This is a genomic window from Butyrivibrio sp. AE3009 (genome assembly GCF_000420845.1).
In the GTDB taxonomy this organism is placed as follows: domain Bacteria; phylum Bacillota; class Clostridia; order Lachnospirales; family Lachnospiraceae; genus Butyrivibrio.
Map to the genome: position 1 here is coordinate 1 of NZ_ATVS01000006.1, position 115,343 is coordinate 115,343.

Consider the following 115,343-nt stretch of genomic DNA (forward strand, 5'->3'; position numbering starts at 1 on the left):
CTGATTCCTGTGCAAGAAGGAGCTCATCAAGTCTGTTCTGATAAGCGTTCTCCTCGTTAGGAGTAATAAGCCAATTAACTGTAACGTCACCGATCTTACCGGTTGTTCCATCAACTACCTCGTATCCGGGATAGTGATCTGTCAGACGTGACTTGAACTCTTCGTTCCAAGCTGAAATGTTGAGAACCTTACCCTCATCAGCTGCAGGAGCTGCTGCTTCCTCAGTTGCAGGTGTCTCTGCTGCAGGTGTCTCTGCTGCAGGTGTCTCTGCTGCAGGTGTCTCTGCTGCGGGTGTCTCTGCTGCAGGTGTCTCTGCTGCAGGTGTTGCTGCTGTCTCGCCGCAAGCGGTAAGCATTCCTGCTACCATTGTTGCGGAAAGGATCATACCAAGTAACTTTTTCTTCATAACCAAATTACCTCCATCTCCCTTTTTATATGGTATTAGTAAGTTATTTATTTAAAACAGCTCATGCCGTCTTAAATCAAGTTTAAAAAAGTTTCTTCTATATTAAGTTGTCAATATTCAATTGATCTTCTTGACGGTCTGACCGGGTTCAAGCTTGCCGCTTACAACCACCTGCTCTATAAGAGTTCCCTTGGGGTTGTTGATGAGATCTATAAGCTTGATGGCTGCCATCCTGCCGATCTTCTCGGTATCCTGAACGCAGGTTGTGAGCCTGGGACTGATTCTGCCCACCAGCTCAATTCCGTCGTATCCCACCACCGAAACATCATCCGGTATGCTAAGTCCTCTCTGCCTGATAGCATTGATGCCTCCAAAGGAAGCCACATCATCGGGATAAAAGATGACTGTCGGAGGATCCTTGAGATTGAGAAGCTTGTTGGTGGCTGCAAATGCCGCATCCGTATCTCTGTAGGGTGAAGCTATCACGTATTCATCAGGGATCTCAACGTCCAGATCCTGTAAAGTCTTATAAAAGGAACTCAGTCTGTTCTGGGTTACGGAAGATTCCATACCGTGAACATAACCAATCTTGCGATGTCCCTGTTCATATACATATCTGACAAGCTCATTCATTCCGGAAACGTTGTCCGAAACAATCGCTATTCTGTTATAGAAGAAATGGTCAATTGTAACTACCGGGATATTGCTCCTGACCAGCTCGTCCACCTCGGGATCGGTAAAATCAACACAAGCGATCATCACGCCGTCAAACCCTCTGTAAATAGCATGTGAGAGATATGACATATTGTTGATCCTGGCCTTACCTCCATTAATAAAGGTAATGTCAAAGCCGTTCTCCTCAGCAGTTCTCTTGAAGCTGTCCAACACATGATTGAAATAATCATGTGTAAGTCCGCTGTTGGCTTCATCCACAAACAGGACTCCGATGTTGTTACTCCTGTTGGTCTTGAGCGCCTGTGCGGCTGCGTTGGGTCTGTACCCAAGCTGTTCGGCAACCTCCCTTATTCTCTCCTTGGTGTCCTTACCGATATCGCTATGGTCGTTCAGTGCCTTGGACACCGTTGCCACCGATACGCCGCAAGCCTTGGAGATATCTTTTAATGAAACCATTCTCCTGTTCATAGCAACCTTTAAATTTCGTACTTAATCGTTTTCGTGATTTAAATATACAACACATTGACATCAAAATCAATAGGTTTTTAATTTCTTTTGTGCATGTTTTATATTTTTGTGGCATTTTAACAATTTTGTTATCTGTTTTTCATACATAATTAACTTACCGTATATATTTTGTTCATATTTTTAGTAAACGTTTTCGCACATTTTCGCTGATTTGAGTTTCGTTAAGTAGTATTCGTTTATTCGTTTTTCATTTGAAACCGCTTTCAAATTTTGCCCTATTTTTCCTATGGTTGAGCCAAAAATGAGTAGTCAAAATTTTTGTTGCAATTAGTACAATTCTCATATATAATGTGCCTAGAAAATTATCTTAAACGTTTAAGTGAGAACGGGAGGTTATACAATGAAATACGGCTTTTTTGATGACAATGCCCTTGAGTATGTTATCACCACTCCGAAGACTCCTCTTCCTTGGATCAACTACCTCGGCAACAAGGAGTTCTTTACCCTGATATCCAACACCTGCGGCGGATATACCTTTTATAAGGATGCCAAGCTCTTAAGACTTACACGTTATCGTTACAACAATGTTCCTTACGATAACAACGGTAAGTACTTCTATATTAAGGATAATACAGATGACGTGATCTGGAATCCCGGCTGGCAGCCTGTCAAGACTACTCTTGATTCCTATGAGTGCCGTCACGGACTTGGCTACAGCAGATTCACATCATCCAAGAACAAGGTAGAGGCAAGTGTCCTTACTTTCGTTCCCATGAATGACAACTGTGAGGTTTCACAGATCACTATTACTAATAATAAAGAAACAAAAGCTGACCTTTCTCTTTTCTCATATGTAGAATGGTGTCTCTGGAACGCAGACGACGATATGAAGAACTTCCAGAGAAACCTGAGTACCGGTGAGGTTGAGATCTCAGAGAACGGATCTGTTCTCTTCCACAAGACCGAGTACAGAGAGCGTCGTAATCATTACGCAGTTTATGCCGTTAACTCCAAGGTGGACGGTTTCGATACCAGCAGAGATGCATTCCTGGGCGCATACAACGGACCCGACAGCCCGGATGTTGTTGCTGCAGGCAAGGCTACAGATTCAGTTGCAAGCGGCTGGTCACCAATCGCTTCACACCAGATCAACGTAGAGCTCAATCCCGGCGAGTCCAAGACCTTCATCTTCGTTCTGGGTTACGTTGAGAATCCTGAGGATGACAAGTGGGAAGCTCCCAGCGTTATCAACAAGAAGCCTGCTTTTGCTATGCTTGACAGATACAAAACAGATGCTGATGTAGAGAAAGCCTTCACAGAGCTCAAGGACTATTGGAAAGAGCTTCTTAGCATCTACCACGTTTCATCCTCCAATGAGAAGGTTGATCGTATGGTTAATATCTGGAACCAGTATCAGTGCATGGTTACCTTTAACATGTCACGTTCTGCTTCCTACTATGAGTCCGGAATCGGCCGTGGAATGGGCTTTAGAGATTCCTGCCAGGATCTTCTCGGATTCGTACATCTCATTCCGGACAGAGCAAGAGAGCGTATCATCGATATCGCTTCCACACAGTTCCAGGATGGTAGCGCTTATCACCAGTATCAGCCTCTTACCAAGAAGGGTAACTCAGACATCGGCTCAGGCTTCAACGACGATCCGTTATGGCTCATCGCAGGAACCAGCGCATACGTCAGAGAGACAGGCGATCTTTCCATTCTTAAGGAGATCGTTCCTTTCGATAATGATATGAGTGTTGCCAAGACACTTATGGAACACCTTAAGTGCTCCTTCAACTTCACAGCTACTCACAAGGGACCTCACGGTCTTCCTCTTATCGGACGTGCTGACTGGAATGACTGCCTGAACCTCAACTGCTTCTCAGAGCATCCCGGTGAGTCCTTCCAGACCTTCGGACCTTCTGAGGGACCTGTTGCAGAGTCAGTATTTATCGCAGGCATGTTTGTTAAGTACGGCGAAGAGTATGCTCAGCTGGCTGAGCTCCTCGGAGACGACGCAGAGGCTAAGAGAGCCCGCGAAGAAGTTCAGAAAGTATACGACGCTGCCATCACAGCAGGCTGGGACGGCGAGTGGTTCGTTCGTGCATACGATGCATATTCTCACAAGGTTGGTTCAAAAGAGTGCGAGGAAGGCCAGATCTACATCGAGCCCCAGGGCTTCTGTGTACTTGCCGGAATCGGTGTTAAGGAAGGTCTCGCAGAGAAGGCTCTTAAGAGTGTTGAAGAGAGACTTGATACCAAGTATGGTGTAATGATCCTTCAGCCCGCTTATACCAAGTATCACCTTGAACTTGGTGAAGTAAGCTCATATCCACCGGGATACAAGGAGAACGCAGGTATCTTCTGCCACAACAATCCTTGGGTATCCATCGCTGAGACCGTTCTCGGACACGGCGACAGAGCTTTCGAGATCTACAAGAAGACCTGCCCTGCTTATGTAGAGGAAATCAGTGATATCCACTGCACAGAGCCTTATGTATACTCACAGATGGTTGCCGGCCGTGACGCCAAGTTCCACGGACAGGGCAAGAACAGCTGGCTTACAGGTACAGCTGCCTGGACCTTTGTAAATATCTCCCAGTACATCCTGGGTGTATATCCTACACACAACGGCCTGTCCATCAATCCTTGCGTACCTGAGGGCTTCGGTGACTTCGAGCTCACACGTAAGTATCGTGGTGCAACCTACAAGATTTCCGTTAAGACTAACGGCGCTCAGAAGGGAATTTCCAAGCTCGTTGTTAACGGCAAGGAAGTTAGCGGCAATGTAATTCCTTACGATGCTTCTGTTAAGGAATACACTGTAGAAGCTATCATGGGTTGATCTATAGATTAACAGTTCAATACAAATAATTAAGAGCATGTCTCCTGCTATTCAATTAGGTGACATGCTCTTTTTTGCTCATCCAAAAAGAAGCAGAGCCATATACAAGCTCCGCTTCCTCAGTTCTTTCTTCATGAGAATCATCTTCTCCCGGAAATTCTAATGAGTCAGCGAGGGATGTTTTTTATACCAATGGGGACGGTTCTGTTTGGTAAAGTTTTGTTTGCAAAACTTTACCAAACAGAACCGTCCCCATTGGTATAAAAAACATCCCTCACCAGCTTATTTCCTCATATATGCATTAATAGTTTCCTTCATACGATCAGCAGGCATGGTAAGATTTTGCATTGATTTACTTTTGTTCAATGTGTCAATTATGGCCGCAATGTAGTGATTCATGCTGACACTGCAATAATATTCTTTCTCAAGCAGCTCAGGCTTCTGATATACCAAATTGGTGGTGAAAATGCGGTCAAAAAATCCTTCTTCATAAGCCCTATCAAGCTTGGCAAATCCGCCGGAGAAAAGGCCAAAGGTAGAAAAAACAAAGATGCGTCTTGCTCCTCGCTCCTTTATCTGCTTGCATACATCTATGATGCTTCCACCTGAAGCTATCATGTCGTCTACAATTACAGCATCCAGTCCTTCAAGACTTCCGCCGCAGAAATCATGTGCGATGATGGGATTGGTGCCGTCTACTATATTTGCATAATCTCTTCGTTTATAAAACATACCTAGATTTACGCCAAATATCGAAGCAAAAAATACCACTCTTTCCGTCGCCCCTTCATCGGGAGCAATGAACATAAGATGATCTGAATCTATTTGAATATCCTCATATTCTGTCAGGAATGCCTGAGTAAACTGAAGGGCAGGCGAGATATTCTCGATTCCGTTAAGAGGAAGAACATTCTGCATTCGCGGGTCGTGAGCGTCGAAGGTTACTATATTATCCACACCCAGAAACTCCAGCTCTTTGAGCATTACCGCACAGTCCAGAGACTCTCTCCCCGTCTTCCTGTGTTGCCTGCTCTCATACAAAAACGGCATAACCACAGTAATCCTCTCAGCCTTACCGTTGCATGCCGCTATAACCCTCTTCAGATCCTGGTAATGATCATCCGGGGACATCCTGTTAAGTTCACCATCCATCTTGTACTTCAGCGAATTGTTACATACATCCACCAAAATATAGATATCCTTATCCCTCACCGACTGTCCGATTACACCCTTAGCTTCACCGCTGGCAAACCTAGGACACTGCGCCTCAATAAGGAAATTCTCCTCTTTCCTCCACCCGCACAATATCTGATTGATCCTCTTTGCCCTATCAGCATAGGATTCCAATGCAATAATGCCTAATTGTCTATCGCTCATGGAAACACCTCCATAGCCCTCATTCACGCTATTAAGTCAATTATTACACCTTAATTCTACAAACCCCCTCCCACAATATCAAATTAAAATTTTAGAAACCACGGTTAGGGAGATTTACGCACACGTCAAAAATGCCATCTGACCGAAGTCAGATGGCATCGTTGATTAATCATTGTTACAATCTTGCGAATTCAAAATATATCTATATATTAGAATAAGGCACTTTGTAGTCTGATTAATGCGCTCAATTCCCTTAGAATTAAAGCTTGTTTACGTTTACGGCCTGAGGTCCCTTTTCGCCCTGGATTACATCATACTCTACAGAAGCGCCCTCTTCGAGAGACTTGAAGCCTTCCATGTTGAGTCCTGAATAATGTACGAATACATCATTTCCAGCCTCGTCTGAGATGAAGCCATAACCCTTCTGGTTGTTGAACCACTTAACAGTACCTTTGTTCATCGTAATACCTCCACAAAAATAAAAAAATAATCGTTCTGTTGTCTATGACAACATATTAAGATTATCACAGTTATGTACCAAAGTAAAGCGATTTATGCCAATATGAGAAAAAAATGTGAAAACTTTGTGTCCTGTTTTTTAAATTATCCCTCACCCCTTTACTTTAGAGTTTTAGCGTGATAAAATATTTAAGCATGAAAGTGTTATAAACGGATTATTGACCATATATGCACCACTTATGCGTTTCATAATTATATCGGAGGTTTCATAATGAACAAAAAAATCAGAACAGATTCAGTTGATCACTTATTCGACGCCATTCTTTGTCTGCAGAACAAGGAGGAGTGCTACAGCTTTTTTGAGGATCTGTGTACTGTAAATGAACTTTTATCACTTTCTCAGAGATTTGAGGTCGCTTCAATGCTCAGAGACCACAAGACCTATCTTGAGATTGCTGAGAAGACCGGAGCATCAACAGCAACCATCAGCCGTGTTAACCGCTCACTCAACTATGGTGACGACGGCTATGAGCTTGTATTCGAGAGAATGCAGGAGTAATCCGGATAATGATTCATAACGAAAGGCTTGCGAAGCTTAATACTTCGCAAGCCTTTTTTATTCCCATTTTATCAGTCTCAGCCGCTAATAAGCGATGTTATAAACCTTACCAAACTTCTTTCCAGTCCCAGCTGCGCTGTTACAATATTTGCCAGACAGTACAGAATGAATACGATCATTCCCACATTGATGATAACGTTCTTAAAAATATTGCCCTTCTCCAGCTCTCCGGGAACAGCGGCGAACTTAACCTTCTTTGCATTGACTGCAATAAGCACAACTCCGGCGATAAGGAAAAGAATAATAAAGAATCCGATCAGTCCAACTGCGGCAATTGCAGCGGCATGTTCAGTGCAATAATTCATATATGCTTCCATATCACCGCCGTAGATATATCCTGTCATCTCTTCGATGTCCAATCCCTGCATGACTACCTGAGCCAGAACAGTTGAAATGCCATTGACAAACATATGCATAAGAATTGTATAGATAATCTTGCCGGTACGAAGGTATACGTAAGCAAAGAATGCTCCCAGTACAAAAGCGTATACAAACTGCGAAAAGTTACCGTGGTAAAGACCAAATACAAGGCCGGACATAAGCACGGCTGTTTTCTCGCCAAATCTTACAGTTCTGTCCACAAGGAATTTTCTGAATGTAAGCTCTTCGCAAATAGGCGCAAGAACTACAGCAACCAAAAACATAACAACGGGAGGAACTCCGGTCATAACATCCAGTATAGGGTTAACTGCGCCTTTACCCGTAGCAGCTCCGATACGGATATTGATAATTGTGCCAACTAAATTGGATAAAGCTCCGAGAGTATAAGCGATGGGAAAACATGCAATAAGCATACCGATTCCCATACTCTTTTTGGGAATCTCGGTTTTCTCAAGATTTCTGATGGCAAGGTACATTCCCGGATAAGTAATGAGAACCAGCACCGCATAAGTGATCAGAATGTTAGCTGCCATGGATGAGAAAATCTCCGGATTAACTTTCTTTAATACCAAAGATAAGATCACTACCAGGACCGTGTAGACAAGCTGTCCGATAGAATAAGTAAGACCAAAACGTGAGTAGGTCTTTTTTGCATTTAATTCTTTCATTTTTCCTCCAAAATACTTTTTACATATAAATAAAGACAAAGGAAATTATACAACAAAAGACGCCGCAGTAAACCACGACGTCTCTGAATTCACAGTTATTTCAAATTTGTAAAAAGCGCTGCACGGGGATTATTTGTTCTTACCCTTCTTATCGTGCTTGTCTCCATCCTTCTTGTCTGAAGTGTCGGCACCAGCGTTATCTGCGGCGCTACTCTCTGCAGAAGCTGCCTTGTCTGCAGCTGCCCTCTCCTTGGCAATGTCTGCCGAAGTCTTGTCGAGACCGGTCATATCGCATTTACCTGCAAAAACCGCATTCTCGTCAATGATGATTCCCTTGCAGGTAACGTCCCCATACACCTTGCCTGTGTCGGAAATCTCGATTTTGCCCTGAGGAGCGGAAATATTGCCGTTGACCTCTCCTGCAATGTACACGTTCTGTGCTGATACAGTGCCAACTATCTTGGCCTCCTGGCCCACGATGAGAGCACCGCTGATTGTAACATTTCCCTTAACCGTTCCGTCAATCCTTGTAGAGTCTTTGGTTGTAAGAGGACCGTCCAATACAGCTCCCTGGCCGATAATTGTTCCTACCTGCTCAAGTGATGCATCAAATGTTGTCTCTTTCTTGCCAAACATTTTTCGTAACCTCCGTTTTTAGCCGTCTATTTCAATTAGATCTTCAGGGTTGATAAACTTATCATCCTGCATGATCTGATAGCCCAATTTAAGGTTGTCCTTGGTGACAACAAAAATAATATCGCCTTTGTCGATGGTAGCACCCTCGCTCACAAGAGGATCGCTTCCGTTACGATAAATTGATATATATCCATTGCCATGATCGATGGTAACGGAGTTGCCAAACTTGGTATCTGTGGTAACCGAAGTGATAGTGCCGGTACCCGAAGCTATGATACTGCTGCCATCAGCAGCTGTAAAAACAACAATAGGATTACCCGATACTTCATCCTTATTCTCATCGGTGATTTCAGTGACCTCTGTTGCGGTGAGGTCATCCGCAGCCGGAACCATAGAAGCCGTACCTGTCAGAGGAAACCCGGAAGGAATGGCAAGTCCCTCTGCTTCTTCCGCAGAGAGCTGTTCATCCTCAAGTCTCTTGTTAATGGCTGCGCTAAGCTGCAGAGTCTCTGTCTGAAGCTGTGAATTGGCAGCCTCTAAATTAGTATTCTCCTGCTGAAGCTTCTCAATCTGTACCTTCTGCTCGGCCTGCAGGCGCCTTAAGGAGCTGATCGTCATTGCCGAATATATCATGTAGCAGACAATCGCAACACCTATGATAAAAAGTGTGTAGGCCATCAGCTGTGTCTTGAAATGATTAAGGTGCAGGCTCCTGGTTGAGCCATCCGAATCACCGGATATTATCATAAAAGTATAATGTCTTTTGTGTCTGTGTTTCCTAGGCTTAGAATTTGCGCTCATATTCACCTCCGCCTAACTACCTATTCTAACACAGACACCCGTATTTACGCAAATTTCAGCCGGTTTTGGATTTGTAGCGTTTACGGCAGAAGAATGTATTCACCGCACACCTCATTTGAGTCCTTCTATAGTGAATACAAATGGGGCTCACAAAAGGTTACAAAAATTCTGAAAAAATAAAAAAACTGCCGCGAATTGACGCAGCAGCTAATACTTATTGACATGCCGATATAATATTTTCCATCTTAAGAGGGCCTCCGAAAATATCCAAGGCGCTTCCGACGGTGACGTCTACTTTTCCTTTTCCAATCTTCTTAAGCTTCTCGATGTCAGATAAATCTTTTACTCCTCCGGCATAGGTGATGGGGATCTTGCCCCAGGAGCCAAGAATCTTGGCGACATTCTCTTCGATGCCGTTCTGTTTGCCTTCCACGTCAGCGGCGTGGACAAGGAACTCGTCGCAGTACTGTGACAGTTCATCCAGGGTTTCCTCGCAGAGTCTGACATCCGTCATCTTCTGCCATCTGTCGGTGACGATGTAGTAGCCATCCTCGGCGGCTTTGCAGGAGAGGTCAAGAACGATGTGATCCTTGCCAACGGCGTCCACCAGTTTCTTTAAGTTGGAATAGTTGATCTTGCCGTTCTTAAAAACGTAGGATGTAACAATTACATGTGTGGCACCGGCTTCTAAAAACTCCACCGCATTATCCGCAGTTATTCCACCGCCTATCTGAAGGATTCCGGGAGCTCCTTGCAGCGCCTCTATAGCCTGGCGTCTGCTACCCTCATAGTTGGGGCTGTCCACCGGGTTAAGGAGAATGATGTGGCCGCCGGTCAGGCCGTGTTCTCTATACATTCGGGCATAAAAAACAGCGTCCCTGGAGGAGACGAAATTGTCTTTGGCGGTGTCTCCTTCATCACGGAGGCTGCTGCCAACAATCTGTTTAACTTTTCCATTGTGGATATCGATACAGGGTCTGAAATTCATGTTGTGCTCCTAGATGGTTGTTGAGATGACAAGGGGACGGTTTTATACCAATGGGGACGGTTCTTTATGGTATAGTTTTGAGCATGTAATGACATGTAAAATTTCTTTCTAACGAAAACTATACCATAGAGAACCGTCCCCATTGGTATAAAACCGTCCCCATTGACTCATCCCGTCCCCTTGTCATCGCGTCATTTATGCCAGCGCGTCGCTCATATCATAAAGGCCCGGTCCCTTGCCTGCAAGGAACTTGGCTGCAGTGATGGCGCCTTTACCAAAGATTGCTCTTGAATAAGCTCTGTGAGAAAGAGTTACCACTTCGTCGTGTCCTGCGAAGATTACGTCGTGGTCACCAACGATGGTTCCGCCTCTTACTGCGGAGATTCCGATCTCCTTGACAGGTCTCTTCTCTCTTCTTGTGCTTCTGTCATAAACGTATTCATACTCATTGTTCAAAGACTCGTTGATGCTGTCAGCAAGGGCAATGGCTGTGCCGCTGGGAGCATCGAGCTTCTGATTGTGGTGCTTCTCAACTATCTCGATGTCAAAGCCTGCTGCTGCGAACAAAGGAGATACCTCCTTGAGCACCTTAAGAAGTGCGTTAACGCCAACAGACATGTTAGCTGATTTAAGGATTGCAACCTTGGAGGAAGTCTCTTTTACCTTGGCAAGCTGAGCCTCTGACAGTCCGGTGGAGCAAAGAACCACAGGGATATTCTTGCCAGCGCAGTGATCAAGAAGTCCGTCAACAGCAGATGCATTGGAGAAATCAACGATGACATCCGCATCCACATTGCACTCGGCAAGACTCTTGAAAACAGGGAAGCTGTAGCTGCTCTCGCCATAAGCGTCAACTCCGGCAACCACCTCTATATCATTATCCTCTTTGACCAGGTCGCAGATAACACGACCCATACGGCCGTTGCAGCCGTGCATTATCATCTTCGTCATTATATTCACCTCTGTCTGTGTAAGTTATGTAACAACGGTAAAAAAACTATCAGATAAGTCCGTACTTCTGCATCTCACCCTTAAGAACTTCCTGATGAGCGGGTTCCATCTCTGTAAGAGGAAGACGAAGAGGACCTGCCTCAAAGCCGATCATCTTAAGTGCGCTCTTAACAGGAATAGGATTAACCTCGCAGAAAAGTGCGCTTACAAGGGGAAGAGCCTTGAACTGAAGCTCTCTTGCAGCTGCGAAATCACCCTCAAGGCACTTAGCACAGATATCATGTGTCTGTCTGGGAGCTACGTTGGAAAGAACGGAAATAACTCCGATTCCGCCAACTGACATGATAGGAACGATCTCGTCATCATTGCCTGAATACAGGTCAATACATCCGCCTGCCAGCTGCATCATCTTGGAGGTCTGGGCGATATTGCCTGTGGCGTCCTTGATACCAACGATATTCTTGTTGTCGCGGCAGAGCTTAACTGCTGTCTCGGGAAGGATGTTGCACCCTGTTCTGCTGGGTACATTGTACAGAAGGATAGGAAGATCAACTTCCTTGGCAACAGCCTCGAAATGTGCGATAAGACCGCCCTGTGTAGCCTTGTTATAATATGGAGTTACAAGAAGAAGTCCATCAGCGCCGTACTCCTTGGCCTGCTTGGACAGCTTAACTGCTGTCTCTGTGCAGTTGGATCCTGTACCTGCGATAACAGGTATTCTCTTGTTAACCTTATCGATACAGAACTTAACAACCTCCATGTGCTCTTCCTCTGACATGGTTGCTGCTTCGCCTGTGGTTCCGCAGACGATGATCGCATCTGTTCCATTCTCAATCTGGAACTCGATCAGTCTTGCAAACTCGTCGTAATTAACACTTCCGTCCTCAAAAAATGGTGTGGCGATCGCTACGCCCGCTCCTTTAAAAATAGCCATGTTTTCCTCCTTATTTGGCCTTCGGCACCTCGAATATCCATAAGAAAAGGCTCAGCAGAAATATCTGATGAGCCTATCGTAATCCGATTTACAGCATAAAAATACTGTTTCGATAGCGCCCCATCTTGCGATGACAGTCATACAGCTCTTAACTGTATGCCCAAGCATTCAGAACTTAAGGTTCCTGAACCTTTCGGCATATTCACCTTTCATAATGCGTCTTCTGCTCCTTACAGCATCAGCAAAATTACTCTTTGAAATATGCAACCTCTATCTCTTGTTGTTTGCAGTTTTATAAATAGTACAACGCTTGTCAAGGACCTGTCAAGCCATCCGCACATTTTCCTTTAACCTTCACAGTAATTGCAATCATATTCCCCAGAACAGGTATACAATCAGCGATCCTACGATCGTAGCTGCAAGTGAAGTGCACAGGATATATTTAAGTGCTGCGCCCACCTTGCCCTTGATCTCATCACAGGCATAGACAATGCCCAGGGATGTAAATACCAGTGACGCCGTCATGTATCTGAAGTCGCTGCTGCAGGTGTAAGGATATTTGAACACATACAGGCAGAAACTAAGCAGCATGAAGATGTAGGTAAATGTCAAAAAAGTGGTGCGAAGAACGGGCTTCTTTTCCCTGATCTCACCAAACAGCTTTTTCAGATAACCTGCGATAAATACTATTGTTGCCAGGATTCCCGCTATGATGGAAGCCACATAGGCTATCTGAGCAAAGGCCAGAAGGCTGTTACTGATTCCCATAGGATATCCTTCCGCGAACAGGCCGGTCTGGAAGAGAATAACCCAGGTATTGTGGATCGCTGCAGCGCTGAGCGGATGGAACGGAAACTCTGCGTGGAGTTCAGCGATCGATGGAATTCCGATTATGGACCAGACTGAATATTCACCGGTGTACATGATTGATTCGTTGGGAATCAGGGCCGGTGAAGGGATTCCGGGCTTTTCTCCGAAGAGCACCAGGTTTCTCACGATATAAGAAAGACCTATCGGGATGGAGATAACGCCGAATACCACGTACTGTAAAAAGGCATTTCCAACAGCTTTTTTGTCCCCGGATCTGATCACGGAGATGAAATGCATCAGGAAAATAAGTGCTATCGAGAATGCGCAGATGGCAGTATTGAGCTTACTGATCATTCCAAAGCCCAGGGAAAGAGCGATCAGAATTATGTTACCGAAAGTCTTGTTGCGGATCCATACGAGCGTGCGCCATATTGTCGCAAGGAGCAGAAGCAGCGCCAGGATATCGTTATTGACTGAGCCGCCCAGCACCATCATTCTGGGATGGAAGGCAAAAAGCGCAAGTCCCAGGGGCAGATAATCCTTCTTGATCCCGCTCTCCAGCAAAATGCAGAGCATAACCACCATACACAGTCCTGAATAGATAAGCGTCGGAACCTGAAGGTTTTCAAAAGCAAGAGCCTCATCTACTCCAAGAAGTCTCTGCACCGTCATCCAGATTGCCTCGATGATATGGTGAAGCGGCGGATGATAGTATCCGAAGTGATCATAAGGGTTCATATCCGGCAGATGGAAGAACTTATAGATGTATTCAATGTAGCCGATATGTCCGTTATTTATCATTTCGGTGCCAAAACCGGTATAGGTTCCGTCGTCATTCTGTAGTGTATGAATGTCATGGAAAAGAACATATCCTGCCCTCATCAGCATTCCAAACCATATGCTCCAGAGAATTAGACCCTCGCTGTCTGTTTTCTTCCGGCTTATCTGCCATATTGCAGCGCTGATACTAAGGACTCCCACAAGGATCAGCATAGCCACCTGGGGCTGAATGGGCGCTCCCGCAGCCACTGAGGTTACGGGATTAGCCTGAAGGAATGCCACCAAAACGGCAACTGCCAGGACTATGATATTCGCTCTTAAAATAGTATTCTTTTTAATCTGTGTCATATAAACTCCCACACGTCATATCATTTCTGTTATTTCTATGATCGGTCTTAACTATTAACCCGACGATACAATAATAGCATAGATCAGCCGATATTGTACTTACGCTTCTGGGCAGGGGTAAGGGCTGCGTCTTCGCCGAACTGCTCTTTGGCTTCCTCGATCAATTCTTCATAGGTCCTTCTCCTGACTTTCCGAAGCTTTCCTCCCGACTCATAGATGATCACTTTATTGTACTTGGAAATATAGGTTGCACCACCGGGGAACTTTCCAAGCAAGCTATAGTTGTCAAGATCAAAGATATACATGCCGTTATAGTAACCAAAAGCAAGTTCATTCTTCTGCGTATATTCTTCCATACCGGTTTCGGTCACACGTGACGCGCTCATTTCAACCATGAAATCATGGGTATTACGGTCAAAGATTCTGAAGTACGAATCATCTCCATACAAAAATATCATGGAGTCATCCGATGAAATACCAAAAGAACTCGAAACGCTATCCGGATAAAACTCTATTTCCTCAACTACAGTTTTGTTTTCTATATCATACAGTCTTACCATTCCATCGCTGCAGCAGAGAAGGAGATATTTCTCATCACTGCTTAGTTTTATATTATTATCTACTCCGCCAATATGTAAATTCTTTTCCAGCAATGTTGTTTCAAGAGTGTCCGGATCCAAACTGTACAGCCACCCGTTTATCGTACTGATAAACACTCTCTTATCATCGCAAACCACAGCACCGTTTATACGCCCCGGCAAAACCATTGTTCCTTCAATCAGTTTCTTTTTCTCTGACAGGTCAACAAGCATGACGCCATCAAATGTGGCATAAAAAAACTGGTACTTATGTCCGGGAGAAACTGCATTTTCCCAATAATAATTATCTGTATCCAGGTTCGTTTCATGAAGTTCTCCTGTGCTTATCGTATACCAGCCAAAAGCACCGGAAGCTCCTGTAAACATAATCGTATCTTCATCAGCATAAAAAACATCTTCATGCCGAACACCATGCGCAGTAAAACTGTCAAGTTTTTTATCCGTCTCGGAATCATACAGAGTAATTTCTACGAGATTATTGTCATCATCTAACCCTTCCTTATAGCTCACAGCGCATAAATAGGTGCTCTCATCGGGACTGGCCCCAAGACTGAGAGAACCGATTCTGACACTATCCACATCTTCTATAGCCTTATCCGCTCTGATATTAAGTATTCTGATATCCGGAGAATTAATACTGGTAGAAACATATTGACCACCTGCAATTTCAAGTTGAACAATACGTTTTCCCACGTTCCCGGCATTTTCCTCTGAAGTTGCCTCTGTTTCCGCATTGAACAAATACAGATTTCCGTTGTAAGTACATACAAAAGCATTCTCATTCTCAGGGAAGTACATCATTTTCGTTATATAACTCTCAGGAACAGTGTATCTGTTAATAAGCTCTCCCGTATGAAGGTCCAACGTATATAAGGACTTGCCCGCCGCAATAAGGATCTGATCGTGAGTACCTTCATCATCCGAAAAATTCCTTGATACTATGCGCCAATAATCACAGGCATATGAATTGTCATTGTAGAAGGTATACTCTTTTTCAAAAACAGGTTCGCTGCTGTCCTCGTCAAATCTCTGAACCATCATGGGGGCAGGATCCTGATCGTAATAAGAGGATTTCATGATACTTGCAACAACAAGTCCGCCGTCATCGGTATAACCAATAGCCACAACCATGTTGCCCCAGATTGTAAGGTCTCTTTTTTCGTCGGTCTCTATGTCTATTTCGGCCACCATGTTAGTATCCTGATAAACTATGGCAACCTGACGGCAATCCTCTGAAAACGCCATCTCAAAATCAAAAAAATTACCGGTTCCGCAACCCTTTTCCCCAACGAGTATTCCTGTGCTTGTGTCATAAACACTTATTATGTCATAGGAGCTCACAGCCACCAATTTGTACGCTATGTCAAAACATGCCCTATAGTTTTCTTTTCTAAAAGAAACCTTATATACTTCATTACCATCTGCGTCTATGGCAAGAAGTTCGTTTGCCGCCACAAAATAGGCTGTATTACCCCTTATTCCAACACCAAGGATTTTCTGCCTGTCACTATTATTATCATCCGTTTTTTCAATGATGGCACCCTCTACCAGCTTTTCTCCGGTTCGGGCATCCCAGATATAATAATTGTAATACGCATCATAACTGGCGATATAAGTTCCTTCAGCGTTAATCGCACACTTTACAACCGTCGCTTTATGCTTAAGAAGTCTGTCGGTAGTCAGTTCATGGCCAAGGCTATAGCAGTCCAGAGCATTGGCAAGTGCAACCTCTGCATCCGCCACAAGGGGCCTGTCATCGCCCTCCTTGGGAAGTCCCTCCATTGCTATCAGTGCCGCAGTCTTCCTGTCTCCTTCCGCAAGAACCTCTGCGGAAGTCTTGGCAAGGACCCTGGACTCGTTAATAAGCTTTTGTCTGTAGTTCTCGTTAATCCTGTTGAGATTGTAGGCATTGTAGGCGCCAAAGGCTGTTCCGGCCAGTGCCACGGCTGCGGCGGCCAAAACCATCCTTCTCATCACACGCTCTCTTCTTCGCCGTCTCAGGTCCTCGTAGTCAACTCCCAGAATTGCAGCCACAAGGCGAAGGCTCTCGCTCTTAATCTTGTGCCGTATCTCTCTGTAGTTCTCTCCCCTCACGTCTGCTGCCAGCGGCTCCACCGGATTACCGAAATCATCGGTCATTATCTGATGGGGAAAAGAGTCCTCGGGCTCTCCTTCTGCCAGAACCGCCAGCACATTTTCTCTTCCGTGAAGTGCGATGAAGGTGTCGATCTCCTTCATGACCCAGGCAGACTCTTTAGTCTGCGGCGTGCAGATAACCACCAGAAACTCAGACTCCCTGAGGGCTGCCTCAATATTTTCACCAAGATCGCTCCCAATAGGAAGCTCCTCCTGGTCTCTGAACACTCGCTGAACTCTCTTTTTTCCCGTAAGCTTCCGAATCTTTCTCGGAATTCCGGCGGTCTCCAGAGCTCTGTGTATCCCCTTTGCCACAAACATGTCCTTCTCAAGGTGTCTGTAGCTTATAAATGCATCATATTTCATACTCAATCTCTTCTCCGGGTTCAGGGAAATCAACGAACGCCGTATCTCCTTTTTTCGCGCTCCGTCAAGGTGCAGTCTCCATACTCTTCTTTGGCATCCTGTATCAGTTCATCCACTGACCTGACTTTGAATCTGCGCAGGATTCTTCTGGTATTTGCAATTATGTATTCGCCGTTATGAAGGTAAGCTTTTCCATGTTCACATTGAATGAAATAATTGTATGAATCCATATCCAGTATTATCATGCCATCCGTATTGATAAAGACCAGTCGTCTGTTCTCTGTATCCTCCTTGAACTTCCTGACCTCCTTACATACGGAATACGCTTCATAAACATATTCGTGGGTCTTCAGATCATAGATCTTAATATACAGATCCCTTCCCTGCATATAGAGCTTGGATCCATCTTCGGAAACATCGACAAAGCAGTCGCTCTCCATATCGCAATCAACAACCTCCAGGACCTTACAGGTATCAGCATCGCACACCCTGAGCATCCCATCCTTGCATCCCACCAGCAGATATTTATCATCAGTGCTCAACCAAAAGCATCTCACTTCGAAATCCTGCAGAATTTCCTCCACGGTACCCTTTTCCACATTTGTTTTGCAAAAACGGTTATTGTTGGAAATATAGAATAAGCTTTTAGCATCTCCGGTAAATTCCGCATATAATCCCGGTGCATTATCATACTCGTCCCATTCTGCAATTGTCTGATCGGACACAACCTTTTTGCTGCAGACATCCACAATAGCAAGACGCCCACCATACTTCTCGGCCTCAGCCATATAGAGTCCATTATTGGAAAAATATGATTCCTCCATGACAGGATCAGGAATTGCTTGTATTTGCTCATGTTTGTCACTGCTTATGGAATAATAGCTTATGATTCCATCCTGACCGGGAACGACTATGGTATCGTCATCTGTAAAATATGCCTGACTGCCATAGCAGTCCTTAGCTTTGAAGGATGCCAGTTTATCCCCGCTCTCCGTATCATATACGGTAATCTCAGGATTGGACATCTCCTCCATATCATCGGAAGGATAGTATATACAGAACTTTTTTCCGTCAGGGCTCTCAGAAATATAAGAGCTGTAGTCATCGCGGGGATCCTCATTTTTTTCCAAAACAAGCGAATCCTTGCCGGCTCTCTGCGTCAGCAGGAACAGATTTCTGTTCTTGTAGCTTCTTACTATCAAAAGGCCGTCACTGAAGCGCAGATCCAGTATTCCGGCTTTTATCTCTGTAATATTCTTGTCATAAGCAATTCCGGTTTTGCCATCCAAGACAATGTAAGTTCCAAGCAGGGTTCCGATACCCACATCGCTGCTGTCCTTGTCATACACAACTCCGGTGATCTCACTGTCGGGAGAATATTTGCCGATAAGTTCACCGTTTTGCTGATCAAGAAGGTAAAAGGTCTTGCCGGCTACCAGCATCACTTCTGAGTATTCCTTGCCGTCAGCAGTGTACTTCCTCGAATTGATCTTGCACCCGATGCTGTACTTAGTCGAATTGTCAAACATATACTCTTTTTCAAAAATCTGTTGACAGGTATCCACATCAAACTTCTCAACAGTCATGGGTTTGGATACGTAAGTTTTGTAATCCTCCTCCGGCATACTGCAGGTCCAGAATTGTCCGTCTGTAGTAAAATTCATGGCAAGAATATAGTCATATTTGGGTTCAACAACCATATAGCCCATATCCAGAAGGAATATTGCAACACATCGATGATCATTATCATCTTTACATACCACAGCGACGATATCATTTCCAAATAAAAGTACCTGATTCTGATAATCACCTTCTTCAACAGGTGCGTAAGCAACTATCTGCTCACCGGTAGCGGTATCATAGACTGCCAGCCTCTCACTGGTAGTGACCACTACTCTTTCTCCGGTCTGGGAAAAATCTACCCCTGCAAACATACCTTCTATGGTCCCCATATTAAGCGGAACATCATACAACTTATTGCCTTCTTTGTCATATGCACAGAGACTGTAATCCGTAACCACAACAGCAGTGGAATTGTAGCTGCGTACATCAAGAATTATCTCCGCATAGCCATCTCCAAACTCAGGCTTCACCTGACACAAAAGCTCCCCGCTAGCGGTATCCCACATATAGACCTCGTCAGTCTCCGTATATGAGACCACATAACCGGTGTCGGGATCATAATCAAAATCCTCGACTTGCACGTCGTGCTGAAGAACTCTGTCATAACTGAGCTCTTCCCCAATATCATAGGTTCCTAAGGCCATAGAAAGAGAATATGCCGCAGTTGATACATAGGGCCTGTCACCCCCGAATCCGGGAAGCCCTGCCATGGCTATCTTAGCTGCAGTTTTTCTGTCACCGCTTTCAAGGATATTTGTTGATTTTTCGGCGAGTGTCGCCGATTCCACGATAAGCATCTCCCTGTAATTCTCGTTTATTCTGGCCAGGTTCCAGGCACTGTACAGGCCAAAGGCCACACCAAGAGCAGCTACAGCCACGGCGATTCTCATATTTCTTTTAACAACTCGCTCTTTGTGGCGCTGTCTTAAGTCGTCATAGTCGCAGCCAAGGATTGACGCCGCAAGGCGAAGGCTTTCGGTTTTGATCTTATTTGCAATATCTCCTTTGGAATAACCTCTGACATCTGCGGCAAGAGGTTCTCTGGGATTGCCAAGAGCATCGGACAGAAGCTGCGGCGGAAAAGACTCCTCCGGCTCCCCCTCTGCAAGAACCGCCAGAACATGATTTCTTCCCCTGAGTGCTATAAAGGTATCTATCTCCTTCATGACCCAGGCAGACTCTTTGGTCTGTGGCGTACAGATAACAATAAGATACTCGGACTCACGAAGAGCCGCTTCTATTTTTTCACCAAGGTCGCTTCCGATTGGAAGCTCATCCTGGTCTCTGAATACTCTCTGAATCTTCTTTTTGCCTGTGAGCTGCTGAATCTTTTTGGGAATTCTGGCAGTCTCCAGCGCTTTGTGTACCCCCTTGGCTACATACATATCCCTCGGAAGGTGTCTGTAGCTTATAAATGCATCATATTTCATACCTTTTCTCCCAATGCAAAAGTGCGACTCCATCTTATAAGATTTGCACAAAAATGTAAACTTTTATTACAATACTTTTACTGATTTTTTATTGAACTATAAAAAAGTGCGTGCTATACTACATTAGTTTGAAAACAGATGGATTTTTTTACATATTAATAGGAGAAATAATTTATGAAGCAGACAAGAAATGATGTAAGAAACGTTGCTATTATTGCCCACGTTGACCATGGTAAGACTACCCTCGTTGACGGACTTCTTCGCCAGAGCGGTGTTTTCCGTCAGGGTCAGGACGTTGTTGAGCGTGTAATGGACTCCGGCGATATCGAGCGTGAGCGTGGTATTACTATCATGTCCAAGAATACTGCTATCACATATAAGGATATCAAGATCAATATCATCGATACTCCCGGCCACGCAGATTTCGGTGGAGAGGTTGAGCGAGTTCTGAAGATGGTTAACGGCGTTATCCTTGTTGTTGACGCTTTTGAAGGCCCCATGCCTCAGACCAAGTTCGTTCTTGGTAAGGCTATGGATCTTGGTCTTCCCGTTATCGTATGCGTTAACAAGATCGACAGACCCGAGGCAAGACCTAATGAAGTTATCGACGAAGTTCTCGAGCTTCTTATGGACCTTGGAGCAGATGACAACCAGCTTGATTGTCCTTTCGTATTTGCATCAGCCAAGGCTGGAACTTCTTCACTTAGCGTTGATGAGCAGGGCACAGATATGAAGCCCCTTCTTGATACAATCATCAACTACATTCCTGCTCCTGTAGGCGATCCTGATTCCAGCACACAGGTACTTATCAGCACAATCGACTACAACGAGTACGTTGGACGTATCGGTGTAGGTAAGGTTGACAACGGTGTTGTTAAGGTTAACCAGGAGGTTATTGTAGTTAACCACCATGAGCCTGAGCGCCGCATCAAGACCAAGATCGGTAAGCTCTATGAGTACGACGGCCTTGGAAGAGTTGAGGTTCAGGAGGCCAAGATCGGTTCTATCGTTGCTATTTCAGGTATCGAGGACCTTAAGATCGGTGATACACTTTGCTCAGTTGACAATCAGGTTGCTATTCCTTTCCAGAAGATCTCTGAGCCTACAATTTCTATGAACTTTATTGTTAATGACTCTCCTCTTGCAGGTCAGGAAGGTAAGTACGTAACATCAAGACACCTTCGTGACAGACTCTACAGAGAGCTTAACACCGACGTTTCTCTTCGTGTTGAGGATACAGATACAACAGAGACCTTCAAGGTATCAGGACGTGGTGAGCTTCACCTGTCAGTTCTTATCGAGACCATGCGTCGTGAGGGCTTTGAGTTCGCAGTAAGTAAGGCTGAGGTTATCTACCACACAGACGAGCAGGGCCACAAGCTTGAGCCTATGGAGAAGTGCTACATCGATGTTCCTGATGAGTTCTCAGGAAGCGTTATCCAGAAGCTTGGTGAGAGAAAGGGTGAGCTTGTAAACATGGGCGCAGGTAACGGCGGCTATACACGTATCGAGTTCAACATTCCTTCCCGTGGACTTATCGGTTACAGAGGTGAGTTCATGACAGATACCAAGGGTAACGGTATCATCAATACTATTTTTGACGGATATGCTCCTTACAAGGGAGATATGAACTATAGAAAGACCGGTTCCGTAATCGCATTCGAGAGCGGCGAAGCTACAGCTTACGGCCTCTTCAATGCTCAGGACCGTGGACAGCTCTTCATCAAGACCGGTGACAAGGTTTACTCCGGAATGGTTATCGGAACCAGCGGAAAGAGCGAGGACGTTGAGGTTAATGTCTGCAAGACCAAGCACCTCACCAACACGAGAACTTCTTCCTCAGATGAAGCTCTTCGTCTTGTTCCACCTCGTATCATGTCACTGGAGCAGTGCATCGAGTTCATTGATAACGACGAGCTCCTTGAGGTAACACCTACATCACTTAGAATCCGTAAGAGAATTCTTGATCCTACTCTCAGAAAGAGAGCTAATTTCAAAAATAACGCAAAGTAATATTTATCCCGGACGCCCTAAGGCAGACAAATGCCTTAGGGCTGTTCCCTTTATTACGGTATCAGTGCACTCTCCGATTGATTCTTCAGTCACAGATACTACTCCCTCGAAGTCCTCAATAACTGCCCTATTATCTTTTGAGAAAAATCCCTTTAAAATTTTTACTGTTTTCCATACAATAGTTCCCCTAAAAATACTATGATTATCAAAATATCGGTATAGGAAAAGCACGCATATTGCAAGTAAATACCAGCAGGCGTGTATAAATTATCTTAATAAACAGCTTATGAGCACATGATCTCCCTCACATTCAGATCAGATAATATCCTTTATCACCCTGGGTAATGGTAATCTGACCTTCACATTTCTGGGTGAGGCCATCGGTGATCCTGCTGATGTCTGCTTCACGGACGCAGATGTCGAATTCTACGTCAGCTTCGTAGCGGGAATCTGCGATGGGGATTTCGTTCTGATTAAGATAATATTGGACGTTGTTTATCATGTTGTAGCCTACCTTAAGGGTGAGCTTCTGAGAATAGACCTTCTCTCCCACTTCACTGGCTGCAAGCCCTGCCTGAGCCGCCTGAGTGTAGGCTCTGACAAGTCCGCCGGTTCCAAGGAGAACGCCGCCAAAGTATCTGGTCACAATTACCAGGACGTTGGTGATTCCTGCTCCGGTGATCACTTCCAATATAGGCTTGCCTGCGGTTCCCGAAGGTTCTCCGTTATCACTGCATCTGGTGTTCTCACTGTTTTCCCCGATCACAAATGCATAGCAGTTATGTCTTGCATCCCAGTATTTCTTGGATATCTCCGCAATCTTCTGCTCTGCCTCTTCCTGGGATTCTACTGAGAAGACGTTAGCAATAAAGCGGGACTTCTTCTCTACTATCTCCCCGCTGCCGTTTTTAGTTATTACTTTATAGGATTCCAATTTTCCCATTATTCAATCACCTTTTATCAATTCTTATATGGTCTATCTTAACATGAGGTAATTGTATTGGCTACCGTACGCCACCCTTGAAAAAGAAGAACCACATCCATGTTGTGTCACCATCGAATGTCTTTGCTCTGACCTAATATAAACAGGAAATCGAGAGACAGGGTTCCCCAGCGCAGACCGGAATGGACCGCAGTGATAAAAATTTCGTCCTTATAACGCTGAGGTGAATTCATGAGCGTTTCAGACAGGCAAACGGTCGATTGTTCTGAGCGAAGTCGATATGAGACCGTTTGGCTTGATGAAATGCCATGAAATCCCGATGGGTTATGGCGGAATTTTTTATCACTGCGGTCCATTTCGGTCTGCGCTGGGGCCCCGTCCTCCTTCACCCTCTTATGTTCCGGGCAGCAAAAACCTCCCGGGTGGCACAACCTCGGGGGATGTGGTATAATTGGTAGGTTAAAATGGACTAAAAGCGAGGTTTTATATATGAACTATGGAAAAAGGGGTATCGTGAAGCAGGCAAGAGCCATGAATTCCGGTACCGACAAATGGGGAAAGAAGCTGAGTCTCTTCGGTTTCTACCTTGTCCTGGCATCGATAATCGGACTGGTCATCATAGGTTCCAGTGCAGGAATTGGTGTATTTAAGGGCATCATAGACACAGCTCCTGACATCACTAACATAAACGTAACACCTACAGGTTTCTCCACCTTTGTTTACGACACCGACGGCAATCAGATAGCCAAGCTGGTATCCACAGACTCCAACCGTATTCCTGTTACCAAGGATATGATCCCGGAGAACCTGTCCCACGCCTTCGTTGCCATCGAGGATGAGCGTTTCTATGAGCACAACGGTATCGATATTCAGGGTATCATCCGTGCCGGATTCGTAGGTCTTTCCTCCGGTGAGTTTTCACAGGGTGCCAGTACCATTACACAGCAGCTCCTTAAGAACAACGTCTTTTCCGGATGGACCAACGAGAGTAAGCTCCAGAGTGTTAAGCGTAAGATCCAGGAGCAGTACCTGGCTATCCAGCTTGAGAAGAACATGAGCAAGGAGGACATTCTCCTTAACTATATGAACACCATCAACCTTGGTTCCAACACCCTTGGTGTTCAGGCTGCTTCACTTCGTTATTTCAACAAGTCCTGCAGCGACCTGTCACTTTCGGAATGTGCGGTAATCGCGGCTATCACTCAGAACCCCAGCCGTTTCAACCCGATCACTCATCCGGAAAAGAATATGGAGAGAAGAAACAAGGTTCTCGGCAACATGCTCAAGCATAACTACATCACACAGATTGAGTATGACAAGGCCGTTGCTGATGATGTTTACTCCCGTATCCAGACTATTAACCAGGAGACAGGTGGCGACAACACCATCAACTCCTACTTTGTTGATGCCCTTACCAATGATGTTCTTGACGACCTTATTTCAGCAGGTTACAACGAGACACAGGCCTACACACTTCTTTACAGCGGCGGTCTTAAGATCTACTCAACTCAGAACCCCCGCATTCAGAAGATCTGTGATGATGTATATCAGAACGAAGACAACTATCCTGCAAGTACCAAGTATCTTCTTGATTACAAGCTTTCGGTACAGGCTTCCGACGGAACCGTGACCAATCACAGCTCCGAGATGTTTACAGCTTATTTCAAGCAGAGCCAGAAGAACTTCAACATGATCTTCGACTCCCACGATGCAGCTAATGAAGCTATCGAAGAGTACAAGTCAGTTGTCATGAACGAAGGCGACACTGTTATAGGCGAGACCATCAATCTCCTTCCACAGCCTCAGGTTTCCATCACCGTTGAGGAGCAGTCCACCGGTTATATCGTAGCCATGGTAGGTGGAAGAGGTGCCAAGACAGCTTCAAGAACCCTGAACAGAGCTACAGATTCCTACAGACAGCCCGGTTCAACCTTTAAGATTCTGTCAACCTATGCGCCGGGTATCGACAGCGCAGGTCTGACACTTGCGACAGTATTTAACGATGCTCCTTTTGCTTACTCCGATGGCACACTGGTTAGAAACTGGTGGGGCTCAGAGTACAGAGGACTTAACAATGTAAGAACAGCCATCAAGGATTCCATGAACGTAATTGCCGTTGAGGCACTTACCCTTATCAATCCTCAGCTTGGCTTTGACTACCTCAAGAACTTTGGTTTCTCAACCCTTGTTGAAAATGAAGTTATTAACGGCAAAGTCTTCTCAGATATCCAGCAGTCAACTGCTCTGGGCGGACTGACCAAGGGTGTTAAGAACTATGAGCTTAACGCAGCCTACGCTTCTATCGCCAACGGCGGTGTTTACATCAAGCCCAAGCTCTACACCAAGATCGTTGACCACGACGGCAATGTCATCCTGGACAACACCGAAGCAGAGAGTAAGCGAGTACTCAAGGAAACCACAGCATTCCTGTTAACAAGTGCAATGCAGGACGTTGCAACTTCAGGAACCGGCGCTTCCGTCAACTTCGGAACAACAGCCATTGCTGGTAAAACAGGTACAACCTCCGATTACGTCGATGTATGGTTCGCAGGTTACACCAACTATTACACAGCAACAACCTGGGCCGGCTACGACAACAATGTAAACATGAAGGACACAGCGGAAAAGAATCTTGCCAAGACCCTTTGGAAAAAGGTTATGGAGCAGGTTCACGCCGACCTTCCTTATTCATCCTTTACAATGCCAAGCGGCATCGTAAGTGCAACAGTATGTTCAAGATCAGGCAAACAGCCTATTGCAGGCCTTTGCGACGGAACACTTTATTCGGAATACTTCGAAGAGGGAACCGTTCCCACAGAGAGCTGTAACGTACACTACGGCGGAGTTATGTGCGCGATAGACGGCATCCCCGCAACAGAGAGCTGCCCTTGCAAGACCAGCGGTGTCTTTGAGCTGACACCGGAGGTTCCGGCAGCGCTTCAGTCAGGATTTGTTAACTATACGCCAACCAACTCGGCTTACACCACCGTCACCGATGAGAATGGCAATGTGACCACGGTTCTGAATCAGTGTCATCACACACCGGAATTCATGTCACAGCCCGGTATTGAAGGAATAATCCAGGGCGAACAGGCAGCCAAGGCAGCCGCTGCTGCCGCAAACGGAGAGCAGCCTGCAGCTGCTCCTCAACCTGAACAGCCGGCAGCACCTGCAGAGCAACCGGCAGCTACCGAGCAGCCCGCAGCTCCTGCACCGGCTCAGCCCGAACAGCCGGCACCTGCGCCTGCGCCGGGAGGTTGATTTAGACGAACTTAAAAAGAAGAGATGTCACCTCATAGACATCTCTTCTTTTTTTGGACGGTTGCGAGTCAATGGGGACGGTTCTTGCTGACTCACGAAGCGAGTCAGCGAGAACCGTCCCCATTGACTCACAGCCGTCCCCTTGTCATCTCCCGTCCCCTATCTCTCATCAAATCTTATGCTTCCGGGTATAAATTACATAGTAAATAGCAAACAGCACCGACGTCGTTATCCACGTGATCGGATAACTCGCCTCCACCGTCTCGATCGTGCGATTAAGTGGAAATGCTATCAGTATCCAGCTGACACGAAGAAGGCATATACCACTTAACGTAATAAACATCGGCACCAGAGCTGTCCCCATGCCTCGTAGAGTTCCGGAGAAGATCTCAACTCCGATATAAGTCACATAGAATGGTGCCAGATACTTGATCATCTGAATGCCGATATCTATAACATTCTTATTGTCCACGAATATGTACAGGAAACCTTTTCCATAAAAATACAAAATAACACTGAGCGGTATCGTAATGATCAATGCAATCAGCGCCGCCTGCCTTGTGCTCTTGTGAACTCTGTCATACTTGCCGGCGCCAAAGTTCTGTCCCACAAAGGTGGTAACTGACGTTCCAAGGGAGCTGATGGTCATCCAGAACAGAACATCTATCTTACCGTAGGCAGCCCAGGCCGCTGCGGCATCCTTGCCAAACTCATTTATTGAGGACTGGATCAGGATATTGGACAGAGTGTACATGGTGGTCTGAATGCCCGCAGGAAGACCGATTCTGATTATCCTTGAGACCATTGAAGGGTCAAAGCCAAGCTTTTTAAACTCAAACTTGTAGCAGTCGGTACTTCGCATAAGCATCACAATAATGATGACCGCGCTGATGAGCTGACACAGCACTGTGGCAACAGCAACGCCGATAACGCCGTAAGTAATGCCCATTTTGCCCATGCCTAGAACGATGACAAAAAATACGTCAAGAATGATATTTGCAAAGCAGCTGACGATCAGTACGTACAGAGGCCTTTTGGAGTCTCCCACGGCCCTTAAGATACCCGCACCCATGTTGTAGACAAGGTTGGGGATCATGCCCGCAAAATAGATTTTAAGATAGATTGTGGAGGCTTCCACGGTCTCAACAGGGGTTTTCATCACCCCTATGATCCAGGAGGAAATCAGGAAGCCTACAAGGGTAATAACAGCGCCTCCCGCAAGGGCAATTGCTATGGCAGTGTGTACCGCCTTGCTAACTTCTTTCCGGGACTTAGCCCCGAAGAACTGGGCTATTACCACCGTGGCTCCCGAAGACAGCCCCATAAAAAAGCCCACAAAAAGACTGGTCACCATGGCGGCAGATCCACCAACGGCGGCCAGCGCATCGCTTCCTACAGCCCTTCCCACGATAACGGCATCCACTGTATTATAAAACTGCTGAAAGAACGCCCCCAGAAGGAGCGCTCCAAAATATGAGAGCATGCTCTTCCAGATGACGCCCTCGGTTATGCTATTTTCATTGGTATTACTCTTTGATAAAAACATTGCTTCCTCTATATCTCAAAGGAACGTTTACGGAATAAACTTAAGAAGAACCTGCTGCAGGAAAAGACCTCCCACAATCATAACCGCCAGTCCCGGAATGGTCATGGCCCAGTAAGTTCCAACGTTGTACTTAAAACCCTTCCAGCACTTGCCAATTCTAAGTAGTGCCATGAAGTAGAAGCAGATAAAAGGCAAAGTAACCACCGCCAGAACCTGATAGGTAAACAGCGCAAAGCAGAAAGTCCCGATCATGGCTCCAAGCCACAGCTTCATAAGCGAATCCTTGGGATGCTTGTCGGTAACCTCCAGTGTTCTCTGGGATATCTCATCCACGTCCATGTATATCTTCTTAAAATTCAATGTAAAACGGCCTTCGTATTCCTTGAGTCCCTTGGCCTCGTAATCTACATTTTCACCCCAATTCCCCATTTTCACACACTCCTTGTATAATGTGATGCCCACAATAGACAGGTGAGCAACTAACATTATAAACATACCACAGGTGAATGACAAGGGTATGACAGTGGAAGGTTCTTATGCTTTTTCCTTTACTTCTTTTCCTGGATATTTACGTCAATCTTGTTATATGGAATCTCAATGCCGCCGTCCTTAAGGGCCTTGAACACTGAGGTATTGATCTCATCCTTAATTACTTCGCTTCTGACGTATGACGGGAAGCGAACTGTGGCTCCCATAATAAGGGCGCTGTCCTCAAGGGACAGGAAATAGACACATCTGCTGTTGGGAACCTTCTCATCGTACTTATCCTCATTAATGGTAAGAGGACAATCGCAGATAGTCTTACGGATTATCTCTTTTGCCTTGTCAATGTCGCAGTCATAGCTGACGGGGAATTTGAAGGTTGCGGACCTTGGAACTTCGCCGTAACTGTAGCTTATGACTTTCATTGAATTGGCACTGCTATTGGGGATTATGGCCTTGGTGGTGTCTAAGAGGCTCACCACAACGTGCCTTAGATTCAGGGACTCTATAACTCCTGTGGTCCCGTCAGCGAATTCTACGCGGGAGCCCACATCGAAGGGCTTGTAGATACTTATCTGAAGTCCCGCAAACATGTTTTTTACTGCTTCCTGGGCTGCAAAACCAACAACCGCTGCCACAACTGCAGTACTGCCAAGTAGAGACCTGGCAATCTGTTTACCGCCAAGAGGCAGCACAACAAAGATAACAATAAGTGCAAATGTAAGAGTTTTTTCTATGAACTGAAGAGTCAGGCTTTTGCCTTTCTTCTTCTCCAGCGTTGCAAATACTATTTTCTTAATCTTAAGGAGCAGGAAAAAGAATCCTATGTACAAAATGAGCAGTATAGCCCCAGCAATGATACCGATCAATATCACTTTATTTAAGTCCACGTTTCCCAGTACATCCTTCACCGCATCTAATAATATGATATAGGGGTCACTCATGATTCTCTCCTTCCCGAAAGGTAACGATTACAAATGATAAAAAAAGGGAGCACAGAATAAACTATTTCATTATTGTCTGCGCTCCCATTTCTATGCTGCTAAATTATTATCACTTCTTAACAGCCTGAAGCATCACAGCAAGCCTGGATACAAACTGTGTAAGAGGCTGTGTCTGGAGGATAATATGACCGGGGCCTGTAACTACTGTATTGAAGAGACCTTCGCCGCCGAAGAGGATGTTTCCAACGCCCTTGATCATAACGATGTCGATTGAGCAGGTCTCATCCATCATTACAAGGTATCCGGTATCAATTGTCATCTTCTCGCCTGCAGCAAGATCATACTCAACTGCTCCGCCGTCGATCTCAAGAAGAACAGAGCCGTTTCCGGAAAGTTTGTTCATGATGAAGCCTTCACCACCAAACATACCTGAACCGATCTTCTTCTGGAAGAAGATATCAAGGTTAACTCCCTCATCCATTGCAAGAAATGACCCCTTCTGAACTACGATGGGCTTTCCTGTAATATCGACCTTACGGATCTCACCGGGTGAGCATGCGCCAATTGCAAGTATTCCTGCGCTCTCAGCTACATAGCGGTTCATGAAAAGAGACTCACCTGAAAATGCACGTCCCAACATCTTGCCAAGTCCGCCGCCGGTACTGGTCTCCATCTTAATCCCGCCGTTCATCCAGGACATTGCTCCTGTTTCACACATGAGAGCTTCCCCTGCTGCCATATCACAGATAGCTACCGGGAAATTTCCGCCTTTGATTTCACAATTCATATATTACCCTCCTAATTAAATTGTTTATGGGTTACAAAAAAATCTGTACTTCTTGAATTTTAAATTGCATACAACCTCCTCATTATTATACAATAATTCGTTCATATGTGCGCAAAATAAAAAAGCCTTCCGATTGATTCATGGAAAGCTTTTTAATACTGCGGGTGACAGGACTTGAACCTGCACGGTCGCCCACTGGAACCTAAATCCAGCGCGTCTGCCAATTCCGCCACACCCGCATGAGCATATGCTCAGTACAAGAGTAGATTATACATCAATTTAATCCTCTTGTCACCTATACTCATGGGGTCAGATCAAAATTTTCACAACATCATCCAAACATATAAACATAGGCCCTGCCGGAAGAATCCTTGGTAATATAGAAGTGAACATCCCTTGTCATAGCAATTTGGCCGGAATGAAAAATCTGATACCATGCCGCAACCTTCTCGCCATGGATCCTCTCAGCCAGTTCATGGGTAAAAGCGGCAGGAAGCCAGACTCCGTTTTCTTCGTCATCGTCGTACTCACATTCTCTGATGCCCGCTTCCTTGAACCTCTGCTTCATCACCTTGATATCCTTCTTGTCGATTTCGATACAGATATATGCATACTCTTCCGTATCATCCTGAGGTTTGACATTTCCCTCTGCAGATACTGCTATATCCCTTATCTGAATCTCATTATAGGTCTCAAAGTAATCGATAAGTTCCTCGCCGGCTGCATCCGGATTTCTCTCAGGAACACTCCTGTCTCTGTTCATAACTGTAATTCCTCCAACAATAATCAATAACGCCAATATGGCGGCAGCAATAATATACCCTTTTTTCACTTTGACTTCCTCCGGTAGATACAGGAATTATTATAGCTTATGCCGGCTGTGTATCCCAGTCAACTTCACCACCTGCGCTTGGACCACCGCCTGACATAGTGCACCTGTATTTTTTATCATATTTCTTCAACGTTTCCATCATCTCTTCAACAGTCATGAACTTCTTTTGCTAATGTATTAAGACTCTCAGCAGACTCAATAAAATTATTGACACTGCCCTTGAATGAGTCAGGTTTTATACTAAAATAACTCACAATAACACCCCCGATTTATTAGTCTTTGTTATTCTATCACCTGAAGATACTGGCATAAAGTGTCATTCGTCCGATTTCAAGTGCCATTCGTCAGAAAAAAGCGCAAGTTAGAACGCCTTATCTTGTGCAACAAAAAAATCGCCCAATCATATGATTAAGCGATTCTTCTTAATGAGACACGGGGGAATCGAACCCCCGACAACTTGATTAAAAGTCAAGTGCTCTACCGACTGAGCTAGTATCCCATAACAATATGATAATAACAAATCTGCGGTGCTTCTATCCGTCACACCAAAACTGGGCTAGCCGGATTCGAACCGTCGTATGCAGCAGTCAAAGTGCTGTGCCTTACCGCTTGGCGATAGCCCACTATATAACTACTGTAATAAATAAATTGATAAAAATCAAGGGTGGCTAGAGGGACTCGAACCCTCGGTCTCCAGAACCACAATCTGGCGCGTTAACCAACTACGCTATAGCCACCACATTACGTGAAGAGACTTCACTCATATAAAAAATGGGTCATGCACTGAAATGCCTCTTAAGTGCATCCCCATTTCAAATGTGCCCGAAGGGATTCGAACCCCCGACCCACGGCTTAGAAGGCCGTTGCTCTATCCAGCTGAGCTACGGACACAGGATAGATAAATACGTCAGAGATAATTCTCAGACGAGAGCGGGTGATGGGAATCGAACCCACGTATCTAGCTTGGAAGGCTAGTGTTCTACCATTGAACTACACCCGCATATGCTATTCTCGTTATCGACTCTCGTCGGGGTGACAGGATTCGAACCTGCGACCCCCTGCTCCCAAAGCAGGTGCTCTAGCCAAGCTGAGCCACACCCCGAAGCGTTTGCTAAAGCCTTAAGCCGTAACGCAAGAGATATTATATAACGAAAAATCCATGGTTGTCAACACACTTTTCAAAAATTTTTTCACGTTTTTATAAGTACTTAATTTCGTATTTTATCTCACCGTCGTCTTCGATGAAAAGCACTAAATAACTGGGTCTTCGTCCCTCCTGCCTCGGATAAGACAAACTCCCGGGATTAAAAATATACTGATCTCCGATTTTTTTGGCAACAGGTTTGTGAGTGTGTCCGAAGAAAATTATATCTGCTCCTCTGGCTACACCTTCACATCTGATATTCTCCAGATCCATGGAAACCATATAGTGATGTCCGTGAGTCAGAAAGGCCTTGTGACCGCAGAGTTCAAACTCAATCTCCCTCTTAAGTCTCGAGAAAAAATCATTGTTGCCGGCAACGAAATAAACGGGGCAATCCGCAGCTATTGCGAATTTCCCCTCTGTGCCCTCGAAATCACCGCAGTGGATGATTCCGTCAAGCGGCGCCTCTATGTCCAGTAGATCGTAGAAATTCTCTTCTTTACCGTGATTATCGCTAATAACCAAAAACTTGTGCATTACTTCCCCATCTGTCCTATACATACAAAATTACTTAAGAGCATCCCCAAGAAGCTTCTCCATAGCCCTTAGCGCCTTACCTCTGTGGCTGATGGCATTCTTTTCCTCAGGAGAGATCTCAGCGCTGGTCTTGCCGTACTCAGGAAGGAAAAAGATGGGATCGTAGCCAAATCCGTTGCTGCCTGCGATCTCGTAGCCTATAATTCCTTCCATTGTCTCACGCACGCAATAGTCCCTTCCGTCAGGAAGAACCGCAGAAATGGCGCATACAAACCTGGCAGTTCTCTTCTCATCGGGAACTCCCTCAAGCCTTGAGATAATGTTGTTGTTTTTCTCTGTATAGGAAGTATCCTTCCCCATATATCTTGCCGAATATACTCCGGGCTCTTTATTAAGGAAGTCAACCTCAAGACCGGAATCATCGGCCATAACGATAGCCTCTCCGGCAAGTTCCGGATCTGCCTTCTTAAGGGCATCTGCAACGCCCCTGGCCTTGATCATTGAATTCTCCTCGAAGGTAGTTCCATCCTCAACTATATCATCGGAAACACCGGCCTCAGCCATGGATATGATGTCCATTCCAAGGCTTCCCAGTATCTCCCTTATTTCCTTCATTTTGTTCTTATTTCCCGTGGCAAATACTATTTTCATTCCATCTCCTTAAAAGCTTCCAAAATTCCTATATAAATGCCTTCTGCGGCTTTTTTGGCATAGGCGCTCTGCTGCATGTTGACAGCGTCCCCTGAATTGGTCACATACCCAAGATTAACCTTGGCTGAGGGTATCCTGACTCCGGCCAGGATATTGTCGGAAGTCACATGACATCCCGCCGCATTGCAGTTCATCTGTGCTACACAGTTTTTTTCCAAAATATCCGCAAGTTCCCCGTTATTAAGACCTCTTAAGAAAAAGGTGTCGTTATATTCGGTACATAAGCCGCATATGCCGGGATTCTCAGAAGTACAGGCTCCTATCCTGATATAGATATCGGCATCTGTCTCCTCCAAAAAATCCGTTCTTCTACTATCTTCTATATCGCTGTCATCCATTCGGGTAAAATACATCTTGGTCCGAACTCCCACATCCTTATCGGAAATGGTCTTGAGTTCCTTGGCAACAAGTAATGCGATATCCTTCTCCTTGACATCCGAGGCGGTATATCCGGCTTCAGATCCGCCTCCTACAGGATCAACCACAACAACCCTGTCATAGCGCTCCTTGGGATTAAAAAAGGTAACTTCAATGGTTCCCTGATCCGTCAGAAGGCTCTCGTTACCATAGAGCCCGTCCAGCTTAAAATCAAGGCACACATCGTTAGAATCATCCTCACAGATACAGGTTGCGCCCTCGATAGAATCAAGGGCGGAAACAACGGGCTTATCCATGTAAAAATCGCCCTTACAGCCCTTAATGTATATCCGAAGCTCATGGTCTATATATCTGTCTTCCAGCACTATGTCATCGGAGCCCACATTCTTGGAAAGAGGTATCGTAAGAACCCCTTCCTTGCCCGGCTCCACATTCTTATCCACCAATAGGTCGTAGGACCTCGCAGTATCCACACTGTCCACTCTGTTACCTGCGGCATCGGTGATCATGATGTGCTTGGTCGCGGAACGGTGAAGGCACACAGCAAGGGACAATACAGTAAAAACAGAGGCCCTGATGACCATTTTTTTCATCAAAGCGTTATCCATCAGTCTGTTTTCCCATCATCTCTGTTTCTTCTCGGAGGCTTGGGCCCCATGAACTGATAAAAATAGGTCTTGAGCATTCCGTTGTAAATCTTCCTGTTCTTGTCGGCCTTCCTGCCTATATATTTCTCCGCCTGCTCGTAGCCGGTGATAAGGTACATGGACCAGGAATCAAGCGCCTTGTAGCGCTCTCCTATGGTTCTGTACAGTGCGGGAAGCTCCTTGGATTCTCCGATTCTCTCACCGTAGGGCGGGTTGGATATGATAAAGCCGTATTTCTTCCTATGGCTTAAGTCTGCAATGTCCCTGGCCTGGAAGTGGATCATGTTCTCAACTCCGGCCTTCCTGGCATTAATTCTGGCGATTTCGATCATCTCAGGGTCAATGTCATAGCCCTGGATATCTGTCTCGATATCGGTATTGATCTCGTCTCTTGCCTCATCTCTCACATCCTGCCAGTTCTTGGGCGTAATGATGTGTGTCCAACTCTCGGCTGTAAAATGCCTGTTCATGCCCGGCGCGATATTGGCTGCGATCATGGCTGCCTCTATAGGGAAGGTACCACTGCCGCAGAAGGGGTCCACAAGGATTCTGTCCGCATGCCAGGGTGTCAGCATCAAAAGAGCTGCCGCCAGGTTCTCGGCTATGGGAGCCTTTGACTCCAGCTTACGATATCCTCTTTTGTGAAGGGAGTCTCCTGTGGTATCAAGGGCCACGGTAACCTCATCCTTCATAAGGAACACCCTCACAGGGAAGTCCTGTCCGTCCTCCTTGAACCAGTCCGTGTGGTAGCTCTGTTTCATCCTCTCTACCATGGCTTTTTTCATAATGGACTGAATATCGGAGGGGCTAAAGAGTTTGCTCTTAACGCTGGAGGCTTTTTTCACCCAGAATCTGCCGTTCTCGGGGATGAATTCCTCCCAGGGGAGCGCTTTGGTTCCCTGGAAAAGATCCTCGAAGGTCTCGGCATGAAAACTTCCCACCTTGATAAGAATACGCTCTGCTGTTCTTAAGGCTATGTTGGCACGACAAACAGCGTCCTCATCACCGGCGAAGGTAATGCGGCCGTCTGCAGCCTCTGTAATATCGTAGCCGAGGTCAATTATTTCTTTTTTTAATACTGCTTCCAAACCAAAATGGCAGGGAGCTATAAGTTCCATCTTTCTCATATTTATCGATTATAGCATAACCTACTGTTTAATTACAGACAAAAGAAAAAGACGGCTCGCCATCAATTTGTTGATAGCAAGCCGCCTTTAAAACTACTTATTTATTGACTTGATTATTTGGTTGCTGCCTTGGTGATCTTGAAGGTAACGGTCTTGTATCCTGTGTACTCGCCCATTCCTCTAAGAACGTAGGTAGCTGTTCCCTGCTTAACATTGTTGTAGCAAAGAGCGATCTCATAATCTGTGCCTCTTACAAGATTCTTGGTTGCTACAGTCTTACCTGTTCTGGTCTCAGTGTAGAGCCTGATCTTGTCATCTGGTCTTACAGCGCTTCCTGTGTACTTCTGAGCAGAAATCTTAGCGCTCTTAACCTGTGAGAGCTTGTTAAGTGTTCTGATCTGGTATGTAGCAGAAGTCTCACCTGTGTATGCGCCTTTTCCTGTAACAACAACCTTAACTTCGTTGTTGCCCTCAGTAAGAACAGTCTTGCTTGTGATCTCACTCTCGCCGTAGAAGAACTTAAGTGTATAATCTGTCTTCTCCTTAAGAGCCTTGCCGTTCTCATCATATACTACAGGCTTGGAAACAAGGTATTTGCCCTTGGCATTCTTCTTGATTGCCTTGTCTGTTGTAATAACAGTTGCCTTATCAATGCCCTTAGTTGTGATCTCGAAGGTCTTTACTACAGATCCCTTGAAGTTCTTAAGACCTGTGATTGTTACATTAGGAGCCTTCTTACCTGTAAGTCCGATCTTGTTTGTTCCTGCATAGGTAAGCTTGTAATCAACACCCTCGCGAAGTGTATTCTCACCGAGCTTAACAACAGGTGCAGGCTTAACGCCGCCCTTTACATACTCTACAGGCTCGATAGGAGCTACTGTAGCGGCTGAAATATCAGCAGCTGCGATAGTGAATCTTGCAGTAAGAGTACCTGTTGTCTTCTGAGACTCGATACCAGTTACGGTAACTGTTGCTGTACCCTTATTAATGTTTCCTGAATACTTAACTGTATATCTTGATGCATCGAGCTTCTCGCCCTTCTTAGCACCCTTTCCTGTGTAAACAGTAACTTCAGGAGTCTTAGCTGTTCCGTCATATACATAAGCTGTTGTTGCAAGCTCAAGAGATTCTGACTTGATGTTAAACAGATCAAGTGCTGTCTTAACGATCTTCTGGCCCTTGCCGAATACAAGAACGTCTGCATTCTTGTACTCACCGTCGAAGTTACCAAGACCTGTGATGCTTACAGGATAATGCTTAACTGTAATGTCATTGCCCTTTGCATCCTTCACTGTTGTGGTCTTAGGCTCTTCATCCCAGTTAACAACTACCTGGTAGTCCTTGCCTGCCTTAAGAGTCTTGCCCATGTAAACTACTGTTGCTGTTACCTTAGGATACTTCTTGTTTGCTTCCTTACCTGTCTCGTTAACAGCCTTGACAGCAACTGCTGCCTCAGCGATATCTGCAGGTACGATTCTGAAGGTCTCAACAGTCTTGCCCTTGTAGATTCCCTTGCCGGAAATGGTTACAACTGCTGTTCCTACATTTACATTGTTCTTGTATGCTACTGAGTAATCAACACCCTCTGCAAGGAGCTTGCCGTCATAATATACACTGAAGTCCTGAGTAAGCTTCTTACCTGTGTAGCTAATCTTGGTGCTGAAGTTCTCAAGCTCAAATCCGGGTACGCTCTGAGCTGCATCGTTAGCTGAACCTTCGATCTGTCTCTCATCAGCTACTGCTGTGTAAGCGCCGTCAAGTGCTGCTACAGCTGTGTCAACTCCTGCTGCTTCAAGAGCCTTAATACCTGTCTCTGAAAGCTTGAGGAAGTTGCCAAGATCGATACGTCCGTCTTCAGTTCTCATAGCTGCTGCCACTGCATAAGGATCATTTACATCAGCCTTAGGAGCTGCAAGTGCATCAATCTTATTGTTCTTGTCAAATACGAACCAGTCATCTGTAATTGTAACGCCGTCAGCGTTCTTACTAGCGCCGTCCATCCAGAAGAAGTTGTTCTTGCCGTATACTCTGGACTCATCCTGAGTTCCTCTGAGCTTGAAGTTCTCATTTGTCTCCTTACCGGTTGTACGATAAGAGATAACACCATTTACTAAATAATTTGTGTTAGCTGCGTCATTTGCATAAAGAGCTACGTTGTTAGCGCCGTTATTGAATGACATGCAGTTGTAAACCTGGATATCAGGGCCTGAGTTGGAATCAATACCCTTTGCCTTGTTGCCCCAAGCTACTGAATTGATGAGCTTGTGTGCACCGGGCATGCTCTCGCCGCCCATCTTAAATCCGTTACCGTTACCTTCGTTCTTGCCGTCTACACCGTAGCCGTTTGCGAAAGCAACACAGTTCTGAATTGTTACCTGACCGATTGAACCGTTCTCAACCTTAGCGAAGAGATCCCATCCGTCATCAGCGTTGTTGTACGAGATACATCCGTCAAATACGATACCCTCGCCGCAGGTAAGCTTAGCTGCGAATCCGTCTGCATCCTCATAGCCTGCATCAGCATTGCTAAAGGATGTACAGTTGAGGATCAGGTCATAGGAAGGCCACTCATATTTGAGATATCTGCTTACCTGAATACCGGTGTTGCCGTTCTCATAGGTGCGGATGTCTTCAAGTGTATTATGGCTTCCGGCTAAAAGAATACCCTTATCGCCGTTTCCTGTCTTAGTAACATCAATGCCCTTGATATTCCAGTAGTTACCTGCAATGACAAATCCTGCTCCACCCTTGTCGGTATTGCGGCCGCCAAAATCAAGTACTGCTCTGCCGCCTTCAGCAACCATTGTTATAGGCTCTGCAGCGGTTCCGTCAATTCCTTTTTCAATAACAAGTCCTGACTTAAGGTTGTAGGTACCGGGTGTCAGTACGATGGTCTGACCTGCCTGTACAAATTTTAATGCTGTGTAGATATCTACAGGAGCTTCTGCAGTTCCCTCTGCCTTTGCATCTCCATTGGGATCAACAAAGATCTTGTCTGAATCATTTACTGTCTGATACTTAACATTGTGTTCGAATGTAAATGTATCATAATTAGAAAGCTTCTGATACTTATCGCCGCCGGGATTGAAGTTCTTGTTAGGCGTGAAGGTTACTGTGAACTTATTGTCACCCTTCTCAAGTCTTACATTTACCTTCTTTACAGCGCCGGCTTTAACCTTCTGCCTGTCAACGACAGCATAACCTGTCTCATCTGTGATTGTAAGTACGCCGTCAGCATTTCCTGAGTAGCTAAGCTCATACTTTGCAGTATTTGAATACTCAGGTGAAATAACCTTGTAGCTAGGCTCTACATATGTGGGCTCCTTGGGCTCAGCCTTAGCATCCTTGGAAGGATCGATAACCTTGAGCTCGATATCACTGAAGGTTACCTTGAAGGTTCTTGCAGCAAAGAATCCAACATATACATACTTGGAATCAAGCTTGTTAAGAGCCTTGGTATCGTAGTACTTCACAGTCTTAAGAACATTGCCTTCGTTATCAAGATAGCTTACGAAGTAACCTGTGTTGTTCTTCTGGATACGAAGAGTTACCTCTGTGAGAGGATTCTCAACTGTTCCCTTAACTGATCCTGAAGCTTCCTTAGCAAAGAGGTTGTAGGTTCCGGGGCCCATATCACCGCAGCTTGTCTCAAGAGGAGTCATCTTGCTTGAGAAGAATTCCTTAACTGCTGCAGAGTCATTAGCCTCAAGTCTCTCAAGGTTAGAAGGTGTAACACCGATCTTTTCCTGAGATCCAAGACCAAGCTTCATGGAAATCTTATCTGCTGTATCAACGTTTGTTACAGCATGATTTGCTCTGTCATAGTAGTACTCAACCTTGGTAGCTGTTGCCATGTAAGAGTTGTTCCAGAATGTAGCGGCATTACCGTTGACGCCAACTCTGTCGGCTGCCATAAGACCAAAGCCTTCCTGGCCGTTAGTGAAGGTCCAGGTATCAATGGTTGCCTTCGCTGTGAGAGTGAAGTTCTTGTTGGCAGGAACAGCTGTGTAGTAGAAAGCAAGTCCGTCTGTTGATGCAGGAACAAGCTTACCCTTGTTGCCGGTGTTCCAAACTGTTACGGAACCGTTCTCATTGGCTGTAAAGCCTGCATTTGATCCCTTGGTAACGCCGGTACCGAATGCTGAGAATACCCACTCTGTCTCAGCTTCTTTTGTTACATTAACTTCAAATGTGTTGGCCTTGGTGGTCTCTTCTCCTCTTACTGCCACAAGAGAGATTTCGTAGGTATGTCCTGCTGTAAGGCCCTTGAATACGTGTGTATATTCTGTTGAATCATTTGCGTCAGCATTCGTAAGTGTGAATTTCTTCTCAACAGGCTTCTTCTTGGAGTCTGTCTTGTCAGTAGCTGTAAGAACATATCCTGTTGCTTCAGGTACTGAATAGAAGTTAACCTTAACATTTCCCTTGCCCTGGTTTACTACATTCTTAAACTCGGGAGTTACAAGAGGAAGTACAAATTCAAATGCGTCTGATACTGCGCTTGTCTTAACTGTCTCCTCATCTTCTCTTGAAAGAGTAGCTGAGAATGTGTATTTTCCTGACTTAGCAGGAGAGAATGTAAATGTGAACTCTGTCTTAGCAGCTGTTGAGCCAAGAGTCTTAACTTCCTTGCCCTCGCTGTCAAACATTGTTACATCAAGTCTGTCTCCGCCGTCTACACCAATCTCTGATGTTACGTTAACAACTACGTTGTTTGCATTAGTCTCATCAAGAGTTACGTTTGTGATAGCAGGAGCTGCAACACTCTCCCACTCTGCTCTCTTGATCTCTTCGGGCTCTGAGCCCTCTGTTACTTCAACCTTGAAGATATAGTTATTAACCTCATCACCGCCAATGTAATATGTTCCGGCATTCTCAATCTTAAATGTTGAGAAATAAGGCTTATTTGATGTAGTTGCAACATCTGTAGCAGCAAGCTTCTGTCCTTCTGAATTAAGGAGTGCCATCTGGTACGCATCTTTGTTTGCCACCCACCAGATCTTCACATCAGCTTCGCCGGAAGTTGTGAATCCAATAGCATTCTTAGCCTGTCCGTCAACGATTGTGGGCTTACCGCCAAAGTTGATTCTCTGAGCGGCTTCATAACCATCTTCCCATGTTTTAGCACTTGTAGCATCAATCTTGGATTTTGCACTGTAGTAAAGTGTGAAGTAATCTTCTGTTCCGGCCTTCTCTGACTTTCCGTCGTTTGCTTCATTTGCTGCAAAAGCGGTAAGATTCTTACTTTCCAAATCATATGCAACAGGTGCCGCAACCTTATCCTCTGTTACAACAATCTTGAAGATGTAGTTGTTAACCTCATCACCGCCAAGATAATATGTTCCTGCTTCATCAACTCTAAATGTTGAGAAATAAGGCAGATTTGATGTTGTTGTGACATTTGTAGCTGCGAGCTTCTGTCCTTCTGAATTAAGAAGTGCCATCTGGTATGTATCTTTGTTTGCTACCCACCAGATCTTTACATCAGCGGCATTGGAGGTAGTAAACTTAACTGCATTTTTAGCCTGTCCATCGACAATTGTGGGCTTACCACCAAAGTTAATTCTCTGAGCGGCTTCATAACCATCTTCCCACTTTTTAGCACTGGTAGCATCAATCTTAGATTTAGCGCTGTAGAAAAGTGTGAAGTAATCTTCTGTTCCGGCCTTCTCTGACTTTCCGTCGTTTGCTTCATTTGCTGCAAAAGCTGTAAGAGCTGAAGACTCAAGTACGAACTCTGTTGTCTCTGAAGGCTCTGCAGGTGTAGGCTCTTCGGGCTCTTCAACTACAGGCTCTTCCTGGCTGCTTCCATCAGGGAATACGATCTTCATATCAGCATTGTTTGCTGTGAAAGGATCCCAATCGCCAAGGAATGCAGCAACTGTGATTGCCTTGCCATCTGCAAGAACTGCTTCCTTAGGCTGCTGAACCCATGCAGCACGGGCTGCGCTGTTGTTCTCGCCTGATACTTCGAAAGTACCGTACTCAACGTTTCTTGCTGACTCTCCGCCAAGGGTTGTGTTCCAGCCTACAGGCTGAATAAGTGATGTCTTGGCTGTCTCGTCATAAGCGCCATCCTTCCAGCTTGTTGCCTCGACTACGGTGTCGAAGAATACAACCTCAGAAGTGTTAGCCTGCCAAGGTCTTCCGAACTGACCGGGCTTTGATGTATAAGCAGATGCTGTGTCTACTCCCGGAGTTGTGGACTTAACTGTACAGTTGTACATAAGGTATCCACGAGTAGAATTGCTCTTCTGCTGAGGAGCTGTGATATAAGCTACATCGTTCTTATCTTCGCTTGTGTTAAGTACGAGATCGCACTTAGCAAATACTGCTGTCATAGCACCGAAGATATAGTCTGTTCCGCCGTAAACCGCACAGTTGTAGAAAGCTGCTGTGGTTTTCTCATGGCCATAAAGAGTGTCCTGACGTCCGATTATACGGCACCCCTCAAAATAAGCCTCTGTCGCAGAACCTGTAAGAGCAAGAGCTGCAGCTCTCTCTACATATTTTTTATCCTGAACCTTAGTATCGCCGGCAGCCATTGTATTTCTGGCTACAGCGCCTTCCTTAACACTGCTCTGAGGAACGATAACATCCTCTGTAGCCTTCTGTGACATATACTGGTTAAAAGAGTTCTCGAAGATAATGTTCCTTGCTTCGAATCCGGCAGCATCGATAACTACTGAAGCATTCCAGTAAGTAGCTGTGCCTGAACCGGGATTGATAACTGTTGTATAACCGTTAGCCTTGTTTGTTGCAAGAACTTCCTCATCATACTTGTAAGAGTTGTTCATGCTGTAGTAGGTGTAGCCATGTCCATAGTACCAGGTTACACGAACTGCATTCTCATCAATGTCAACGCCCTTATTCTTAAGTGTGTTTGTAGGTGTAGCGCTGGCATTCTCAAGTGTTACATTGGGAACATCAACAACGAGCATCTCCTCGTAGTTGCCGGGCTCAACCTTGATGGTTACTCTCTCGCCGTCTTTTCTGTTCATAAGGCGAACAGCTGCAAGAGCTTCGTTAATTGTTGCGAACTCTGCCTTCTCAGATGAACCTACAAGGAGCTCTGCCCTGTACTCTGTCTGATAAACAGTTTCGATTTTTGTAATGTATGACTGGCCCATTACTGTAATATCTACAGTTCCTGCACCGCCATTGTAGTCATATGTAAATGTATCATTCTGAGATGTAGAACCGGTCTTCTGATTAACTGAAGGCTCATTCTCATTCTCAAAATAGAATGAATACTGATAGTTAGCTGTTACCTTGATCTGGCAGGCACCCTTAACAGGAACAGAGATTTTGCCGGCTCCGCTATAAAGATAAACGCCATTATGAGATCTTCCGTTTGTCCATGAAAGACCGTTATAGTTACCCTCCACAGCATTGGCAAACTTAGCAGTAAATGCAGCATCACTGAAATCCCATACTGTGATATCAGATGCAAAACCAATTTCCTTAGTTACATCAGCGCCCTTTACTACAAGGTCGCTTGTAAGCTTCTGAACAAAAGCACCTGCGTTTGAAACCTCAACTACATACTGACCATCTCTGAGGGCGATGTCCTTAGTTCCTGTGAACTTATAAACATAGCCGTCTGCAACGAAGTCATTTTCCACATTAAGTCTTGTGAATGTGAAAACAGCCTCGGCAAGATCCTCTGCTGTAGCCCCCTTAGGAAGGATTGTTACATTATATAAAGGCTTATGCTGGAACTCGATCGCGAGATCCTCTGAGTCCTTGGAAACTGAAACCTCTTTTGTAATAAGGTCATAGTCCTCAACTGCAGCATAGCTCTCTGTTACTGTGTCTTCCTTATCAGCAACAAGAACATCGTACTTAACATCCTTCTGAAGCTTAACTTCATAGGTGATGCCATCAGTGCCTGTTGCAAGCTGGATCTGAGGTACATATACTGAAGTTTCGTCCTGAGGAACGAACTTGAATTCTGCAGCTGCCATGAAGTCAGCTGCGTCCTTGTCCTCAATGCCTGTAACCTTACCTGAAGCAGTTACAAGAGTGATGCCTTCAACTACAACATTCATCTCTGCATCTGCGCTGAGGTTAACAGTCTTGTCAGACTTGATAACATACTCATCTGCACCGGCAAGGCTTACTTCATAATCAAAGCCCTCTGCAAGCTTGGCAGTGAACTTGCCATCAGCTACAGTTGCCTTAACTACGTTGCCATTCTTTGTATTGGTAAATACAAGGTCAAAAGAGCCTACGCCCTTGAAGCCTTCTACTGTACCTGTAAGTGTAGCGTACTTAGCATGCTCACGATATACTCTTGCTACGCAAAGCTTCTCGGTAGCTGAGTAGATCTTGTACTTGGCAGTCTGTGAAGGATAGAAAACAGCCTTAGAAGCGCCGCTTCCACCTACATAACCAAATACAGAATCATCGGTAGCATCAGTCATGTTCTTGAAATGGATCTGAGAATCAGTTCCATTACTGGAAACATAAGCTGTGATGATGTCATCAGCCTGACACTCAAGAGCTACATAAACTGCATCTGTTGAGCTCTTGTTTGAATAGATGTAACCACTGTAAACGTTACCCTCTGAATCCGTAAGTGACTTCTCATCATAGTGAGTAAGCTCCAGATTAGTTGTTCTGAGTCTGTGTGTTGTGGAGTATCCGCCGTCCTCAAATACGAAATCTCCGTCATCAACAGAGAATGATGCCAGATTAACGCCCTTGGTTCCGGGGGCGGCAGAATAAAATCCGTTGATGGTATCAACATCAAGTCTGTTGTTGTAAGCCTCTCCCAGGTTCTCTGCCCCGAGATCCCAGACATCTGTCTTGGACTCGTCAAAAGAGCGGGAAGCAGCTTCATTCTTCTCATCAGAAGTATCATCCGGTGTTGTATCCTCAGTTGTTTCTTCCGTAGAAGCATCAGTTACTGCGTCCTCATCCAGGAACTCAAGATCTGTCTCAGAATCATCTTCTGAGGTAAGATCGATGACTTCCTCGTCAAGTTCCAACAGTTCCGGGTCTTCCTCAGCGAAAGCTGTGGAACCTGGCATGCCTGCGGAAATACCGGAAAACGCCATTGCTGCAGATAACACTGTAGCCATAGTCTTGGCACCGACAGTGTTCCTCCAATTCCTCTTCCTTACCATGTGTGTTGTTCCTCCCATTAAAACAAAACAATTTTCACTCCGGATGCAAGTTTATACTTATTTAATAATGTAACCGCTTACATCCATTTGTAAAACGTGCCTCTATCTTAGCATATCGTCATCGACGAAAACAAGAGAAAAATGGAAGTTTCTTTCATATATATCGCTTAAAAGTCAACAAAGTTTCATGTGCTAAATTTATGCACTTTGTACAAAAACTGATAATATTTACATTTGTCAGAATTGACAGATTATATAAAACAAAATCATGTATGCGGTTTCATAAACACCACTAAATGCTGAAAAAATAAATTTAAAAATTTAGAAATTTATTATTGACATTAATGTAACTCGTGCATATAATAGATTTGTTGTCGATACGGCACATGTGCGTGTAGCTCAGCTGGATAGAGCGTCTGGCTACGGACCAGAAGGTCGTGGGTTCGAATCCTGTCACGCACACTAATATGTAAGAGGACTGCGGAATCATTCCACAGTCCTTTTTTTGTTTCACAATGTTAAAATAATCCTACCCAATGCTAAAAATGTCCGATTTATCGTCAAAGCCTCCCTTATTTATAATTTAATTGTCAGTAATAAACTGACAGTACATTTCTGTAACCATTAGATTTCTTAAGAAAAGGGAGGTTTTACAATGAAGAAAAGGTTATTATCGGTAATTCTCACAGCAGTTACAGTTCTGTCAATGACAGCCTGCGGCGTTTCAGCTCCTGAAGTTCCTGAAGCAGCCCCTGCAGCTGAAACACCTGCAGCTGAAACACCTGCAGCTGAAACACCTGCAGCTGAAGCTCCGGCTACTGAGACTCCTGCTACTGAAGCTCCTGCAGCAGAGGAAGCAGCTACACCTGCAGCAGACGCCATCACACTTGTCATGGCAGAAGTTAACCCTCTTGATACAATCGTCGGCATGACCGATCAGAAGTTCAAAGAGGAAGTTGAAGCAAGATCCGGCGGTTCCATCATCATCGACCTTCAGGCCAGCGGTGTACTTGGTTCAGAGAACGACGTTCTTGACACAATGCTGGGCGGCGGCGGAACCATCGACATCTCTCGTATCTCTGCTTTTGCTCTTACCAGCTACGGCGGACAGAAGTCAATGCTCCTGTCTCTTCCATATATCTTCACCAGCCGTGAACACTTCTGGAATTTCGCAACTTCAGATCTTGCACAGGAATTCCTTCAGGAGCCCTCTGAAAACGGCAGCGGCGTAAGAGGTCTCTTCTACGGCGAAGAAGGTTTCCGTCATTTCTTCACATCCTATGAAATCGAAGACATTAACTCCTTCAAGGGCAAAAAGATCCGTGTGTCCAACGACCCTATCATGAACGGTCTTGTTGAAGGTCTTGGCGCATCTCCTACAGTTGTAGCCTTCGGCGAACTCTATTCAGCTCTTCAGACCGGCGTTGTTGACGGCGCAGAGCAGCCCATCGCCAACTACAAGTCCAACGCATTCCCTGAGGTTGCTCCTTACATGATCCTCGACGGACACACCCTCGGCGCTATTCAGGTCATCATCACAGACGAAGCCTGGAATAAGCTCTCACCTGAGCAGCAGGATATCCTCGTTGAGGCAGGAAAGGTTGCTTCCGAATACAATCGTTCAATCTCTGAAGAGAAGGAACAGGAAGTTCTAAAGGAGCTCAAGGACAGCGGCGTTACCATCATCGAAGTTGATGACATCACACCTTGGCAGGAAGCAGTTAAGCCTGTTATCGAAGAGAACATCAAGGGTCTTGAGGACTACTATCAGAAGATCGTAGACATGAAGTGATAACAGATCACTCTGTCACCGCCAAAAAGGAGCGTATTCTATATGAGATCATTCTTTAACGCGGTAGATAAGATAAAGCCCTTATACGATGTGACCTACAAAATAATACTGTTTGTATGCAAGCTCCTGCTGGTGGCGGATATTCTGATCACCAGCATGAGCGTGCTCGGAAGATATGTCTCCTTTGTTCCGGATCCTTCCTGGAGTGAGGAGGTCGTCCTTACTCTCATGTCCTACATGGCCGTATTGTCTGCGGCTCTCGCCATAAGACGCGGCGCTCACATCCGTATGACCGCTTTTGACAGATATCTGCCCAAAGCACTAATAAACATCCTCGATCTTGTCGCTGATGTCTTCATCATGATCCTTGCCTTTGTAATGCTGATCGTGGGCTGGAAATATGCATCGACCATCGGCAGCAAGGGCGTGTACGTATCACTTCCCAAGCTCTCAAGATTCTGGATGTATTTTCCCATTCCGGTTGCCGGGCTTGCCATGATCATCTTTGAACTGGAAGCCATCTACAACCATATCAAAAAATTTTTCATAAAGGAGGAAGCTGAAACATGACTGCAAATACAACTGCCATTGCGATATTGCTCATCAGCTTTCTCGTAATGATCTTTCTAAGATTTCAGATTGCTTATGCGGTTGCCCTGTCCTCTATCTTCTGTCTTCTCTATCAGGGACTGCCGCTTACCACCGTATGTCAGCAGATGGTAAAAGGAATATCCTCCTTCAGCCTTATGGCTGTACCCTTCTTCATAACCATGGGCTGCATAATGGGTTCGGGAGGCATTTCGGAAAAACTGATCGCACTGGCCGATGCCTGTGTAGGATGGATGACCGGCGGAATGGCCATGGTCAACATCGTAGCCTCCTACTTTTTTGGCGGAATCTCAGGTTCTGCCGCAGCTGATACCGCCTCCCTCGGAAGTATCCTTATTCCCATGATGGTGGAACAGGGATATGACGATGATTTTTCCACCGCAGTTACCATAACCTCCTCCTGTGAAGGCCTGCTTGTTCCTCCCAGTCACAACATGGTCATCTACGCTATGAGCGCCGGAGGAGTGTCGGTGGGAAGCCTCTTCCTGGCGGGATACATACCCGGCGCGCTGCTGGCTGTATCCCTGATGGCAGGCTCATATATCATTTCCAAGAAGCGCCACTACCCCAAAGGTGAGAGATTCAGCTTTAAGAAATTCCTGAAGCAGCTGGGTACCTCCTTCTGGGCTCTGGCAGCGGTTATCATAGTGGTTGTAGGTGTAGTCGGAGGTATGTTCACCGCCACGGAATCAGCGGCCATCGCTGTTATCTACAGCCTTATCGTCAGCGTATTTATCTACAAGGGGCTGGACCTTAAGGGCGTATGGAAAACACTGGAACAGTGCGTTGACACTCTTTCCATCGTGCTGATCCTGATCGCCACCTCCAGTATCTTCGGATACTGCCTGACCACCCTGCACGTTCCGGATCTGGCAGCCCGCGCCATCATCGGGCTTACAAGAAATCCGGTACTTATCGCACTGCTACTTAACCTGATCCTGCTGGTTCTTGGCTGCATCATGGATATGGCGCCAATTATTCTAATCGCAACGCCGATCCTTCTGCCCATCGCCACCTCCATCGGGATCAACCCGATCCAGTTTGGAATAATGATAGTACTGAACTGCGGTATCGGACTTCTGACTCCGCCTGTAGGCGCCGTTCTTTTCATCGGCTCTGCAGTGGGCAAGGTGAAAATGGAGAGAGTCGTCAAGGCTACACTGCCCTTCTACCTGTGCATGATAGTAGTACTCCTCCTTCTCACCTTCATCCCGGAGATCAGTATGTTCCTGCCTAATCTACTGATGAAGTAAAAATACGCGAAAGGCTCTAAACTATGGAATACAGATATTCATGCGACGTCAAACCATCAGACCTCTGGAAAATGGCAATGCTCAGAACTTATAAATCCCCTGTGGGTGTAGTCAATATCCTTTTTACCCTGGCTATGATAGCCCTGTCCTTCAGATTCATGGCTTCATCCCCTGCTATCATAAAAGGCCTGCTCCTCTTTGGGCTCACTCTTTTCCCTGTGATCCAGCCCCTTGCCACCTACGGAATGTGTGTAAAGCAGTTGGAGGACATGCCCAGAGATATGGAGCTCACCTTTTCTGACAGAGGGATTCACGTACGGGCCGGCGAAAGTACTGAGGACCTGTCCTGGAAAAAGGTTAAGAACGCCATACGTAGGAAGAACATGATAGTGATCCTCTCCGATGAGACCCACGGCTACATGATCACAAACAGAGAGCTGGGGCAGGACAAAGATGCGTTCTTTGACTATCTTTGCAGCAAGATCAGAGCCTGAGTAACATAGCAATTAACGTTAAACCGCGCTATAATTATCTTGAGGGATAGTTATAGCGCAGTTCTTATGTTGGGGACATGAAAAAAGTCAGAAGAATTTGGGAAAAACTCACCATCAGTAATAAAATAAGGATGTTCACCACCAGCGTTTTCGTGGCCATTGTCGCTGCACTTTTGTTTGATGTATGGATAGTGCGGCTATTTGTCATGGATTTTAATGACATTATGGAGGCCAACTCCAAATGCGGCGAGATCGTAGCTGCCCTTAATCGGGAGACCGATGCCTTTGATGAATATGTCAGAAGTACAGGTTCTGTCAGCGACGAGGACTGGACCCGCTGCACCAGGCAGACCCACGATGCGATCTATGGAATTCCCCTTACCTACAATAGTCTCGGAGATGGCAGATACGCCCAGCTCCAGGCCCTTCGTTTTGCCTATGATAAATACTGCAGCTACCGCAATCAGGTTATCTCTGAATATCATTCGGAACAGGTCTATGTAAAAAAGCTCTATGACGTCTATACAATGCAGAAATACCTTTCGCTCTACGCTCAGCGCCTGGTGGACATGACCATGGAGGAGGGAAATGCCCGTTACAGGCAGCTCCTTCCTGTGGTTTTCCGGGTTCCCTTTATTGCTGCCGGGCTCAGCGTCATTCTTTTTTATGTAATTCTCCAGATATCAAGGCTTCTAAACAGAAGCGTCACTGCACCGGTTCTTAAGCTCGCCAATGCCTCCAGGAAAATCGCCGCCAATGACTATTTCATCGATGATGTGGTAGTCGATAACAAGGACGAACTTGGCGAAATGGTATCTGCCTTCAACAAGATGAAATTCGCCACGGGAGAATATATCAAAGCCATGGAAGAGCGCCGTGAAGCCCTGGACAAGCTCCATGCCCAGGAGCTGGAGAATCTTGAGATTGAGAAACAGCTTGAGACCATGAATTTGGAGCTTCTTAAGAGTCAGATCAATCCACATTTTCTTTTTAACACCCTGAATGTAATTGCAGGAACCGCCAATCTCGAGGGGGCCGCCACCACAGAGCGGATGACAGAGGCCCTTAGCTCCCTCTTTAGATACAACCTCAAGACCCAGACAAAGGAGTCACTATTGTCCCAGGAGCTGAAGATCTCCGGAGATTATATGTATCTTCAGAAGATGCGCTTTGGCTCCAGGGTTGAGTATGAAGTAAAGTGCGAGGTAGATGAAGGAAGCGTTATCGTTCCCACCTTCACCTTCCAGCCTCTGTTGGAAAATGCCATAATTCACGGCATCTCTCCAAAAGTTGAGGGAGGAAAAGTCTCCGTAGCCGTTGGAAGGGACGAATCGGATGATAACAGGCTTTCCATCGAAGTGTCCGACACCGGCGTTGGCATGGATAACGACACTCTTTGCAAGATAAGACAGCAGCTTGGCTGCGGCGAAACGCCCGAGACCGACAAGGACCTGGTGGGCATAGGTCTTGGAAACATCAACAGAAGGTTAAGAGCCATGTACGACAACGCAGCTCTGCAGATTGACAGCAAGAAGGATGTGGGCACCACCATCCGCATCCTCATTCCATTACAGGGAGCGCAGTAAAATGAACAAATACAGAATACTTGTAGCTGATGACGAACCTATCGAAAGACAGGTAATACAGAAAAAGATAATGGGCTTTTTCCCGGAGGACGTGGAAATAGTCACGGCTGAAAACGGCCTTCAGGCTGTGGAGCAGTATTCGCAAAAGGACTGCCGCATTGCTCTTCTTGATATAGAAATGCCCGGAATGAACGGCCTTGAAGCTGCTGCCTCCATAAGGAAAAATTATAGGAACGCCTGCATCATCTTCCTGACGGCCTTCGACGAATTCAGCTATGCCAAGAAGGCAATCGAAGTAAGGGCCCTGGATTATCTGCTAAAGCCCGGGAATGATGAGGATCTGGTGAATGTCTTGGAGGAGGCCTTCAGATTGACGGATATGGCAGAAAAGCTCCCGTACCTGGACAGCACCGTGACGAATGCTATGATCGGTGAAGTGCCAGGCACCTTGAAATACGCGGAGCCGGGCACCGGCAGGACCGATGCAGCATTTGTACAGCAGGTAAAAGAGTATATTGAGGGGCACTACAGAGATGATATCGCATTGCAGGACATTGCAGATATCTTCGGCTACTCCGATGTGTATTTCTGCAAGCTGTTTAAGCAGAGCTTTGGCATGAATTTCATATCTTATTTAAATAACTATCGCATAGAGAAGGCTAAGAATCTGCTGGCCAATCCTATTATCAACATTAAGGATGTCAGCGTAAAAGCAGGCTTTCGCGATGCCAACTATTTTACCAGGATATTTAAGAGAATGGAGGGCGCAACCCCCAGCGAGTACAGGAGCAAAGTCTGCGGAATATGAGTAAGGAAACAAGGATACTTATCATTTGCATATTGACGGCATTAACTGCTACTTTGGCAGTAACCTTCGCAGCCTGCAGATATCTGCAGGTAAGATCTAAAGCTCCTGCCCCGGAGTATATCTTTTTCTATGCGGAAAACCAGGCTGCTGATTATCCCACAACTCTCGGTGCGCAGTATTTTGCCGACCTTGCGTATGAAAGAACCCAGGGCCGCATCAAGATCCTGGTGAAGCACTCTGCGGAGCTTGGCAGCGAAAGCGAGGTTCTGCAGCAGATGTCCTACGGCGGTATCGCTTTTGCCAGAGTATCCATATCACAGTTGGCGGAGTATGTGCCTGAGATGAACGTTCTGCAGATGCCCTATCTCTATGACAGCTCGGAGCATATGTGGCGTGTCCTTGATGGGGAGATCGGAGATGATTTCAGAAATAAGCCTGAGAGCTACGGCCTTGTGGGCCTGTCCTGGTATGATGCCGGCGCAAGAAACTTCTACAGCACCAAACCCATTGAGAAACTTGAAGACCTGGAGGGAATGAATATCCGTGTCCAGGAATCAGAGGTGATGGCAGACATGATCTCCGCTCTGGGAGCCAATCCTGCCAAGATCGTATATTCAGAAGTGTACTCTGCATTAGAGCAGGGTATAGTCGAAGCCGCAGAAAACAACTGGCCCTCCTACGAATCCATGGGCCACTACAAGGTTGCCAAGTACTACACCCTGGACGAGCACACCAGAGTCCCTGAGCTGCAGCTGGCCTCCAAGGTAATCTGGGATACCCTCTCCGAAGCTGACAGGCAGATTCTGATGGACTGCGCCAAAGAATCCTCCCTCTACGAAAGACAGCTCTGGTCAGAGCGTGAAAAAAGCTCCCGCAAGATTGCCCAGGCCGCCGGAGTTACCACCATCAACCTCTCCCTTTCCGAGAAACAGCGCTTCCGGGAGGCCATGAGCAGTGTCTACAGCAAATACTGCGGGGAGGATATGGATATTTTGAATCAGATCATGGAGTACTGAGCGTCACCCCGTTTTTTCAAAAACTCCAAATATCTCAACCAATCCTGAGATATTTGGAGTTTTTATTTGGAGTTACTTGTTTTTTGAGTTAGGCTTTGCGTTTATCCGCCTCTTCCATGGCCTTGGTATCATTCACCAGCTTCTCCATATCGGGCCTTGCAAATTCGAGGCAGGCCAGAATCTTATTAGAGAACACGCCGCACTCGCCGTCTTTTATCATGTCGAAAGCTTTATCTAACGGATATGCGGATTTGTATACTCTGTCGCTGACAAGAGCATCGTATACATCGGCGATGGCTGTGAGCTGAGCTCCGATGGAGTTCTCTTCGCCCTTAAGTCCGTCGGGATATCCGCCGCCGTCATACCTCTCATGGTGGTGCCTGCAGATATCAAGGCACATCTCATAGAATTCCTTGTCCTGAACGTCCCTTAGCATCTCGATGATCTCACAACCTCTTGTGGTGTGGGATTTCATAAGCTCAAATTCCTCGTTGTTAAGGCGCCCGGGCTTAAGAAGTATGGAATCGGGAACTGATATCTTGCCGATATCATGCATCGCCGAAGCCTGGGTGATAACGTCCAGCATATGGGGTGTAAGGCCAAGCTCCGGAAAATTGTTCAGAGCTGTAAGACCAAGGATGCGAACAAAGCCTTTGATCCTCTTTAGGTGGTAGCTGGACTCCAGATTTCTGAACTCAACGATGGAGGCTATGGTATCTATGACCTTCTCGTTACTGTTCCTAAGGCGCTCCTCCTGTTTTTTCAGATACAGGAACTGCTTCTTAAGGACTCTGGTCTGGTCGTCTACCTGAGTCTCCAGATGCTTCTTATGATTGTATAGCTCAACGGTTCTCTCAACACGTTTATCTACAATAACAGGGTCAAAGGGCTTGTGGATAACGTCCGCTGCGCCCTTCTGATAGCTGGTTCGCTCAGCCTCTGTGGAGGTATCTGCAGTTATCATGAGAACGGGAATGGTCTCGTTGAGATTGCCTTTTTTGACCATGGCTTCCAGAACCTGGTATCCATCCATTTCGGGCATGACAATGTCAAGCAGGATAGCGGACAGTTTGTCGCTCTGCTTCTCAATGATCTGCATAGCCTCAATTCCGTTGCCGGCTTCCAGGATCATAAATTTGTCCTTGAAGATCTCTCCAAGAATGCCTCTGTTGATCTCGTTGTCATCAACGATCAGGATAGAACGGTCAGGCATTTATCCCTCCAATAATCTGTTTACCTCTCAACTATAGCTGCGCATCCCATTCCGCCGCCTACGCAGAGGGTTGCAAGTCCCTTGTGAACATCTCTTCTCTGCATCTCATACAGGAGTGATACCAGGATTCTGTTTCCTGAGCATCCTACAGGATGTCCCAGAGCGATGGCGCCGCCGTTAACATTCAGTACATCATTGGAGAAACCAAGGTCGTGCTGAACTGCCACTGACTGGGCTGCGAATGCTTCGTTTGCTTCTATAAGATCAAAATCGCTGATTGAATATCCGGCCTTCTTCATAACCTTCTGAGTTGCTGCTACAGGTCCGATTCCCATGATGCTGGGCTCAACGCCTGCAAGCTCACCGGCAATCCAGGTTCCGAGAGGTTTCACACCCAGTTCCTTAGCCTTCTCCTCGCTCATAACGATGATTGCGGAAGCTGCATCGTTGATTCCTGAAGAATTGGCTGCGGTAACAACGCCGCCATCCTTCTTGAAGGCGGGCTTAAGTCCTGAGATTCCCTCTACGGTAACACCCTTACGAGGACCTTCGTCGGTGTCAAAAATGATGGTCTCTTTCTTTTTCTTTATCTCAACAGGAACGATCTCTTCCTTGAATTTGCCTTCTGCGATGGCCTTCTCAGCCTTGTTCTGGCTCCAGGCTGCAAACTCGTCCAGCTGCTGCCTTGTGAGATGCCACTGCTCTGCGATGTTCTCTGCGGTGATACCCATGTGATATCCGCCAAAAGCGTCTGTGAGAGCATCCTTGATCATGGCATCCTGCAGTTCTCCTGAGCCCATACGATATCCGTATCTGCCCTGCTGCATAAGGTAAGGAGCCATTGACATGTTCTCCATACCGCCGGCTACGATGATGTCAGCATCGCCCATGCCGATGAGCTTGGCTGCCAGGTTAACACAGTGAAGACCTGAGCCGCACAGTACGTTAATGGTGGTTGCGGGAACCTCAACGGGGATTCCTGCGTTGATAGCAGACTGTCTTGCGGGATTCTGCCCAAGGCCTGCCTGGATTACGCAGCCCATGTACACTTCATCAACCTGTTCGGGCTTAACGCCTGCTCTTTTGAGAGCTTCCTTGATAACAATTGCTCCAAGAGCCGGTGCCGGGGTTGTGGACAGTGTTCCGCCCATGGTTCCGATAGCTGTTCTGCAAGCGCCTGCAAGTACTACTTTTCTAGCCATTCTTTTTCCCTCCAACAAAACAATTATTTATAGGTAGTTGTACATATTTATTTTAACACAAAACTGCACCACTCAACGAATTTAAGATAATTTTTACACTTGAAAAAAGTTCGCTTTGATACTGGGATTATCCTTGTACATTATCGATATTTTGTTTATAACGACAGCCTGCGCTCAAGGGAAGTTCCAATCCATGGGCCTCAAGAAGTTCCTTGTCCATGAGTATCTTCTCACTCCTGCCATCGGCTATGATACGACCCTCGTCCAAAAGAACGCAGCGCTCACAGGTATCCAGGATAAAATCCAGATCGTGGGAAGTTATGATCTTAAGGGAATCAATCTCATTGAGAATCCCTATGAGGTTCCTCCTGTTCCTGGGATCCAGGGCAATAGAGGGCTCGTCCATGATTATGATATCGGGCTTCATGGAAAGAATTGTGGCGATGGAGGCCAGCTTCTTTTCTCCGCCGGAGAGCTTGTAGGTCTGCTTGTGACGAAGCTCGGTGATATGGACCTTGGCCAGAGCTTCCTCAACTCTTTTCTCCACCTCTTCTTCAGACAGACCGTAGTTACGGGGACCGAAAGCCACATCGTCCTCAATGGTGGACAAAAAGAGCTGGCTGTCAGAGTCCTGGAACACGTAGCCGATATGCTCTCTGATATGGGCGATGTTCTTCTGATTCATGGGATGCCCCGCCACCTCAAGAACTCCCTCGAAATCGGTGTTTAGTCCCACAAGGAGCTTCATCAGCGTGGTCTTTCCGATTCCGTTGGCACCGATAACGCCGATACTCTCACCGCTATAGGCTGTCAGATTGATGTCCTTAAGGACCTGATCTTTTTTCTCATAGGAAAAAGAAAGATTCTCTATTTTCAGTACTTCTCCGTTAACTCCGGTATGCATAGTCTTTTACCTCATAAAAACCTGATAAGAACGTGTCTGATGACAATGAATGCGATGGTCCAGATAAGGGGATAGATGATGTCTATTGGGCGGGTCTTTTGTTTTTTCATGATAAAATCGCCCTTAAAGCCTCTAAGGAGCATGCTCTCGTAGACGTCCTCCGCCCTGTCCATGCTGCGAAGTAGCCACTGGCCCACAAGAGTCCCCCAGGCCTTGTAATGGATGCCGTTCTGCTTGGGAGCTCGCAGCTTGTAAGCTGTGGTTATTCGATCTGCCTCTGCTGCCATGACGCCAAAGTACCTGTAGATCAGCATTATCACTATGACTATCTGCTTAGGCACGTGAAGGATGCGAAGCGCGTAGCAGATGTCGTCGATGGAGGTGGTGGCGATAAGGATATAGGCACTAAGGACGGAATAGAAGCCCTTGAGCATCAGCGTCACCATGGAGATGATGCCTTCTGTCACAGGGATTCCTGTCTGTCCGCCACTGCCGCCGATATAGAACATTACCTGTCTGTCAAAAAATGGATTAAAGATGCCCACAAATACCACCAGGGGCAGGATAAGCCGCATTCGGTACAGGCCCTCTTTGATGGAGAGCTCACCTATTATGAAGCCAAAGATAGGATATATCGCCATGATGATAAGGGGCGCAAGGGAATATTTTCCGAAGGATACTGTGATAAAGATGTAAATAACGCTAAGAAGCAGCTTTCCCAGAGGATGAAGGTCATTCATCCAGTGGGATCGCTGCTGCAGGTTCTGAAGTTTATTCAGTTCGCGAATGTTTTTTTCTATCTTGGACATATATTACCATTAGCCGGGCGGATATTTAAGCTGCAGTCACTCCGGATTTCTTGCTCTTGAAGAATCTGAAGGCATAGCAGGCGCCAACCAGGATTGCTACTACAACCAGCGCTCCCACGATTCCGGAAAAGCTGGTTCCGATGGCAGATTCGCTGTTCTTGAAGGCGTAGTCCGGAAGAAGTGATGTTGCTTCCTGGATACCCTCGGCAACTGCATAGGCGCCGCCTTCAGCCTCAAGCTCTGCTGTTCCTGCTACCTGCTCCATGGACCACTCAAGTCCGTCAGGGAATGCTGATGCAAATAATGATACAATACCACCTGCAAGAGCTGCAAGTACTGCAATAACTACGATTGTGTTCTTAAGAGAAAGCTTGGCTTCCTTTCTGGCTACTGTCTCAGACTCGCCGATGCCCCAGAGAAGCTCAGGTCTTGCCTCGTATACGAAGACAAGGACAGCTGCTGTGATAAGTCCTTCAACGAAGCCGATCGCAAGATGAATGGGCTGCATTGTTGCTACGAATACAGAGAATGGAAGCTCTGTGATTCCGGAGATAAGTGTCTCAAGAGTAACGGAGAAGGCACCCATCTGAAGTGTCAGCACACATCCGATTATTGATGCGGCGATTATCTTAACTCTGCTGGCGCCCTTCTTCATCATGGGACGCCATATTAGTAGGGCTCCTATAAAGCACCCGTAAAAGGCCATATTCCATATATTACAGCCCAGGGCCAACAGTCCTCCGTCTGCGAAAAGAAGACACTGAACCAGCAACACTCCTATCATTGTAAGGAAGCCGGCATAAGGGCCCAGCATTGCTGAAAGCATCATGCCTCCACACAGATGTCCCGATGAGCCTGTTCCGGGAATGGTGAAGTTGAGCATCTGAGTTGCGAAAACAAAGGCACCCATAACACCCATTACAGGGATCTTCTTGGGATCGTTCTCCTCCCTGACTTTTTTGACGGAAACGGTTGCTGCTCCCGTAGATAAAACGTACATTGTTCCGGCCACTGCCGGTGCCACAAGGGCGTCTGCCATATGCATGTGATTGTCCCCACTTTCTTATGAATTGTTATATAGTACACCTCGCCAGGTGATTACTTAAAAAAAGGGGCGTACAAGACAGTACCTGTCGGACCACAGGGAACTGCGCCTGTACACCTTTGGCAACACCTAAAGTATATGACAGAGAAAATGCTGTGTACAAGCCCCCTGGGGGGTTATAGTTTCCCGGAAGTCCGCAATGGGAGGATCGATTTTCAGGATGTACAACGTCACTCATGGTGCAAAGCGAAATATGTTTCCTTATTCTTTGTTAAAGAGCTCTTTAATTGCAACATCATAGGGAGCTCTTAGGATGCCATATTCTGTTACGATGCCGGTAATCAGCTCGTTATCTGTAACATCGAAGGCGGGGTTGTAGACTCCTATGCCCTCAGGAGCCATGCGCTCTTTGTACCACATTTCGGTGACTTCCTCGGGTTTTCGCTGCTCGATTTTGATGTCGGCGCCGGTGGGGGTGTTGATGTCAATGGTGGAGGTGGGGGCGCAAACGTAGAAAGGAACGTTGTAGCGTTTGGCGGCCAGGGCTACCATGCTGGTTCCGATCTTGTTGGCGGCATCTCCGTTGGCGGCAACACGGTCACAGCCCACGAAGATGGCGTTGATGGCGCCGGTTCTCATAAGGGATGCGGACATGTTGTCACAAAGCAGGGTGGTGTCGATACCTGCAGAGTGGAGCTCATAGGCGGTGAGTCTTGCTCCCTGCAAAAGAGGTCTTGTCTCATCGCAGTACACCTTGATGTTCATGCCCTTTTCATGGGCAAGATACATGGGAGCTGTGGCGGTTCCGTACTTGCAGGCACAGAGCTGTCCGGCGTTACAGTGGGTAAGAAGTCCGTCGCCGTCCTTTACAAGTGTTACGCCGTACTCTCCAATCTTCCTGCAGACTTCAATATCCTCAGCCTTGATACGCTCGCACTCAGCTCTCATCTCGGCGATGAGCTTTTCTCGTACTTCTTCAAAAGAACCTGCTGCCTTTAATTCTGTCTCATAAAAGTCAGCGGCGTGCTTTTCCATGCGCTTCAAAGCCCAGGACAGGTTAACTGCTGTGGGACGTGAAGAATTGAGAAAATCACTTTTTTCCTTGAGTTCTGCGCAGAACTCCTCATAGGATGCTGCCTTGCTGTGCTTCATAAGAAGATACAAGCCAAAGCCTGCGGATACGCCAATAGCCGGCGCTCCTCTCACCTGCAGAAGGTAAATGGCATCCCATATCTCCTGCCCCGTGTGAAGTCTTATGATCTTCGTTGTTCCGGGAAGCAAAGTCTGGTCGATGATCTCAATGGCATCATCTTCATCAATAAGTGCAACTGTCTCATAATCTAAAATACTTTTCATATCGATTCTCCTGTCGTATTTCCCCTTTTTACCCCTCTTGTTTTCAGAACTTAAATTCCTGCTCTCCGCTCTCAAGCTCCCTCTCTTCCCCTGATGGGAGTGTCAGTGTACAGGTGGTACCTTTGGGAACCGCTACCTTCATGGTTCCGCTGTTTTTATCATAAGAAACGCTGATAGTTCCGAATTTTGTCTCAATACTTCCCGAAGCACTGTCCAGCCCTTCCATTATAACGGGTTTTACATAAAAATGCTCATATCCCGGAGCATTTTCGTCAGGCTTTATGCCAAGAACATGGCTGTAAGGGTCTCGATCTCCCTTATGGGCTCGTTGCTTTTCTCCATGAGAGGCATGGAAAGCAGCTCCACCTGATAGAAATTGTCTTCGTTATGAGGAACCTCCACAGGCTCAGTGAGAGCTTCTCCCATTTCACCGCCTATCATTTCCTTTACAGAAAAAGATGCACTGTCGGCTCCGTCATTAAGTTCACATAATAATATCCTTCCGTACTCACCTCTTGCATCCCCATTTTTCACGGCAAATTATTCCATTTCCTTCAGTATTTCTGCTGCTCTTTCGCTGCCGTGCTTTGCGGCATAGGAAGCCCATTTCCTGGCCTTGGCGAAGTTCTTCTCACCGAAGTCACCCTTGAAGTAACCTACAGCGATCTCCTCGGCGGCCTCGATGCTGCCTTTGCCGGCTTTATCTATTAAGTCTAATAATTTCTGTTTCTTGTCCATTTATATATTTACTCCGTTCTTTATTGGCTTGTAATTCATAGTTTCAGCGCAACTATCATAACATGATATGGCGGGAATGAGCTAGATTAATTGTGTTTCTAGAACGAGAGACAAATCCTTGTTTTTCGTCACCCCGCATACGCTGTGGCAAGCGAAGTTCCCCATTGTTAGTCTAGGGATGGCACTAGAGGTGCCATCCCGATAGACAAGGGTGTGTGCCGCTCCAGTTCCGTCAAGGACTTTCGCGGCATAAATCCTCGCGCAGCTTTTCATATACTGGCCTCACGTCAAGTTGTGGCGCTGCGGTTATTCCACGGTTCCTTGACGGAATTGGAGCTTGGGGGAAGATAACAAAAACAGGAAAATCTGTGCACTTGTTACATGGGGAATTTGAGGGGAAACCAGGGAAGTGAGCGGCTCAGGAACCATTTTGAGTCCGGACCGGTTTATCTGTGGATGAAATGTAAAAATACGAAGTGGTGGTAGTCGGCGGTCTTCCGGGAGGCCAACACGCCCTCGGCCTTAACAGGTATTTTTACATTTCGTCACAACATAAAAACGGCCCAGACCAAAATGGTCTGAGCCGCGTATTATCTAGTATGTCTCAAATCAGCCCTTAGCTGCAAGTGCTTCTTCAATCTTCTTTGTAAGTGCAGGAACAATCTTGTTAAGGTCGCCTACTACACCGTAATCCGCTACATCGAAGATAGGAGCATTCTCATCCTTGTTGATAGCGATGATGAGATCTGACTCTTCCATACCTGCAACGTGCTGGATAGCTCCGCTGATACCGATTGCGAAGTAAACCTTAGGACGAACAGTCTTACCTGTCTGACCTACCTGGAGATCCTTAGGCTTCCAGCCTGAATCTACAACTGCACGTGAGCAGGATACTGTTCCGTGAAGAACCTTAGCAAGGTCCTCAAGGATCTTGAAGTTCTCAGGTGATCCAACACCACGTCCGCCTGATACAAGGATCTTAGCTTCCTGGATATCCTCAACCTCTGAAACTGCCTTAACGATCTCAAGGATCTTTGTGTAGCAGCTATTCTCTTCAAATCCCGGATTGAACTCTACTACCTCAGCCTTAGCGCCCTTTACAGGAGTGATCTTCTGCATAACGCCGGGACGTACTGTAGCCATCTGAGGACGGAAGTCAGGGCAAGCGATAGTAGCGATTGTGTTACCACCGAATGCAGGACGTGTCATAAGGAGCTGTTTGTGCTTCTGCTCCTGTCCCTCAACTGCGTTAAGAGGGAAATCACCGATATCAAGCTGTGTACAGTCAGCTGTAAGTCCTGTATGTACTCTGGATGATACACGAGGACCAAGATCACGACCGATGGCTGTTGCACCAACAAGAAGGATCTCAGGCTTGAACTCCTTGATCACAGATGAAAGAGCGTGTGTGTAAGGCTCAGTTCTGTAATCCTTAAGAGCAGGATCGTCAACTACGATTACTCTGTCAGCACCGTACTCAGCAAGTGTATCTACAAGGTTTCCAACCTTCTCACCCAGCAGAACTGCTGTAACTTTTTTCTCATCAAGATCATTTGCAAGATCTTTTGCTTTGCCCAGAAGCTCCAATGCGATGCCTGAAAGCTCATTGTCTACCTGCTGAGCAAATATAAATACACCTTTATATTCTTCTAAAGACATGACTCTTCTCCTTTATACTTTGAATTTAATTTGCTACGTGATATACGGATTGCTTCACTTCGTTCTCGCAATCCTACATACATTCGGAATCCGCACCACAGTGCTACTTCCTCATGTCTGTTCGGTCATTTCATAAACACGTTGCACAGTGCAAGCACTACACCGTGTTTACTCATTCCCTATATCACTCAGATTACGTGCTTTTCAGTAAGCTTTCCTACAAGATACTCAACTGCTTCTTCTGCTGAATCAGGAGTAACCTTCTCGCCCTGGCCCTTCTTAACTTTGTCAGAAGCCTTAGCAATCTGTGTAGGTGAACCCTTAAGTCCAAGGTTAGAATCGTCAACATCCTTAAGATCTGCTCTTCCCCAAACTGTAACTTCCTTCTCGAAAGCATCAAAGATTCCGCCGGGAGTCATGTATCTGGGCTCGCCAAGCTCTGCAAGAGCTGTGATAAGGCAAGGCATATTAGCCTCTACCATGTGGTAACGATCCTCGAACTGACGCTTAACAACAACCTTCTTAGCCTTCTCGTCAACCTTGATCTCTTCTGCGTAAGAGATTACAGGAAGTCCGAGGTGCTCAGAGATCTGAGGACCAACCTGAGCTGTATCTCCATCGATAGCCTGACGGCCTGTGATTACGAGATCATACTCAAGGTTTCTGAGTGCGCCGGCGATTGTTGATGATGTTGCCCATGTATCAGCTCCGCCAAGTACTCTGTCAGTAACAAGAACTGCCTTGTCAGCACCCATAGCCATAGCCTCACGAAGAACTGCCTCAGCCTTGGGAAGACCCATAGTTACTACTGTAACTTCTGCTCCGTACTGATCTTTTAATCTAAGTGCTGCCTCAAGGCCAGCTTTATCATCAGGATTCATGATAGCAAGCATTGCGCCTCTATCAAGTGTTCCGTCTGGTTTGAATTTAACGCCGCCCTTTGTATCAGGGACCTGCTTAACGCAAACTACTACTTTCATCGTATTTTCTCCTTTTATTATTTTCGTGTTAATAAGGAAGTTCTCAGGTGATTACTTAAGAAGCGCACCTGAAATAACCATTCTCTGAACCTCAGATGTACCCTCGTAGATCTCTGTGATCTTAGCATCACGCATCATTCTCTCTACTTCGTACTCTCTGATGTAGCCGTATCCACCGTGAAGCTGTACAGCCTTGGTGGTTACATCCATTGCTACCTCTGCTGCGAAAAGCTTAGCCTTAGCAGCTTCTACTGAGTAAACGTCCTTATTCTTCTTTGCATCAGCAGCCTGATATACAAGGAGTCTTGCAGCTTCGCACTGTGTAGCCATGTTAGCAAGCTGGAACTGTGTGTTCTGGAATGCGCCGATAGCTCTGCCGAACTGCTTTCTCTCCTTAACATACTCAACTGTTCTGTCAAGAGCGCCCTCTGCAATACCAAGAGCCTGAGCAGCGATACCGATACGTCCGCCATCCAGAGTGTGCATTGCGATAGGGAAGCCCTTTCCTCTTGCACCAAGAAGGTTCTCTGCAGGAATATGGCAATCCTGGAAAATAAGCTCGTAAGTAGATGATCCACGGATACCCATCTTGTTCTCCTTTGTTCCAAAGGTGAATCCGGGTGTTCCCTTCTCAACGATAAATGCTGAGAACTTCTTCTGCTTTCTGCCCTTCTTGTCTTCTACGATATCTGTGTAAGCAATGATGATGTATACATCAGCAACTTCACCGTTTGTGATGAAGCACTTGGATCCGTTAAGAACCCACTCCTTGCCATCTTCTGTAAGAACAGCCTTGGTCTGAACACCCTGAGCATCTGTTCCTGCCATGGGCTCAGTAAGACCGAATGCACCGAGCTTCTCGCCCTTTGCAAGAGGTACGAGGTATTTCTGCTTCTGCTCCTCTGTACCGTAAGTCATGATAGGATCGCAGCAAAGTGATGTGTGAGCAGATACGATAACTGCTGTTGTACCACATACCTTAGCAAGCTCCTCTACGCACATGATGTATGTGAGAGGGTCACAGCCCTGTCCGCCATACTCCTTGGGAATCGGAATACCCATGAAACCGTATTTCTGCATCTTCTTAACGGTTTCCATAGGGAAAACCTCTGTCTCATCAACTTCTATTGCATTTGGCTTAACTTCTTTTTCTGCAAATTCTCTGAAAAGAGATCTAGCCATTTCATGTTGCTGATCAAGCTGAAAATCCATTATTATTTCCTCCAATTTAATCTATTTTCTATTTTTTTCATAAGGAAGTTCGGTTCTCGTATAAAGCACTCGCCCGAACTAAGTAGTACACTAGGCGATTACTTATCTGTTGGAACCTTGTTTCCGTCAGCGTAGTTGTAGAAACCGATTCCGGTCTTAACGCCGAGCTTCTTACCGCGAACCATCTTTCTAAGAAGAGGGCAAGCACGATACTTGGAATCGCCTGTCTCTGAATAAAGAACGTCCATGATAGCAAGAACGATATCAAGTCCGATGTAATCGCCCAGCTCAAGGGGTCCCATAGGATGGTTGCATCCAAGCTTCATAGCTGTGTCGATGCCGGCGATATCTGAAACGCCTTCTGAATATACGAAGATACCTTCGTTGATCATAGGAACAAGGATTCTGTTTACTACGAAACCAGCTGCCTCGTTAACCTGTACAGGAGTCTTGCCGAGATCCTCGGAGATCTTCTTGATCTTGTCAACATACTCATCAGGAGTGTTAGCACCCTGGATAACCTCAACCAGCTTCATAACAGGAGCGGGATTGAAGAAGTGCATACCGATGATGGGCTTAGCAAGTCCTGAACCGATCTCTGTGATTGAAAGAGATGATGTATTAGATGCGAAGATGCAATCAGGATTCTTAACGATGTTGTCCTGAAGCTCCTTGAAAAGGTTCTTCTTGATGTCCATAACCTCAAGAGCAGCCTCAACTACAAGATCAGCATCAGCACAGATGTCATTAAGACCTGTCTGAATCTTAGCTGTGATCTTATCAGCCTCTTCCTGAGTCTTCTTTCCCTTAGCAACCTGCTTATCAAGACCCTTCTTGATCTTGGCAAAGCCGCCCTCAGCAAACTCAGTCTTGATATCGCAAAGATATACTTTCTCTACAGTCTCAGCCTGAGCAAATGTCTGAGCAATTCCTGATCCCATTGTACCAGCGCCAATAACAGCAACCTTCATTATAAAAATCCTCCTATGTAAAATATTTTTTATTGTGAACTGATTATTGCAAGCAAGTCATTTCACGACTTTGAATCCCTTGATCACGCATTTTTAAAATCTACAACCTTAACCTTAGCCGGATCGTCTTTCTTTCTAAGGAAGTTAGCCATTCCTTCTCTCTGATCATAGGACTCGAAGCATGAACCAAAGAGCTTCTCCTCGATCACGAGAGCATCGTCGATGTTAACCTGAAGTCCATCGTTAATAGCCTTCTTGCAAGCACGAACTGCGATAGGTGCGTTAGCTGCAATCTGATTAGCCATCTTCTCAGCAGCTGCAAGAAGCTCCTCCTGAGGATATACTGCATTAACAAGACCGATTCTGTAAGCCTCGTCAGCCTTGATGTTCTTAGCTGTGTAAATAAGCTGCTTAGCCATTCCTGCACCGATAAGACGTGCAAGTCTCTGAGTTCCTCCAAAGCCAGGTGTGATTCCAAGGCCTACCTCAGGCTGACCAAACATAGCGTTCTCTGAGCAGATACGAATATCGCAGCTCATTGAGATCTCGCATCCGCCGCCAAGTGCAAATCCGTTGATGGCTGCGATTACGGGAACAGGGAACTGCTCGATCTTACGGAAGATGTCATTTCCCTTCTTGCCGAAAGCCTCGCCCTCAGCCTTGGAAAGTGTGCTCATCTCTCCGATGTCTGCGCCGGCAACAAATGACTTCTCGCCTGCGCCTGTAAGAACAACCGCTCTTACAGCATTGGTGTCGATGCTGTCAAATGCAGCTGCGAGGTCATCAAGAACCTGAGAATTCAGGGCGTTGAGTGCCTCGGGGCGGTTGATTGTAACGACAGCAATCTTGTCTTTTACTTCGCAATTAACAAAACCCATTTTTTTTCCTCCTATGAATTAGAATATTCTGGTCTTCAAGCTAAAGCAGTCTGTATCGTGCAAGCACGACAGACTGCTTCAGTTTGAATCCCTTTATCACTCATACTTTTCCACAATAGTTGCGCAGCCCATTCCGCCGCCGATGCAAAGAGTTGCAAGACCCTTCTTGGCATCGTCTCTCTTAGCCATCTCGTGAAGAAGAGTAACAAGGATACGGCATCCTGAAGCTCCTACGGGATGTCCGAGGGCGATAGCGCCACCGTTAACATTAACCTTGCTCATATCAAAGCCAAGATCCTTGGCAACTGCAACTGACTGAGCTGCGAATGCCTCGTTAGCCTCGATAAGATCGATATCATCAAGTGAAAGCTCTGTCTTCTTAAGAACCTTCTTGGTAGCTGCAACAGGGCCGATACCCATAACCTCAGGCTCAACACCTGCAAGTGCGCCGCCAACCCATGTAGCCATAGGCTTGATTCCAAGCTCTTTAGCCTTCTCTTCGCTCATAACAACTACTGCTGCAGCGCCGTCGTTGATACCTGAAGCGTTGCCGGCTGTTACAAGGCCGCCCTCTTTGCCGGAGCAGCATTTAAGCTTAGACAGAGTTTCAACAGTTGTGCCGGCACGAGGGCCCTCATCAACCTTGAACTCAACGATTTCCTTCTTAACCTTAACGGGAACGGGAACGATCTCGCCGTCAAATCTGCCCTCTGCCATAGCCTTCTCGCACTTCTGCTGAGAATTAGCCGAGAACTCGTCGAGCTCTTCTCTTGTAAGGTTCCATCTATCGCAGATATTCTCTGCTGTGATCATCATGTGATAGTGATTGAATGCATCTGTAAGAGCATCGTTTACCATGGTATCTACAACTGTACCGTTGTTCATACGATAACCGAAACGTGCGTTGGGAAGTGCGTAAGGAGCCATAGACATGTTCTCCATACCGCCTGCTACTACGATATCAGCCTCACCGGCCTTGATAAGATCTGCTGCCATGTTTACGCAGTTAAGACCGGATCCGCAAACTACATTAAGTGTAACTGCAGGAGTCTCGATCGGAAGGCCTGCCTTGATGGATGCCTGTCTTGCTACGTTCTGTCCAAGACCTGCCTGGATAACGCATCCCATGAGTACCTCGTCTACCTGTTCAGGCTTAACACCTGCACGATTAAGTGCCTCCTTGATAACGATTGAACCAAGTTCAGCTGCAGGAGTGTTGCTGAGAGCTCCGCCCATCTTGCCGATAGCCGTTCTAACAGCGCCTGCCAAAACTACCTTCTGTGCCATAAAGCATTTCCTCCGTTTTTTCGGACTCTTGTCCTTGATTTGTATGAAATTGTAACTTGCTGTTCCACATTGATAAATTTTTATCAGAACGAATTTATTATATCATTCACATTGGCCAAATGCAACAAAAATAGCTCTCCGAAGAGAGCTATTTTATAAAAAGTCCATAATTTGATATTTTTTTAACAGAATTTAGAACTCCGGCTCGATAAGTCCGTAGGTATTTCCCTTTCTCTTATAAACAACACAGATCTGATCGGTCTCGGCATTAACGAATACAAAGAAGTTATGTCCGAGAAGCTCCATCTGTACGCAGGCATCCTCAGGATACATGGGTTTGGGATCGAACTTCTTCATACGCTCGATGCGGATATCCTCTTCGTCCATATAATCGGACTCCAGATACTCTTTCTTGAAGTAGCTTGCCTCAGCCTGCTGCTTGTCTACGAGTTTGCTCTTATACTTCTTGAGCTGTCTCTCAATGATCTCCTCCACCAGATCAATGGAAACATACATGTCGTTGCTAACCTGCTCTGCACGAATGATCTTACCTTTAACGGGAATGGTAACCTCAATCTTATGTCTGTCTTTGTCAACGTTAAGTGTTACATTAACAATTGTCTCGGGCGTGAAATACTTTTCAAGCTTTCCGATCTTCTCCTCAACTGCGGAATGCAGTCCCGGTGTGACCTCGATGTTCTTTCCTACGATAGTAAATTTCATGCGATCATCCCCTTTACTATGCCGACAATAGTCTAACAATTAGCCTATCGCAGCGAATATTGTATATACGCTATTATAACATCCTCGAAAGACTCTATGCAATTTTTCGGAGCATTTTGAAAAATAATCTTTTTATAAAATATGGTCTTTTGTAAATTATGCACAAAAAATATCTAGTGCTTTCTATTGTGTAAAATCCACTTGTAAAACATTGTTTTTGTGGACAATGTGGATAACTTCGTGTATAAGTCCAAAAATCGCCCTTTTTATTCTGGGGATTGTGGATAACTTTTAAAATTTTTATAAAAAAAAAGTTATAATTTTATGTTGACAATTCTTTTTCTGTGCATTTTAGAGAAATTGAATATTTTATTTCAACAAATTCGTCTTCTCATCTGTATATAATAAAGAAGGAGGATTACAAAATGAACAATCGCCTGCATACAGTAAACATTAAAATATCCGGGATCATTATAGGAGCAGCAATTATGATTTTTCCTTTTTCACTTCTTTTTGGGTGTAGTCCCAGGGACCAAAAGAACGAATCAATAAGCGTTTCACACTCTCCCATCGCAAATTACGTGGAAGGCGAAGAGCTTCTGTGTATCGCCAAGTCCGAAGAAGAGGCCAGAGAAATAGCAAAGATGTATGGCATAGAGTTTGTCAAGTACGCCTATGGAGTGGCCACCTTCCATACCACCGAAGATCCCCGCAGCGTTATTGAAATGGGTAAGCAAAAAGGCTATCCCGAACTGTCTGTAAACGAATATAACGAACTATATTAAAAAACAATCCCCTGTGATTGTTTTAACGTTTTGTTGCTTTTACATCTTGAAATTTTATTTTAAAAAACGGTAAAATAGTCGAACTTAAATAACATTAATTTAAGGCAGAAAAAGGGGAAATGAAAATGTATGAAAAAAAGTTTAAACAGCTGATCGCTGCTGTTCTGGCGGCTTCGCTGGTAATGGGTCAGGCTCCCGTTGTCCGCGCAGCCTCAGATAATGAAGAGGAATTCATCTTCATAGATGACAGCAGTGAGCTCGACCTGTCGGAAACCGACGATGTTGAGATTGAAGTCTCCGACGAAACATCCAAAGAACTATCTGATGAAGTATCTGAAGAAGTATCCGATGACGCATCTGACGAAACATCTATTGAACCATCCGATACAGAATCCAATGAAGAGGCTGCCGAAATCACAGGCGAATACGAGCTCATCGAAGAGGTAGAGGATACACAGGATCTGACAGTCAACTCAGAATCAGAGAGTCTTAGCGCACTTCCTACCGGAATCGCAGGTATGCCTGAGGGTTACAAGCTTACCTCCGAGGAGAAGAAGTTCAAGCAGGAGCTGTCCGGAAAAGAAGACGTTTATGAAGAGTTCAAGACCCTGGAGGAAGGCGTAGACTACATCTCTGATGAGGTAATATGCGTAACCGACTCCGAGGAACACGCCAAAGAGATTGCAGCCGCCTACTCCGGAGAACTTGAGAGCTACGAATACGGAGTTGCCGTTATCAACCTCTCAGGCAGCACGGTTGATGTATCAACCGCCTACAGCCTTGCCTTTGAAGACGGCCTCAATCTTCCTGCTGTAGAGCCTAATTACATCTATCACCTCATTGGACCTACAGGTTCAGATGCAGATGAAGTTATTAACAGAGACGCAGTTGCCCCTGATAATGAGAGTCCTTGCGAAGAAGAGAATAATGCAGAAGAAAATGCTGAGTTTGAAGCAACCGGTTCCTGGAGTGATATTTACAAGAACACAATAAACGGAATTAGCTTCAACGATCCTTTCCTTGATCCCGCTGATCACTATTATCAGTGGCATCACGATATGATAGGCACCTATGAAGCCTGGAAGATCACCACAGGCGGCAGCTATAACGTAACGGTTGCTGTCATCGACAGCGGTGTCCAGAGTAATCACCCTGAATTAAGCGGCAGAGTCAAGACAAGATCCGGTGACACCACAGACGACAACGGTCACGGCACCCATGTTGCGGGAATCATCGCAGGTGCTGCAGGTAACGGCCTCGGCGGTTCAGGTATTGCCCCCAAGGCAAATATCCTCGCTGTTAAAGTCCTAGATAAGAGCGGCTCAGCCATCTCCAGCAGTGCAGTTCTCGAAGGCATCAGATATGTTGCTGCAATCAAAAATGATGACAGCCTGGGTACTCCTCTTGCAGATATCGCCAACTTAAGTCTTGGCGGTGCATCCTACAACCAGGCGCTGCAGGACTCCATCAATCTTGCAGTCATAAACGGAGTAACAATAATCGCAGCTATGGGTAATGACCGCGCCAATCACAAGGTCTATCCCGCAGGATACGATAACGTCATTGCCGTAGGCGCTGTTAACGAAACCGGAGAAAGAACCAGTTTCTCCGACTATGGTTCCTGGCAGGATATCGCAGCTCCCGGAACAGACATCGTATCTTCTTATCCCACAAGTCTGACCCCCAGCCGCTACGGCACAGGCAGTCAGAAGGGCTATGAAGTAATGGACGGAACTTCACAGGCAACTCCTGTTGTTGCAGGCGCCTGCGCACTGTACATGAGCTACGTTGGCCATGTTTCCCCTGAGGCTATGCAGAAGGCTCTTAAGAGCACCTCCAACAAGGGCATCTTAAATGTAGCCAAGCTCCTTGCCTCAGCCAAGCCCCATGCTCCTTTAAACTACAAGAACATTGTTACCGGTGTACAGCTTAACCCTTCCAGCGAAAATGTAGGCTACAAGATAACAAGGAAAAATAACTCAGTTTCTTCCGCAACAATATATCTTGGCAAAGCACTTACAAACATCGCCTTTAGCGCCAAGCAGTCTACATCAAGTGGTACAGCTCCCGCACCTTACTGGTCCACCAGTAATCCCAAGGTAGCTTCCATCAAAGCAAACGGCTCTTCAGTTACAGTTACCGCAGCTTCCAAGGGTAAAGCTACAATTACTTGTGCAGCCACAGACGGCTCAGGCAAAAAAGCTTCCGTGACCATTACCGTAGCTCAGGGTGTTACCGATGTTCAGCTGTCCGGTCCTGCCAGCAATGTAACAGCAGGCTCCAAGGTTACTTACAAAGCAGCAGTTTATCCCAAGAATGCCAATTTCAAGACAGTAACCTACAAGCTTGACAAGAAATACACCGACATTTCCATCAATGAAAAAAGCGGACAGGTAACCCTTGGCAAAAACGCAAAGGGAAGCTTTACAGTAGTCGCTGCATCAACAGACCCCAGCGGAGCTCACGATGAAATGACCGTTACAATAGGCAGCAAGGAAAAAGCCTCTCTGGTCACCATTGCACCGCCTGTAACTACTACCCTTGCCTCAGCAGCCAAAGGCTCTCTTGTAAATAGCGTCACACTTAAGGCCGAAGCCGTAACACCATCAGGAACCAAGGTCAGCGACCTCATCTGGAAATCCTCCAATGACAGCGTTGCATCCCTTTCCAAGAACAGAGGCGGCTCCGTAACCCTCACAGCTCATAAGAGCGGCAAGGTAACAATAACAGCTACAGCAAACGACGGTTCCAAGAAGAAAGCTTCCGTAACCTTCAAGGTTATCAACCCTGTTGCCAGCATCCACCTGGTCGCCAAGAACGGACAGTCAAATCGCTCCATTGCAACAGGCGCCAGCATAACCCTGAACCCCGTTATCGGCTCCACCTACGGAACACCTTCCAACAAAAAGGTTAACTGGACCTACGAGATATATGGTCTTTCAGGCTCAACCTTAAAGCCCCTGAGCGCAAAAGCAAAGCAGTACTGTGAAGAAAACAATGCACTCTTCAGAGTAGATAAAAAAGGTAAGGTAACCGCAGATGAGCAGGGACTGTTTGATTACCACAAATCAGAGCTTGCCAAATTAGGTACAAACTACGAAGATTATGCAGTCAAGGTAACTGCCACAGCAGCAGACGAATCAGGGACCTATGATACAAGAATCTTGAAGATAGTTAACCGCAACCCATATATCAAATTCGTCAAGTACGAAAGCAGTGGCATTATGTACTATTACAAATCCTATGGCGGTTATGAAGGTGACAGCGTTTTCTTCCTGCTCGATGCTGAGTATTATGAACTTGCAGTAGAGAACAGCAACCCGGCTGTAGCAGATGGCTATGTAACCTCTCTTAAACTAGACGGTAAAACATATTCAGGTCTGTACATCAACTTGAAGTCCAAGGGCTCCTGCAAGATCAAAGTAAAGACCATGGACGGCTCCGGTGTCAGCGGAACACTTCCGATCAAGGTATATAAATATTTCTAAGCGGCAAACAAATAAGCCTCCCACCAAGCACATGGTGGAAGGCTTATTTTTATCCGGTATTTATTTGAATCTGTAAACCTTAACCTTGGAATCAAGTCCAAAGTCATGGACGACTTCCGCTTCGACATATTGCCCGAAATGCTCTGCAAAATAGGTCTTAAGATACTCTATCTGGGCCCCGTCTTCTCTTCCGATGTAATACACATTTTCCTCCAGCAGGCTCAAATATGGCCTTCTGACATTCGCCACACCGGCAGTTTCAAGTTTGACGAAATCCCTTGGAGATGCGGTATCAAAATCCGACATGGTTACAAGATTGGGATACAGCTGATATCTCGACTCGGAAACTATAGGAGAAACGCTCTCCGTCATACAATCCACAACAGAATTATCCATCAAAAAGGTCTGCCCCGCATGGGCTGCAATATACTCTCCGTAAGCCTCCGACCTCTCCGCACCGTTTCTTAGCTCCGCTACCCCTGTAATATTCCAGAAAAGAATCAGTCCAAACGCCGCAGCAGCAACTACATACCTTGCCTTGTTCCCCTTTTGCCCGAAAAGGATCAGCTCTATGATAATAAAAACTATAAAGGGCATAAAAACATGAGGATATATCCTCTGTCTCACAGACAGGCCTACCATAATAATTGCAAAAGGCGCCATGATAAATACCGCTTTTACAATATTAACAAGGTCCTCCTTCTTGTCCTTACGTATCGAAGCGATCACCGCCGCAGCCAATAATAAAAACGCGATCCACACTGCAGGCGTACCTATCATATCCCTGATTATCCGCTTGATACTCATGTTATAATGCTGATTCATCGGTATATTGGACAGCACATAGGACATGTTCTCTGAGGAAAAAACAGCAAGATCGTCGAAGCACCAGTGATTAAGCATATCCACGTCATTGCTGCTGTAACAGACGCTGCCAAATAACGTCTTGTACCTGTCGTAGTCCACATCAGGGAAATCACGAAATCCCACGCTGTAGCCATACCAGGTCATATATTCCGCACCCTCAGCCGAAAAACGGCACAGCACCATATTCATACCATAATTGATTCCAATTACCAGAATAAGAAAAACGGCTGATATAATAAGCGGCTTAAGTGCAGCCCTGTCTGTATAAGGAAAAGCAAATGCCAGGACGTACAGAAGCGCAAATGCGCACAGCGGATACCTTAGCGAACCTGCAAAAACAAGGGACACGACGATCATCGCTATCGCAGCTCTGTCTTTTCCCCCATGCTTCCCAAGAGCATAGGCCAGAAGAAGCCCGCTCCCTGCCAGCATTATGGTCACAAGGCTGTAATTGATATTGATGAGCATGTAGGCATACACAAGCCAGCCTACAACATAGCTGTACCACTCAGCTTCGTAATATCTCAGCGTCCAAAAAAAGTTGTTGGAAGCAAGGAAAAGCAACAGCACAAGCGTGCATACATACACCCTGCCCCCCGGAATCACCACCGAAAGCGCAGTCTCGATAAATCCAAACAGCGGCCCTATAGTGGCATAGATAAGATGCGATATGTCCCGGCCAAAGCCCCCTGCCATGGAATAAGCTATGGCATATTCATCGCCGTTGACGAAATTAACCTTTACTACAAATAACAAAATTAGGGTTATAACAAGCAGCACGACCTCATTAAGGATCATGCTGCCAAATATAGTACTATCGGTTTTTGCTGTAGTTTTTCTCCCCATACCGGTCCTTCTGCGGTTATTTCTGAAGTCTCCCCGCAAGATTCTGTTCATAGAAGAGCGAGCGCTGAAGAAGCTGCGTGCTCATCTCCTGATATCCGTATTTCTCAATAAGCGTGGGCTTGTCGGAAAAAAGGTTGGTTCCAAGTCCCAGTCTGTCTCCCTGAATGGTAGCACCGATGGAAGCAAGGGTTGTGGGATACATATCAAAGGTGGTGTAAACCCTGGGACGCTCTACGCAGTCCTTGGCAGGGTTGATCACTGCAATATATGATTTCCTCTCATATTCATCGGATATTCCCATTTTGCTGATATACTCAGTGTCCATTGTAGGATGATCGCCTGCAATTATCACTGTCGTGTTCTCATAAAAGTCCTGCTGTTTGATCCACTCAAGGAAATCCGAGAGCTGCTTGCTGGCGCAGGCATATACATTGCTGTACTGCTCATCATATTTGTTGCCGCAGAGCTGGCATACATAGCCTCCGGTAAAATGAGTATCCACCGTAAGAAGTGTAAGGTTGAAGGGCTCGTCTGCAGCCGCAAGTTTCGTCACCTCATCTCTTGCATACTCATAGAGCTTGGCGTCCTCAAAGCCCCACCATCTGTAGTAGTCCTCAGGGATGTAGCCTCTTTCGACAGCAGTGTCATAATCAAAGATCTCGTAATTTCCATGATTGGTAAAGAATACGTCTCTACCGGAAAAGCCTGCCTTAGAGCCGATCATAAGCATATTTTTGTAGCCGTTCTCCTCAAGGACCTGGCCCAGGGACCAGACACCGGGCAAATAGTCCGTTACGTACTCATCCTTCTCCCAGACATTGTTTCTGATATGGTTGTCAAAAAAGTCCTCGCTGACTCCAACGCCCGAAGTCATGGCGGCCATTGCTCCCATGGTGTAGGTTGCTCCGTTAAGGGCATAGGCTCCGTTAAGTGCACTGCCCTCTCCAAAGTCCATGTTCTCCTGCGCAATAGCGGTAAGCTCCGGAATGATGTCTTCCTGTGTAGCTCCGCCGTTCTCTATGCCTGCGAAGGTGGGCTCCATTGACTCAAGATAGATGTAGATCAGATTTCTCTTTTCCTTGAAGGTTATATCGACCTTGCCGGCATCAACATAGTTATCCTCGATGAAGGGTGAGTATTTACCGATATTTCTGAGGTACTCTCCCACCATGAGATGCTTGTAATGCATACCGGATACGATACAGAAGCCTGCAAAAAACACGGTGAAACACCACAATACAAATCGGGACTGCTTATTCCTTTTCTTAGCCAGTCTGAACAGACCAAAGTATGCGACAATTATCAGAATAAGCGCAATTACGCCTCGTATGATATCCCCGTAAAACGTGGAAATATTGGTTCCCGTAATGTCAGCGTGCATCAGCCATGCCAGCTCACTCAGATTGATGGTGGAGAACTTGAAATACAGTATAAAAAAGCCTATCAGAAGCCCTGTTGTCAGTATTATCTCCGCAAATCCCAGAATCAGGAACAGCTTGTTAAGCTTTGGTTTCCTGTCAGTTGGTGGCGTCCTGAACCATAAGACGGTATTGGCAACCAAAAGAACTCCTATGCCAATAAGATAGTACCAGTTGAACTGCTCAAACTTATCATTTAGCTTAATAGACAATGCAATCCAGGCAAGTCCCAATAAAACTATAAATAAATGTGTTCCCATAAGAAAACGGGAATCCTGTAACTTCTTTTTTAACATTACTTCTCTCTCCAATATAGAATGTCATATTCTGCGAATATGCACTCCCAATATAATACTATACCGAGGGATATAATTCAAAACTATAAAAAACTCCCATCAGTAGCGGTGTACTGATGAGAGCCTTATTTTTTAAAAACAAGATAAACCGAATATGCTATTCAACAACTTTTATCTTAAGTGCACGCTTGAATCCGGAACCATCTCTCAAAGTCATGATTATATTGGATTCACCTATTTTATAGGGATAAATAACAAGTCCGGTGATGCCTGAGCTGCTGTGTAATCCGCTGTAAGCTGAAGCAACCGAAGTATTGCTGCTTACGGTAGTCATTGCGCTTTTTATCGTAGATGCCACATCCGAATCAAATCTTACATCCACAATAATCGGATTGTATTTTTTGTCAGACAGGCTGACCACTATTGTATCGGTCTTGTTCTCATTGAGAGTATACTCAGTTTTGTTGTTAACAGTCTTAGGTATATATTGATAAAAATCGATATAGGTTCCGTTATCTATTGCTCTTATAACGGAGGATTCCTTATAGAATCCCGAGCCGTCGGCTGTACTTGCACTTATCTTAAGTCCGAAATCCTTGTAGATTGCAGAACCTTTGCTGTCATAGCCATACTTCCTGATGCAGGTTTCAAACTTTTCCTTTTTGTTAACCTTTATTTTACCCTTGTTAAACTCAAAGAAACTCTTGGTCTTTTTAATCTCTTCCAAAAGTTGTGGATCGGTTGTGCTTAGCATATCATAGCCACTGTCAACCCTGTAGGCAACTATATCGTAGTCCCAGATCACCTTGGAATTATCAGGCTTGCCATAAGCCTTGCCAATAGTAGCCAGAGCCTGAGCAGAGCCACCATAGGCCAGGTTGGTTCTGAGGTTATCCTTAAGTGTCAGCGTAAGCCCAGACACAGGGATCACAACGCTGAACTTGAGCTTCGCGCTCTTTTTGCTGCCATCTGTCGCACTGCAGGTTATGGTAACCTTGCCCTTCTTATGAGCCCTGATTATTGCCTCTGACCTACCGGTTGCGCTGTCATAGCTTACATTCTCTATACTTGCAACTTTTTGATTGGAAGAGCTGAAATTTACCTTACCCGAAATCTTACTTCCCGGCACAATGGCATATCCAACCAAGGTAACAGTACTCTTATACTTACCCACATCCGCGGGAGCCAGCACTGAGGAATCTCCGGAGCCGCTGACACTCTTGGTATTGAGATATACGCTCTCGGCTCTCGGGCTTATCATAAAGGTGGTTTCGCCTGTGATGCTGCCATCATCTTCTGAGGTTGCTCTTACACATATTTCTCCTGAAAAAACAGCATTCTTAGCTACACTTACAACTCCGCCTGAGCTTATGGTCACACCGGTTATAGAGCTTAATCTGCCGTTTCCGGGGTCCTCCCCTACTTCCCACTTAACCTTCTTATTATTTGCATCGGAGGGTTTGACTGTAGCCTTGTAAGTAGCCTTGGTCCCCGCCTGAATATATGCCTGTCCCGTCACCTCAATTCCCGTAACGATCTGTTTAACCGTAATATATACAGAGGTGCTCTTTCCTGAGCCGTCCGATGCAGTCGCTGTTATCTTGGCTGTTCCCTTTGCCAGCGCCGTAAGCAGTATGGACTTACCTGAATCATCAGCATAATCCATTCTGACTACTTTGGAATTACTGTTTTTAAAGACAGGAGCCTTGATAAAGTCTTCGAAATCGCCGTCTTTGGTGGACTGCTCAGCGTTAAGGACTATAGCAGAGCTCTTTTCATCCTCGACAATTATCAGTTCCTCGTCATCACCTATAAGAAGTTCTGAGCCCGGCGCATCCTTAAACAAAGTAGCTGCAGTAACTTTGCCGACGGCATCAGTCTTTACATAGGAACTTGCGTTGTAACACTTAAGGCTAATTTCGGTGACAGCCTTGTCACCTACAACCTTGACCTTACAAACAGCTTTTTTGGATGATTTATCCATAACCTGACAGGTTATGGTGGCAGTTCCTGTACTTACAGGTACAATAGTAACGGATGTAAGGCCATAGCCCCCGGTACTTCCGGATATCCTGGCCACCTTTTCATCGGAGCTGCTCCATTTTAGCTCAGTGTAACCTGTTCTTCCCAGCTCTGTAAGATCTTGATTCTCTGTATTAACCAGCTTGCTGACGTTAATATTCGCAATCTCCGAAACGCCTGCTGCCGGAGATGATAATGTCACGTAGGTCTTATCAAGAATTATGGTCTTGATTGGAAGATTGGCAGAAACAGGCGAAGGAGTAGTTGCTTTTACTCCCAGCATAGCGGCCACATTGACAACACCTGCACCTGAATCAGGCTGAAGAGCCTTGGTTGCAGAACGCTTCAGTGCCTTTTCCATAGCATCGGGACTCACATGCCCTTTATAGCTCATATATAGAGCGCAGGCTCCCGCTATGATGGGGGATGCCATAGAAGTTCCATCTTTGGATTCATATCTGTCAGTTCCGGACCAGGATGTGGAATAAATACCTGAGCCCGGAGAAGAAATATCAGCCCAGGAGCCAAAGTCTGAGAATTCGGCCAGAGTATTGTCCTTCTTGGTGGCACAAACTCCTATCACATGATCATATCTGGCGGGATATTTAACCAGATTGGATCCGTCGTTTCCCATAGCTGCAACGATAGTAACTCCCTGAGCATAGGCTGCATTAACTGCCGCCTCCATAGCTGCGCTGTAGGTATTGGAACCTATACTCATGTTAATGATGTCCGCACGTCTGCCTTTGTAATAAGTAACCTTGCCCTCTGTGGTGTTAACATCTACGGCTCCGGCCACATATTGAATAGCCTTTATCATATAATCCACAACGGGGCTCCCCGGTTTTGTAGGCTTGCACACATTTATCGGAAGAATCTTTGCGCCGGGTGCAACGCCTGAGCCTCCCTTGCCGTTTCCGATGGAAGCTGCAATAAGTCCCGCCACATGGGTTCCGTGTCCATAACCATCATCATTGCTGTCATTCATGCCGATAGCAGCTGTATCACTGTTAACCTGCTCATAATTATCAACTATAGCGTCTTTAAGATCGTCATGATCTGTCTTAACACCGGAATCAATTACTGCAACTGTTATGTCGCTGCTGCCAAGGCTCACATTCCAGGCATCAAAACATCCCATAACCTCATGATGCCACTGATAGTTTCCGGCCGCGGGATTAAGCAGGGGATCGTTATGTCCCTCAATATAATACTGATCATTCCAATTGGTAAAATCAGCATAGTCCTCGTCTTCGCCGGTTTCTTCATAATCGTCAAAGGAAAGAAGATAATCAGGCTCTACAGCCGGAACACTTACATCAGGATTAATTCCGTACTGAAAGGCCTCAACTACGGTAAGTTCACAGTCCTTGAGACTTATGGTCGCAACTCCGTAGGAAAAATCAATCAACTCTCCGCCATAGGCTCTGGCTATAAGCTCTGCTTCTTCATTGCCTGAGGCAAGTGCGATGATCTGATCCTCCACGTAATCCTCGCCCTCTTCCATCTCCAGAAGATCTGCGAGGACATCATTTTGGACAAGTGAATTCTTTACTTCAATATCTTCCTCAGTAAGTATGATTTCCTCTGCTGCTTCCAGCTCAGCCTCGCCAAGCTTATCAAGGATTTCTTCTTCGAGGATCATTTCCTGATCATCTAAGATCACAGAGCCGTTTTCTTCCGTGTCCTCCGCTTCCTCAAGAATTATTACTTCCTCTTCCTGTGATACTCCTATTTCATCGTCCCAAGATATATTCGCATCATCAGATGCTTCTTCGTAGATTTCACTCTCTTCCTCCGAAGATACTGCCTCTTCAAGCAATATCTGTTCTTCCTCAATAGACATATCAAAAGCAGCCTGCGAGGATGCGCAGGCTGTTTGAGTACTGTTTATGATAATAGCTGCAGCAATAATACAAGATAAAACCTTAGCTGCCTTTACCCCATTGCTTCTCAAACGTATGACTCCTTTTCATAATTTTTCCTCTACTGCATTTTAATTATAAACGAGTAATACGTCAAAAGGGCGGTTTTATCAACTTTTAACACATACCTCACGAAATCTTCAGCGATTTGACCCCAAAATCTTTTCACCGCTTATCGAAGTATCGGTAAGTTTCAGATTTTGTCCCGAATAATTTCCAAACCATCCTTTGATCCTGCAATGATCAAAGGTGATATCTCTGGCTGTGACATAGGAAGTGTTTTTGGGATCCCTGTGGGTCATGAAGCAGGTATGCTCCGCATCATTCTTGCCCTGATATGCGTTAATGTCAGTATCCTTCACATAGATGGTATCGCAGATAATGAACTCGGATTGTACGTAGCCATCCTGCTTTGGCTTGTTGTTGGGCTCTACATATATGCCGCACTGCGGTGCATGTCCGTGGCTGTCCCTGATGATACAGTTCTCAACCTTGAGTCCTTTTTTGTAATCCGTGTCTGTTCCAAGGTCAACGATGGATATTCCGTTTCTGCAATTAGCAGCGATATCGCAGTTCTGCACGGTAATGTTCCTGCAGCCGATGCTTGCCTTGAAAAGAGCTCTGGTTCCGATGTATATACCATCTCCCCAGTTATCGTGAATGAACATATCGGAAATGGTGACATTGCAGGCTCCTGCCAGATATATGCCGTGGCCTCCTTCTCCGCCGCTGCCGCTATGCCTTCTTCCTTCTCCCGCTATCTCTCCGCCGGATATGACAACATTGTCAGGAACGACTTCACCATTGCCATAGTTCAGTTTTTCACCTCTGACGCAGATGACACCATAGTCACTCATTCCGTTGCTCTTAACTTTGAGAATCGCATCGCTGTCCATGATAAGACTGACTCCGGAGAGCATATGGATTCCTGTTGTAAGTTCGCTGGAGCCCTCGTTGGTATTAAAGGCTTCTATATCATAGGTTCCGCCCGGCACATACACAACGGTATAACCCTTGCCGCTTATGCTGTTCTCATGAGCCTTTTTGATTGCTTCGTTGAAGGCCACATTGTCGGTGTTGCCATCCTCGGGTATGGCCTTGTAATCGGTGATGACGTTTATTCCGTTGACATGAGCATTGATCTTGACGGTGCAACTTGCTTTTTTACCATTGGAGGAAGTAACTGTGATATTCACAGTGCCGGTGGTTACTGCCTTGAGCGCAAGTCCTTCTCCGGGGCCTGTCACTACTTCCGAATTACTTGCAAAGAAGCCTGCGTTATCCATCCCGGCCAGTATTCTCTGAACCGATGTAACATCCTTGACTCCGGCAAAAGTGTCTGTATTAAGTACCGCAGTCTCCATCGCTGCGCTGTTACTGATAGTCCAGGTGAAGCTGCAGTTATCTCCAAAGGCTCCCTCCGGAAGTACAACCGGTGTAAGGAAATTGTAGGAAGCAAGAGCACTCTCTGCTGCCGCCGCCTCACTCTCGGCGTCCTCATTCTTAAGTCCCATATAGAACGAAGCCTTATCAATTGTAAGACTTGTAACCGGCTCAAATACCCTGACGGTGAAGCTTGCGGTAAGACCGCTTCCGTCATTGGAAGTTGCGGTGATCTTGCTACTTCCGGCTCCCACTGCAGTTACTTTGCCGCTACTTCTGTTTACTGTAGCAACGCTTGTATCTTCGCTCTTATAGGTAAACTTCTGAATTCCGGATTTGATCTTTTCCTCACCGATAACCAGATAAGCTGTTGCCTTGGGAGTAAAGCTCTTTCCCTTCTGAAGTGTATAGTTAATCCCTGTAAACTCTATGCAGTTGGCATTTCCGTATATCACGACGCTGCAGGTTGCCTTGAAATGAACGCCCTTCTTATTGGCTGCCACTGTCTCTGCAAGGAGTTTGACGGTTTTATTCTTAACTTCCGTATTCTCTTTGGTCCTGATCCTTACTGTATTGCCTCCTGGAAGGTCAAGACTTGTGGTCAGCTGCAGGAGCTCCAGCTCGGTATCTCCGTCCAGGAAACAGATATCCTGTGCATACTCGGAAGGAATGGTCCATACAACTCCTGATTCCTCCGGAGCTGTGGGAGTAAGCCTTGCGGATATCGTTGCATCAGCTCCTCTTCCCATGGTTATTTTGGTCTTTGAGAGAGCTATCTTGCTGACGGCATTATTTGTAACCTTAACCTTACAGGATATGGTCTTAGCCTTGGTAGCACCATAGGGCAGATACCCGGCCTTAAGGGTGATCGTACCCTTACTCTCTGTAGCCACAGCTACCAGGCGACACCTTCCACCTGTAAGTTCTTCGCAGCTCACATAGTCGTTATCCTTGAGATTCCAGGTGATCCTGTCTGCCATATCCGTAATGGCTATTGCTTCGCCGTTTTCGTCATAGCCGCCGGTGCAAGGATATCCTTCTACGCTGGCGGGTGTAAACTCAAGAGCTATAACATATTCGCCGCCGGGCTTGATGGAGACATCGCTCACACTAAGAGCCGCTTTTTTGACAGGAACATAGATCCTTACAATTGAGCTGTCATCGTAAGCTGAAGTGACACCTTCTGTCTTGCAGGAAGCACTTACTCTTACGCAGCCGGGCTTAATGGCGGTGAGTTTACCTGTCTTCTCATTTATGACAGCCTTGTCGGTTGCAGAGCCGTCAAGATTGGTAACCTGCCACTTAAGGTCCTTATTAAGAGGCTGGAGCTTCTTATTGCCGCCGTTGAACTTGGCAGTGATCTTAAGAGTCTTATCCACAGCAACCATTCCCTTGCCGGCACTTATCTCAATACTCTGCAAGGGATTCCCCACCTGTACACTGCATTTGGCGGTGGCACTGCCCGCTGTGGCTGTAATAACTGCTTTGCCCTTTCCTCTTGCTGCAAATACAGCTACAGGCCTTCCATCTTCGTTAGTTGTAAGCCGGGTGAACTCAACTACTGCTTCATTACTGCTGGAGAACTGAATCTCTCCGCTACCTGTCGAAGGAAGGATCCTTGTGACCTCTATCTCGAAGTTCTTGCCTTCTCCAACCTTAAGGGAACTGTCTGACAAAACAATTCCCGTTATCTCTTCATTTACCGATACCCTGAAGCTTGCCTCAAGGCCGGTTCCCGCAAGCGCAGCCGTTATAACCGTGGTTCCCGCGCTCTTACCCTTGACGACACCGTCGGAAGATACAGTAGCGACAGCTATATTGGCTGATGTATAGTTCACTGACTTCTCAAAAGAATCCTCAGGAAGAGCTACTGCTGTGACAGTTGTTTCTTTTCCCGATACAACCGTAAGAGTCTCTCCGGCGCTTCCTGTGCTGGAAGCCAACATGGTATCCCCATGCATTATCCTAAACTCGTTGTAATCCCCAAACTTCACGTTGCCCTTGGAAGGATCCTTGACAACCACCTTAACACTGCCGTATACTGCGCCATCTGTGGCAGATGTTGCGTAGATATAGGCATTTCTACCCTCCTCCGGCCACTTGTCGGCATATCCGTCAAGGTCGGTATCCTCTGAATAAATAGCTACGGTCACCTTATTTCCTGTGGAGCCATCAGTTCTTATTCTGCTAAGAAGGTTCCCTCCTTCCTTCTCCATAAAGCCTGCAACCATGTAATCTGAGGTGGTCCAGATGATCTCACCCTCTTTGGCAGTGCTTTCATCCCCAAGGACTATTCCTGCGGAGAATTCGAGGCTGTAGCCTTCTCTTCCCTCTTTGCTGCCGATATAGAGCACATTCTCGCCTCCGGAAGCATCGTTAGGACCTTCTATCCGAACCATCTTCTGAGTGCTGTCCCACTTGGCATACAGAGTAATGTCCTCTGTAATCTCCATAGGGAAAAGAGCTCTCGTTACAAGGTCACTGTCCACGAACCATCCGCCAAAGACAAAGCCGCTCTTAACAGGTGTTCTCTCAGGAGCCTCTACCATCTCTCCTGGGGTAACGGTCACTGCAGCGATCTTGCTGCCTCCCATGGTATCAAAGGTAACGGTCCTCTTGGCCTCTTCCCACTGAGCATATAGAGCTACGTCGCTCCCCTGAATGCTGCTGAGATTCTTGACAGCTGCTCCGTCTCCGATAGACTTACCCTTTCCGTCAGGCCTTGTATTCCAGCCGGCGAAATCCAGTCCGTCTGTATTAATATATTCACATTCGGGAAGATTTTCCTCCCTGTCATACTCACAGATAAGCCCTGTCATGACGCCCTCTGCATTATCGCAGTTGCCGTCAAAGCTGATGCTGTAAGTAATAGGTGTATATCTTGCGATCAGCTGATTATCCGCGAAGTCTTCCCACTCTGTGAAGCTGTAGCCCTTTTTCCCCGGAATCGGAAGACTTACCGGTTCCTGCCCGGGAATTCGCACTGCATAGGTCTTGTCGCAGGTACCGCCGTCGGGATCAAGTTCAATTTTCTCATAGGTCTGCACCGACAGGGTCTCGCAGATCCAGAAATCCTTTCTGACACTTCGAACAGCATAGTTTAGCTCCTCACTTTCGAAGTTGCCACGAAGTGACGTATCAACAAAAGAGTATTCATCCTTATTTGCTGAAGCGGTGATCTTTTTTACCACCAGACCATTTCTTACGATTTCGTATTTCTGAGCGCCTCTGGAGGACTCCCATAAGAGTGTGACGTTGTTGAACCTGTCCACCTTGGCCTGCAGCTCCACAGGAGCCTCAGGATATACCCACACGAAGATGGATTCGCTCTCATCACCGCAGAGGGCTGTAATCATGGTGCTTCCCACTTCATGAGCCGTAACGCGGCCTGTGGCGATATCAACCTCCGCCACCTTGGGATCCGAGGAAAGCCAGATAGTATCATCAGGAAGCTCTGCCTCCTTGGGAATGGACTTAAGGTTAAAGTCGTATTCTTTGCCCATCTCAAGGTCTTCGCAGCCATCTATGGTAAAGCCAAGGAGCCTTGGTTCTACAGTTACATTAAAGCTATTCTGTGCATAGTTGCCATCAGCATCTGCAATGGTGGCTCTTGCGGTTATGGTGGCAGTTCCCTGACCCTTACCGTAGAGATATCCCTTAACTATGCTGACAATGCTGTCATCACTGCTGAAATACTCAAGCTTTTTGCTGGTTGCACTGCTTGGAAGGACGGTCGCCTTGATCCTTCTTGACTCACTGATGCCAAGAACCATATCCTCCATATCTGCGTCAAAAACGATCTCGGTGGGAGCAACTGTATCTTCCAAATCTCCGTCGTTATCCCTGGTATAGGCCTTGATCTTGATGTTAGCGCTGCTCTCCTGCCCAAAGTCTGACCATTCGGCCTCTATATCGGTCTTCAAAAAGCTCTGGCCGGGCTCCGCAGATGTTTCAACCGTGTACCAGGAATTGGCTTCACACTCATAACCAAAATAGCCCTTCCTGGAGTCGTCGGTCTGGTTTTCATATTCCGGCTGCTCCATAAGCTCCACAACAACGGAAAAGACCGTATCCGGCGAAAGTATGACAGGAGTGTCAAGTTTGACTGTGGTAAAACCCGCATAGGTCAGCCTTCCTGTCACGCTGCTGACGAGCTTGCCGCTCTCGGGATTGGTAGCCGCATCCGTTAGATCCGTATAAACAGAAACTATATAATCCGTATCTGCATAGCCGCTGTAGAAGCCCACAGCCTCTAAGGTCTCACCGCCCGCTCCGCCGGGAGCCCTGGAGGTGAAAACATTGGCAGCTTTTTTGGCATAGATGCTCTCAACATCCATACCGCCGTCATATTGATAATTGTTGTCATAATTGTCCGCTGACTCAAAATCAAAGGCGTGGACATAATCGTACAGACTTCCCTCATAGTAGGACATCCAGAAATATCCGTCGTATTCCTGGCTATCCTCAAGTTCGCCGTTTGTCCAGCTGTTTCTAACAAGCCATGCTCCGTCCTCGGGGGGCTTAACTGAGAAATTCTCCTTTGGGAAATTGTCATCCCATCCAACTACTGAGACAGCGTGGTTGGCACAGTTAACTTCGGGATTGTAGTAGGAATTATACTTGGCATTGTAGACTGCATAGTCCGTTCCGCCGCTGAAGGGATTGATGGCGTAGAAGCTGATGCTGACTGCGCCGCATTTTTTGATCAGATTCTTGATGGGCTCTAAGTTGTCACTGCTGTACTCCTGGTCATAGTAGCCCTGTAGATGTGCCATGTCGTCATAGGCAAGGCCTTCGTCGATGATTTTCTCATTAAGCTCCGGACATTCAGAATAGGGCAGAACCTCCTCAGAGGCCGCACCAGTCCAGTTGGCAAGCACATTCTCAGCAAGGAAAACGTTGCCACCAAGATTGAGCATGCCGGTGCCTTTTTCATAGCACCCATTATAATCTCCTCTGGTCCCCCCAAGAGGATCTTCCACTGTTCTGTAGGAAAAATAAGCCAGATGCAGCTTGGAATAGTCGGGGATATAGTCCCATGGAAGGACCCCGTTATTCATCATATTGATCTCTGCCGCTGACAGAGCTGAGAAGGCCCAGCAGGTTCCGTAGTCTCCCTGATCCTGCAACGGCGGAAGATTCGGAGTTACATAATAAGGCTCAAGCTCCTCGTCGGCAGACATAAGTGACGTCCCTGAGAGGTCTTCTCCCTCAAGGCTTCCTATGTGTACCTTATGCCCCAGCTCTCTGTAACCGGTGGCGATGCTCTTTTCTTCTGTTCCCTCCGGGAAGTAGGATGAGATATCACCGATATCCTCATCTTCCGGGGAGCTCTCATCTATCAGAATCTCTTCCTCTATGGCATCAGAAAAAGACTCTTCCGGCAGCACTTCTTCAAGTTCTTCCTGAAAGTCCTCATCTGGAGTGACATCGCTGTCTCCTCCAAAGTCTTCGCCTTGATCTTCTGCTATTTCTGCTACTTCGCCCGTATCTTCTTCCGAGATTTCAATCTCTTCCTCGAGGTCGCCGAAAAGAGCTTCCTCCGAAGATACTGCCAGTGCGCTTGTACCGCTCGTCAGCACCATAGAGGTAGCCAAAAGAAATGATATCAGCCTTCTCTTCATAAAAACCAATCCCCCTCACAAGATAAGTATTTACGATGAAGTTTCTTTTAATGATCAGCCTGTTATTTTGTCATAAAGAGCGGAAACAACGTTCCAGTCGAGTACCTGCCAGAACTCCTTTATATAGTCCGCTCTGAGATTCTTGTATTTAAGGTAATATGCGTGCTCCCATACATCCAGTGCAAGGATCGGGATTCTTCCTGTGCCTTCACTGATAGGATTGTCCTGGTTGGGAGATGCGGTAACAAAAAGGTTCCCTTCCTTATCGGCAGAAAGGAATGACCAGCCTGAGCCAAACTGCCCTGCAGCTGCCTTGGAGAGCTGATCTATTACTTCCTCGAGGCTTCCGAAGGTAGCATTTATCTTATCCGCAAGCTTCCCTACAGGAGCCTTCGCAGGACCAGGAGAAAGCGTCATGAAATACAGGTTGTGGTTATAATAGCCGCCGCCCTGATTGCGGAGCCCTTTTCTCAAGGTCTCATCAGCCACCTTATCAAGGCTTGCCAGGATCTCCTCGACCTCTTTATCTGCCATCCCAGCCTTCTCGGCCAGCTCATTGAAGGTCTTGGTATAGGCAGCATGGTGCTTGCCGTAATGAGTCTCTATCGTGAGCCGATCTATATGCGGCTCAAGACCGTTAACATCGTAAGATAATTTCACCTGTTCAAACATAATTAGGCCCCTTTCTTCTATATGTTTTCTGCCAATAAAAAAAGATATGTGCAGCGCTGAATAATACGGCTACACATATCTATTTTATCATATTATTGAATATTAGTTTCGTCCACAGGCTCTGCAAATGCCTTATTTTACCCAATTTAATAAAAATATAATAAACTTAATACTGCACTGCAGTTTCCGTTTAACTTACGAATACACACTCTCCGTGATCCACTTCGCATATTCATCTGCGTCCATGCGCTGAAGTTCCTTAAGATTATTCCTGTAGCGCTCAAGCACCTCGGGATTGTCCCAGTGGAACTTCATGATGGCTGCCAGGTCCTTGGCATCGCCGGGTTCAAAGAGGCGCCCCGTTACGCCGTCCTGGATAAGCTCCGGGATTCCTCCTATGTTGGCACCGATAACGGGAACTCCCAGCTGCTGGCTCTCCATAACAGAGAAAGGATTGTTCTCATACCACTCGGATGGGTACACGGTAAAAAGTGCACCGCTGATAAGCTTTCTGAGGTCTGCTCCTGTTCTGAAGCCCACATCTGTCGCATAGGGAAGGCTATCTATAGCCTCCTTGTATTCACCCTTGCCGGCAAAAACGAAGTCTATCTCCGGCAGCATATCGCAAGCACTAAGAAGTGTTCCCATGCCCTTTTCCCAGGAATATCTGCCAAAATACAGTACATATACCGGTGGAAGCTTGAGCGTAGGATCCGCTGTTCCCTCCGCCTTCATTGGCTCCACGAAGTTGTGCATAGCCACGGTCTTATCCGCGAATACCGGATTGGTATCCATCTTCCGCTTCATGAACTCTGAGCAGCAGATGATCTTGTCGATATATTTATAGGTTCCCTTGGCATTCCAGAAGGCCGCCTCGGTAGCTCCCACCAGAGATTTTGCCGCAGAGCCGTGAATGCATTTGTCCTTGACGCAGTTGCCGAAATGCCCACCCAGGCACTTCTCGCAGTTAAGGCGGCTCTCCGGGTTGTTCATCATATGATTAGGGCAAAGAAGCTGATAATCATGGGCTGTAAATACTATTCTGCAGTCCCTGCCCGCCTGCTTCCTCCACTTTACAACCTCGAGAATAACCGACGGTGTCAGCTGGTAGTTGAAATTATTAAGATGCACCACATCAGGCTGAAAATCCTCCAGCACCAGCCTTATCTTCTGCCTTGCCTCTTTGCTGTAGATGGTCTTGATGGGATAGGTCAGCTTGGACAATTTGGAACCACCATGGAAATCCATGTCTGAAGTATAGGCTCCAACGTTATTGGAAACACACCTTCCCTCATGCTCCATACCGAAGTACTGTACCTCATGGCCCTGTCTTACAAGAGCCTCTCCCAGCTTAAAAATATAGGTCTCCGATCCGCCGTTTGGATGGAGGAATTTATTTACCATTAAAATCTTCATTGCGAAACTCCGTATTTCTCACCGTACTGTGCTATCCATTCAGGTCTTGGCATGGACCTGCAGCTGTTTTTGCCGTAAAAAAGCGCAGTCATATAATTATCGATATTCTTGGGATCCTCCACCACAGGCATGTGCATAAGAGGTCCCTGCTCATTGTTGATTCCGGGAACTATGACGTCCGTGACGCCTTCCTCCTCCATGAGTCTTCTCTGAAGCTCGATCTGGTCCTTGTAATCCGCAGCCTGTCCGCTGAGGTAATACTCAAGGCAGACATAATCCGTATATTCCTTAATCCCGTGACGCCCAAAATAAGCACACACAAGAATCGCTCCGATCATAATCACATATCCTAAGATGTTGCCGGACTTCCCTGAGGGCTCAAGATTCAAAAGTGCAATAACAAAGCCCATAAGATATATAGCACAAGCCGTAATGCACAGGAAGAACACCCAGAAATTAAAGTTAAAATAACCTGAGGATACCACTCCTCCCGCATAGAGCCTTGGCGCATACATGGCAGCGTTGATCAAAAAAGCTGTCGCAATAAACAGTACCGGATGGAAAAATCGCTTTCTAAACATAGCCTTGTCCCTGCTCTTAAGTTCAAACAGCGCAGGAATAGCAGATATAGCAATGATCAGAACTCCCGCGATAACAAGCGTCTTTTGACAAATGAAACTCTCGTATGCATCAGTAACGGAAAAAGTAATGCTGGCCAGAATTGTAGCCACTGCGCCCCCTGTGGGCTCTGCGCCGTTACCGATATCCGTGGCGCTCCTTACTGCGTTGCCGGGCGCCGCAAAGCTAAGATACAGTCCTATTCCCTCAAGAATAAGAGGGATCACAAGAAGTGCATCCCTCCTTGCCGCCTCTCTCCTGATAACAGCCCTCTCCAGCCACAGTACGAATACAACAATGGGAAGAAGCAGCGCTGCCGGGTAAGTGGCGCCGCCCATAAGAGCAGCTATAACCGACAATCCGATCAGATCCCCTGTCTTACCTCTTTCCAGGAATCTGTCTCCCAGCACTACTCCGATAAGAGCCATACACATTGGCATCGCATAGTGAACCGAACCGACCCACCAGAAAATTGCTGATTTCTGTGAAGGAACCAGCTGGAAACTGAAAGTCAGAAAAATAAGGGCAGCCTCAAGATAGTACAGGCCCCCAAGTCTCCATTTTTCCTTGATAAAATGATGAGCAAATATCGTATAGGCAATTATCTGCAATATCACGAAAATAAAGGGCACAAGCACATATCCCCTGTCCGAGAACACCTCCGGGTGAAGGCAGAACACGAAGCAGTCAAACCAGGTTCCCTGCCAGGTCTTGTAGGTATATAAAGTGGTGCCTGCCGCAGCCTTCACAGCCGCAAGGACCGACCCTGTAGCCTTGTAAGCAAGGTGCGCTGCTGCCCCGTAGTTGTAATCATCTCCCGCTGCCGCATCATAAGGTGCCAGCATAAATACCGGGATAAGGCTTGCAACAAGGACCAGTGCCCAAAATATGCATTTAAGTTTAGCTGTGTCTTTTTTCATTGAATAATACCCTTTTACTTCTTCAGGTACAGGCCAATGAGCAGAAGCTTAATACCTCTCATGATCTCCCACTCCTTGGAGAAGCTCCTGATCCTCTTTCTTACTTCTTTTCCGGGAGCACCAAAGAGCTGTTCCCAACCGTATTTACGCAGGAACCCGGATTTAAGCCCGCTCTTTACGTCGATCCTTATCTGGTCATATACCTGGCTTAACATTCTGGAGGTCTGATAGTACTCCCCCTCTCTGCCAAGTCCGTTCTCCGTGGCCTGCTGCCTGATATTCGTTGTGGTGGTCACGAAGTTACCCATCTTCTCATCCCCGATGGAATGAACAACAGAGCCCGGCATCTGATAATAATCATAGAGCTTGTCAGCTACATAGCTGACCCTGCCTGAAAAAGAAATGAACCTGTACCACAGCAGCATATCAACGAAGGCCTTCTGATCCTCTGCGTAGCGAAGCCCCTGCTCCATCATGATGCTGCGTCTTACAAGCTTGTTCCAGGAAAAGCCCTCGATATTGTGCGTCAAAAGAAAGTCTCTCTGAGCGTCGGCGCTTGATACAGCCTTTCTGTCAAGGACAGGCGTAGTCCAGTCCAGCTCCTTTCCCTCTTCATCAACATATCTGAAGGAGCAACAGGCCATGTCCGATCCATCCTCGCAGATAGCCCCGTACATTTTATCAATAAAATCCGGATGCATGTAATCATCGCAGTCCATGAAGGTGATGAACTCACCGGTCGCCTCAAGCAGCCCGCAGTTACGGGAATTGGCATGTCCCGTATTCTCCTTGTGAATCACCCTTACTCTATCATCCTTTTTGGCAAAATCATCCAGGATAGCCGGTGTACCGTCCGTTGAGCCATCGTCCATAAGGAGCACCTCCAGATTACGGTAGCTCTGGGCGAGAATGCTGCTAACGCAGCGGTCTATGTACTTTTCTGCGTTGTAGATAGGTACAACGATGCTTATCTTAGTATTTTCCAATGTTTAATACTCCAAATTAATATCACTAACTTTATCTGCACAAACCTTAATAATTAATACCCAGTTCCGCATTTTTGCTCTTGTCATAAACCACAGTGGTTTTGATCTGCTTTTTAATAATACCATGTCTGAACAGCGTGTCGGAAATGGCATCTCCTACGTACTCAGGATAAGGCCAGGTATTGTTCCAGGCTTCGTTGTCCGTCACATGAAGCTCAAGTTCGGACATGCCTTTTTCGTCGGCTTCCTCAAACTGTGCCAGAATATCCTGTCCTGCAGCGTAGGTCTGCTCCCAGGCAAGACCAAATACGTTGTAATCTGCATAGGATTTACAGTAATTAAGGCTCTGGGCTCCAAGAATAAAAGTGAGCACCAGCAAAACCAAGCTTAATCGGCTCTCCTTCATGATATAGGCCAGCATTAACGCCACTGCGGTAAACGCCCAGAAAAAGGCAGATACAAGCACATCACTTCGCTTGATATAACCCTTCCCCGCAACTGCTGCCATAAGTATCAGGTAGATGGTTGTAAGAATCCCCGATGCTATGATAACCGGCATTGCATTCATCTTAAGCTTCTCTCTGACTGCTCTGATGATGGCTATAGCAATTATAACTATGATGATAAGAGCTGCCATCTTGTTTACGGAGCCCATCTTTTTGACAAATCCAAGGATAGCTTCTGACAGCCCTGCCTTGCTCTCCTGCTGCTTAACCGCGGCATTTCTCTGATCCATCGCCTGCACAATAAGAGCAACAAACCACAGACCAAGTCCCGATACATAGAACCAGGTGTTGGACATAAACTTCTTAAGCTCAGTATTGTTAAATTTCTTAGGTAAAAAAGTGATCAGCTTAACGCCACAGAAGGTGGCAAAAATAATGTTGTGAAACATACTCGAGAACACAGACAGATACATTGCAAGTACCAAAGCCGCTGCCCCTGCCGCTCCAACTCTCTTCTGCAGAATATCCGCAGAAATACTGGTTCCGTCCCACTCTTTTTCCATAAGAAACAGAACAAGACCGGCATTTAACAGCGCCGGCAGAATATAGTTAAATACACAGTTGGGATCCTGGGCATAGAAAAGATGCTCATTCCCTGTCCAGTCGTTTTTGAATATCAGAAAATGCAGAAACAAAAAAATCAGAGTTATGGCCCTGCTACTCCACTCCTCCTTATTAACTCGTCTGATAACTCGCTCCAGAAGCATTACATAAACAAGGATCGCACCTGATACAACAAATGCATAGATAAAGGCCATTGACTTAAGATAATCCTTCAAAAATGGATAAACCACATATGCCCCGATCTCAGAGACAAAGGCAAAAAAGGTCTCGGGAAATACCTTTATTCCATTAAAGCTTCCCGGAATCGGAAGGGGCCTTCTCCAGTAGCTCACATAGGTCCAATCGTCTGCATTAAACAAAATCATGGGATGGGCTATGTAAAAAAATGAAAAGAGCCCTATAAAAATACATAAGTAAAAAGCTATGTTCAAAGCCTTGTTTTTCATACAATACTCTCCAGTCCCTCAATGGATTTCTCAATGGTAAAATCTGCTGCGCGGCGTCTCGAAGCCTTGATAAATTCTGCAGCATCGCTTCCCCCTGTAATTGCGATGGCCTTATTAAGAGCCTCTGCGAGAGCCTTGGGACTTCCCGCCTCAAATAACAGACCATCCTGTCCGTCCGTTATGATCTCCGGAATTCCGCCCACGTCTGAAGCCACGCAGATAAGCCCCTGAGACATCGCCTCTATAATGGATATGCCAAAGGCCTCCTGCCATATCGGAGGATAGACGAAGATCTTCGCCTTATCATAAAAAGGTGCCTTATTAAGCTGAACGCCGTAGAAAGTCACGATGTCCTTAAGACCAAGTGCCTTCGCTTTTTGCTCCAATTCTACCCTTGCGGGGCCATCTCCCAGTATATCAAGATGAATATGGCACAGCTTCTCATCATTAACGAGAATTCCCAGCGCATCTACGAGTACATCCACGCCCTTAACATCGACAAGTCGTCCGATATAGAGAAGATTAGCATTGTCATGCTCCTTTGAGCGCGCTTCATCTTCTATTGCTTTTATTCCGTTATATACAACTTTCACCTTATCCGGCGAAAGCTTAAATTCTTCAACGTAGCTTTTTTTAGTAAACTCAGAAACTGCAATTAGTGCATCGGACGATCGTAAAACTTTGGTCAGAAGCATGTAATGCAACTTGTCCTTGAGCTTATTTCCTGTATAAAAAAATCTGTCCTCAAATGAGCAATGAAGGTATTTAAAATATTTGGGGGCTTTTACAGTTTTATGCAACAGATAATAGAACAAGTAGGTTCCTACTCCCTCATGATGCACTATCACTGCATCATAGCCATTTTTCCTCGCCAGCGCCTTGAGCCGTCCCAGCTTATTTAAAAAAGAGCCTTCCGTTATGTCATAAACCTGAAGTCCTTCACCTCTCATCCTGTCAGCAATTTCGCCCATGCCAAAAAGAAAGCAGAATTCATGCCTCTCTTTACCAAGTAGCCCAATCTGCTCACATAATATCTCTATTCCGCCGGCCCCTCCGCCGGCTAGAAGGTGAAGTACTTTTTTCATAGACGTAAATAATTATTTATCCTTATCTCTGCAAACACATTCCGAAGGCTTGGCATAGACCGTGCTGTTATCCGGAACGTCATAGTTTACAAAAGTATTTGCTCCAATCCATACGTGATCTCCGATGGTTATATTGCCAACTACCACCGCATTAGGGTATATTACAACATCACTTCCGATAGTTGGTCTCCCATCATTGGAGTCAGCCCCAATCGTAACTCCCTGCAATACCGAAACTCTCTCTCCGATACTCTCTGCATTGATTACACAGTATCTATGCGGTAGCCATAAGCCGCCCCCAATTTTTCCACTCCTGGAGTGAATTTCAACAGTCTTCTGAGTGGGATACAGTTTAAAAAGGGCTTTGCTTGCGAGCTTAAATAACGCCCCATTTGACTTCTCACTGCTTATGCGATACTCAAATATATTTCTGTACTGTGGAAAAGCCCTGATTCTGTCCTCAAGAAATTCCAACGAAAACTCTCTTTGGGACTTATGAACAGTATCCATTTCGATGAGTTTCTTAACTTCATCGCTGCTTTTATTGTATAAAAGCTTAATAGCGCAGCGAGCAATCATCTTCTTCATTTAATTTACCCCCAATTATTAGAAGCCCATTTTTTCTTGCGAAATTCCAATCCTCTGACAGTATAGTAGACGCTTCTAAGAGGTCTCTTGATATAACGCTCCAAAACGCCGCTCATTCCTTCTTTCCTCATAAGCTTGGCAAACCTGGCTCCTTTACCGGTCCTCTTAAGCGGAACGTCCTTGTAAGGAGACTTAAGGTAATACTTATACCACTCTTCTCCCGCGTAGATATCATAGCTCTTCCAGGGCTTCTCCCCGGTTATGTAATGGATAACCGCTGCATCCTTAACGGCATCCTTCCAGCTTCTGTAGTTAGTTCCAAAAAACTCATTGAACTCAGCCATTGTGTAATACTGCGGTATCTGCTCAGCAATGTATCTGAAGGGCATACAGTTATATCTGGGCGGAAGGAATTTGATCATTCCCTTGCACACCTCGTTAAAGGTCTGCTGATCCATTGACGCACGGTTCCCGAGAGCTCTTCTATGCTGAATCAGTCTCTCGCTCATATTCTCTTCTCTCATGAGCTTTGCATTGAACAGGATAAAACCGCTGTTTATCCTCTCAGCCTTATCGATAACACATTCAGTGTGAAGAACTGCGGCAAAATAATACTCTGTCACATCTGTTTCAGAATACAATTTCCACAGGTCTTCACGTATCACCATATCGGAATCAATATATAAGACCTTATCATATTCGGAAAGTAAATCGCAGATTTCGAACTTTAGAAGTCCCGCTGAAGAAATATTGGCCAGCTGCATGATATCACTGAATCTGTCCAAAGATCGTTTTAGACAGGTCACACTGCAGTTTCCGTACTTCTCAAAGGGCTTGAAGGCTGCTTCCGCCTCCTTATCAAGATCACCTCCAAGAATATAGATATCAAGATAGGTATCACTATTCCTGTTCTCCAAAAGAGACGTTATTGTCACGGAAGTAGGCATTATGAAATTTTTATCGCACACAAGTACAACAGGTAACTTATTCATCTATTTATTCCCATTTCCCGGTTTTCTTGTTTCTTCTCTCTTTTCGCTCCTTAAGAATAGCAAATACTCCGCTGATTCCCTTTTTTCTTACGATATTAACTAATTTATCCCATCTGTAGCCCCAGATGCCTCTTAGTTTGAAGGGGACATTCTTGTATGGAGACAGCTTGTAATACTCATACCACTCCTTTGCCCAGGGTCTGAAGGTATACTTCCAGGGCTTATCTCCGGTGGCATAGTGAATAATAACGGCCTTGTTGATCACGTCCTGTGGTCCCTTGTAATCAGAACCATATACTTCATTCAGGCGCTCTATCCTGCCTGTTGCCAGCTCTATTACCTTGGGAGGCACGCAGTTATATTTTATATCCTGATACAGATAGTCCTTGCCGGTTACAATGTTATAGGTCTGCTGGTCCATGGATCCTCGGTCTCCAAGGCTCCTTCTTACTTCTCTCATCTTGAGATTGAGCTTCTCATCACGGATTCTCTTGGCATTAAACAGCATGATACCGGCATTGACATTGCCGGTCTCCTCATCCATATTTAAGATTTCCTTCACACCTGCTGCGTAGTGATCTCCCAGCTCCACATTATAGAGATCACTAAGATCGCCTCTTACGATAATATCTCCATCAAGATACAGCAGCTTATCATAGTTCGGCACCAGTTCGCTAACATCAAACTTAAGAAGACAGGCAATTGAAATATGGGCCAGTTGCTTAATATCCCTGTATTCATCAAGGGATGCTCTAACGAGATTGATCGGTGATCCAAAGCTCTTGAGCTCATTGATCTTCTCATAAGAACTCTCCGAGCATTCAGCCATTATGATGTACACATCATATTCCGTCTCCGGAGCCTTGTTTACAAGAAGAGATGTAATTGCCACACAGGTTGGCATTATAAAATTATCGTCACTAATAAATACTACAGGTATCATACTATCCTTCATTTCCTACGCTTTACCCAGGGCATATAGATGTCCAGCCACAGGGACAGCTTCTTTTTGCTACTGACGGTTGGCGTTCTCTTAACTTCCCGGAAGTTTTCCGTCAGCTCTTTTTTTATCTCATCAATATATTTGTCTTTGTCATCAATATCGCAGTTTCTCAGTTTCCCAAGACAGTCTGCCTGGGCCTGGCAAAGAGACAGAAGTGCGTATCCTTGAAGCTCCTTCTCTCCCAGCTCCTCGAAGAACTCATAGCGCTTACGTCTTGCATCCAGTACGTCAAGCCTCTTAAGCGAAAATCCGCTGTGGGTTATACTTCCTTCCCTCTTGGAGCGGTAATAATATACTATCCTATCAGACAGGGCGATCCTCCCGGCCTTCCAGAACAGGCGGTACACCATGTACTCATCCTCGTGAATCCTGCCCTCAGGAAACTCCAGATCATCGAAAAGACTCCTGTGAAACAGCTTGGTCATCACAATGCCCCAGCCCTTACGGTACTCACTCATAAGTATCCGGCACATCTCTGCGGAAGATAACACCTTGCATCCATCGGAATCGGTAAATTCCTTGATGTCTTCCTCTTTGAAAAAATTGTTGGAACGGCCCTGCGCCAATAGAACCTTATTATCAACAGCGCATTTATACAGGGTCTCAACATAATCCTTCGCGATCATATCATCGGAATCAATGAACGCCAGGTATTCACCCTTGGCTTCACGTATTCCTGCATTTCTTGCGCCGGACAAGCCCCTGTTCTTCTGATGAATAACCTTTATTCTGTCATCACTATCAGCCCATTCGTCGCATTTTTCACCTGTTCGGTCTGTAGCTCCATCATCAACAAGGATTATTTCCAGCTTCTCATAGGTCTGGCCGCAGATACTCTCCACGCAGGCATCTATATATTTTTCAACATTATATGACGGAACAATAATCGATATAAGTTCCTGTTGTTTTTCCGACATATTATCACTCACAATCACTTTAATATCTTAACCTTAACAAACTTCTTGATCCATTTAAGCACATAAACCAAATAATGGCGGCAGAAATCCACTGCAGAAGCAGAGCCTGTTCCTATGCCGTTTTCAGCTGCATATTTCTTGAAATACCTGCTGATACACAAAAGTCGCGGTTCTACCAGAAATCCGTTCTTCCTGATTAGTGGCAGATTTCCTGCAGTCGAATAAACATAGTCTGCTGATATATTTTTCATCTCGTTAATCTGAAACTGAAAAACTATCGGCACAATACTCCTGAGGAATACAATCTGCTTGGTCCTTTCCGATGCAAACACCGAATTATGAGAAATTGTGCCCTCCACGGCAGCAAAAACTTCACTGGAATTGACATAATATATCTGTTCAGCCGCTGACAGGGTTTCCGGATAAAAGATCTCAAATCCGTTGTCCTTCATCACTTTTTCTATACTGATCTCACCAATTTCCGCACTGCCTATCCTGGTTCTGGAAAAATAAACCTTGGAAAAGGCTTGTTTACCTGAGCACCTAAACCTTGCTTCCTGCACAGCACGGTCTATCATCGCGTTATATTTGTCCGTATAGTACTTCCCGGGATAAAAAGCCGGCTCCGGCACATATACTTTTTTAAACCGAGTAGGCTTATCGACATAAATTATCCTGTCCTTCGATATGCCAAGGAGTTCAATAAGCTCAAGATAATTGCCGTATAATTCCTTATCTTTCCTGATGAAAACCACAGGAAGCTCGTTTTCAAGTGCATACCACAACCTGGTGATTATATCCACCAGAAAATGTCCCCACTGGGGCCAGAACAGTCCGATGTATATTACTTCCCTATCATTTTCGATCACTTCAGAGGCTTCAATATCATATCTTCCACCGAATCTTTTTCTGCAGAGATTGGAAACGGTGACACATTTGCCGGCATCCATCAGTGAATAGTCGATGAACCGGTCTTCGCTGTCAATTACTCCGCCAAGACCATAGGTAGCCTTGTCAAGTCCGTGATTGACGGTATCTTTCTGCGGTGTAAGAACAGTAGCGTTTTCTACCGCAGCTACTTGAAGCGGCTCACTTCTCTTGTAACTTACATCCGACAGTCTCTTGTATTCACTTTTAAGCCCTTTTGGCATGTAAAATCTACTCAACATATTACCTTTTCAACTTTTTGGCTACTTTCTCTCTGCCCTTGTGAAGCTTATACAACATTGTATCTTCAAGACTGATAAGCTCTTTAGCTGCCTTATTACCACTGTCCCAGCCAAGAGGATCCTTGTCGTAATAATCCTTGTTTTCCAGAATTATTCCCCGAAGGAACCTTGCCATATCCTCTTCCCAATTGAGGTTAAAGCCCTCTGCAATAGGATTCTGCCTGAGCATATCCATATACAGCTCGTCGTTAGAGTCGACCTCTGCGACTTTCTTAACCATCTCATCGATTGTCAAGCCGCTGCAGTTGATGAAGGACTTGGGGTTGTATATCTTGTTAACATCATCCGGGCCCCAATAAATGGGAACTGTCCTTGCCTGAAAAGCATTGTATATCTTCTCGGATACCATTCCAGGAGTGTTAACGTTCTCAAAGGCAATGGTAAACTTATAATCCTTGATAAAATCCAGCTTGCCGTGGAACCATTTGCCGTTTCTTGGCTCAATAGCATCCTTCATGTTGTTGAGTACCTTGCCGGGGCAGTCAACATGCTTGTATTCCATCAGTTTCTGACAGAACTGCTTTCTAAGAACAGCGCCTCTTCCGTTAGTCTCATTGGAAAATACGAAGTTGCAGAACTTCCTGCCAAGATAATCCGCCTTTTCATCAAATACGGAGAAATCCGCTTCCTTCGGTGCCATGTAGGGCTTGCAAAAATACCTGTCACCAACTGTCATGGGATATTCCGCTATGGCATAATCGCACTCGTTAAAATCGGGAATGACACCCTCTGATGCAAAAAAGATCTTCACGCAGTTCTTGTATTTATAATGCTCCATTCCTGAGCCAAACACTCCGTAAAAAAGATAATCCGGCTCATCGCTGTACTCAAGCTCAATATCATCTCCAAGGAGCTTCTCTAAATACTTTTGCTGCTTGCCGTAGGTATCGACAAACTTAACCTTTACTTTCTTCATAGATCTGCCGCCCGTCGCAGTTTCTGCGATTCCTCTTCAAATACTTTCTTCTTGTCCTTCATGGTAATGACACCGCCGCCCACTTCGTAGATGGCATCACAGTTTCTGATGGTTGTGAGCCTGTGAGCAATGATAACCAGGGTTGTCTTACCCTGAAGATAGTTGATGGATTCCATAACAGCTGCCTCTGTCTCAGAATCAAGAGCCGATGTAGCTTCATCCAGGAACAGAACTGAAGGCCTTGTATAGAGGGCTCTTGCAATTCCGATTCTCTGTCTCTGACCACCGGAGAGCTTAACACCTCTGTCACCCACGACAGTGTCAAGCCCCTTATTAAGGCTTCTAACATATTCGTCCAGCTGTGCTTCCTTGAGCGCAGCCCAGATCCTGTCATCATCCACCTCTTTGTGCCCAAAGGCAACGTTGGCTCTGATGGTATCATCGATAAGATAGATCATCTGAGGTATATATCCCACAGACCTGTGCCATGCATCGTCATTGGCAAATACATCCTTGCCGTCAACCATAACCTTGCCGCTCTGGGGCTCAAGGAGTCCTAACATGATATCTGCAAGAGTGGTCTTGCCTGCGCCGGATTCTCCGATAAGCGCCACAGACTCATTCTTTTTGATGGTCATGCAGGCATCTGTAAATACAGGGTTATCTCCCTCAGGATATTTGAATACAACATGTTCAACCTTGAGAGCATCAGTAAGCTCAAGGGCTGTGGTTCCCTGTCTTGCTGCAACTTCCTTCTTGATCTTGTCAGCCTGAACCAGGTCCTCGTATATTGCATCAACGGAAGCCTTGCCATACATAATGCTGCCCATGTGCTCAGTCATTCTGTTGAAGGCGGGAAGCATACGTATCGCTGCAAGAGCAAAGGCTGAAAGAGTTGCAGCAAAGGCCTTCACGTCCACATTCATGCTCATTCTGATGATGATGGTGATAAGAAGGGCTCCCACTGTAAGCATCTCAGTAATGTATTTAGGGAAATGAGTGTAGAGATTGAATTTCTTGTTGGATCTGATGGACTTATCATATGAAATACTGAAGTTATCCAAAAAGAACTGCTCTCTGTTAAGAACCTTAAGTTCCTTAATGCCTCCAAATGACTGAATAAGCCACTTGTTCAGATCTCCGGAAGCAGCTCTGGCATCCTCACCGGCCTTAACCTGGTTCTTCCTGTATACCTTGAAGATAACAATAAAAGCCACCAGGAATATACCTGCCAAAAGCATCGTTGTTACTGCATCTGTCACAATAAGAAATACCAGCATGCACGCAAAGGTGAACATCTCTACCAGGATACTTACAATTGCCGATATTACATTCAAAAAGCTCACAACATCGCTGTTAACGTTTCTCTGAAGCTCAGGAGCCGCATGCTCAACGTGGAACAGATAGTCCTGGCTGAGGTAACAGTCCATCAGCCTCATGGCAAGGCTCTTCCTGTTCTTGTACACGAAATCCAGCTGAAATTTAAATCTGAACATCAGATACGCATTTTTCACAATGTACAGAATAATAAGTCCTACAGAGAAGTATATTACAAAGGTCTTGATTGTATGCGCATTGAATATATCCGCGAACAATTTGTAATTCTTGTTGGTATCTATCTGTCCCGGATCCAAGATCACATTTACAAGAGGAAGCAGTGCCGATACTCCAAGCAGTTCAAATATTCCGGCAAACAATGCCAGGAACACGTTCAGAACCAGCTCCGCCTTTTGACTTTTATTAAAAATATAATTTACTTTTTTTAATGTATCCATTTATCATTCTCACTATTGTTTAATTAACCAAAACCAATGATACCATACCATCAACCACATTTACACTGTAGAGATGATTGTTGTCCATATCACCGGGATTGGCGAAGAGTTCATCATAGTATCCCTTATAGTCAGGACCCAGATTCTCTATATATACATAATTAAATTTGCCGTTAATCAGCTTATCGGACACTTCCTCAGGAGTTAATCTGTCGCTCATGTATCCGTCAATATACCAGGAGCCTGCGCTTGAGGAAGCCGGAGCCACCTGGAAATAGAAATCGGGATTCAGATTCTCGTTTTCAATATTTGTATCCATAAGATATATCTTATCGCCGTAGTTAAAGGACTGTCCCTCCAGTGCATAGAAATAATGCTCTGTGGGCTTCTCCACCAGGTTAAGCACAATGGAACCGCAGTTGAAGAACAACATAATGGCGAACAACATTACCAGAGTCTTATTGACTCCAAGGTCTCCTCTCGTCCTGTCATGGTCAAGCCACAGCTCTCCCAGAACCACCAGCATCGCCAGAAGATAGGGTCCGAGATAGTTGTCGGAAGCCGCCAGTGTGGGCTGATTCTTGTAAGCCATGAAGGCGATAGCCCCCATAAGCCTGAAGATCTGCATCAGCACATAGCCAACTACCAGGAAGATTACCATATAATCATCAAATTTATTCTTATCTGACATTTCTTCCTTCTTAAGGATAGCAACTCTCCAGAGTATGATGCACAGAAGAAGGAATGCTCCCATGGATATCGGAATTCCGTGGCCTATCTGGGGTACATCGATTTTGATAAGGCCATCGTACCCTGTAAGGTCATGCCCGAGAAAGGTCCTTGCAACATAGGCAAATGCCTCATTCTTAAAAGACTCTTCCACATCCTTGGCCTTGATCAGATAAATACATACCAGTGTATATGCACCCATCAGGGCAGCGATAACTGCTATAGGCTTTTTGGTCTGAAGTTTCCACAAAACAATGCATACTACGATAGCTACTACTATCGCTCCTATAACAACTACCGGACCGGCAGCAAAAAGTTTCCCTGCCATTTTGGCAACAGTGCCTGAGAGACCTCCCGTAACAGTTCCGGTAAAAGTCAGATACAGCTCCCAGGTCAGGTATGCTGCGCCGATAGCTGCAAGATTGGCTCCAATTACAGTCCAGGTCTTCTTAAGGTCAAATTCCTTATGAAGCAGCATCACAGCATAAATTATGATGAGATAGACAATCGCATCTATGATTCCCGTTCTCTTGGACAACACAAGAATAAATACGGAAAATAAGCTTGAACCCAGATAAAAGCCGTCCTTTTTAAGATAATACTGTCTGAAGTATATTAAAGCGACAGCCATAAGAAGATACTGTATATAATCAGGCTGAAACGTTGTATAGCCCACAAACTTATAATTAACATCCCTCAGACAATAAGGAAGAACGGTAATAAACAAAGTTGTGATCAGAATCTTATTTTTTTCTTTAAAAGAAGTAATATGAGCAAATAGCGGAAGAAGCAGGCTCACAGCCATTATCTGCTGCCCCCACATCATGATTCCGGTTGAACAGGAGAGCCATAGCTTTGTACTGAAATAGTCCCACAAGGATACCGCCGGGCAATGGTAAGGAGCCAGGTCCGTCGTCATAGGTACATTTGAGTAGTCATTCAGCATATAGAAGTACTTGATGACTATCGCCCAATGATGTCCCTCATCGGTTCCCTGATTGAATATTCTTCCATAAGCCACAAAAAGAAAGTACACAGATAAAGCGAGAAACACTATAAGTCCCGGCGTAAACAGATTCTCTTTTATTCGCTCTCTGCTCTTAACACACGTAATAACCGTATATACAGCACATGCTACTGCAAGAACAAGTGACAGTATAATTCCGGGGGTAAATGTAGTTATGATTCCGGAGAAATACAGAAGTGTTATAACCGAAAAAATTGCCGGAGCCACCGTTTCTTCTATTCTCTTGTTAAAAAACAATGCAATTGCAGCTGCTATAGGAAGTGCAACAACTATAGACATTCTCTAATCCTCTCCCATGTAGTTAATTATCCGTCTCTGCCTCCCGCAGATCAGGGCTCAAATCCATCCTTAATATAGATCGATGCTATCTTGAATCCATTGACATAAATTGAATCTATCTCAGTGAAGCCTTCAACGGTATATTCGTTACCAACAACTCCTCTGTAAAAGGCAGCATAATACTCATAGCCATCAGCTCTTACAGCAACCTTCTCTTCTTCCTCATCCTTAAGGACATATTCAAAATATCCGGCTCCCTGGGATCCCATCCAGAAGTAATCCCTGCCGGTAAGCTCAGGATTAACATCTCTTATCTTCTCATAAGCCTGATATTCACTAAGAGTCCAGTAATCTCTGTCGAACTGATCTCCGAAAAGGCTTCCTATCTCATTCAGATAGACATATTCGTAAGGATGATATTTACAGATCCATACAACCTGAGTCAAAAGACCTGCTGCAATAAGTGCCATAGCAGATACCCTAAACAGCTTGCCGCTACCAAGGAGCCTCTTTACCGCCCACAAAAGAACTGTAACAATCGAGGGCATAACAAAATATAAGTGCCTCCACCCATTATATATTGTTGCATGAGTGATTGCCACTGAAAGCCATGGCAGAAATCCCGCAGCAAATGCAAGAATAATATATTTATTGTCGAGTACTATATCATTAAATTTCGTCTTCTTCCTGACGGCTCCTGCCACCGCGATCACAAAAAGCACTACGGCAGCCAGTCCCAATATGATATACCATATCGGAAGTGAAATCAGAAGCCAGACAGGTACGTAGTACCAGGGAAGCTGATCCTTGGTAAGAACCTCTCCCATAAATACGATGGTGCCGTTCCATCTTCCATAGTCAAGGAATGTCTTAAACATCCTTACCAGCTGCTTAATGGGGCTATGCCAGGTAACCGGAGTAAGAACCACCAGAAGCACAAGGATTCCAAATATCAGAGCAAGGGTCTGGGCTAATGCCTTTTTAACAAACAGTTTCTCTTCACCCTCTCTTTTTTCCCTGATTCCAAATACCCACATATATCCAAGGACCAGAGCAGGAAAAACAGCTCCCATGATCCTTACGTTAACGGACACGGCGCTTACGAGTATGAATAACAGGCAGTGGCGCCATTTAAACCCGTTTTCCACAAGAAGATATACAACAAACAGATTGATCATAAACAGGGACATAAACACCATGTCCTTGATGTTATAGAACTGCTCGGCAAAAAACCTGGGATAGAGAGCCACCATTGCAGTCCCCAGAGCGCCCATAGCCCCGGACTTAAATACCTTGGAAGTAAACAGATAAAAGCAGATATAGCCCAAGCAGCAAAACAAAAACGTATATAAATGTCTTGCAAGAAAAATGCTGCGGATATTGTCTTTGAACAGATACTCAAATACCGCCATGGGAAACTGCGCCGACATTCCGTAATACTTGTCCTTATATTCAAACAATGGTGTGATATTCTCATCTGACTGCCCCGTAACAAGCTCAGTAACATAGTTCATGTTGACCTGAAGGGACTGTCTCTCAGCCCTTTCGTCTCTGGACACACCATAATCAAGCAGAAGAAATCTTCCCATGATTATGTAAATTATGATAACGAGGGGTATCAAGACCCTAAATGCTTTTTCTTTAGTCATGCAAGATCTCCGATTACTTATTTTTTCCTGTAAATCACCTTATCTTCAAAGGTAAGCAAAAGTTTGGCAACTACCAATGCGCATACGATGGCAATCATATTCATAATTAAAAGATTGTTATCCATGTGCTTCATCTTAAGAGCATCTATGATTCTCTCATGCACCAGATATATCTCCAGTGTCAAAGGTGAAAGCCAGCGAAAAAAAGGCCCCAGCTGCTTCACTTCCCCTATAATGCTAAAGAACATGGAAAAGATCACCGCCATCACCAGATATAAATATCTCTTGGAAACATAGTCCGCAATGAAGCTGTCCCATACAAACACACTTATGATAGATATGATTACCAGCAGCGCCACATGGACATACGACAGTCTCGATTCCTTTTTGTCATAAACCGCCTTGCCCATATAGGAGCCCACCAGGAATATGGGGATTCGTCTCCACATGATCTCCGTTGACTTCCAGAATACAGGAAATGCATAGCTCATGACAGCATTAAACCCGATTGAAACAGCAAGTGCCGCCACAAGAGCCCATATACTCCAGTTTGTCCTAAGGTATAACCGGTAGACAAAATAATACAGAATATAGCAGACAGTAATACATGTAATAAACCATATCACCAGAGAATCCTTGATAAACATATCAATTCCGGTAACATATGTTATGTATGATAGGATCCTTCTGTCCCGCACAAAATACAGATAGCATACAGACAACACGATTATCGTAGGTATCCATACTCTCTTAAGCCTGTTTATGTAGAACCTCTTCCAGGAGCTGTTCTTTGTTATGGCAAAATACAAAGAGATTCCGGAAACAAACAGGAAAATATCAACTCCAAGATTCCCCATCAGTTTGAAGGAATGGAGAATCTGCAGGCCCCCTTCAATATCCTTCGGAGACTTGCAGTGAAATATCATTATACAGATGATGGCCAGTGCATACACCGCATCTCTGTTCTTACTTATCATGTACCAATTAAACTTTTTCATTCCTGTGACAACCCCCAAACGCTGCCAAATAACTAATTTATTATATCACAGCATCTTCCGGGCTCTTTCGATCCAGGTGTACTGCTTTACTTTTTCTTTGGCAGCCTCTGCTCTTTGAGCGGCCTGCCTTGGACCCTCCTTGATAGAATCAAGCGCCTTCTTCCAATCTGTTTCATCGGCGCTGTCCGCCAGATAGGCGATATTATCATCAACTACTTCCCTTATAACCGGAAGGTCAGAGGCAATTATCACCCTGCCGCTGGCCATGTACTCAAAGAGTTTGAGCGGCGATGTAAATTTGCCTATATCCTCCCCCATGACCATAACCTTGTCCTGGTTGGGAAGAAGCAGCACGTCCATGCTGCACATGATCGCCGGTATCTCTGCGTTCCTTACATGCCCATGGAAGTGAACGTTGTCACTAAACGGCTTGCCTGTCTCCTTCTCTGCGGCCTCTTTGGTGTCGCCATATATCTCATAGTCATTATCAGGGTCCAAAGCAGCCAATCTTCTGATGAGATCTATGCCTTTGCCAATAAGTGTCTTACCAAAATATCCTATTTGAAGCCTCTCCCCGAAATTCCCGGAGGGCTTGTCGGATATTCCTTCATAATCGCTGAGGGTGCAGGCATCGGGCAAAACTGTGATTCTGTCAGGGCTTACACCATACTTTTTCACATAATAATCCTTAAGTCCCTCTGAGATCATCACCAGTTTAAGCTTTTTGTTATTCACAAAGGGCCCCCATTTGATCATCCTATAGAACCTGCCGCAGAGGTGATTAAGATCTCCGTGAAGATCAAGAGTAGCCTCTGTTCCCTTCATAACTGCAAAAAAGGCTGTAAAAGGATCTCTGGTGACTATGCGGTCTGCGCCGCTCTTTATCGCCATTTTAACTGCGGCATTGGCCCACTTTATCTGTGACAGCCTGTCCATTCCCTTATCTTTAAGCTCAATAATCTCAAAATCATGGTTAAGTCCATAATATTCAGCAGCACTTATGCTCTTATCACTTCCTGTGACAATCAGGCTAAAGCTGTCCGTAAGCTCCGTAAAGCCTTCTGATATCTTGGCAATATGCACACTATTCGTTGATTTTGAAGGCACTGTCGCCCTTGCTATATATACTACTCTTTTCATATCCGCTAACCTCTTTGTGTGGTTGCATTATAAAACAAGATAACAGGCAGCACCGAGGCGGCACTGTCTGTCCTTTAAACGATTCATCATCCAATTAAACAAGTATACGGATTTAATTCATATCCGCAATCTTAAGCCTGACATTTTCCCCATCAACTATAACGGAATAGAAATGTCCCAAAGCAATTTCGTCTTCAAAGATGCTGCCGTATTCTTCGGCGAAATTGTCATCAACCGCTGCGAGGAACACATATCTGCATTCTTTGAGCTTGTCAGTCCACTCCTCAAGCGTAATCTTGTGAGGCTCGTCAGCAAGAGTGCTAAGATGCATATCGATATAATCTTTGGAAACAATTCTACCCGGTGATAACTCAAAATTAAATCGGTCTACGTTCTCATCGCCAATCTCATCAACGAAATAGACCACATCGGGATATTCAATATCGACCTTCTCAATAGCGTCATATCTTGCCACTTCGGAACGAACAAAAGTCTGACGGTAGAATATACCAAGGTCAGATATAAACACAGCTGTGAATACCAGTAGTCCGATGACTACAGGGTACAGCGAGGTTTTCTCCATATCCCTTAATATGATTGAGATGTACAGCAGAACAAACACAATGATATATCCAAAAAGATATCTTTCACACTGTTTGGCTTTGACAGTCTGATTAAGTCCCCTTCCGTAGAAGTTTGTAAGATATACCACCGCTGCATATACCAAAAAGCCCGCATTTACAAGGATCATAAATATCCTGTTCTGCCTTCTGACACTGTCCTCTTTTTCCCTGGATAACATATACAGGAGGCAGGGAAGAATCACAATTACCATGATAAAAGGTGCCTGAAGATTGGATCCAAAGCCGTATGCCCTGTCAACGCAGTAGTTGGAAAAAATTATCTGAGCAAAGCTTCCCATGGTCTGAAGCCTTATATCAGCAGGCATTATCACAGTTGTGCCTGCGAAGATGGCAATTGCCATCAAAATCACCAATGAAATATATACTTTTAGATTCTTTTTAAGAAGAATCCTGATTCCGATATACAAAGTCGCGGCAAATACGATGACAGCCGCCACTACTGCGTAGGGCTTCATCTTATGTATAGCCTGACCGATACTGAACTTCTCCTCAGCATCATTTAATTTGCAGAAGAAAGTCCAGCTAAGCTTGGACAGTACTACAGCTACGGTGCAGACAGTCAGGAAATAATATCTCCTGATGCCCTCCTGCTTCTCATATACCATTTCCATGCCTGCAATGATCATAAGACATATAAGCGCAAGGATAATACCGGTGCTCTTAATATGGATCAGAAAAACAAGCGAACTGATAACTAAAACCTTATAATATCTGTCTCCCGTCTGTTTTAATGCCATATATGCAGCCAGCACAAAAGCAGTAAGAATTCCTGCAATGTAATCATACTGCATCGCCACAACGCCGCCTTTATAGGTCAGCGGCAGGAACAGCATAAAGAACAATCCCAGACAGAACTTAAGAATCTTGTCCCTTTTCTTATCACTCTCTGTCTGCCTGAAGAAAAATACCAGCATAGCAACCTGCATTGCAACTCCGGCAAAAAGCTGCATGCCCTCCGAATAGTTGGGCCACATTTTAAGACTAAGATATTTCCAGACCATAACGCCTACCGGCTCTTTGAATCTGCAGATATCATTCACATAATAAAACTCACGGGGATATTTCTCATATGCAACAAGACTGTCCTGACTATTTACAAATCTTCCCTTGAAGACAAGCATATAGTAGCCACACAAAAGAAGATATTGCAGTAGTCCCGGGGTGATGAGATTGGCAATCTTTTTCTTCCTGATACCATATACAACTGTTCCCACCGTAGATAATACCGCAATACCGGCCACCAGATAGGTAGCGATCCACAATTCATAGATGATTCCGCACAGATATGCAAGGAGCGATGCCCAGATCATGGAAAGGGCAATTGTCTCTTCTGTCTTTTTGTCAAAAACTATCGCCAATAGCATTGCTATGGGAATCACTATCAAAAACGCCATATACTCCTCCTGATCGGAATACTTTACTTCTTCTTACGTATAACTTCCTTAAACGCAAATACCAGTTCCTTGCGGTAAAACCACAGTGCTATCAGTGATGCGATGATAAATGCCACATATTTTAGGAGAATATGCGCATTCAGGAAATAAACCGCAACGCCGCTTATTATCACTACCATAAGTATCAGCATAATATCCGAAAGCCTGAAAACGCTCTGAGCTATACTGTGCTGCTTCAAAACCTTCTTAGAAATCATCCAATGAACAAAGAACTGAAATGCATAACTGGCAAACGTGGTAAACGCCGCAGCATTATATCCGTAGATCGGTATAAAGATCAGGTTACCTGCAATGTTTACTATAGCTGAAATAATAGTCATCATTGCGATATATCTGGTCTTCTTGAAATAATACTCAATTCCAACAGGAATGGTATACAGATACAGCATAAAAATGCCAATGAGGATTGGAATAAAAATACCGCTTCCTTCCCAATAATCCTTGGGTCCCAAAATATGGATCACTTCATTCTCCACCACCAGCATACCTATAGCAAGGAATGCAATAACAGCCATATATATTCTTGACACCTTACGGATAGTTGGATAGTCCTCTTCTTTCATTTTCTTATAGAACCACACACCCCATACATTCTCTGCCGAGTAAAAAATAACCTGAAGGACATATGCGATGCTGTATGAAAAAGAATAGATTCCCGTGCGGGCAGCACCCACTATATTTGTGATGGCAATCCTGTCAAACTGACTCTGGATCTGCTGCGACATAAAATGCCAGATCATGGGAAAGCCAAAACCAAGGGCATATTTGGCCATGTCAGGTTTTACTCTGAAATGCCCTCTTTGGCCCAATGAGATGAAAATCTCAATACCAATAAGAATAAGCGGAATTGCACTTCCGACTATCCTTCCGTATTCCCTGGAGGATGTAAATACAAGTTTTATAAGAGCAATAGACAAAACGACATTAAAAATCGCATTAAATGCCGCATATGCCATAAATTTCCTATAGTTATAATCAAGTGCCAGCCTTGCATTGCTGATAGCCAGCATGGCGGTTCCAAAGGAGTGGAATATCAGACAGGCAAATACATACCAGGGATACTCACTTCCGAAGTGGAACAAACTACGAGCAGCAAAGATGCCGGCTGTAAGAACCGTCAGGGGTACAACTGTAATTCCTACGATGGTAGAAACATAGGTATCTATTTCCGACTCATAATCAATACCGGCATTTCTGATGGAAGGATACATTCCAAGACCTATGATAATTGCCAATATCGCCTCATAAGCCATGTAGGTATTGAATACACCAAACTCCTCAGTGGACAAAAGCCTGGAAAAGATAGGCAAAGTCAAAAAAGCAATGCTCTTTATCAATATATTTCCGACTGTATATCCGATTCCTGCTTTTATCTCTTTTCTGGCCATGACCTTAGAAATTCTTCCTTACTTTCCCTGCAAAATATCGACGATATATCGGCTGGTACGCTCTGAAGCCCTGCCATCGTCATAATCTTCAATCTTCTCCTTGAAGAGCTTGTCTACCGCTACTACATACGGCTCTGCATCAAATGCCGCAATATTCTCAATAAGTTTATCATTATCCTGAGCATTGGGGAAAGGCAATTCTTCTCTTGTAAAATACAATCCTCTTCCTGCGCAGTAGTCCTGATAATCCTTCTGATACAGAAATACCGGCTTGTGAACCATTCCCATCTCAAACATAACGCTTGAATAGTCAGTTATGAGACAATCGCTGACAGCCATGATCTCATAGGTGTCGTCATAGCCGCGAGCATCTATGACTCTGGGGTCACCCGGAATAAGATTATCGGCATTTCTCATAACAGGATGGAACTTGGTGACAAAAACCCACTCTCCACCCCATTTACTCTCAAGAGCCTTAAGTATTGCGTCATAATCAAGATCATAGACATCTGTTCTCTGATCATCTCTGAAGGTAGGAGCATAGAACACAACCTTTGCACCCTCTTTGATACCGATCTTTTTCCTGTAAAGAGCCTTGTCCTCATCAGTTGCGTTGAACAATATATCAAGTCTTGGATATCCGTGCTTAAGAATCTCCTTATTAAAGCCAAAGTCCTTCTGGTAAACTTTATCTCCGAAGCCGCTGCTTGATATCATTACATCAGTAATCGCTATATCATGCTGCATTCTCTTGGTAGCAAGGAAATCAGAATTATTAACGGCATTACCGATCTTCTTTACACTGATACCTCCATGCCAGGTCTGGATATAAGTCTGGCCCTTTCTCTTGATCATATAGAGATTGACTCTGCTGTTAAAATACCATACCTTTGCAGTTGCCAGCTCATACATTGACCTGAGTGAGTGGATCTTGACCTTGGTGATGTATTCCGGATACTCCTCATCCATGTTCTTGGCAAGCCAGATGTACTTGCCCTGCGGATAATCCTTGGCAAGTCTCTCTGCCACGTATCTTGGGTTATCGCTTAATCCCTTGCCACCAAAGCTCATTAGTATGACCTTGGAATTATCGATGGGAAATATTCTGAAGATCACCAGTATGATCCGTAAGCAATAGTTAATTATGTACTTTATTACGTTTGCCATATAATATCTCCAAGCAAATTGATCAGCAGCCTTCTGTACTACGGATCTTATAGCTTCCAAAATCAAGTTCGACTATGCAGTGCCTGTTCTCTCTTTCCGATTCCGGAGGAAACTGCATATAGTCTCTGTATAACTGAGTCAGATATTCCTTATATCCCACAGGAATGGGCATTACATTCTTCTCGAATTCGCAGTCCACGATTTCGCTGAATATGCTCCCAGGCATTCTCTCCTTCATATAGCCATAGGCTCCGTAATGGCAAATGAGATAGTCGGAAGACTGCCCGGCTCTTTCTTCAATTTTCTTCTCAATCTTCTTTTTGAGGGAGTCCACACTGCCCGGACAATGCTTCATGGCAAAATAGGCAATGCGCTTAATAAGTCCTGCATCGGCAGGCATATAGCCATTCTTGGCAAGTATGCGCCTTTTAAGGACATAGAAGAGCTTCTCATCCTTTTTCTCTTCCTCAATTGAAGGAGCCCCATTGTCATAGGGAAAAATATCAATAAATATTCCGTTATGTGCAGAAGAATCAACTGCATTCTGTTCCACAAAATGCGTGCCCCTGATCCTTAATTTGGCATAGCCAAAGCCAAAAGCCGGATCCACATCCCAGTCCTGATACTCATACTCAGGATCAAGATCCTTGTCACAGGCAGCCCTAAGCTTTTTGTAATCAGCTCTGGTCATGGCAACATCCAGATCATCATCCCAGGGAATAAAGCCTTTATGCCTTACTGCACCCAGCATGCTTCCGTAGGCCAGCCAGAATTTTATACCGTTTTTGTCGCAGACTCTCTTAAGTTCTATCAAAAGATCCAGCTGCGCCAAATGAACTTTTTTCAAATCCTCTTTTTGCATACTTATCCTCTGATGAACTCCATGAACTGAAGCTTATTGTCCAATGCACTTGTTGTGGGTCTTCCCAGGTCTTTTCTTGCTCCGATGGAACATTTAACCTCGATAAGAGAAAGAGCCTTTCTTGTCTTAGCTTCCTTGAGAGCCTCATCCAGCTTCTCAAAGCTGTCTACACAGATAGCATGCTCATAACCGCAGGCTTTGGCAATAGCTACAAGGTCGATGCTTCCTGCAACGGTTGGCATACCTCCGACAGTCTCATGAGCTGAGTTATTGATAACAACATGTACAAGATTCCCGGGCTTGTTATTGCCTATAACAGCCATGGCGCCCATGTGCATAAGAGCAGCTCCGTCTCCATCAATACACCATACCTTGCGCTCGGGAGCATTGATCGCAACTCCAAGTGCTATAGAGCTTGAGTGTCCCATAGATCCAACTGTAAGGAAATCATATTTATGTCCCTGCTTGTTAGCTTCTCTTATTTCGAACAGTTCTCTGCTGGCCTTACCTGTAGTAGAAACGATCGGGTCCTCTCCGCTCACTTCAACAATATGTCTGATGATTTCTTCTCTGACCATTGTGTTATCGTTCTTGTAAACTGCTGCCTCGTCGTACTCCAATGCTCCCTTTTTGATAACAAAGGCAACATCCTTGCCTGCTGCAAGCTGCTTTCTGAAGCTTTCCAGAGTATTCATAAGGTCGCTCTCGCTGGTATCCTTATCAACAACAAATGAGTCAACTCCCATATCCTCAAGAAGCTTAATTGTTACCTCACCCTGATAAATGTGCTGAGGTTCGTCATGTACCCCGGGCTCACCTCTCCATCCAATGATGAAGATCATGGGTATTGCATATACTTTCTCGTTAAGAAGTGAAGCCAATGGATTGATGATATTGCCCTCACCGCTGTTCTGCATATAAACAACCGGCACCTTGCCTGTAGCAAGATGATAACCTGCTGCCAGTGCGGTGCAGTTTCCTTCGTTAGCAGCAATTATGTGATGCTTTTTATCTATACCGTACAGGTTGATTAAATAGTCGCATAAAGGCTTTAGCTGAGAATCGGGCACTCCCGTATAAAAATCAGCTCCTATCATTTCCACAAACTTTTCAACCTTCATTATCTTACTCCTTCCAAAATCTGTTCATACAACTGTCTGATTGTTGCCTTATCCAATGCTATTGGATTATTCTTTAATCTCTGCTCATTTACTGAGTCTGTTAATTCATTAATTTGTTCCTGATCTGCCTTAGGTGTATCCAGTTCAAGCACCTTATATATGCTTTCAAGCTTTTCCTTGGCTTCTTCCGTGCTACCACATCCCAGAGCCTTGGAAATCTGCTCAAATACACTCTTTAGATATTCACTTCCTCTTGGATCACTGCATCTGTCTGTGCGCTCAGTCATCCATGGGAAAAGTATCTTATCACATAAAAATGCTGCATGTCCATGCGCCAGCCCGAATAAACTTGTAATCTTATAACACATCGCATGACCTGCAGTTGTCTGAGTAATATTGATCGCTTTGCCTGCAGTATTGGCCGCTATCAACATCTGCCTGTTGCCTTTCGGGGTATTATTGAGATATTCCTCCATGTTAGCCATTATCATACTGATGGCATCACAGCTGTAGCTACGGCTCTCCTCCGTGCTGTTAACTGACCAGAAGGACTCTATTGAATGTGCCAGCGCATCCAGCATGGAACTCTTCCTGTGATAATCCGGAAGCGATTTAAGTGCATCGGGATTCAGAAAAACAACATTCGGAATACTGCTGACATGGGTTACCGACTGCTTTACTCCGTTATAATATATAACCGCAAATCTGGTGGCCTCAGAGCCTGTACCAGCGGTTGTAGGCATTACTGCAAAGGGAATATCACTTGGCTGCAGTTCCATTTTAAGGAACTCTCCATTCTCACCGTCACCTTCAAGGCCGGTAAAAAGCTTGATGCATTTGGCCACATCAATGGCAGATCCGCCTCCAATGGCCACAATACTGTCGCATCCATTCTCACGGAACAGCTTCACTCCCTGTACTACAGATTCATAGGTGGGATTGGGCTTGAAGTCCGAAAACATAGTGATATTTGAGCCTGTAACCTTGCCCAGAATCAAATCGTTAACACAAAGCGTACTGCTTGTGTGTTTGCCACACACAAGCAGTACGTTATTATACATTCCCGAATCAAGAAGTTGCCTTAACTCCGATAATTCACCGGTGGTAGAAATAAGCCTTTGCTCCATAATATCAAACCTCATCAGGAATCAATCTTATAATGTCTTTGAACGGCATCAGCATCTTGTCGCATTCCTCGGCACGGTGATTCTCAAGAATGATCCTTGCAGCCTCCTGTATTGCCGGAACGGTAGCTCTCATCAGCTGATTTGCATATATTATTACGTTGGCGCCTCTTTCCTTCCACTCTTCCTCTTTAACAGAGTTAAAGCTTGTAGGTACCAAAACCACAGGTGTCTTGGAATCCTTTTCCCTGAATTTCTCAAGGAATTCAAATATCTCTGAAGGATCCTTCTTTCTGCTGTGGATCATGATCGCATCTGCACCTGCTGCTACAAATGCAAAGGCTCTTTCAAGAGCATCCTCCATTCCCTGTTCAAGGATAAGGCTCTCTATTCTTGCACAGATCATGAACTCCTTGGTGCGCTGTGCCTTTTTACCTGCACGAATCTTCTCGGAAAAGCTCTCGATGCTGTCCTGCGTCTGTACTACCTCAGTTCCGAAAAGACTGTTTTTCTTAAGTCCTGTCTTATCTTCAATGATTACCATTGATACGCCCAGTCTCTCAAGAGACCTTACGGTGTATACAAAATGCTCTGTCTTTCCGCCTGTATCACCGTCGAAGATGATGGGCTTGGTGGTAACCTCTGTAATATCCTCTATTGTTCTGAAACGGGAGGTCATATCAACCAGCTCGATGTCAGGCTTACCCTTTGCCGTGGAATCACACAGGGAAGAAACCCACATAGCGTCATACTGATGTGCTCCGCCGTTCTGATAAACTACTGTATTCTCAACCACGAGACCTGTAAGACCGTCATGAGCTTCCATTGCAGTAACAAGGCCCTTGGCATCAAGCATTCTTCTAAGGCTTCCACGTCTGATATCAGGCATGGCAAGATCTGCTCTCTGGCGATTGTCGATGTCCTTGTACTTATCATCACTGGCATAAGGATACTCAACAAGTCTTCCACCATAAGTTGCAAGAATTGATGTAACTTCATCCCTTATGGGTCTCTGGAAGCCGTTCTGCCAGTCATCTCCGTGAACAACGATGTCAGGTCTGTACTCATTAAGGTTGTCCTTGTAGGACAGTGTCTTCTACTCAACAACCTTGTAAACACCGGAAATATTCTCAAACATTATCTTTCTCTCTGAGA

Annotated in this window: 81 protein-coding genes, 8 tRNA genes, 1 pseudogene and 1 riboswitch (1 of these 91 running past the window's edge); of the genes and pseudogenes, 14 read left to right on the top strand and 76 right to left on the bottom strand. The window is 45.5% G+C overall.

Annotated features, from left to right (window positions below):
• Together G588_RS22945 and G588_RS0104700 are read right to left on the bottom strand one after the other, a co-directional pair.
• Positions 1–406 (bottom strand): annotated as a pseudogene (locus G588_RS22945) (carbohydrate ABC transporter substrate-binding protein); the annotation flags it as partial.
• Between the two features lie 117 nt (positions 407–523).
• On the bottom strand, positions 524–1,537 hold the full coding sequence (locus tag G588_RS0104700) for a LacI family DNA-binding transcriptional regulator (RefSeq protein ID WP_022777607.1): 1,014 nt from the start codon (positions 1,535–1,537) through the stop codon (positions 524–526).
• 412 nt (positions 1,538–1,949) lie between these two features.
• On the opposite strand from G588_RS0104700, the gene G588_RS0104705 reads away from it, so the two are divergent.
• On the top strand, positions 1,950–4,394 hold the full coding sequence (locus tag G588_RS0104705; protein WP_022777608.1) for a GH36-type glycosyl hydrolase domain-containing protein: 2,445 nt from the start codon (positions 1,950–1,952) through the stop codon (positions 4,392–4,394).
• A gap of 282 nt (positions 4,395–4,676) precedes the next feature.
• On the opposite strand, the gene G588_RS0104710 is transcribed toward G588_RS0104705, so the two are convergent.
• Together G588_RS0104710 and G588_RS0104715 are read right to left on the bottom strand one after the other, a co-directional pair.
• Complete coding sequence (locus G588_RS0104710) at positions 4,677–5,771, bottom strand: ribose-phosphate pyrophosphokinase (RefSeq protein ID WP_022777609.1); 1,095 nt, start codon at positions 5,769–5,771, stop codon at positions 4,677–4,679.
• A 259-nt stretch (positions 5,772–6,030) separates the two neighbouring features.
• The gene (locus G588_RS0104715) at positions 6,031–6,231 is read right to left on the bottom strand and encodes a cold-shock protein (RefSeq protein ID WP_013281837.1); all 201 of its coding nucleotides are present in this window, start codon (positions 6,229–6,231) and stop codon (positions 6,031–6,033) included.
• 270 nt (positions 6,232–6,501) lie between these two features.
• Here G588_RS0104715 and G588_RS0104720 point away from each other — a divergent pair, with 270 nt between their 5' ends.
• The gene (locus tag G588_RS0104720) at positions 6,502–6,789 is read left to right on the top strand and encodes a YerC/YecD family TrpR-related protein (RefSeq protein ID WP_022777610.1); all 288 of its coding nucleotides are present in this window, start codon (positions 6,502–6,504) and stop codon (positions 6,787–6,789) included.
• A 77-nt stretch (positions 6,790–6,866) separates the two neighbouring features.
• On the opposite strand, the gene G588_RS0104725 is transcribed toward G588_RS0104720, so the two are convergent.
• The 9 genes from G588_RS0104725 to G588_RS0104765 form a co-directional block, all read right to left on the bottom strand.
• On the bottom strand, positions 6,867–7,898 hold the full coding sequence (locus tag G588_RS0104725) for a CPBP family intramembrane glutamic endopeptidase (RefSeq protein ID WP_022777611.1): 1,032 nt from the start codon (positions 7,896–7,898) through the stop codon (positions 6,867–6,869).
• 129 nt (positions 7,899–8,027) lie between these two features.
• The gene (locus tag G588_RS19200; protein ID WP_022777612.1) at positions 8,028–8,534 is read right to left on the bottom strand and encodes a bactofilin family protein; all 507 of its coding nucleotides are present in this window, start codon (positions 8,532–8,534) and stop codon (positions 8,028–8,030) included.
• A gap of 18 nt (positions 8,535–8,552) precedes the next feature.
• On the bottom strand, positions 8,553–9,335 hold the full coding sequence (locus G588_RS0104735) for a murein hydrolase activator EnvC family protein (RefSeq protein ID WP_022777613.1): 783 nt from the start codon (positions 9,333–9,335) through the stop codon (positions 8,553–8,555).
• Between the two features lie 214 nt (positions 9,336–9,549).
• On the bottom strand, positions 9,550–10,323 hold the full coding sequence (gene hisA / locus G588_RS0104740) for a phosphoribosylformimino-5-aminoimidazole carboxamide ribotide isomerase (protein ID WP_022777614.1): 774 nt from the start codon (positions 10,321–10,323) through the stop codon (positions 9,550–9,552).
• Positions 10,324–10,518: 195 nt separating this feature from the next.
• Positions 10,519–11,274: a 4-hydroxy-tetrahydrodipicolinate reductase gene (gene dapB, locus G588_RS0104745; protein WP_022777615.1), complete on the bottom strand. Its 756-nt coding sequence runs from the start codon at positions 11,272–11,274 to the stop codon at positions 10,519–10,521.
• A 49-nt stretch (positions 11,275–11,323) separates the two neighbouring features.
• Positions 11,324–12,208: a 4-hydroxy-tetrahydrodipicolinate synthase gene (dapA, locus tag G588_RS0104750; protein WP_022777616.1), complete on the bottom strand. Its 885-nt coding sequence runs from the start codon at positions 12,206–12,208 to the stop codon at positions 11,324–11,326.
• A gap of 105 nt (positions 12,209–12,313) precedes the next feature.
• Positions 12,314–12,489, bottom strand: a riboswitch (Lysine riboswitch).
• A gap of 88 nt (positions 12,490–12,577) precedes the next feature.
• Complete coding sequence (locus G588_RS0104755; RefSeq protein ID WP_022777617.1) at positions 12,578–14,146, bottom strand: hypothetical protein; 1,569 nt, start codon at positions 14,144–14,146, stop codon at positions 12,578–12,580.
• 83 nt (positions 14,147–14,229) lie between these two features.
• Complete coding sequence (locus G588_RS0104760) at positions 14,230–17,247, bottom strand: toll/interleukin-1 receptor domain-containing protein (protein ID WP_155830742.1); 3,018 nt, start codon at positions 17,245–17,247, stop codon at positions 14,230–14,232.
• 29 nt (positions 17,248–17,276) lie between these two features.
• Complete coding sequence (locus tag G588_RS0104765) at positions 17,277–20,300, bottom strand: TIR domain-containing protein (protein ID WP_022777619.1); 3,024 nt, start codon at positions 20,298–20,300, stop codon at positions 17,277–17,279.
• Between the two features lie 174 nt (positions 20,301–20,474).
• Between G588_RS0104765 and typA the strand changes: the two genes are divergently transcribed.
• Complete coding sequence (gene typA, locus G588_RS0104770) at positions 20,475–22,313, top strand: translational GTPase TypA (RefSeq protein ID WP_022777620.1); 1,839 nt, start codon at positions 20,475–20,477, stop codon at positions 22,311–22,313.
• A 310-nt stretch (positions 22,314–22,623) separates the two neighbouring features.
• On the opposite strand, the gene G588_RS0104775 is transcribed toward typA, so the two are convergent.
• Positions 22,624–23,256: a YigZ family protein gene (locus tag G588_RS0104775; RefSeq protein WP_022777621.1), complete on the bottom strand. Its 633-nt coding sequence runs from the start codon at positions 23,254–23,256 to the stop codon at positions 22,624–22,626.
• Positions 23,257–23,745: 489 nt separating this feature from the next.
• Here G588_RS0104775 and G588_RS19205 point away from each other — a divergent pair, with 489 nt between their 5' ends.
• On the top strand, positions 23,746–26,517 hold the full coding sequence (locus G588_RS19205; protein ID WP_022777622.1) for a transglycosylase domain-containing protein: 2,772 nt from the start codon (positions 23,746–23,748) through the stop codon (positions 26,515–26,517).
• 169 nt (positions 26,518–26,686) lie between these two features.
• On the opposite strand, the gene G588_RS0104785 is transcribed toward G588_RS19205, so the two are convergent.
• From G588_RS0104785 to G588_RS19210, 17 genes are all read right to left on the bottom strand, one after another.
• Positions 26,687–28,063 carry an MATE family efflux transporter gene (locus G588_RS0104785; RefSeq protein WP_022777623.1) on the bottom strand — a complete coding sequence of 459 codons (1,377 nt, stop codon included), beginning with the start codon at positions 28,061–28,063 and terminating at the stop codon, positions 26,687–26,689.
• Between the two features lie 27 nt (positions 28,064–28,090).
• Positions 28,091–28,492, bottom strand: coding sequence for a hypothetical protein (locus G588_RS0104790; protein ID WP_022777624.1), 402 nt, complete (start codon positions 28,490–28,492; stop codon positions 28,091–28,093).
• Between the two features lie 119 nt (positions 28,493–28,611).
• Positions 28,612–29,490 (bottom strand): mechanosensitive ion channel family protein, encoded by an 879-nt coding sequence (locus G588_RS0104795; protein WP_022777625.1) that lies wholly within the window; start codon positions 29,488–29,490, stop codon positions 28,612–28,614.
• 109 nt (positions 29,491–29,599) lie between these two features.
• The gene (locus tag G588_RS0104800; protein ID WP_022777626.1) at positions 29,600–30,277 is read right to left on the bottom strand and encodes a TIGR00266 family protein; all 678 of its coding nucleotides are present in this window, start codon (positions 30,275–30,277) and stop codon (positions 29,600–29,602) included.
• 159 nt (positions 30,278–30,436) lie between these two features.
• A tRNA-Leu gene (locus G588_RS0104805) sits at positions 30,437–30,516 on the bottom strand.
• 92 nt (positions 30,517–30,608) lie between these two features.
• Positions 30,609–31,109 carry a hypothetical protein gene (locus tag G588_RS0104810; protein ID WP_155830744.1) on the bottom strand — a complete coding sequence of 167 codons (501 nt, stop codon included), beginning with the start codon at positions 31,107–31,109 and terminating at the stop codon, positions 30,609–30,611.
• A gap of 426 nt (positions 31,110–31,535) precedes the next feature.
• A tRNA-Lys gene (locus G588_RS0104820) sits at positions 31,536–31,608 on the bottom strand.
• A 52-nt stretch (positions 31,609–31,660) separates the two neighbouring features.
• Positions 31,661–31,732: transfer RNA gene (locus tag G588_RS0104825), tRNA-Gln, on the bottom strand.
• Positions 31,733–31,772: 40 nt separating this feature from the next.
• A tRNA-His gene (locus tag G588_RS0104830) sits at positions 31,773–31,846 on the bottom strand.
• Positions 31,847–31,926: 80 nt separating this feature from the next.
• Positions 31,927–32,000 (bottom strand) — tRNA-Arg (locus G588_RS0104835).
• A gap of 38 nt (positions 32,001–32,038) precedes the next feature.
• A tRNA-Gly gene (locus G588_RS0104840) sits at positions 32,039–32,109 on the bottom strand.
• 27 nt (positions 32,110–32,136) lie between these two features.
• Positions 32,137–32,211: transfer RNA gene (locus G588_RS0104845), tRNA-Pro, on the bottom strand.
• 96 nt (positions 32,212–32,307) lie between these two features.
• Positions 32,308–32,790 (bottom strand): YfcE family phosphodiesterase, encoded by a 483-nt coding sequence (locus G588_RS0104850; protein ID WP_022777629.1) that lies wholly within the window; start codon positions 32,788–32,790, stop codon positions 32,308–32,310.
• A gap of 30 nt (positions 32,791–32,820) precedes the next feature.
• On the bottom strand, positions 32,821–33,441 hold the full coding sequence (gene rdgB / locus G588_RS0104855) for an RdgB/HAM1 family non-canonical purine NTP pyrophosphatase (protein WP_022777630.1): 621 nt from the start codon (positions 33,439–33,441) through the stop codon (positions 32,821–32,823).
• Positions 33,438–34,487: an N-acetylmuramoyl-L-alanine amidase family protein gene (locus tag G588_RS0104860; RefSeq protein ID WP_022777631.1), complete on the bottom strand. Its 1,050-nt coding sequence runs from the start codon at positions 34,485–34,487 to the stop codon at positions 33,438–33,440. The genes rdgB and G588_RS0104860 overlap by 4 nt, the downstream gene beginning before the upstream one ends.
• Positions 34,487–35,653 carry a THUMP domain-containing class I SAM-dependent RNA methyltransferase gene (locus tag G588_RS0104865; protein WP_022777632.1) on the bottom strand — a complete coding sequence of 389 codons (1,167 nt, stop codon included), beginning with the start codon at positions 35,651–35,653 and terminating at the stop codon, positions 34,487–34,489. Before G588_RS0104865 ends, G588_RS0104860 begins: the two co-directional genes overlap by 1 nt.
• A gap of 113 nt (positions 35,654–35,766) precedes the next feature.
• On the bottom strand, positions 35,767–44,784 hold the full coding sequence (locus tag G588_RS19210; RefSeq protein WP_022777633.1) for a pectinesterase family protein: 9,018 nt from the start codon (positions 44,782–44,784) through the stop codon (positions 35,767–35,769).
• Positions 44,785–45,172: 388 nt separating this feature from the next.
• Here G588_RS19210 and G588_RS0104875 point away from each other — a divergent pair.
• From G588_RS0104875 to G588_RS0104910, 8 genes are all read left to right on the top strand, one after another.
• Positions 45,173–45,246: transfer RNA gene (locus G588_RS0104875), tRNA-Arg, on the top strand.
• Between the two features lie 193 nt (positions 45,247–45,439).
• Positions 45,440–46,576 carry a TRAP transporter substrate-binding protein gene (locus G588_RS0104880; protein ID WP_022777634.1) on the top strand — a complete coding sequence of 379 codons (1,137 nt, stop codon included), beginning with the start codon at positions 45,440–45,442 and terminating at the stop codon, positions 46,574–46,576.
• Between the two features lie 42 nt (positions 46,577–46,618).
• Positions 46,619–47,146: a TRAP transporter small permease gene (locus tag G588_RS0104885; protein WP_022777635.1), complete on the top strand. Its 528-nt coding sequence runs from the start codon at positions 46,619–46,621 to the stop codon at positions 47,144–47,146.
• Complete coding sequence (locus G588_RS0104890) at positions 47,143–48,438, top strand: TRAP transporter large permease (protein WP_022777636.1); 1,296 nt, start codon at positions 47,143–47,145, stop codon at positions 48,436–48,438. The genes G588_RS0104885 and G588_RS0104890 overlap by 4 nt, the downstream gene beginning before the upstream one ends.
• Positions 48,439–48,461: 23 nt before the next feature.
• Positions 48,462–48,932, top strand: coding sequence for a YcxB family protein (locus G588_RS0104895; protein WP_026668582.1), 471 nt, complete (start codon positions 48,462–48,464; stop codon positions 48,930–48,932).
• A 77-nt stretch (positions 48,933–49,009) separates the two neighbouring features.
• Positions 49,010–50,518, top strand: a complete 1,509-nt coding sequence (locus G588_RS0104900) for a sensor histidine kinase (protein WP_022777638.1) — start codon at positions 49,010–49,012, stop codon at positions 50,516–50,518.
• A 1-nt stretch (position 50,519) separates the two neighbouring features.
• On the top strand, positions 50,520–51,326 hold the full coding sequence (locus G588_RS0104905) for a response regulator transcription factor (protein WP_022777639.1): 807 nt from the start codon (positions 50,520–50,522) through the stop codon (positions 51,324–51,326).
• A complete protein-coding gene (locus G588_RS0104910) occupies positions 51,323–52,342 on the top strand; it encodes a TRAP transporter substrate-binding protein (protein WP_022777640.1) in 1,020 nt (339 codons plus the stop codon). Before G588_RS0104905 ends, G588_RS0104910 begins: the two co-directional genes overlap by 4 nt.
• Positions 52,343–52,430: 88 nt before the next feature.
• Here G588_RS0104910 and G588_RS0104915 read toward each other — a convergent pair whose 3' ends face one another.
• The 16 genes from G588_RS0104915 to hpf form a co-directional block, all read right to left on the bottom strand.
• Positions 52,431–53,555, bottom strand: coding sequence for an HD domain-containing phosphohydrolase (locus G588_RS0104915; RefSeq protein ID WP_022777641.1), 1,125 nt, complete (start codon positions 53,553–53,555; stop codon positions 52,431–52,433).
• 20 nt (positions 53,556–53,575) lie between these two features.
• Positions 53,576–54,757, bottom strand: coding sequence for an acetyl-CoA C-acetyltransferase (locus G588_RS0104920; protein WP_022777642.1), 1,182 nt, complete (start codon positions 54,755–54,757; stop codon positions 53,576–53,578).
• A 127-nt stretch (positions 54,758–54,884) separates the two neighbouring features.
• The gene (locus G588_RS0104925; protein WP_022777643.1) at positions 54,885–55,661 is read right to left on the bottom strand and encodes an energy-coupling factor ABC transporter ATP-binding protein; all 777 of its coding nucleotides are present in this window, start codon (positions 55,659–55,661) and stop codon (positions 54,885–54,887) included.
• A gap of 11 nt (positions 55,662–55,672) precedes the next feature.
• Positions 55,673–56,470, bottom strand: coding sequence for a cobalt ECF transporter T component CbiQ (gene cbiQ, locus G588_RS0104930; protein ID WP_022777644.1), 798 nt, complete (start codon positions 56,468–56,470; stop codon positions 55,673–55,675).
• A 25-nt stretch (positions 56,471–56,495) separates the two neighbouring features.
• The gene (locus tag G588_RS0104935; RefSeq protein ID WP_022777645.1) at positions 56,496–57,515 is read right to left on the bottom strand and encodes an energy-coupling factor ABC transporter permease; all 1,020 of its coding nucleotides are present in this window, start codon (positions 57,513–57,515) and stop codon (positions 56,496–56,498) included.
• A 261-nt stretch (positions 57,516–57,776) separates the two neighbouring features.
• Positions 57,777–58,871 carry an S-methyl-5-thioribose-1-phosphate isomerase gene (mtnA, locus tag G588_RS0104940; RefSeq protein WP_022777646.1) on the bottom strand — a complete coding sequence of 365 codons (1,095 nt, stop codon included), beginning with the start codon at positions 58,869–58,871 and terminating at the stop codon, positions 57,777–57,779.
• A 43-nt stretch (positions 58,872–58,914) separates the two neighbouring features.
• The gene (locus tag G588_RS0104945) at positions 58,915–59,097 is read right to left on the bottom strand and encodes an alpha-L-rhamnosidase C-terminal domain-containing protein (RefSeq protein WP_022777647.1); all 183 of its coding nucleotides are present in this window, start codon (positions 59,095–59,097) and stop codon (positions 58,915–58,917) included.
• Positions 59,098–59,150: 53 nt separating this feature from the next.
• Positions 59,151–59,405: a hypothetical protein gene (locus tag G588_RS0104950; protein WP_022777648.1), complete on the bottom strand. Its 255-nt coding sequence runs from the start codon at positions 59,403–59,405 to the stop codon at positions 59,151–59,153.
• A gap of 6 nt (positions 59,406–59,411) precedes the next feature.
• Entirely contained in the window at positions 59,412–59,609 is a 198-nt protein-coding gene (locus G588_RS0104955; RefSeq protein WP_022777649.1) for a hypothetical protein, read from the bottom strand.
• Between the two features lie 609 nt (positions 59,610–60,218).
• Positions 60,219–61,268, bottom strand: a complete 1,050-nt coding sequence (locus G588_RS0104960; protein ID WP_022777651.1) for an electron transfer flavoprotein subunit alpha/FixB family protein — start codon at positions 61,266–61,268, stop codon at positions 60,219–60,221.
• A 188-nt stretch (positions 61,269–61,456) separates the two neighbouring features.
• Positions 61,457–62,248 carry an electron transfer flavoprotein subunit beta/FixA family protein gene (locus tag G588_RS0104965; protein ID WP_022777652.1) on the bottom strand — a complete coding sequence of 264 codons (792 nt, stop codon included), beginning with the start codon at positions 62,246–62,248 and terminating at the stop codon, positions 61,457–61,459.
• 51 nt (positions 62,249–62,299) lie between these two features.
• A complete protein-coding gene (locus G588_RS0104970; protein WP_022777653.1) occupies positions 62,300–63,460 on the bottom strand; it encodes an acyl-CoA dehydrogenase in 1,161 nt (386 codons plus the stop codon).
• A 98-nt stretch (positions 63,461–63,558) separates the two neighbouring features.
• The gene (locus tag G588_RS0104975) at positions 63,559–64,431 is read right to left on the bottom strand and encodes a 3-hydroxyacyl-CoA dehydrogenase family protein (protein WP_022777654.1); all 873 of its coding nucleotides are present in this window, start codon (positions 64,429–64,431) and stop codon (positions 63,559–63,561) included.
• 83 nt (positions 64,432–64,514) lie between these two features.
• Positions 64,515–65,309: an enoyl-CoA hydratase-related protein gene (locus G588_RS0104980; RefSeq protein WP_022777655.1), complete on the bottom strand. Its 795-nt coding sequence runs from the start codon at positions 65,307–65,309 to the stop codon at positions 64,515–64,517.
• 96 nt (positions 65,310–65,405) lie between these two features.
• Positions 65,406–66,596 carry an acetyl-CoA C-acetyltransferase gene (locus tag G588_RS0104985; protein ID WP_022777656.1) on the bottom strand — a complete coding sequence of 397 codons (1,191 nt, stop codon included), beginning with the start codon at positions 66,594–66,596 and terminating at the stop codon, positions 65,406–65,408.
• A gap of 192 nt (positions 66,597–66,788) precedes the next feature.
• Positions 66,789–67,319: a ribosome hibernation-promoting factor, HPF/YfiA family gene (hpf, locus tag G588_RS0104990; protein ID WP_022777657.1), complete on the bottom strand. Its 531-nt coding sequence runs from the start codon at positions 67,317–67,319 to the stop codon at positions 66,789–66,791.
• A gap of 425 nt (positions 67,320–67,744) precedes the next feature.
• On the opposite strand from hpf, the gene G588_RS0104995 reads away from it, so the two are divergent.
• Both G588_RS0104995 and G588_RS21270 read left to right on the top strand, forming a co-directional pair.
• The gene (locus tag G588_RS0104995; RefSeq protein WP_022777658.1) at positions 67,745–68,104 is read left to right on the top strand and encodes a hypothetical protein; all 360 of its coding nucleotides are present in this window, start codon (positions 67,745–67,747) and stop codon (positions 68,102–68,104) included.
• 125 nt (positions 68,105–68,229) lie between these two features.
• The gene (locus G588_RS21270; RefSeq protein ID WP_022777659.1) at positions 68,230–71,592 is read left to right on the top strand and encodes a S8 family serine peptidase; all 3,363 of its coding nucleotides are present in this window, start codon (positions 68,230–68,232) and stop codon (positions 71,590–71,592) included.
• Positions 71,593–71,652: 60 nt separating this feature from the next.
• Here G588_RS21270 and G588_RS21275 read toward each other — a convergent pair whose 3' ends face one another.
• From G588_RS21275 to G588_RS23335, 29 genes are all read right to left on the bottom strand, one after another.
• Entirely contained in the window at positions 71,653–73,305 is a 1,653-nt protein-coding gene (locus G588_RS21275) for a hypothetical protein (protein WP_155830745.1), read from the bottom strand.
• A 16-nt stretch (positions 73,306–73,321) separates the two neighbouring features.
• The gene (locus G588_RS19220) at positions 73,322–75,019 is read right to left on the bottom strand and encodes an LTA synthase family protein (RefSeq protein WP_022777661.1); all 1,698 of its coding nucleotides are present in this window, start codon (positions 75,017–75,019) and stop codon (positions 73,322–73,324) included.
• Positions 75,020–75,176: 157 nt separating this feature from the next.
• Positions 75,177–78,998 (bottom strand): S8 family serine peptidase, encoded by a 3,822-nt coding sequence (locus G588_RS21280; protein ID WP_022777662.1) that lies wholly within the window; start codon positions 78,996–78,998, stop codon positions 75,177–75,179.
• Between the two features lie 108 nt (positions 78,999–79,106).
• The gene (locus G588_RS0105020) at positions 79,107–85,973 is read right to left on the bottom strand and encodes an Ig-like domain-containing protein (RefSeq protein WP_022777663.1); all 6,867 of its coding nucleotides are present in this window, start codon (positions 85,971–85,973) and stop codon (positions 79,107–79,109) included.
• 54 nt (positions 85,974–86,027) lie between these two features.
• Positions 86,028–86,645, bottom strand: a complete 618-nt coding sequence (locus G588_RS0105025) for a superoxide dismutase (RefSeq protein ID WP_022777664.1) — start codon at positions 86,643–86,645, stop codon at positions 86,028–86,030.
• Between the two features lie 195 nt (positions 86,646–86,840).
• Positions 86,841–88,061, bottom strand: a complete 1,221-nt coding sequence (locus tag G588_RS0105030; protein WP_022777665.1) for a glycosyltransferase — start codon at positions 88,059–88,061, stop codon at positions 86,841–86,843.
• Positions 88,058–89,599 carry a hypothetical protein gene (locus G588_RS0105035; RefSeq protein ID WP_022777666.1) on the bottom strand — a complete coding sequence of 514 codons (1,542 nt, stop codon included), beginning with the start codon at positions 89,597–89,599 and terminating at the stop codon, positions 88,058–88,060. The genes G588_RS0105030 and G588_RS0105035 overlap by 4 nt, the downstream gene beginning before the upstream one ends.
• 14 nt (positions 89,600–89,613) lie before the next feature.
• Positions 89,614–90,585: a glycosyltransferase family 2 protein gene (locus G588_RS21285; RefSeq protein ID WP_022777667.1), complete on the bottom strand. Its 972-nt coding sequence runs from the start codon at positions 90,583–90,585 to the stop codon at positions 89,614–89,616.
• A 46-nt stretch (positions 90,586–90,631) separates the two neighbouring features.
• Positions 90,632–92,101, bottom strand: a complete 1,470-nt coding sequence (locus G588_RS0105045; protein ID WP_022777668.1) for a hypothetical protein — start codon at positions 92,099–92,101, stop codon at positions 90,632–90,634.
• The gene (locus tag G588_RS21290) at positions 92,098–93,186 is read right to left on the bottom strand and encodes a glycosyltransferase family 4 protein (RefSeq protein ID WP_022777669.1); all 1,089 of its coding nucleotides are present in this window, start codon (positions 93,184–93,186) and stop codon (positions 92,098–92,100) included. The genes G588_RS0105045 and G588_RS21290 overlap by 4 nt, the downstream gene beginning before the upstream one ends.
• Before the next feature lie 12 nt (positions 93,187–93,198).
• Complete coding sequence (locus G588_RS21295) at positions 93,199–93,774, bottom strand: serine acetyltransferase (protein WP_022777670.1); 576 nt, start codon at positions 93,772–93,774, stop codon at positions 93,199–93,201.
• Between the two features lie 5 nt (positions 93,775–93,779).
• Positions 93,780–94,766 (bottom strand): glycosyltransferase family 8 protein, encoded by a 987-nt coding sequence (locus tag G588_RS0105060; RefSeq protein ID WP_022777671.1) that lies wholly within the window; start codon positions 94,764–94,766, stop codon positions 93,780–93,782.
• A gap of 4 nt (positions 94,767–94,770) precedes the next feature.
• Complete coding sequence (locus G588_RS0105065) at positions 94,771–95,721, bottom strand: glycosyltransferase family 8 protein (protein ID WP_081644261.1); 951 nt, start codon at positions 95,719–95,721, stop codon at positions 94,771–94,773.
• The gene (locus tag G588_RS19245) at positions 95,718–96,698 is read right to left on the bottom strand and encodes a glycosyltransferase family 2 protein (protein WP_196804945.1); all 981 of its coding nucleotides are present in this window, start codon (positions 96,696–96,698) and stop codon (positions 95,718–95,720) included. The genes G588_RS0105065 and G588_RS19245 overlap by 4 nt, the downstream gene beginning before the upstream one ends.
• Before the next feature lie 2 nt (positions 96,699–96,700).
• Positions 96,701–97,855, bottom strand: coding sequence for a glycosyltransferase 61 family protein (locus G588_RS0105075; RefSeq protein WP_081644262.1), 1,155 nt, complete (start codon positions 97,853–97,855; stop codon positions 96,701–96,703).
• 1 nt (position 97,856) lies between these two features.
• Positions 97,857–98,831, bottom strand: coding sequence for a glycosyltransferase family 10 domain-containing protein (locus G588_RS0105080; RefSeq protein WP_022777675.1), 975 nt, complete (start codon positions 98,829–98,831; stop codon positions 97,857–97,859).
• Entirely contained in the window at positions 98,828–100,606 is a 1,779-nt protein-coding gene (locus G588_RS19250) for an ABC transporter ATP-binding protein (protein ID WP_022777676.1), read from the bottom strand. Before G588_RS19250 ends, G588_RS0105080 begins: the two co-directional genes overlap by 4 nt.
• 19 nt (positions 100,607–100,625) lie before the next feature.
• Entirely contained in the window at positions 100,626–102,641 is a 2,016-nt protein-coding gene (locus G588_RS0105090) for a hypothetical protein (protein WP_022777677.1), read from the bottom strand.
• 50 nt (positions 102,642–102,691) lie between these two features.
• Positions 102,692–104,290 (bottom strand): hypothetical protein, encoded by a 1,599-nt coding sequence (locus G588_RS0105095; RefSeq protein WP_022777678.1) that lies wholly within the window; start codon positions 104,288–104,290, stop codon positions 102,692–102,694.
• A 17-nt stretch (positions 104,291–104,307) separates the two neighbouring features.
• Entirely contained in the window at positions 104,308–105,288 is a 981-nt protein-coding gene (locus tag G588_RS0105100; protein ID WP_022777679.1) for an acyltransferase family protein, read from the bottom strand.
• A 45-nt stretch (positions 105,289–105,333) separates the two neighbouring features.
• Positions 105,334–106,428 (bottom strand): glycosyltransferase family 4 protein, encoded by a 1,095-nt coding sequence (locus G588_RS0105105; RefSeq protein ID WP_022777680.1) that lies wholly within the window; start codon positions 106,426–106,428, stop codon positions 105,334–105,336.
• 112 nt (positions 106,429–106,540) lie between these two features.
• Positions 106,541–108,466, bottom strand: coding sequence for a hypothetical protein (locus tag G588_RS0105110; protein ID WP_022777681.1), 1,926 nt, complete (start codon positions 108,464–108,466; stop codon positions 106,541–106,543).
• A gap of 23 nt (positions 108,467–108,489) precedes the next feature.
• Positions 108,490–109,914 carry a lipopolysaccharide biosynthesis protein gene (locus G588_RS0105115; RefSeq protein WP_022777682.1) on the bottom strand — a complete coding sequence of 475 codons (1,425 nt, stop codon included), beginning with the start codon at positions 109,912–109,914 and terminating at the stop codon, positions 108,490–108,492.
• An 18-nt stretch (positions 109,915–109,932) separates the two neighbouring features.
• Positions 109,933–111,081: a CDP-glycerol glycerophosphotransferase family protein gene (locus tag G588_RS0105120; protein WP_022777683.1), complete on the bottom strand. Its 1,149-nt coding sequence runs from the start codon at positions 111,079–111,081 to the stop codon at positions 109,933–109,935.
• Positions 111,082–111,103: 22 nt separating this feature from the next.
• The gene (locus tag G588_RS0105125) at positions 111,104–111,943 is read right to left on the bottom strand and encodes a LicD family protein (protein ID WP_022777684.1); all 840 of its coding nucleotides are present in this window, start codon (positions 111,941–111,943) and stop codon (positions 111,104–111,106) included.
• 2 nt (positions 111,944–111,945) lie between these two features.
• A complete protein-coding gene (aepY, locus tag G588_RS0105130) occupies positions 111,946–113,064 on the bottom strand; it encodes a phosphonopyruvate decarboxylase (protein ID WP_022777685.1) in 1,119 nt (372 codons plus the stop codon).
• Positions 113,064–114,206, bottom strand: coding sequence for a phosphonoacetaldehyde reductase (locus G588_RS0105135; protein ID WP_242830339.1), 1,143 nt, complete (start codon positions 114,204–114,206; stop codon positions 113,064–113,066). The genes aepY and G588_RS0105135 overlap by 1 nt, the downstream gene beginning before the upstream one ends.
• Positions 114,196–115,077: a phosphoenolpyruvate mutase gene (gene aepX, locus G588_RS23330; RefSeq protein WP_330361403.1), complete on the bottom strand. Its 882-nt coding sequence runs from the start codon at positions 115,075–115,077 to the stop codon at positions 114,196–114,198. The genes G588_RS0105135 and aepX overlap by 11 nt, the downstream gene beginning before the upstream one ends.
• A 207-nt stretch (positions 115,078–115,284) precedes the next feature.
• Positions 115,285–115,343 carry the 3' end of an NTP transferase domain-containing protein gene (locus G588_RS23335; RefSeq protein ID WP_330361404.1) on the bottom strand. 862 nt of this gene lie beyond the right edge of the window, so only the last 59 of its 921 coding nucleotides appear in the window; its start codon lies beyond the right edge, outside the window; the stop codon is at positions 115,285–115,287.

Excerpts from the sequence above, each read along its gene's own strand:
- aepY (WP_022777685.1), bottom strand. The coding sequence starts at position 113,064 with ATGAAGGTTGAAAAGTTTGTGGAAATGATAGGAGCTGATTTTTATACG.
- G588_RS0105110 (WP_022777681.1), bottom strand. The coding sequence starts at position 108,466 with ATGGCGTTTTTGATAGTGATTCCCATAGCAATGCTATTGGCGATAGTT.
- G588_RS0104935 (WP_022777645.1), bottom strand. The coding sequence starts at position 57,515 with ATGCATATGGCAGACGCCCTTGTGGCACCGGCAGTGGCCGGAACAATG.
- G588_RS0104865 (WP_022777632.1), bottom strand. The coding sequence starts at position 35,653 with ATGAGAAAGATGGAACTTATAGCTCCCTGCCATTTTGGTTTGGAAGCA.
- G588_RS0104905 (WP_022777639.1), top strand. The coding sequence starts at position 50,520 with ATGAACAAATACAGAATACTTGTAGCTGATGACGAACCTATCGAAAGA.
- G588_RS0105090 (WP_022777677.1), bottom strand. The coding sequence starts at position 102,641 with ATGTCTATAGTTGTTGCACTTCCTATAGCAGCTGCAATTGCATTGTTT.
- G588_RS0104760 (WP_155830742.1), bottom strand. The coding sequence starts at position 17,247 with ATGAAATATGATGCATTTATAAGCTACAGACACCTTGAGAAGGACATG.
- G588_RS0105120 (WP_022777683.1), bottom strand. The coding sequence starts at position 111,081 with ATGGCAAACGTAATAAAGTACATAATTAACTATTGCTTACGGATCATA.
- G588_RS0105100 (WP_022777679.1), bottom strand. The coding sequence starts at position 105,288 with ATGAAAAAGTTTAATTGGTACATGATAAGTAAGAACAGAGATGCGGTG.
- G588_RS0104735 (WP_022777613.1), bottom strand. The coding sequence starts at position 9,335 with ATGAGCGCAAATTCTAAGCCTAGGAAACACAGACACAAAAGACATTAT.
- G588_RS0105035 (WP_022777666.1), bottom strand. The coding sequence starts at position 89,599 with ATGAAAAAAGACACAGCTAAACTTAAATGCATATTTTGGGCACTGGTC.
- G588_RS0105135 (WP_242830339.1), bottom strand. The coding sequence starts at position 114,206 with ATGAGGTTTGATATTATGGAGCAAAGGCTTATTTCTACCACCGGTGAA.
- G588_RS0104890 (WP_022777636.1), top strand. The coding sequence starts at position 47,143 with ATGACTGCAAATACAACTGCCATTGCGATATTGCTCATCAGCTTTCTC.
- G588_RS0104980 (WP_022777655.1), bottom strand. The coding sequence starts at position 65,309 with ATGGGTTTTGTTAATTGCGAAGTAAAAGACAAGATTGCTGTCGTTACA.
- cbiQ (WP_022777644.1), bottom strand. The coding sequence starts at position 56,470 with ATGTCCAAGATAGAAAAAAACATTCGCGAACTGAATAAACTTCAGAAC.
- G588_RS0104985 (WP_022777656.1), bottom strand. The coding sequence starts at position 66,596 with ATGGCACAGAAGGTAGTTTTGGCAGGCGCTGTTAGAACGGCTATCGGC.
- G588_RS0104880 (WP_022777634.1), top strand. The coding sequence starts at position 45,440 with ATGAAGAAAAGGTTATTATCGGTAATTCTCACAGCAGTTACAGTTCTG.
- G588_RS21270 (WP_022777659.1), top strand. The coding sequence starts at position 68,230 with ATGTATGAAAAAAAGTTTAAACAGCTGATCGCTGCTGTTCTGGCGGCT.
- G588_RS21275 (WP_155830745.1), bottom strand. The coding sequence starts at position 73,305 with ATGGGGAGAAAAACTACAGCAAAAACCGATAGTACTATATTTGGCAGC.
- G588_RS19205 (WP_022777622.1), top strand. The coding sequence starts at position 23,746 with ATGAACTATGGAAAAAGGGGTATCGTGAAGCAGGCAAGAGCCATGAAT.
- G588_RS0104900 (WP_022777638.1), top strand. The coding sequence starts at position 49,010 with ATGAAAAAAGTCAGAAGAATTTGGGAAAAACTCACCATCAGTAATAAA.
- G588_RS0105020 (WP_022777663.1), bottom strand. The coding sequence starts at position 85,973 with ATGAAGAGAAGGCTGATATCATTTCTTTTGGCTACCTCTATGGTGCTG.
- G588_RS0104895 (WP_026668582.1), top strand. The coding sequence starts at position 48,462 with ATGGAATACAGATATTCATGCGACGTCAAACCATCAGACCTCTGGAAA.
- G588_RS21295 (WP_022777670.1), bottom strand. The coding sequence starts at position 93,774 with ATGAAGAAGATGATTGCTCGCTGCGCTATTAAGCTTTTATACAATAAA.
- aepX (WP_330361403.1), bottom strand. The coding sequence starts at position 115,077 with ATGCCTGATATCAGACGTGGAAGCCTTAGAAGAATGCTTGATGCCAAG.
- G588_RS0105095 (WP_022777678.1), bottom strand. The coding sequence starts at position 104,290 with ATGACTAAAGAAAAAGCATTTAGGGTCTTGATACCCCTCGTTATCATA.
- G588_RS0104965 (WP_022777652.1), bottom strand. The coding sequence starts at position 62,248 with ATGAAAGTAGTAGTTTGCGTTAAGCAGGTCCCTGATACAAAGGGCGGC.
- G588_RS19210 (WP_022777633.1), bottom strand. The coding sequence starts at position 44,784 with ATGGTAAGGAAGAGGAATTGGAGGAACACTGTCGGTGCCAAGACTATG.
- hpf (WP_022777657.1), bottom strand. The coding sequence starts at position 67,319 with ATGAAATTTACTATCGTAGGAAAGAACATCGAGGTCACACCGGGACTG.
- G588_RS0104700 (WP_022777607.1), bottom strand. The coding sequence starts at position 1,537 with ATGGTTTCATTAAAAGATATCTCCAAGGCTTGCGGCGTATCGGTGGCA.
- G588_RS0104715 (WP_013281837.1), bottom strand. The coding sequence starts at position 6,231 with ATGAACAAAGGTACTGTTAAGTGGTTCAACAACCAGAAGGGTTATGGC.
- G588_RS19250 (WP_022777676.1), bottom strand. The coding sequence starts at position 100,606 with ATGGATACATTAAAAAAAGTAAATTATATTTTTAATAAAAGTCAAAAG.
- hisA (WP_022777614.1), bottom strand. The coding sequence starts at position 10,323 with ATGAATTTCAGACCCTGTATCGATATCCACAATGGAAAAGTTAAACAG.
- G588_RS0105060 (WP_022777671.1), bottom strand. The coding sequence starts at position 94,766 with ATGAATAAGTTACCTGTTGTACTTGTGTGCGATAAAAATTTCATAATG.
- G588_RS0104755 (WP_022777617.1), bottom strand. The coding sequence starts at position 14,146 with ATGACACAGATTAAAAAGAATACTATTTTAAGAGCGAATATCATAGTC.
- G588_RS0104960 (WP_022777651.1), bottom strand. The coding sequence starts at position 61,268 with ATGTCTTTAGAAGAATATAAAGGTGTATTTATATTTGCTCAGCAGGTA.
- G588_RS0104915 (WP_022777641.1), bottom strand. The coding sequence starts at position 53,555 with ATGCCTGACCGTTCTATCCTGATCGTTGATGACAACGAGATCAACAGA.
- G588_RS0104725 (WP_022777611.1), bottom strand. The coding sequence starts at position 7,898 with ATGAAAGAATTAAATGCAAAAAAGACCTACTCACGTTTTGGTCTTACT.
- G588_RS0104720 (WP_022777610.1), top strand. The coding sequence starts at position 6,502 with ATGAACAAAAAAATCAGAACAGATTCAGTTGATCACTTATTCGACGCC.
- G588_RS0105115 (WP_022777682.1), bottom strand. The coding sequence starts at position 109,914 with ATGGCCAGAAAAGAGATAAAAGCAGGAATCGGATATACAGTCGGAAAT.
- G588_RS0104920 (WP_022777642.1), bottom strand. The coding sequence starts at position 54,757 with ATGGCTAGAAAAGTAGTACTTGCAGGCGCTTGCAGAACAGCTATCGGA.
- G588_RS0105045 (WP_022777668.1), bottom strand. The coding sequence starts at position 92,101 with ATGAAAAACAAGGCTTTGAACATAGCTTTTTACTTATGTATTTTTATA.
- G588_RS0104955 (WP_022777649.1), bottom strand. The coding sequence starts at position 59,609 with ATGGACAAGAAACAGAAATTATTAGACTTAATAGATAAAGCCGGCAAA.
- G588_RS0104925 (WP_022777643.1), bottom strand. The coding sequence starts at position 55,661 with ATGCATACCGGAGTTAACGGAGAAGTACTGAAAATAGAGAATCTTTCT.
- G588_RS0104910 (WP_022777640.1), top strand. The coding sequence starts at position 51,323 with ATGAGTAAGGAAACAAGGATACTTATCATTTGCATATTGACGGCATTA.
- G588_RS0105025 (WP_022777664.1), bottom strand. The coding sequence starts at position 86,645 with ATGTTTGAACAGGTGAAATTATCTTACGATGTTAACGGTCTTGAGCCG.
- G588_RS19200 (WP_022777612.1), bottom strand. The coding sequence starts at position 8,534 with ATGTTTGGCAAGAAAGAGACAACATTTGATGCATCACTTGAGCAGGTA.
- G588_RS0104790 (WP_022777624.1), bottom strand. The coding sequence starts at position 28,492 with ATGGGGAATTGGGGTGAAAATGTAGATTACGAGGCCAAGGGACTCAAG.
- G588_RS0104765 (WP_022777619.1), bottom strand. The coding sequence starts at position 20,300 with ATGAAATATGATGCATTTATAAGCTACAGACACCTTCCGAGGGATATG.
- G588_RS0104970 (WP_022777653.1), bottom strand. The coding sequence starts at position 63,460 with ATGGATTTTCAGCTTGATCAGCAACATGAAATGGCTAGATCTCTTTTC.
- G588_RS0104775 (WP_022777621.1), bottom strand. The coding sequence starts at position 23,256 with ATGGGAAAATTGGAATCCTATAAAGTAATAACTAAAAACGGCAGCGGG.
- G588_RS0105030 (WP_022777665.1), bottom strand. The coding sequence starts at position 88,061 with ATGAAGATTTTAATGGTAAATAAATTCCTCCATCCAAACGGCGGATCG.
- G588_RS0105105 (WP_022777680.1), bottom strand. The coding sequence starts at position 106,428 with ATGAAAAGAGTAGTATATATAGCAAGGGCGACAGTGCCTTCAAAATCA.
- dapB (WP_022777615.1), bottom strand. The coding sequence starts at position 11,274 with ATGACGAAGATGATAATGCACGGCTGCAACGGCCGTATGGGTCGTGTT.
- G588_RS0104975 (WP_022777654.1), bottom strand. The coding sequence starts at position 64,431 with ATGAAGGTTGCTGTTATTGGCGCTGGTACAATGGGATCAGGAATTGCT.
- G588_RS0104995 (WP_022777658.1), top strand. The coding sequence starts at position 67,745 with ATGAACAATCGCCTGCATACAGTAAACATTAAAATATCCGGGATCATT.
- G588_RS0104885 (WP_022777635.1), top strand. The coding sequence starts at position 46,619 with ATGAGATCATTCTTTAACGCGGTAGATAAGATAAAGCCCTTATACGAT.
- G588_RS0104860 (WP_022777631.1), bottom strand. The coding sequence starts at position 34,487 with ATGGATAACGCTTTGATGAAAAAAATGGTCATCAGGGCCTCTGTTTTT.
- G588_RS0104785 (WP_022777623.1), bottom strand. The coding sequence starts at position 28,063 with ATGTTTTTATCAAAGAGTAATACCAATGAAAATAGCATAACCGAGGGC.
- G588_RS0104795 (WP_022777625.1), bottom strand. The coding sequence starts at position 29,490 with ATGAGTGACCCCTATATCATATTATTAGATGCGGTGAAGGATGTACTG.
- G588_RS0104710 (WP_022777609.1), bottom strand. The coding sequence starts at position 5,771 with ATGAGCGATAGACAATTAGGCATTATTGCATTGGAATCCTATGCTGAT.
- dapA (WP_022777616.1), bottom strand. The coding sequence starts at position 12,208 with ATGGCTATTTTTAAAGGAGCGGGCGTAGCGATCGCCACACCATTTTTT.
- G588_RS21290 (WP_022777669.1), bottom strand. The coding sequence starts at position 93,186 with ATGAAAAAAGTACTTCACCTTCTAGCCGGCGGAGGGGCCGGCGGAATA.
- G588_RS0104705 (WP_022777608.1), top strand. The coding sequence starts at position 1,950 with ATGAAATACGGCTTTTTTGATGACAATGCCCTTGAGTATGTTATCACC.
- G588_RS0105080 (WP_022777675.1), bottom strand. The coding sequence starts at position 98,831 with ATGAAGAAAGTAAAGGTTAAGTTTGTCGATACCTACGGCAAGCAGCAA.
- mtnA (WP_022777646.1), bottom strand. The coding sequence starts at position 58,871 with ATGAAAAGTATTTTAGATTATGAGACAGTTGCACTTATTGATGAAGAT.
- G588_RS0104945 (WP_022777647.1), bottom strand. The coding sequence starts at position 59,097 with ATGGAAGGGCTGGACAGTGCTTCGGGAAGTATTGAGACAAAATTCGGA.
- rdgB (WP_022777630.1), bottom strand. The coding sequence starts at position 33,441 with ATGAAAATAGTATTTGCCACGGGAAATAAGAACAAAATGAAGGAAATA.
- G588_RS0105075 (WP_081644262.1), bottom strand. The coding sequence starts at position 97,855 with ATGTTGAGTAGATTTTACATGCCAAAAGGGCTTAAAAGTGAATACAAG.
- G588_RS0104800 (WP_022777626.1), bottom strand. The coding sequence starts at position 30,277 with ATGAATTGTGAAATCAAAGGCGGAAATTTCCCGGTAGCTATCTGTGAT.
- G588_RS19220 (WP_022777661.1), bottom strand. The coding sequence starts at position 75,019 with ATGTTAAAAAAGAAGTTACAGGATTCCCGTTTTCTTATGGGAACACAT.
- typA (WP_022777620.1), top strand. The coding sequence starts at position 20,475 with ATGAAGCAGACAAGAAATGATGTAAGAAACGTTGCTATTATTGCCCAC.
- G588_RS0105125 (WP_022777684.1), bottom strand. The coding sequence starts at position 111,943 with ATGCAAAAAGAGGATTTGAAAAAAGTTCATTTGGCGCAGCTGGATCTT.
- G588_RS0105065 (WP_081644261.1), bottom strand. The coding sequence starts at position 95,721 with ATGAAGGATAGTATGATACCTGTAGTATTTATTAGTGACGATAATTTT.
- G588_RS0104850 (WP_022777629.1), bottom strand. The coding sequence starts at position 32,790 with ATGCACAAGTTTTTGGTTATTAGCGATAATCACGGTAAAGAAGAGAAT.